The sequence below is a fragment of the Halomonas sp. B23F22_10 genome (assembly GCF_043496975.1).
Classification (GTDB): Bacteria; Pseudomonadota; Gammaproteobacteria; order Pseudomonadales; family Halomonadaceae; genus Halomonas; species Halomonas smyrnensis.
In genome coordinates this window covers 796,940-897,537 of the sequence record NZ_JBIEKF010000001.1, presented here as the reverse complement: position 1 = coordinate 897,537, position 100,598 = coordinate 796,940, and the positions used below count along the sequence as shown (strand labels likewise).

Sequence of the window (100,598 nt, the reverse complement as noted above, 5' to 3'; positions counted from 1 at the left end):
ACCAGGCTCACCGCATCCGACTTGAATTCATCGGAATACCGACGTCGAGTCTTCTTGGTCATGAACACCTCCATTGCCTCCATTATGAGGCTTATCGGGGTGTCCGCTCCAATTGGACCACTTCAGCATGCTGAGTAGAAGAACAGTCAGTCGCAGCGCAAGGGAGTCAAAGGAATGAAAATCACCATCTTCGGTACGGGCTACGTTGGCCTGGTTACCGGCACCTGCCTGGCCGATGTGGGCCATGATGTGATGTGCATGGACGTGGACGAGGGCAAGATTGCCCGGCTGCGCGATGGCGAGATCCCTATCTACGAGCCGGGGCTTGAGTCGATGGTGCACCAAAACGTCGAGGCGGGGCGCATGCAGTTCACGACCGATGCCAAGGCGGCCGTGGCCTTCGGCACCCTGCAGTTCATCGCCGTGGGGACGCCCCCGGACGAAGACGGCAGTGCCGACCTTAAGTACGTGCTGGCGGTGGCCAATACCATCGGCGAACACATGGACGCGTATAAGGTGGTCGTCGACAAGTCCACGGTGCCGGTAGGCACCGCGGACCGGGTGCAGGCGGCGGTGGCGGGCGCCCTCGAGCAGCGCGGCGTAACGCTCGACTTCGACGTGTGCTCCAACCCCGAATTCCTCAAGGAAGGCGCCGCCATCGAGGACTTTTCCCATGGCGCCCGTATCGTGGTCGGCACCGAGGCCGAGCGCGTTCGCGAGCTGATGCGCGAGTGTTACGCGCCGTACAATCGCCACCATGAAAAGCTGATGTTCATGGACGTGCGCGCCGCCGAGCTGACCAAGTACGCGGCCAATGCCATGCTGGCGACCAAGATCAGCTTCATGAACGAGATCGCCAATCTGGCCGAGCGCCTGGGGGCCGATGTGGAGCAGGTGCGCCGCGGCATCGGCAGTGATCCGCGCATCGGCTATCACTTCATCTACCCAGGCTGTGGTTACGGCGGCTCATGCTTCCCCAAGGATGTGCAGGCGCTGGCTCGCACCGCCGGTGAGGTGGACTACCCGGCCGAGCTGCTCACCGCCGTGGAGGCCGTGAACCGGCGCCAGAAGGATACCCTGTACGCCAAGCTGAGCCAGGCCTTCGACGGCGACCTGAACGGCAAGACCATCGCCCTCTGGGGCCTGGCCTTCAAGCCCAACACCGATGACATGCGGGATGCGCCCAGCCGCACGCTGATGGAAGCGCTGTGGGCGGCCGGCGCCACCGTGCAGGCCTACGACCCCGAGGCGATGAAGGAATGCCGCCGGATTTATGGCGAGCGCGACGACTTGGTGCTGTTGGCCGATCGTGTCCAGGCGGTGAAGGGTGCCGACGCGCTGGTGATCTGCACCGAATGGAAGGAGTTCCGTACCGTCGACTTCGCCTGGCTGCAAAATCAGCTTGCCATGCCGGTGGTGATCGACGGCCGTAACCTGTTCGACCCCGAGGCCGTGAAGGGCGCGGGGCTGATGCACTTCGCCGTGGGACGAGGAGATTCGCTCGCTTCTCTGACGACCTGATTTTCTCCGACCCATGACGACGGCGCCCGGTTCAGTGCTCTGAGCCGGGCGCTTTTGTTTGTGGCTGGCCATTTTGGCTGTTGGGATTCTGGGAGACGCCGTTCTCGTGAGAGAACTTGCCATCGTTACCGAGCGGCGTGGGAGAGGCATCCAGGTAGATATTAGTGAGATGTCATCATATCGGAAGCCACATCAACGCTCTCGGCTGCCGCCATGAACGCTGCCGCCCCAAGCATGTCTGATAGGCTTCGACATCATGTGATCACGGGACCGATCCCCCATTGGCGAGGAAAGAGGATGAGGGTGGCATCACTGTCACACTGGCAGCGACTTAACTCCTGGCTGCTGGCCGCCTTCGCGGCCCTGTTGATGGTCGTGAGCCTGGGGTATGCCCTGGTGCCGCTGACGGTGGCCTTGCTGGCGGTGGCTGGGGTGGCGCTGAGCCCCGGCGTGTTCAAGCGGTTCGACGGTGTCGATCGAGAAGATGGCCTGTGGTGCCTGGCCCTGCTGGCGTTTGCCGGATTCTGGCTGTGGGATGTCTGGCGCACCGGCACCTGGCCGGTCGGGGAGGGTAACCAGGGGATTCTCTTGCCGCTTTGGCCGGTGCTGACGGCGGCACTGTTGATCTGGCTGCGTGGGCATCATCCGCTTCCACGGCACTGGTGGATCGGCGTGTGTCTTGGGGCCTGGACGGTCGGTGGTATCGCCCTTTACGAGCGGCTGGCGCTGGGCGTGCCCCGGGCCGACAACGGCATGAATGCGATTCCCTTCGGTAATCTGTCTCTGCTGCTGGGCGGACTGTCGCTGCTGGCGGCGCTGTGGTGGGCACGGGCCTCTGGCCTGAACGGCCGATGGCGCAAGCTCGGCGTGGCGCTGGCCGTGGGAGCCGCGCTGTCGGGCATTCTGGCCTCGCTGCTTTCCGGCACGCGCGGCGGGTGGCTATCGGCACCGCTGCTGCTGTGGCTGTGTTATCGAACGGGCCGCGAGGTGCTGGGCCCGGATCTCCAGCGTTGGTGGCGGGGCGGCATGTTGGTGGTTTCGCTGCTGTTGGCGAGTGTCGTGGTTCTGCCGCAGTCGGGCGTCATCGACCGTGTCGAGTTGGCGGTCGATAACGTCCAGCAGTACTGGCAGCAGGATCGGCGCGGTAGCTCCGTGGGGCTGCGGCTGGAAATGTGGCGCAGCGGCTGGGCGCTGTTTCAGGAACGCCCTCTGACCGGCTGGGGCGAAGGCCGGCTGGAAGCCGCCCGCGATGCGATGGTGGAATCCGGCGAGCTGCACCCGGGGGTGAGTGCCTATGACCAGCTGCACAGTGACATCATCGATACCACGGCTCGCCGCGGCCTGGTGGGGCTGGCCAGCTTGATACTGCTCTATGGCGTGCCGATCGTTCTGTTCTCGCGGCGGTTGGCCCATGGCGATGCCGGCGTTCAGATACTGGCCGCCGCCGGGCTGATGATTTCCCTGGCCTTCATCGATTTCGGGCTGACCCAGTCGATGCTGCGCGATGTGCGAGGGTTGAGTGGCTTCCTGGGACTGAGCCTGGCGTGCTGGGTGCTGTTGCGGGGAGAAGAGGTTCGATGTGGGGCCAGCCGCTCAAGCCAATCAAAGGATCAGCCCCCACCGTTGGCGGGAGGGGGCTGCCCCTGACCTTGGCTAGCCTGACAGTACCGTGGGTAGCCACAGCGCGATCTGCGGCCATACGCTGATGATCAGCGCGGCCAGGCACATCAGCAGGAAGAAGGGCGCGGCGGCCAGCGCCACGCGGCCGATGCTCTCGCCGGTCAGGCTCTGCAGCACGAACAGGTTGAAGCCCACCGGTGGGGTGATCTGCCCCAGTTCCACCATGATCACCAGGAAGACGCCGAACCACAGCGGGTCGTAGCCGGCCTGGATGATGATCGGCAGGGTGATCGGCAGGCTCATCACGGTGATCGAGATGCCGTCCAGGAACAGCCCCAGCAGCACGTAGAACAGCGCCATGGCCAGCAGCAGGGCGATGGGCGAGAAGCCCTGTTCGGCGATCCAGCCGGCCAGCTCGCTCGGCAGGTGCAGGTAGCCCATGGCGGTGGAGAGCAGGGCGGCCGCCACCAGCAGGCTGCACACCATCACCGCGCTGATCAGCGCGCCGCGCAGGGCGTCGATGAACAGCGCCACCGTCAGCTGGCGCTCCCACAAGAGCAGCGCCAGGGTGGCGGCGCAGCCCACGGCGGCGGCCTCCGAGGGCGTGGCGATGCCGGTGTAGATGGCGCCGATGACGATCACGATCAGCCCCAGCACCGGGGCGAGGTCGTGCAGCGCCTGGCGCATGCCGCTGCCGGTGTCCTCGGCCTTCGGCGCGAGGGCCGGGTTGGCCAGGCAGCGCAGTCCCACGTAGCCGACGTACAGCGCGGCGATCACCAGCCCCGGCAGCACGCCGGCCATGAACAGCTTGCTGATCGAGACCTCGGCCTGCACGCCGTAGACGATCATCACGATCGACGGCGGAATCAAGAGCCCCAGGCTGCCGGCCCCGGCCAGCGAGCCGATCGAGAGATCGCGATCGTAGCGGCGCTGGTCGAGCTCGCGGGTGGTGATCTTGCCGATGGTGGCGGTGGTGGCCGCGCTGGAGCCGCTGACCGCGGCGAACAGCGTGCAGCCCAGCACGTTGGTGTGCAGGATGCCGCCGGGCAGGTGGCGGGTGAACGGCGTCAGGCCACGAAACAGCCGCTCGGAGATGTTGGAGCGGAAGATCAGTTCGCCCATCAGGATGAACAGCGGGATGGCCGAGAGCTCCCAGCTGTTGGCGGCGCGGAACAGGATCTTGGACAGGATCAGGCCGATGCGGTTGGCATCGAAGTCCCCGAGCCCCCACAGCGAGAGCATGGCGACGATGACCAGGCCGGCGAACACCCAGCTGCCCAGCGCGAGCACGGCCAGCAGGATGCCGATCACGCCGGCCCCGATGAATAGCGTTTCCATTCAGGCGTCTCCGGCGTCGAAGGCGTGGCGCTGCACCAGGATGCGCAGCGAGCGGACGATGAGCACCAGACACAGCAGATAGAGGCCGACCAGTACGGTGCCCTGGGGAATCCACAGCGGTGTCTGGGCCAGGGTCTCGCTGACGATGCCGCGCTGGTAGCTGCGCTCCACGGCGATGGTCCAGTAGCGGGCCAGCCAGCCGAAGGCCAGCAGGGCGCTGACGCTGGCGAACAGCTCCAGTGGCCAGCGCCAGGCCTGGGGCAGCCGCTTGAGCACCAGTGCGACGCGGATCAGCCCGCCCTTCTCCAGGGCGTAGGGCAGGCCGAGGAAGGTCATCGCCGCCACCGCGTAACCGATGTACTCGTCGAGGATGAAGGTCGAGCGCCCGAACAGGCGCATGCCGATCTCGAGCAGGATATGGCCGAGCATGTAGACCACCAGCAGCATGGCCAGGCCGGCCCCTAGCGCCGCGAGGGCGCTGGTCAGCCGGCCGAGAGCATCGACCAGCAGTGCGGCGACGCTGGGGAAGGCGCTGCCGTCACGGCGATGCTGCGAGCTCATTGGCCGCTCTCTGGGTCGCCCGCCTCGTTGAAGGCCTCGAGGATGCGGGTGGCGCGCTCGCCGGTGCTCTCGACCCAGTCATCGACCACCGGCTGGGCGGCCTCGGCGAGCGCGGCGTGGAATTCCTCCGGTACCGGATCGTGGATGGCGACGCCGTGCTCCTCGAGCTCGGCGTAGTTCTCGGCCACGCGCTCCTTCACCACCTCCCAGTTGTGGGCGTCGGTTTCCTCGGCGGCCTGGAGCACGGCCTGCTGCTGTTCCTCGCTCAGCGATTCGAAGGCGTCGCGGTTCATGTGCACCATGTTGAGCGGCACGGCGTACTGGATGGCGTTGAAGTCGCTCAGGTGCTCCCAGAAGCTGCCGCTGGCGCCGGCCTCGGCGGAGGTCAGCACCGCCTCGATGCCGCCGGTGGCGAGCTGGGGCACGACGTCGGCCCAGGACAGCTTCACCGGTGAGGCGCCGGCGTTGACCAGGGTGGCGGTGCCGTTGCGGTCGTAGCTGCGGATCTTGAGGCCGTCGAGGGCCTCCATGCTGGTGACCGGCTCCTCTGACCAGATGCCGCTGGCCGGCCAGGGCGAGGCGTAGAGCAGGATCTGGTCGTTGTCCTCGAACACCTTGGCGTATTCCGGGCGGGCGATCTCGTAGAGCCGCTGGGCCGATTCGACGTCATCGGCCAGGAAGGGCAGCGACGAGAGCAGGAAGATCGGATCGATGCCGCCCAGCGCGCCGGACAGGCTGTCGGCGATCTGCACCGCGTTGTCGGCCACGGCGTAGAAGTGATCGCCCGAGCGGAAGCCCAGTGCGCCGCCGGAGTGCAGGGTGATGTCGACCTCGCCGTCGGTCAGCGCCTCGACGCGCTCGATGAACCAGGCATCGCCCTCGGCGTGAATCGAGTTGGCGTTGTATTCGTTGGAGAAGTCCATGCCGGCGGAATGGGCCGGCAGCGACGCGGCGAGGCCGAGGGCCATCAGCGGCAGGGCCGCGGTGCGGCGAAGGTCGTGGGAGCGAAGGGAAGGCGTCGCAAGGCTCGGCATCGGGGGCATCCTTTGTGGTTGTCGTCGTTTGCCGATTCAGCATCCTCAAGAATGCTGCGATGCGGGAGTGCCAGTGCGACCTCTGCTGTTCCGAGCGCGGCACGTGCCAGGGCCGCGCCGGGGCTAGCCCCCTGAGGAGTTTGAGGGGGCTGGCGCCAACGGCCGATCAGTGGCGTGTCGGGACGCGATTTTCCAGCCAGCGGAGCCCGATGATCAGGATGCCGCTAAGGGTGAGGTAAACGGCGACCATGAACAGCAGGGGTTCATAGGTGAGGTAGGTCGCCTGGCGTACCTGGGTGATGACGGCGTAGAGGTCCACCACGGTGATGGTGGCGACCAGTGGGGTGGATTTGAGCTGAAGAATGATTTCGCCGGTCAGCGTCGGCAGGGCACGATGCAGGGCACGCGGAAACCAGACGCGACAGAAGATCTTGCGTCGGGGCATGCCGAAGGCCTTGGCCGCTTCGAGTTCGCCGCCTGGCACGCCGGCGAAGGCGCCGCGCATGATCTCGCCCTGATAGGCGGCGAAGGACACGGTCAGGGCGATGAGGCCGTAAGGCCAGGCCTGGCGCAGGTACTCCCAGGCCCAGGACGCCCGCAGTTCCGGGAACTGGCCGAACAGCGCGCCGAGCCCGTAATAGAACAGCCATAGCTGAAGCAGCAGGGGGGTTCCGCGAATCACGGTGCAGAACGCGGTGGCGAGCCATGCAAGCGGCCAGATGCGGCTGAGCTGTAACAGCGCCAGCGGCAACGCCAGCATGAAGCCGATGATCACGCTGGTGACCAGCATGAACAGCGACATCTGCAGGCCTTCCCAGAGCTTGGGCAGATAATCGGGCAGCCAGCTCCAGTCCATCGTCTGGATCATGGCCAGCACGCCGGCGACGAACAGCCCCAGCAGGACCAGGCGGTGTGGCTGCATCAGGGCCGAGATCATCGTCGGCATGCGGCCCGGCGTGGGGCGTGCGGGAGAGGGAATTGACATGGCGTCAGACATGAACGCTCCTGGTTTCAGTACGCAGTGACCAGTCCCCGACGCGCGTAACGCTCGAAGCGGCGGAGCAGGAGATTGGAGACCAGCGTCAGGGCCAGATAGAGGGCGCCGGCGCTGAGGAAAAACAGGATGTAGGCGTGGGTGGCGCCGGCGGCCTGACGGGTGACGAGCGTCAGTTCGCTGAAGCCGATCACCGCCAGCAGCGCGGTATCCTTGGTCGCGATCATCCACAGGTTGGCCATGCCGGGCAGGGCGTGAGGAGTCATCGCGGGCAGGGTGACGCGCTTCAGGACCTTGCTGGGGGGCATGCCGAAGGCGTGTGCCGCTTCGGTCTGCCCCTTGGGGATGGCGAGGATGGCGCCGCGGAAGACCTCGGTGGCATAGCCGCCCTGCACCAGGCCGATGACCAGGATACCGGCGACCAGGCCGTTGACGTTGATCTCGCCGAATCCCATGGCGCCCGAAGCCCGGCTGAGCAGGTCGGTGCCCACGTAGTAGAACAGCAGCATCAGCACCAGCTCGGGCACGGCGCGGATGACCATGGTGTAGATCTCGAGTAGATCGCGCACGACCTTGTTGCCGTACAGCTTGCCGGTGGCCCCGGCGATGCCGATCAGCATGCCCAGCACGTAACCACCTGCGGCCAGCTCGATCGAGCGCAGAAATCCGACCAGCAGTACTTTGCCCCAGCCCGGGGCCTCGTAGGCCAGCAGGCTGAGATCGAAGAGGGTCGTCATGGTGACGGATCTCCTTGTCTATGGAAGGGAAGCCAGGGCCATCCAGCACGGCAGCCCTGGTGGACGCGGAAACTAGCCGTTGTAGATGTCGAACTCGAAGTACGGCTCGCTGATTTCCTCGTAGGTGCCGTCGGCCCGCATCGCGGCGATAGCCGCGTTGACGCGCTCCTTGAGTTCGCTGTCTTCCTGGCGCAGGCCGACGCCGATTCCTTCGCTCATGATCGCGGGGTCGATCTCGACGGCGCCGCGATACTCGCAGCATGACTGGCCTGTGTCGGAGTGGATGAAGTCCTGCATGGCCAGCGTGTCCGCCATCACGGCATCCACGCGGCCGGCGACCAGGTCCTGCAGCTCTTCATTGACGGTCTGGTAGATCTGCAGGTTGGCCGTGTCGGCAAAATGCTTGCGTGCGTACTGCTCCTGGAGGGAGCCGGACTGGATGCCCAGGTAAGCCCCCTCGAGGCCTTCGGCCGTGGGCTGGATGTCGCTGGACTTGTAGGCCAGAACACCGGTCGAGCTAGCGTAGTACTTGTCGGAGAAGGCGATTTGCTTGGCCCGCTCGGGGGTGATCGACATCGAGCCGATGATCATGTCGATCTTGCCGGTATTCAGCGCCGGAATGATGCCTTCCCAGGCCAGCGGCTTGACCTCGCACTCGGCGTCCAGCCGGTCGCAGAGTTCGTGAATGAAGTCGATTTCCCAGCCGGACCAGTTGCCTTCGGCATCGGGGGAATAAAAGGGCGGATAGGGCTCTGCGGAGAGGCCGATCTGATAGCTGTCGGCGATGGCGGGGGCGGTGAAGACGCTCAGGCCGATCAGGCCGGCAGTGGCGGAGAGAGACTTGAACATGATGGTCCTCTTTGTCTGTTTTGTTGGGTATGAAAAGAAGGCGCTAGCGATCAGCTCATCGCTCCGATGAACTGCTGCAGGTGCGGAGAGCGCGGCGCGTTGAACAGCTGTTCCGGAGGGCCCTGCTCCTCGATGATGCCGTCGCGCAGAAAGACGACGTGGGTCGCCACGTCGCGGGCAAAGGCCATCTCGTGGGTCACCAGCAGCATGGTGCGCTGCTCGGCGGCGAGATCGCGGATCACCGATAGCACTTCACCGACAAGCTCCGGGTCCAGCGCCGAAGTGGGCTCGTCGAACAGCATCGCCAGAGGGTCGACCGCCAGGACTCGAGCAATGGCGGCGCGCTGCTGCTGACCGCCCGACATGTAGCCCGGGTACATGGAGGCCTTGTCGCCGAGCCCGACCCGGTCGAGCAGCTTCTCGGCCCGGTGGATGGCTTCGTCGCGCGGAGTGCCCAGCACATGAATGGGCACCTCGATGATATTCTCCAGCACGGTGCGATGCGGCCAGAGATTGAAGTTCTGGAAGACCATGCCGAGGTGGGCGCGGATGCGCTGTACCTGACGGCGATCGCTGATCTCTAGATCGTTCTGACGGGTGGCATGCAGGCGGTAGGGCTCGCCCTGAATGGCGATCTCGCCAGCGCTGGGTCGTTCGAGCAGATTGATGCAGCGAAGCAGTGTCGACTTTCCCGATCCCGAGCCGCCGATGATGGCGACGACGTCGCCCTGACGGGCGGTGAGGGTGATGCCTTTCAATACCTCATGGGAGCCGAATTGCTTGCGTAAATCACGGATCTCTATAGCGGGTTCGTGTTCCATAGGTTTTCTCGTCTTGGGTGACGTCCTGGCGCGCTATCTGGCCGGCGCTTGCAATCATTTCCTTGTTATACGACAGTATAACTGTACGGCAGATTCAACAAGATTCAAAGTGCAATGCCGAACCAGGAAATGATCAAGGGGGGGGAGTGGACGTCGTCCGGAGACGCTGCGCGCCCCCGACAGGCCGCCGAATGGCAGGCGCCTTGCCAGGACGAGCAGCGGCGCCGGCGACGGCAACCCGGAATGGTGGAAGCTATGAGCAGGAAATCGTTTGAGCGCTGGTCCATGGATGCCCGGCGTCGAAGTCTTCTGGAGGCGACGCTGGACTGCGTGGCCGAGCATGGCATGCGCGGCGCCAGCGCCAGGCGTGTGGCTGAGAGGGCCGGAGTGACGGCGGGGCTGATCCGGCATTATTTCGGTTCCCGGGATGCCATGGTGAGAGACGCCTATGGCTATCTGATGGGGCAGCTGACCGGTGAGGCCGCGGCGTCTTCCGAGCAGGGCGGGGAGGCACCCGCGCGGCGCCTGGCGAATTTCATCGTCGCCAACGTGACGGAGCCCAATGTGTCCTCTCGCAAGGTCGCCTTGTGGTCCACCTTTATCGGATGTGTGCGCACCGAGGGGGATTTTGCCGACATTCACCGGGAAAGCTATCGCGAGTTCCTGACGCTACTGGAAACGCTGATTCATCCCGTGTTCGTGGCTCATGAAAGGCCGGCGGATCCGGTGGCCTGCCAGCACTATGCCATTGCCTTGAACGGGCTGATTGACGGTCTCTGGATGGAGGGTGGCCTGGGCCATGGGCTCTACGACAATGCATTGCTGCCGATGATTGCCCTGGGCGCTGCCGAGGGCATCCTGGCACTGCCGTCGAATACTCTGCGGCAGTACTTTGCCGACCAGTATCCCCCCTCTCGACTTGCAAAAACATAGGAGTAGCTTGATGCGATATGCACCGATTACCGATCGGCTTCATGACCTCGGCGGTGACAAGTGGGCAGTGCATAATGCGGCCAGGGCCCGACAGGCTCAGGGTGAGGATATCATCGAGCTCAGCATTGGCGAGCCGGATATCACGACCGACCCCGCGCTGGTTGAACACTGTGTGGATGCGCTGAGAGCGGGGCGCACGCGCTACTCCAACGGGCGCGGCGAGCCGGGGCTGGTCGATGCCCTGATCGAGACCTATGCGCCCCGTTTCCCCGAGATCGGGGAGGAAAACGTGCTGTGTTTCCCCGGCACCCAGACCGCGTTGTTCGGTGTGATGCTGGCCCTGGCGGGCGACGGCCATGGCGTGCTGACCGGCGACCCCTACTATGCCACCTATCAGGGCGTGATTCGGGCCGCCGGCGCTCACCTCCAGCCGGTGCCACTGCGTATGGAGCACGGCTTCATCATGCAGCCCGAGGATCTGGCCGCGGCCATCACGCCGGACAGCCGCGTTCTGGTGCTCAATACGCCACATAACCCCACCGGCGCGGTGTTGACTCGCGAGGCGCTGGAGAAGCTCGGTGAGCTGTGCGTCACACACGATCTCTGGATCGTCTGTGACGAGGTGTATGAAGCGCTGATCTTCGACGGCGACTTCGTGTCTCCGCTCGAGATCGAGTTCCTGCGCGAGCGTACCGTCGTGGTGTCATCGATCTCCAAGAGCCATGCGGCGACGGGCTTTCGCAGCGGCTGGTCGATTGGCCCGGTGGAGTTCTCGCGCCGGCTGCTGCCGATCTCCGAGACCATGCTGTTCGGTAACCAGCCTTTCATCGCCGACATGACCGAGGCGGCGCTGCGTCAGGAATTCGATACCGCCGAGCGCCTGTGCGAGGCCCTGGGGCGCCGCGCGGCGCTGCTGTACGAGACGATCGCGCCGTTGCCGATGCTGTCGGCGGCCATGCCGCAGGGGGGCATGTTCCTGATGATCGACGTGGCCAAAACCGGGCTCGATGGTGAGCGATTTGCCTGGAAGCTCCTGGAAGAAGAAGGCGTGGCGGTGATGCCCGGCGCCTCCTTCGGCGACAGTGCGGCCAGCCTGATCCGGGTGGCGTTGACGGTCCCCGACGATGTGCTGCTGCAGGCCGTCGAGCGCATGGGGAACGTGTGCCGGCGCTTGGCCGAGGAGGGAGTGAGCCCCGTTGGTGATATGGCCCTTGCCTAGTCACGGATGCCTCACAGGACTTATACGACCGTATAATTATCGAGCGTCTGGCGTGATTGCCGGGCGCCTTGTCAGAAGGAAATCACATGAGCTCTACGGCGCCTATGTTAGGGGTTTACCTGAGTGATTCGCTCGATCTGGATGCCATCTACGGCGAGGCCTTGAGGCAGGGCGCAGAGGACATCGTCTTGCGTCACCCGCACGAGATCGATCATCCCGAGGACGTGCGTTTTGCCATCTGCTGGCTGCCCGATGAGCAGGCATTCGACGCCTATCCCAACCTGAGCCTGGCGATGTCGATCGGCGCTGGCGTCGATGCGCTGCTGGCGCATCCGGGGCTCGACGATTCGGTGCGGATTGCTCGGGTGCGCGATCCGCACCAGGCCGATCTGATGGCCGGCTTCGCCGCGCATGAGGTGCTGCATCGCGAGCGCGAGTTCGCCACCCTGGAGCGGCAGGCGGTGGATCGGCATTGGGCGCCACTGCCGATGCGGGCGCCCGCCGAGGCAACGGTCGCCGTGCTGGGGCATGGCACGATGGGGCGCGCCGTCGTGCAAGCGCTCGCCGCGCTGGGGTTTGGCGTGCGTGTGGCCTGCCGTCGTCATCCCGAATCGCCGGTGGAAGGCGTGACCTATCTCACCGGTGAAGAGGCCGTGAAGGAAGCGGCGAAGGATGCCGATTACCTGATCAACGTGCTGCCGCTGACGGCGACGACGGAGAACGTGCTCGATGAGGAGCTGCTGGCGCGGCTTGCCCCTGGCGCCTGGCTGGTGCAGATCGGCCGCGGCGAGCATCTGGTCGAGGGCGATCTGCTCAAGGCACTGGATGGCGGTCATCTTGCCGGGGCCAGCCTGGATGTGTTCAGGGAAGAGCCGCTGCCCAAGGCGCATCCGTTCTGGCAGGATGCTCGACTGCGTATCACGCCTCACATCGCCAGTGATTCGCTGCCGGAGGTGGTGGCGATGCAGGTGATCGAGACGGCCAGAGCCCTGCGCGACGATCAACCGCTGGCGATGGGCATCGATCGTCGCCAGGGGTACTGATGATCGGCCATTCCCGAACCCTTCCGTCAAAGGAGCCCACGATGAGTCTCGAGCCGTCCCGCCATGCCGAGATCAGCGATGCCGAGCGAGAGGCCCGCATCGCGCTGGCGGCCTGCTATCGGCTGGCCGCCCACTATCGCATGACGGACCTGATCTATACCCACATCACCGCGCGCGTGCCGGGGGAGGAAGGGCACTTCCTGATCAATCCCTATGGCTGGCGCTGGGAGGAGATCACCGCGTCCTCGCTGGTGAAGATCGATGTCGATGGCCGCAAGGTGGACGATAGCCCGGAGGGCGTGAACCCGGCCGGCTTCACCATTCACTCCGCCATTCATCGGGCGAACCACGACGCGGCCTGGGTGATGCACACCCATACTCGGGCCGGCATCACGGTGGCCACCCAGGCGCGCGGGCTCGAGACGCGGCTGAACCAGATCTCGCTGCAGTTCCACGAGCGGGTGTCCTACCACGACTACGAAGGCATCGCCCTGGACCTGGACGAGCGCGAGCGCATCGTGGCGAGCCTCGGCAACCACACGGCGCTGGTGCTGCGCAACCATGGCCTGCTGACCACCGGCGCCTCGGCGGCCGAGATGTTCAACAACATGTTCTACCTGGAGCGGGCCTGCGAGCTGCAGGTGGCCGCCCAGGGCACCGGCGAGCCGCTGAGCCTGGTGCCGGAAGAGGTGGCCCGGCATGTGGCGCGCCAGTACGACCAGACCATCCATGAGGAGGGCGACCTGGCGCTCGAATGGGCGGCGCACCTGCGTACCCTGGATTCGCTGGACCCGAGCTACCGGGACTGATCGAGCGGTATTCCTCACCCAGAGCGCCCGGCATGATGCCGGGCGCTTCGGGTGAGAGGGGCGGGTTGGGGGCAGACCCTCGCCCGGCAAGCCAATGGCTTCCGGGGAATAATCGCTTCAGCACCAGATGGGGGCGAATCGCGAGCGGCCGGCGCAACGGTGGTGCGTCGGAAGGAAGGGGGTGTGGGGGAGAATCGACAAGGCCTGGGATTGTTCTTGGCTAAGGCCTTGATATCAATATTTTTTGTCGTTATTGGCCCGCTGTTCGCTAAGTTCGAAGGGAAAGGCCGCCGTGGCGGCGGCCCTTCGAACGTGAGCTGGCGTGCTCCAACTGGTCCCCTTCGGGGGACTTTTTTTATGTGCGTTTGTTGAGGGGCATGATGGTCGTCATGACTCGATCCGACAACGAGACCTTAGTGGTAGGGTGGGCATGCGCCTTGTCGCCGAGCCCCCGGCGTGCACGCCTGAACTGCCACAGCGTGCCTGGCCCGTTGGCCATTCAGCCCTGGATGCCCCGGCAGCGCCTATGGCATCGGCGCTCGCGATGGTGTTCCATATCGGCCTATCCCGGACCCGAGGCGTTGGCGCGGCACGTGCGATCGATGCGTCGGCATTCGATTCGGGAGAAGGAGCGTTGGAGAAAGGAGAGTCATTGTGAGAACACTTGTCGTGGTGCGTTCCCTGAAGATGGGGGGCATGGAGCGCGTCGCGGTCAATCTGGCGGATGCCTTCGCCGAGGCAGGCCACGAAAGCCATCTGCTGAGCTTTCGCCGCGTCGAGCGCGAGCTGTCGCCTGCGCATCCGGGGGTAAAGCATCATCATCTCGATCTGCGTTGGTGGTCTCGGGTCACCGGGCTCGGGCTTCTGCTTGAGCTGCTGGCACGGCTGGTGGTGAATCCGCTGATCAAGCGTTCGCTGTATCTGGGTACCGGGATCATGGGCGGCGCGGTCTTCAAGCTTTGGTTGCGTCGGTTCGAGCGGCGCCACGGGCGCGTCGACCGCATCGTCTTCCGCGGCATCGGCACCTTCGAGCAGGTCTGGACCTTCCGCGACGACAGAGCCTGTTACGTGCTGGAGAACATCCTGCATGCCTCGCGGCCGAGCATGAGGCGGCGGCTGATGGGGCGCTGCCTGTTCCAGCATCGTCATCTGGTCACGGTGTCGCGCGGCGTCGCCGAGAGTGTGGAAAAGGCCGAGCAGTGCTGGCGGTTCCGTCCCGCCTCGTTGCGGGTGATCCCGAACCCCTGCCCGGTGGAGGGCATCCGCGAGGCGATGCGCGAACCCGAGCCCGACCTCCCTGACGAGCCCTATCTGGTCAATGTCGCCCGGCTGGTGCCGGCCAAGGACCAGGCGCTGCTGCTGAAGGCCTATGCCGAGTCCGGCCTGACTCTGCCGCTGGTGCTGGTCGGTGACGGTCAGGAACGTGGGGCGCTGGAGGCGCTAGCCGAAGAGCTCGGCATCGCCGGACGGGTCCGCTTCGTGGGCCAGCGCAGCAATCCCTACCCTTGGATGCATCATGCCCGGCTGTTCGTGCTGAGTTCCCGCTTCGAGGGCATGGGCATCGTGCTGTTCGAGGCGCTGGCCTGCGACACGCCGGTGCTGAGCGTCGACTGCCCGGGCGGCATTCGGGAGATTCTCAAGGGCGACCTGGAGGCCGCCATCGTGCCGCACTCCGTCGAGGGACTGGCCCACGGGATGCGAGCGGCGCTCGAGCAGGAATCGCCTGCAATCCAAGCGGCCTGGCTGGACGATTTTCGTCCGGAAACCGTCGCCGAGGCGTTCCTGGCGCCAACGACCCAGGCCGGAGCCTGACAGGGCCTCATCGAAGCGCTGGACGCGTGGCGTCGATATGGCACCATAACGAACGATTCAACGGCCGACGAGTCTTTACACCGGCTGTCATCGGCACAGGGCGCATGAATGACATGGAGATAGTGACATGCAGGACGTGATTCAGGCGTTTCACGATATTCAGCCCGATCCCGCCGATTCCACTCAGGCGGTGAGCTTCGGCACCTCGGGGCATCGAGGGCGCTCGCTGGCGGGTTCCTTCAATCGCGCGCATATCCTGGCCGTGGCTCAGGCCGTGGTGGATTACCGCCGCCAGGCCGGCATCACCGGCCCGCTTTACCTCGGCCGCGATAGCCATGCGCTGTCGCGCCCGGCCTGGGAAACGGCGCTGCAGGTGCTGATCGCCAACGGCGTGGAGGTGCGCATCGAGCGTGACGGCGAGCTGACCGCCACCCCGGTGGTGAGTCGGACGATCCTGGCCCACAACGCCGAGGGCGCCACGCCCCAGGCCGATGGCCTGATCGTCACGCCGTCGCACAATCCGCCCGAGGATGGCGGCATCAAGTACAATCCGCCGCACGGCGGCCCCGCCGAAGGCGAGGTGACCGGCTGGATCGAACGCCGCGCCAACGAGCATCTGACCCAGGAGCTTGAGGCGGTGGCCGAGGTGTCGCTGGAGGAGGCGCAGGCGCAGGCCGTTCGCCATGACATGGTGGGCGAATACGTCGACGGCCTCGCCTCGGTGGTGGACCTGGAGGCGATCAAGCGCGCCGGTCTCACGCTGGCGGCCGACCCCATGGGCGGCACGGCACTGCCGGTGTGGCAGGCCATCGCCGACCGCCACGGCCTCGCCCTCGAGGTGGTCAACACCGAGATCGACGAGAGCTTTGCCTTCATGCCGCCGGACCATGACGGCAAGACCCGCATGGACTGCTCCAGTTCGGCCGCCATGGCCAACCTGCTGGCGATGAAAGACAACTTCGACCTGGCCTTCGGCAACGATCCGGATGCCGACCGCCACGGCATCGTCGACGCCGCCGGCCTGATGAACCCGAACCACTACCTGGCGGTGGCCATCGACTACCTGCTGACCCATCGCCCCGGCTGGCGCGAGACGCTCAAGGTCGGCAAGACGCTGGTGTCGTCGTCGATCATCGACCGCGTGGTGGCGGCCCGCGGCCGCGAGCTGCACGAGGTGCCGGTCGGCTTCAAGTGGTTCGTCGATGGCCTGCATGAAGGCTGGCTGGCCTTCGGCGGCGAGGAGAGTGCCGGCGCGAGCTTCCTGACCCTGGATGGCCGGGCCTGGTCGACCGACAAGGATGGCATCCTGCTGTGCCTGCTGGCCGCTGAGCTGATGGCCGTGACCGGCAAGCGCCCGAGCGAGGCCTATCGTGAGCTGACAGAACGTCACGGTGCGCCCCATTACCGGCGCGTCGACACCGCCTGCACCCCCGAACAGCAGCAGGCGTTCAAGCGCCTGGATCCCGCGAGCCTGGCCGTCACCACCCTGGCCGGCGATACGGTCGAGCGCATCCTCGTCAACGCGCCCGGTAACGATGCCCCAATCGGCGGGCTCAAGGTGGAAACCGCCAACGGCTGGTTCGCGGCTCGCCCCAGCGGCACCGAACCGCTCTACAAGGTCTATGCCGAGAGCTTCCGTGGCGAGGCCCACCTGCAGGCCATGATCGAAGAGGCCCAGGCGATGCTGGATGAGGCGCTGTAGCCTCATCGTCGACCGTGTAGCCAGCCCTGGCTCGTGTTGAGATAGAGGGCGAAGTGTGCTTAACTTCTTGCTATTCAAAGTGTTGGGCGAAAAGTGTGCCCTCTGAAGCTGAAAACGCTCCAGACATAGGTTTGTGGGCGAAAGCAGCGCTTTCTTGCACGGCTATTGGCCGTATGACCGGCCCTTCGATTGCGATAGGCTGAGCTAAAACCCTCTGGCGGGATGCGTCGGAGGGTTTTTTGTGGCTGGGTCGCCGAATATGACCAGGCAAACTTAGCCTGCCCGCGCTGCCTGGCGTCGCTGGATAGAGGCGGCAGGGGTACTGGCGTAGAATCGCAGGTCTGACAACGTGGTGGGTGGCTTGGCCTTGGAGGTCGGCACCATCGCTACAAGACAGCAGGGCATGGGAAAACGCCCGGGACAATCCCTGGGCGGTAGCGTGCTTGTAGATTCCATACAGGGAGAGACATGGAACCCGCCGCCATCCTGACATTGCTCACCATTCTGTTGACGCTGGGCATGCTGGCGGCGACGCGCATCTCGCCTGACGTGGTGCTGATGGGCGCTCTGTCGATGCTCGTAGTCGCCGGCATTCTCACGCCGGGCGAGGCCCTGGCCGGCTTCGCCAATCCCGGCGTGATGACCATCGCCACGCTCTACGTGGTGGCCGCCGGGCTGAAGGAGACCGGGGCCATTCAGTGGCTGGCCCATCGCCTGCTGGGGCAGCCCGAGCGACTGAAACAGGCGCAGCTGCGTGTGCTCTTGCCGGCCTCCGGTCTCAGCGCCTTCATGAACAACACCACCGTGGTGGCGATGTTCATCCCGGCCGTCCAGGAGTGGGCCGGCCGCCTGCGGCTGCCGCCCTCCAAGCTGCTGCTGCCGTTGAGCTATGCCGCCATCATCGGTGGCACCTGCACCCTGATCGGCACCAGCACCAACCTGGTCGTCGATGGCCTGCTGCAGACGGAGCTGGGCATGGGGCTCGGGATGTTCTCGCTGGCCTGGGTCGGGATGCCCCTGGTGCTGATCGGCGGCACCTTTCTCTATCTGTTCGCCGACCGGCTGTTGCCCGATCGGCAGGGCGCCCTGGAGCAGCTCGAAACCGCACGGGAGTACGCCGTCGAGGTCATCGTCGACGGCAAGGGGCCGCTGGTGGGCAAGACGATCGCCGATGCGGGGCTGCGTCACCTGAGCCACGGCTATCTGGCCGATATCGAACGCCAGGGGCGCCTGCTGACGGCCGTGCCACCGGACACCGAGCTGCTGGCCGGCGATGTGCTGATCTTCATCGGGGCACCGGAGTGTGCCCGCGAACTGCGTCGCGTGCGCGGCTTGCGGCCCGCCGGCGGTGACGTGCACAAGCTCGATATCGATCACCATCGACGCTGCCTGGTCGAGGCGGTGATCGGCCCCGACTTCGCCGGGCTCGGTCAGTCAGTCCGTGAATCCCGCTTTCGTTCCCGCTATCAGGCGGTGATCCTGTCGATCTCCCGACATGGCAAGCGCCTGCCCGGCAAGCTCGGTGACATCCGCCTGCAGGTCGGCGACACGCTGCTGCTGGAGACCGCCCAGGATTTCGTCGACCAGTACCGCTACCGCAAGGACTTCCTGCTGGTCAGCGGCCTGAATGACTCGACGCCGCCGGACTTCCGCAAGGCGCCGCTGGCGCTGGGCATCCTCGGGGCGATGGTGGTGACCAGCGCCACCGGGCTGCTGTCGATCCTCGAGGCGGCGCTGCTGGCCGGCGGCGCGATGCTGGCGACGCGCTGTGTGCCGGCCAGCAAGGCCCGTCGCTCGGTGGATCTGTCGGTGCTGGTGGTGATCGCGGCCTCGTTCGCGCTGGGCGCGGCCATGAACAAGACCGGCGCCGCCGCCCAGATCGCCCAGTGGCTGCTTCTCGTTGAGGGCATCGCGCCGTGGCTGGCGCTGGCGCTGGTCTATCTGCTGACCGTGATCTTCACCGAGCTGATTACCAACAATGCCGCCGCGGTGCTGATGTTCCCCATCGCTACCGCCGTCGCCGAGCAGCTGGGCGTGAGCGTCATGCCCTTCGTGGTGGCGATCATGTTCGCGGCGTCGGCCAGTTTCATGACCCCGCTGGGCTACCAGACCAACCTGATGGTGCTGGGACCCGGCGGCTATCGCTTTACCGACTACCTTCGCCTCGGGGCGCCGCTGAGCCTGGTGGTCGGCGCCACTGCGGTCGCGCTGATTCCCTGGGTGTGGCCGTTCTAACGGCGGGTAAGCCGTGCTGTACACTTTTCACAACGCAACGCTTCACGACACTGGGACAAGGAGTTCTCTTGACGGATTTTGTGACGGACGACCTGCGCACGCGCCTGATCGAGGGCGTGCATGGCGCCGGTCGCGAGGTACTGGCGATCTATGCGCGTGACGTCGAGGTCGAGACCAAGGCCGATCAGAGCCCGCTGACCGAGGCCGACATGGCCTCGCACCATGCCCTGGTGGCGCTGCTGCAGGCCGCCACGCCGGAGGTGCCGATCCTGTCCGAAGAGTCGGGCGAGATCCCGTTCGCCACCCGTCAGGCCTGGGATCGCTACTGGCTGATCGATCCGCTGGACGGCACGAAAGAGTTCATCAAGAAGAACGGCGAGTTCACCTTGAACGTCGCGCTGATCGAGGATGGCGTGCCGGTGTTCGGCATCGTGCATGCGCCCGCAGTGGGAGAAGAGGGCGGAACCACCTGGATCGGCCAGCAGGGGCAGGGCGCCTGGAAGCAGGTCGCCGGCGGTGAGCTCCAGCCGATCGCCGCCCGCGTCCTGCCGGAGGCCGAGCAGGACGCCTGGAAAGTCGTCGGTAGCCGCTCCCACGGCTCCGACGAGTTCGAGGCCTTCTGTTCACGGTTGCCTGATCACGAGCGCGTGTCCATGGGCAGCTCGCTGAAGCTGTGCCTGGTGGCCGAGGGCACCGCCGATCTCTATCCGCGCCTGGCGCCGACCTGCGAGTGGGATACCGCCGCGGCCCAGGCCGTGGTCACCGCCGCCGGCGGCGAGGTGCTCGACGCCCACACCCTAGCGCCGCTGCGCTGCAACCAGCAGGACAGCGTGCTCAATCCGTTCTTCATCGTCTGTGGCCAGCGTGATGCGCGCTGGGAGCAGGCCTTGACGGCGAGCCTGGCGTAACGCCTCTTTTTTCGCCGCCGCGGGATACGCATGTTCCGCGGCGCCACGATTCGAACCCCACCGGTCACTACGTTATGGACATTACCCCCGAACGCCAGACCCATCTCAAGCAGCTCGAGGCCGAGTCGATCCACATCATCCGCGAGGTCGCGGCCGAGTTCCGCAACCCGGTGATGCTGTACTCCATCGGCAAGGACTCCTCGGTGATGCTGCACCTGGCGCGCAAGGCCTTCTATCCGGGCACGCCGCCGTTCCCGCTGATGCACGTCAACACCACCTGGAAGTTCCGCGAGATGATCGAGTTCCGCGATCGCATGGCCGAGGAGGCCGGCATGGAACTGATCGAGCACATCAACGAGGAAGGCCGGGCCGCGGGCATCAACCCGTTCGATCACGGCAGCTCCAAGTACACCGACATCATGAAGACCCAGTCGCTCAAGCAGGCGCTGGATAAACATCGCTTCGATGCCGCCTTTGGCGGGGCACGCCGCGACGAGGAGGCCAGCCGCGCCAAGGAGCGCGTGTTCTCGTTCCGCGACAAGCACCACCGCTGGGATCCCAAGAGCCAGCGCCCCGAGCTGTGGAACACCTATAACGCCAAGGTGAATCAGGGCGAGTCGATCCGTGTGTTCCCGCTCTCCAACTGGACCGAGCTCGACATCTGGCAGTACATCTACCTCGAGTCGATCGACATCGTGCCGCTGTACTTCTCCGCGCCGCGCCCGGTGGTGAATCGCGACGGCATGGACATCATGGTCGACGACGATCGCCTGCCGCTCGAAGAGGGTGAGGTGCCGGAAGAGAAGTGGGTGCGCTTCCGTACGCTGGGCTGCTACCCGCTGACCGGTGCGGTGGAATCCACCGCCACCACGCTGCCCGAGATCATCCAGGAAATGCTGCTGACGAAGACCTCCGAGCGCAGCGGACGCGCCATCGACCACGATCAGGCCGGGTCGATGGAGAAGAAGAAACGCGAAGGGTATTTCTAAGGGAGCGCACCATGTCACATCAATCCGATCTCATCGCCGACGATATCGAGCAGTACCTCAAGGAACACGAGAACAAGGACCTGCTGCGCTTCATCACCTGCGGCAGCGTCGACGACGGCAAGTCGACCCTGATCGGTCGGCTGCTGCACGACTCCAAGATGATCTACGAGGATCAGCTGGCCGCCATTACGCAGGCCTCCAAGACCAGCGGCACCACCGGTGACGAGGTCGACCTGGCGCTGCTGGTCGACGGCCTGCAGTCCGAGCGCGAGCAGGGCATCACCATCGACGTGGCCTACCGCTTCTTCTCCACCGATCGGCGCAAGTTCATCATCGCCGATACCCCGGGGCATGAGCAGTACACCCGTAACATGGCCACCGGCGCCTCCACCGCCAGCCTGGCGGTGATCCTGATCGACGCCCGCCACGGCGTGCAGACCCAGACCCGTCGCCACAGCTTCATCGCCGACCTGCTGGGCATCCAGCACCTGGTGGTGGCGATCAACAAGATGGACCTGGTCGACTACTCCCAGGAACGCTACGAGGAAATCGTTGCCGAGTACCAGGCGATCGCCGGCAAGCTCAACGCCCCGGACATCCGCTTCGTGCCGCTCTCGGCGCTGAAGGGCGACAACGTCGTCAACCAGACCGACAGCATGAGCTGGTACGACGGCCCGGCGCTGCTCGAACTGCTCGAGACCGTCGAGATCACCCACGACCAGAACCTGCGCGACCTGCGCCTGCCGGTGCAGTACGTCAATCGCCCCAACCTCGACTTCCGCGGCTACTGCGGCACCCTGGCCGCCGGCGTGATGAGCCCGGGCCAGAGGGTGAGGGCGCTGCCGTCGGGCAAGGTCTCCACCGTCGAGCGGCTGGTGACCTGGGACGGCGATCTCGAGCACGCCTATCCCGGCGACGCGATCACCGTCACGCTGGAAGACGAGATCGACATCTCCCGCGGCGACTGGCTGGTGGCCGAAGACGACCAGGTGCCCCTGGCCAACAGCTTCGAGGCCGATATCGTGTGGATGCACGAGACCGCCCTCGAAACCGGCAAGCTCTACGACATCAAGCTGGCCACCCGTGACGCGGCGGGCAAGGTCAACGCCATCGACTACCAGGTCGACGTCAACACCCTCGAGCATCGCCACGCCGATCACCTCGACCTCAACACCATCGCCCGTTGCACCCTGGAACTGACCGCCCCGGTACCGGTCGACGACTACCGCTCAAGCCCCGGCACCGGCAGCTTCATCATCATCGATCGGCTGACCAACATCACCGTGGGCGCCGGCATGATCCACCGGCCGGTGGAAAGCGAACTGCCCTACGAGTTCCGCGACAACGACAGCCAGGCCAACGTGGTGTGGAACCGCACCAGCGTGACCCAGGGCATGCGCGAGCAGCTCAACGGCCACGCCGGCAAGTGCGTGTGGTTCACCGGCTACTCCGGCTCCGGCAAGTCGACCCTGGCCAACGCCCTGGAAGTGGAGCTCAACCGCCGCGGCTATCACACCATGCTGCTGGACGGCGACAACATCCGCCACGGCCTGTGCAAGGACTTAGGGATGGGTGAGGCCGACCGGGCCGAGAACATCCGCCGCGTGGGCGAGGTGGCGCGGCTGTTTGCCGAGGCCGGTATCATCGTGATCACCGCCTTCATCTCGCCGTTCCGCGCGGACCGCGACGCCGCCCGCGAGCGCTTCGACGACGGCAGCTTCGTCGAGGTACACGTCAACACGCCGCTGGATATCTGCGAAGAGCGCGACCCGAAAGGCCTGTATCAGAAGGCCCGCGAGGGCAAGATCCAGGACTTCACCGGGATCAACAGCCCCTATGAGGCCCCGGCGAAGGCGGAAGTGGTGCTCGATACCATGCGCCATACCCAGCAGGAGCTGGTGACCCAACTGGTAAAAACCTGCCTGTGATGAACGAGCAAATAAAGGATGTGGTGGCCAAAACTGGCCTACCAACAATAGATAAAGAGTTGTGGTGGCCTCGCCAGGCCATGAAAAATGGTAACTGGCAAAATGCAGTGCAGCGTTGGGCCATTCTGCGACAAGTGTATCCCGAGAAGCCGGCCGTCTGGATTCAGGCGGCTGTCTCTCACCGCCACTTGGGGCAGCTGGATGCGGCCGATTCCTTGTTGACCAGCGCCCGAGAACGCTTCCCCGAGATTCCCGGGCCGCTTTTGGAACAGGCGACTCTGCGCTGCGATCAGGGAAGATATGACGAGGCCGGTCAGTTGGTGGCCGAGACGCGAGGGCGTTTCCCGGAGGAGTTGTCGGTGATGCTGGCCTCGGCTCGCGTGGCCGCAAGAGCTGGCAATCTCTCTGAGGCGCTGACCTTCAATCGCGAGGCGCGTGAGCGCTTCGCGGAAGCCCCAGAGCCCTGGCTGCAGCATGCCGAGCTGGCTATGGAGGTTGATGAGTGGTCTCTGGCCCTGGACCGCTGGCGGGAAGTCCGCGAGCGCTTCCCCAAGCATGCAGAGGGTTTTACCCGGGCAGCGGATGCCGCCCAGGCGATGGGTAATGAGAGCCTGGCACGCCAGCTAAGGCTGGCCCAAGAGTATGGCAATGCCTGGCTGGAAAGCGTCCAGAATGGCGAGGAGGGGGAAGAAGAGGCGCCGCATACCATCAACCCGCCCCAGCGGCGGGACTGGCGTACATTCGTCGATCTCGTCTGGACCAAAGCCCGCTTGAATCTCAAGAGTGAGGCCAGCCAAAACCATCTGCGTTATCTATGGTGGATTCTTGACCCGCTACTCTATATGGCAGTGTTCTATGTCGTCTTCGGGATTCTGATGGAGCGGGGTGGGCCGGGCTTCATCGCCTACCTGTTGACCGGGCTGGTACCCTTCCAATGGTTTCGCAAGACAGTGCAGCAGACCTCGAACTCCATCGTCGGGGGGAAGGGGCTGATGCATAAGGTACGCATCTCGCCGTTGTTCTTCCCCCTGGTGGGTATCGTGCAGAATACCGGCAAGCAAATGCTGGTGTTTGCCATGTTAGGAATCTTCCTGATCCTCTACGGGCTGCCGCCAACGATTCATTGGCTGGCTATTATTCCCATCGTGCTGGTGCAGCTACTGCTGATGACGGTGGTGAGTTGCACCTTGGCGATGATGGTACCCTTCGCGCGGGACCTGACAAACCTAATTCCAACCGGTATTCAGTTCCTGCTTTTCACCAGCGGGATTTTCTACACTATCGACCGGATCCCTGAAGAGTGGCGTTCGCTGTTCTTCACTAACCCCATGGCTAATATCCTTTACCAGTATCGTCAGGTGTTCGTCGAGAATCAGTGGCCAGATTGGAGTGGCCTCGGCTGTGTGGCCTTGGGCTGCACCCTTGGGCTTGGTCTTGTGGTCTTTCTCTATCGGCGTCTTGAACCCATCTTCCCTAGGGTGGTGATCGAATAATGCCCGATATGATCAATGGAAAGCAGGGTGATGTCATCATTTCCCTGCAAGACGTCGGTGTTCGCTACAAACGCCGTGGAGGGTTGTTTCGCAAGCCAGAATACTTCCAAGCCCTCGATGGGGTCAGCTTCAATATCCATCGCGGCGAGACCCTGGGCATCCTCGGGCGCAACGGCGCTGGCAAATCGACCCTGCTGCGTGTGGTGGCCGGTATTATCCAGCCGGATAGTGGAAAAATCACCAATCATGGCGTGAGCGTATCGCTGTTGGCGCTTCAGGCCGGTTTCGATGCAGAGCTGCCAGGGACCGACAACGCTATCCTCAGCGGCATGCTGATGGGGTACACCCGAAAGCAGGTCGAGGCACGGCTGGACGATATCGCCGAGTTCTCCGAGCTCGGCGATTTCATGTATGAACCAGTCAAGACCTACTCATCGGGCATGAAGGCGCGGCTGGGTTTCTCAGTAGCCATGTATATGACGCCTGACGTGTTGCTTTTGGACGAAGTGTTGAGTGTCGGTGATAAGCAGTTTAAGAAAAAGGCCGAAACCGAAATGATGAAAAAGCTACACTCGGATCAAACGGTTTTGCTCGTGTCACACTCAGAACGTCAAGTCGGACGTATTTGCGAAAGAGTAGTTGAGGTTCACGGTGGCATTTTGAATGGCTGAGATCTGGCTCTGACTTTCAGGTGAAGGGGGATAGTGTGAGCATAGGGTTTTTGCATGTTGGAAAAACTGGTGGAACGGCGATACGTGATGTTTTAAACAATCATGCGGAGGGTAAGGTTTCCCACCATGGGCATGGTAAAACTCTAAAAACAATATGGAAGTATCATCCTAACAAAAAGATGGTTTTTGGGTATCGTGACCCTGTATCAAGATTTGTCTCGGGTTTTAATAGTAGAAAAAGGAAAGGGCAGCCTCGTTATAATATAGAGTGGACTCCGGCGGAAAGGGTTGCATTCGAGTACTTTGAGGACCCGGTTGATCTTGCTGAAGCTTTAAGCTCAGGTGTGAGAAGTGTGCGCTCCTTGGCGGAGCTTTCTATGTTTTCCATTCAGCATGTGAAAAAAAGTTTGTTAGAATACCTTGGGGATGGAGGTTTTCTATTGCAGAGCAAGGAAAAGATTCTTCTTCCATATAACGTAAAAACACTTGATGCAGATTTTGAGTTTTTAAAGAAGGCGATTGGGCTCCATGAGGATGTTTGCCTTAGTAAGGACGTTGGTGTAGCACATAGGTCTCCCGCTTGGATGAATAAAGAGATGTCAGAGTTAGGGAAGAGAAATCTGGAGGTGTGGTATAAAGAAGATTATTCTGTAATAAGCTCTCTGGAGAAAATTCGCGAAGAAAAGGGGCTGGCCAATGCTTTATAGTATGGTGAAGCCTAAGGTTGTGCTACATCTCGGCGTGCATAAGACTGCAACAACCTATGTGCAATCTCGTTTGTGGAATAGTCTTGAAGAGCTAGAAAGAAACAGGGTTAATTATATTGGTCTAAATAGTCTAAGAAAACGCCTTACATCCCGGTTGGGGGATGCCTCTTTTGGAAAGAAAGATGTTTTTGACGCTCTCTACCCTTTTTTGAATTGTGATCGGCTGATCCTCTCAGATGAAAACATCCTTGGTGGGACCAATGCTCCACGCTACCAAGCCTTTTATCCGTGGGCCAAGGAAAGATTTAAAAAAGTGCTGAGAGGACTAGAGGGGTGTGAGGTTGAAGTTTACGTTACTCTCAGAAGCTTTCCTGAGTATCTTATTTCTCGTTACACTGAGTCGCTACGTCATTTTAAGTTCTTTACGTTTGAGGATTATATGTCAGGGATAGACGCGAAGAACATAAGCTGGCTTCCTCTTCTTGACGACCTGTTGGCAGCCGGTTGTGGAAAAATATTTGTTAATGATTTTAACTATGTCGTCAGTGGTGATGAGTATATTTATCGACTAATTGGAAAAGAAGTCGAGCTCAATGAGGCTAGCCAAGGTAGTCGGGTCAGAAGGTCTAAAGTATCTAATGAGGCCTACGAGATTCTTAAGTTATATGGGAGTATATATTCTGATCAGTCAACTCGGAGGTTGATTTCTATGATGGATGATCACCCTCAGCATACAGAGGCTACACCCTTTATGCCTTTCACTGAAAATCAGCTCTTTGAGCTGAATACTAAGTATAAAAAAGAACTGTCAGTTGTTAAGGATGACCCTCGGTTCAACTTTATTCCTGGTTGATTTTTTATGGCATGGCCCACCATGTATGCTTTATTAACCATTACTTCACCATGACTTCTACAACATAAGAGTGGGTGGGCTCAGCTTTCAGTTCGAGAATTTTTGCAGAGCCTTCGGGTTGCCGAAAGACTTCTTGGTTATATCGCGGTAATTCGATCCTTTTAATGTTTTTGGAAGGGTGGGCGGTCTCAATGACCAAGCGCAACACGTGACCCATCAGGTACGGTGTTGCTATGAACCACTGCTATCGCCACCTCTCTGCTGAAGACCGAGCCGCCATCATGATGATGCGGGCCACGCACTCGATTCGGGCCATCGCCACTCATCTGGGCCGTGCACCGAGTACTGTGTCGCGAGAAATCGCGCGCCAGACGGTCGACCCCATCAAAGGCTACGATGCCGGCCTGGCGGGCTATCGGGCTCGTCTGACACGACATCGACCACGTCAGCGTCCCAAGCTGCGCCCAGACGGGGAGCTCTTCGAGGTAGTGGTCCACTTGCTGCGCAAGTACTGGTCACCGCAACAGATAGCCCGCACACTGAAGCGCATGTCTCCCAACGATTCACGTCGGCAGGTCTCGCACGAGGCCATCTACAACGCGCTCTATGTGATGCCTCGCGGCAGTCTCAAGAAAGAGCTCATCGCCTGCCTGCGGCAGGGCAACGGCAAGCGTCGCTCACGCAGTCGTGGCAAGGATCGACGCCAGCAGATTCCCGATCTGGTCAGCATCCACATGCGCCCGCCTGAGATCGAAGACCGCTTGATGCCTGGCCACTGGGAGGGCGATCTCATCATGGGTGCCAACAATCGCTCTGCCGTCGGAACGCTGGTGGAGCGCACCACACGCTTGGTGATCTTGGCGAAAGTGGATGGCACCACGGCCACGGCGGCGGCCGTTGGCTTCAGCGATAAGCTCAATGAGGTGCCGCGAGCCCTGCGGCTGTCCATGACTTACGACCAGGGCAGAGAGATGGTGAAGCATGCCGAGATCACGCAGAAAACCGGTACGGCGATCTACTTCGCTGACCCGCATAGCCCATGGCAGCGGGGCTCTAACGAGAACACCAACGGGCTGTTGCGGCAGTATCTGCCAAAGGGAACAGATCTCTCCGTTTACAGCCAGGAAGAGCTTGACGAGATCGCCGATTCACTGAACACGCGGCCTCGCCAGACGTTGGACTGGCGAACTCCACTGGAAGTCTACGCCGAGCTGCTCAAGAAATCCGTCGGCGGACCGAGCACCCTTCAATAGCGTTGCACTTGGAACTTGAGACCGCCGTCTTTAGTTTTTTCGAGTTATAAGGTTTTAGAGTGAGGAAGGATGTTATGCCACTTCTTTCAATAATTGTTGTTACTTGGAATAATGAGAATTACATAGAGCAGGCTCTACGTAGTTGTATCTTTGATGGTGAAAGTGGATATGAAGTGGTAGTTGTTCATAATGCTTCCAGTGATCGTACGGGAAGTGTCTTGAGGAGGGTTGTTGATGAGCGCCCTGATATTTTCAGGGTGATAGAAAATGATAAAAATGAAGGGCTGGGAGAGGCTCGGAATATCGGAGTCCGAAATGCTCGTGGGAAATATTTCATGCTTCTTGACGGGGATGATTGGTATTGTGCCAATGTTCCCAAAACTATCATCCCTGTCCTTAAGAAAGAGGTTCCTGACGTTGTGGTTTTTAACCATGCGCGGGTCTGGGATGATGGGGAGGTCCGTGTTAATGCTTATTCTAATCTTCTCACCCACTATGACTGCTCCTCAGTGGAAGATAGGTTGAGAGTTTTAGATAATTTTAATGTTGCCTGGAATAAAGTTTATAAGAAGAGTTTTGTTGATTTGCATGGTCTGGCATTTTCACGCCGACTTTATGAAGATATTGATTGGCACTTTAAAGTTTTAGCTTTGGCCGAGAGTTATTATGCAATAAATGATGTTTTGATCTTTTATAGGCAGCGATCTGGCTCCATCTTGCGATCAAAAAGCGAAGAGCACTTCGATCTTGTTAAACAGTATGAAGAAGTTTTTCGGTTTTTGAAAGAAAATCCAGAGTTCTTGAAAATCTATGGTAATGCAGCCTATCTGCATGCACGTAAATTGTTGCTTAACCTGATCATCAATCAAAAGAGGCTTCCTAGAAAAAGTGAAGCGAAATTCTTAGCGCGTACTAATCAGCTGCTGTCAGCTTGGAGAGGTGAAATGGGAGAAGGGCGACGAGGCTTGATGCTAGTCTTGGCTGGTCTTAAGTCTCCCCGCATTCTCAGAGCTGCGGAGTTGTTAAGGCTTGCACGATTAAGGGCTGCTAAGAAGGGAAGAATCTATGGGAAGATGGTAAAAAAACGCGTGGTTTCCCAGCTTCTTTACAAGGTATTTTGTCGTCTGCCTATGAAAGATAATCTTGTACTATGTGAAGCCTATTGGGGGGGGAAGGTGGATTGTAATCCACGAGCTATCGCTGACGGTCTGAGAAAAAAAAGAGACTTCGAAATCGTTTGGAGTTTGTCGGGGAAAGCGAAAGTTTCTTCAGGAATTCCGGATGGTCTTCGAACCGTTCGCAAAGGTAGCTTAGCGTTTGTCTATACTCTTGCGAGAGCAAAATATTTAATTAACAATGCAAACTTCCCGACAGAGTATTCGAAACGTCAAGGTCAAGTGTTTGTGCAGACAAAGCATGGCACACCATTGAAGAGTATGGGGCTTGATATTCGAAAGAAAAATCCCAAAGCAATGAATTGGAGTGATTTCGCAGAGCGTTGTCGACGTTGGGACTATGTTCTTTCCTCTAATTCATATTCTTCGTCTGTCTGGAGGAAAGGGTTTCCTTACTCCTATAAGATCTTAGAGGTTGGTTATCCGCGAAATGATGTTTTCTTTACAACCTCCCCTGAGCGTATAGTGGAGTTAAAGAAAGAGCTTGGGGTGCCGCTTGATAAAAAGGTGGCACTTTATGCACCAACCTTTAGGGATGGTGATAGAGGTAAGGGCATCGAGAGCGGTCAGAGTATGTTTGATCCGGCGTCCATTTGTAGTGCGCTGGGTGAAGACTATGTTCTGTTGATTCGCTCTCACTATTTTAATGCCTCTGGTGGTTTTTGGAGTAGCAGTATAATTGATGTTTCAGACTTTCCTTGTACGAATGATGTGCTTTTGATTTCGGATCTGCTGATCACAGATTATTCGTCTATAATGTTTGATTACGCTTGTTTGCAGAGGCCTATAATTCTTTATCAGTATGATTTAGAGGAGTATTCTGAATCTCGTGGAATCTATATTGACCTCCATGAAGTGCCGCCAGGTCCGATTGTTGATAATCAGCGCGACCTATTGGAGGTGTTGAGAGAAAAGGTTTACGAAAGTGCAGAAAGCAAGAAAAAGTTGGAAGTTTTTGGTAAGAAATTCTGTCCTTGGGAAGATGGTAGAGCTACAGATCGTGTGATTGATGAGGTGTTTCGCGATAAGTGATCTGTGGTTTAACTTCTATTAATTGGTGATGGAGCTATGAAAACAGTTATTACATATGGGACATTCGATATGTTCCATGTCGGGCACCTTAAGCTCCTTCAGCGCCTTAGTGAGATGGGCGACAAGGTCATCGTTGCGGTGTCTACGGATGAGTTTAATATCGGGAAGGGAAAAAAAACGCTAATCCCTTATGAGCAAAGAGCCCAGATTGTTGAGTCGATTAAGTACGTTGATTTGGTGATTCCGGAAGAGAGCTGGGAGCAGAAGCTCACGGATGTCAAGAAATACGATGTCGACATCTTTGCTATCGGTGAGGACTGGAAAGGGAAGTTCGATTTCTTGTCTGACCTGTGCGAAGTCCATTATTTGAAGCGCACAAAGAATATCTCTACCACGGATTTGAAACGGTCCCTCAAGCGCTTCTTGACGATCCCCCAGGAAGACCTTAGTCGTGCTTTTGAGGTGCTAGAACTGTTGCGTCGAGACTTGGAATAACCATTGAGCATCAAGGGCCATTCATGAGGGAAAGTCCGAAGTTCGTCAGTGGCTATCATGCCTATACCACTGACGTGGTCAGAATTGTTGACCTGGTGCTCATCTTCCTTGCCGGCTGGTTGGCTTATAAGCTTCGCTTCGATACTTGGGTGATGACCGAGCGCTATCTCTGGGGGCTGACCTTGGGGGGACTTTTCAGTCTGATGGTGATGCCAAGTTTCGATATATATCGCTCCTGGCGCGGCCAGGTGCGTATCCAACTCGTTTTCAAGCTGCTTTCGTCCTATGCCGTGATCGGTGGCATGCTGGCCTTAGTCATGTTCATGACCAAGACGGGAGCCAATTTCTCGCGGTTGTGGGTTGGCTCATGGATGCTGTGCGGTGCCGGTTCTTCCATCACCATCCGGCTGATTGCCTATCCGTTACTCAACCGGGTGCGGGCCAGGGGGGGCAATCGGAAGTCGGTGCTGTTGATAGGCGATCCGGTCGCCTGTGCCAGAGCAAGGCGACACCTGCAGAGCCTGCCCTCCGCAGGCTTCGATGTGGGGCGGATCATCTTGACCGACCAAGACCGGAATGGAGTCTTGTCGGGCGTGACGCACGAGTCGTATCGACCAAGCTCCACCATCGAGCATGATGAGGAGGAAGTATGGATCTGTTTGCCAGTTTCACATGGTGACCAAGTCAGGGAGATCCAGCGTTCCCTGAGCCTGTCCACCGGCAATGTGCGCTACATGCCCGACATGCGGGACTTCCGGCTAATTAACCACAGCATGTCCGATGTGGCCGGGCTGTTCATGCTGGATCTGAGCTGTTCGCCGATGTCCTTCGGTGCCAGGCTGGTCAAGCGTCTGGAGGACCGACTACTCGCCGCGTTTATTCTCCTGCTGATCAGCCCCTTGCTGCTGGTCATCGCCATCGGGGTGAAGCTTTCTTCCCCAGGTGCGGTCTTCTACCGACAGGAGCGTGTAGGCATGAACGGGCGTACCTTCATGATGCTCAAATTTCGCTCCATGCCTGTCGATGTGGAGAAGGGCGGAGTACGTTGGGGGGGGGCCGTAGGTAAGCAGACGACGCGATTCGGTGCCTTGCTGCGTCGCACAAGCCTGGATGAGCTGCCCCAATTCCTGAACGTGTTGAAGGGTGACATGTCGATCGTCGGGCCGCGGCCTGAGAGAACCGTCTTCGTCGAAAAGCTTAAACACGATATCCCGGGCTACATGCAGAAGCATATGGTCAAGGCTGGAATCACTGGGTGGGCCCAAGTCAATGGCTGGCGGGGGGATACCGACCTCCAGAAGCGTATCGAGTGCGATCTCTGGTATGTGGAGCATTGGTCCCTGTGGCTGGATTTGAAGATCATCTTCTTGACCCTTTTTAAAGGCTTTATAAACAAGAATGCGTATTAGACTGTGACCAGGGAGTAGGTATGAACATCGAGGTCGAGAAGTCATACGGGCTTCTGCGCTTCATCAACAGGCCGAGGCCGTGGCCCGTCAGGATTCTCTATGGTCTGATGAGCTGGTGTGGCTTATTGCTGTTGGGCGCGCCGCTGAAAGTAGCCAAGGATAGCTGTTGTCTTGCGATGAAACCGAATGGCATAAAAATTGTCATTCGCAGGATCATATGGTTTGTTCATGCAGGCTGGTTTCCTATATCGATCCGTTCTGACTATTTTTTCGATATTTCCGAGAAGATGTCGGACGGTGCTTGCCGTGCGCTGATCGCCTGGTTGAAAAACAATAAACGGATCGATGATTTTGATCGTCATGTCTGGCAGGCAGATCTCTACGGCGGCATCATCGAACGGGAGTGCGACAGGACAGGGGAGCTCATGTTAACAGACCAGCATCCTCTTAAGGTAGAAGATGAGCTGTTTTGCCGGAATATGAATGTGGCTTTATCGGTCTTGAGCCAGAAACTTTCGGCACCGTCTCAAACTCCTGTTGCCACTAAAAAGTTCCAGAAGTCAGGAGAGTCCTTTGATAAGCGTGATGCTTATCAAGCTATTGCCGATTTTCGTAAGATGATGTCTGATCTTGCCTGGCCATGGTATGTGGTTAGTGGAACGTTTCTTGGCGCAGTGCGTGAGCAGGACTTCCTGGGGCATGATTATGATATCGACGTAGGCGTCGATTATCCGGACTTTGACCTTGAGCGCTTGCAGGACTCGGTAAAAGCTTCTGAGGGTGTCTGGTTCATCAAGTCGGTGAGTTATTGTACCTTTCGGGAACCACTCGATGATAGCGATGTTCGTTATTATCAAATGGAAAAGCCCATTCTCGTCAAGCTGGTGCATAAAACCGGATTGGTGGCTGATCTCTTTGTGCATGTCGAGGAAAATGGGGTGCTTTGGCATGGTTCCCCCATACATCGTTGGGATAATGACAGCTTCGAACTGGCGGAGTACCGGCTGGGGCACGAAACTGTCTATGGAGCAGTGGATGCAGATCACTATTTGACAGAAAACTACGGTGATTGGCGTACTCCGGTACTGGAATTTGACTGCAGTATTGATCCACCCAATATTCGTTATTCGCGTACCGTCAGGGCGGTGACCTATCTCGCCAAGGTTGCTTATCGTTTTCTGCTGGATGGTGATGCCGACCGTGCTCAGCGTTATCTGACTTCTTTGGAAGCTGCGGGTGTGCTGGCACGTGATGGCCAGACATGGCGTTTCAACGGTTAATCCAGGAAGGGGTGAATTCGTGCGTGTACTTGTCACCGGCGGCGCCGGTTATATCGGTTCGCATACCGCTGTGGAACTGCTCGAGGCCGGCCACGATGTGGTCGTGATCGACAACCTGTGCAACGGCTCGGAAGTGGCGCTGCGGCGTATCGAGGAGATCACTGGCAAGGGCGTGAACTTCGTGCGAGCGGACATCCGCGACCGCGAGGCCATGGATGCGATCTTCGCCGAGCATGATATCGATGCCGTGATCCATTTCGCCGGTCTGAAGGCGGTGGGCGAGAGTGTCGGTAAGCCGCTGGCCTACTACGAGAACAACGTGAACGGTACCCTGGTGCTGTGCCAGGCCATGGAGGCCGCCGGTGTACGCCGCATCGTGTTCAGTTCCTCGGCCACGGTATATGGCAGCGAGGCGCCGGTGCCCTATGTGGAAACCACGCCGCGCGGCACCACCTCCAACCCCTATGGCACCTCCAAGGCCATGGTGGAGAAGTTGCTCGAGGATCTGGTGGTCGCCGATGAGCGTTGGTCGGTCACGCTGCTGCGCTACTTCAACCCGATCGGCGCGCATCCTTCCGGCAAGATCGGCGAAGACCCGCAGGGGATACCCAACAACCTGATGCCGTTCATTGCTCAGGTCGCCGTTGGTCGACGCGACGAGCTGACGATCTTCGGCAATGACTACGAAACGACTGACGGCACCTGCGAGCGCGACTATCTGCACGTGGTGGACCTGGCGGTCGGGCATCTCAAGGCGCTTGAAGTCGTCAGCGAGCCAGGTGTGTCGATCTATAACCTGGGCACGGGGCAGGGTATCTCGGTGCTGGAGATGGTGAACAGCTTTACGCGTGTGACGGATGTGCCGGTGCCTTACCGGTTCGGTGCCCGCCGAGCAGGCGATCTTCCTGCCTTCTGGGCCGATGCCTCTAAGGCGAAAAAAGAGTTGAACTGGGTCGCCGAAAAAGGCCTGGACGACATGATGATCGATACCTGGCGCTGGCAGTCGGGCAATCCGGAGGGGTATTCGTAGGGCCGATTCGCGGCGGTGCGGCTGCCTGAGCACGCAGGATTTCGCTAGCGGGGCACTCCAGATGGCTGGGGTGCCCCGTTCTCGTTTTGAGGCCCGTTCGATGTCTGCCAAGCCCGATAAAAGGCTCGCGACGGATGAGACGGTCGCTAATCTAATTTAGGATATGCTGGCTATGTACGTGCCGATGGCGCTTAGGTAAAGTGCTCGGCTCTGAACGTCTGGTGTGAGGATGGCTGTGAAGTTGCAACATATCTGGGCTGCTCCCGTGGGTTGGTCTTACCCCAAGAGCCTCTGGGCGGTGGGCATGTTATCGCTGTTGCTCTACACCACATGTCGCATGCTGTGGCCTGACGTGGGCTCCACTTCCGAAACGGTGATGGCGTTGATAGGCCTGATCGCTGTGCTCGTGTGGGGCAAAGGTCTCAGAGGCGGCGCTGCCTTGTGGCTATTGCTGATGGCCGTGGCCGTCCAGGCGCTATCCTGGTGGCTGGGCTATCTGCACCATCCCCAGTGGGTGGCTGACAACCCTCAGGTCGACCGTCTGGCTAAACTGTTTATCTTCATCGCCGTGGCGTGGTGGTTGGGAGGGAGTACTCGCAACACCCTCTTGGTTTGGTGTTTGGCCGTCATTGGCTTGATCCTGTCCAGCGTTGTTCAAGGAGACGGCTTGAATGAGTGGCTCCAAGGCTTCGATGGGCAGCGTGTAGGGTTTGGGGTGCGTAATGGTCAGCACGGCGCCATGCTGTTCGGCGTCGCACTCCTGGGTCTAGCCATTTTTACGCCTCGTTTTTTTGCTCATGGCCGCTGGCGAGCGCTCAGGATCGTTGGTTGGAGCGTACTGCTTGGGCTTTCGGTGATCGCCGTCATGATGGGTCAGACGCGGGCTGTCTGGTTGGCGCTGAGCCTCTCCTTGCCCATGGTGCTAGTGGCCTGGCTGGTCGTCCGGCGTCAGTCAGGCACATCTCCCGTCAATCGCAAGCTGCTGGCCGTGTGCACGACCGTTTTGTTACTCGTTCTCTTGGGAGTGGGTAGCGTCATCAAGGGCCCGCTCCTCGACAGGCTCAATAAAGAATCATCGGTCGTGAGCATGCTGCTGGCAGGCAATATCGATGAGGTGCCCTATACCAGTATCGGAATTCGTATCCATTCATGGCAGGCGGCCTTTGAGTGGATCGAACAGCGCCCGCTCGTGGGATGGGGCGGCCAAGGGCGTGGCTTGGTGATGGACCACACGGAATGGTTACCGGAACGGGTGAGTGAGAAGTATGGGCATCTTCATAATTACTTTATAGAGATTTGGGTCGCCTACGGCATGTTGGGGCTCGCTGTCATCGGCGCTCTGGCCTTTTGGATCGGACTGGCCACTTGGCGTGCCTGGAGAGCGGGTGCGCTACCCGGCGATCTGGCGCTATTCGGCGGCGGATTCTTCATCTACTGGATGGTCGTCAATCAGTTTGAATCCTATAACTCCTTCTGGACAGGCGTCTATGTGCACAATCTGGTGGTGGGTGGCTTGATCACGCATTATTGGCGCTGGCAAATGATGCCCAAAGAAAAGGAAACGGCTTGAACATTGTCTCAGTTGGCGGCGACTCGTTATCTCACTGAGCTTTCGCGGCATTGGGGCATATTGATATCCCATTTAATGGCTTTGGATGTTATTTAGGGGCGGAAGTGGTGTGGCCGCTTTCGCCCTGTTAGGTTATTTTTAAAAAACTCTTCGATGCTGCTGATTCTGGAATCAACGGCAGGATAGGGGATAGAGTCGTCAGCTCCTGCCGGTCAGGCGAGCAAGGATGATTTGTTAGGGCGAGCATGTTATGGTTGCTAATGTTTTGTGATCGTATTGTCGGCCGTCGGTGGAGCTTCGAGCGAGCCTCCCGCCGCCTGGTCTTCTGTTGGTGAGCCCTAGATGAGTCAACCTGCCCGATCAGGCGTGTCGCCTGTCCCGCTGGCCCCTGCTGGCGATCCCGCCTTCTTTCCCCTCTATGACGAGCGCATGCGCTGGCCTATTCGTCGGGCTCAAATTCAGGTGTCGGTACGTTCCAGCATTCACGAGCGGTTGGCTTTGCCGTTAGAGCGCCTGCTGTTGAGACGCTGGTCCGATGAGAAAGCGGGAAGTGTGGTGATCGAACGTCATGGGCTGCCTCAGCATGCGGTGGAGGAAGCGCTCGATGATCACTTGACCCTTCAGGTCGCCCCGCGGGCATTGATTCAGAGCACCGACTGGCGCGGCTACGATCGTCGCCTGCGTCCGTCTTCTTCTCGCTTCCTCTGGGACGGCGACTGGGACCTGAGGCGCGGCAACCTGCGCTTCAGCTCACGCTACCGCTTCGTCAGCGATCTCGACGAGCATCGCCATGATTTGACGCAGAGCACGGCCTTCGCGAGGTATGCCGGTTACCTGGCGGCGGGGAAGCCATGGTCTTCCCATCAGCAGGGGGTGCTCTTGGATTCCGAGGCGCGGATCCTGATGTATCTGCGCGTCTATCTGAGCTTTCTGGATGACATGGCGGTACGCGGCTTCGATGCGTCCCGCGGCAAGGACGCGCTGGGTGTGGCCGTCAGCCGCGAAGGCCGCTTGATCAAGATCAATCGAGGCTTGCACCGGTTGGCCATGGCCCAGCGCCTGGGGTTGTCGACGGTGCCTGTTCGAGTGAAAGCCGTGCATCGTGACTGGTGGCGGCGTGTCACCGATGGGGTGGGCGGGCGAAAGGCCCTGGTGCGGGTATCTCGGGCGCTGCAGGAGTGTATTCCGGAACAGGAGGCGGGATCGCTGGACCCTGCCACCTATCCGGAGTCCATTACCTGGCCAGAGTATTGCGCCCACAGGGCCGCTGCACGCTGATCGATCGATGTCAGGGCGAACGCCTGAGCCGATGGCACAAGCGGGCGTGCTTCTCTGACACCATGTTGTGATGCGTCACTCGCTGACCAGAGCCCGGTAGCAGTAAGCGATGGATTCTGGCTTGTAGGCCTCGACCAGGTCGTCGGGAATCCTGGGCGGAGACTCGAGACTGTGGCGGATGGCGTCGGCGAAGGCCGCGATGTCTTCCAGGGGCACGAGTCCTGATGCCAGCTCTCCGGTCAGGATGTCTCGCGGTCCCGACAGGCAATCCGTGCTCACCACCGGGGTCCCGCAGGCCAGTGCCTCCAGCAGCACGTTGGGCAGCCCTTCGTAGTCAGAGGCGAGGAGCAGCGCACTCGCGTGTTTCATATAGGGATAGGGATTGTCCAGCGCCCCGAGCAGCAGCACCTGGTCGTGTAGTCCCTGCTTCTCGATTTCTTTCTCGACGCCTTCGCGATCGCCGTCGCCGATCAGCACCAGCGGATGCGGCACCCGGCTGGCGCGATAGGCACTCAGCAGTCGGTCGAGCCGCTTCTGGCGAAAGTTGAGCCGTCCCACGTAGAGACAGTATGTCGTGTCCTGAAGGCTCGCGGGCACGACGGGCTCGGCCATGAGTGCGCGGATCCTCGCGACGTCCAGTACGTTGGGGATGACGCGCGACGCGGCCGGGCGGCTGCCGATGCGCGCGATGGACTCGAGGTTGGTGCTCGAGAGGGCGATGATGCGCTTGCCGTCGTAGAGGCTGCGTACCTTGCGCTGCTTGATGTGGCGCCGCCAGCCTTCCTTGTTGGACAGCAGCTCCTGCCAGGGGTCGGAGCGGATGCAGAGCCATGCTCGGTCGGCCAGCGAGGAACGCGTCGTGACCTGATGGGCCTGATGCAGGTTGGACACGACCAGGTCGTAGCGGTGGCCCTGGGCCTCGAGGAAGGCATCCAGGCGCCGCGCATGCAGACGATAGCGCTGCAGCTTCTGCCAGCGCCCCTTCGGGGCGAAGGGAACGGTATGCACCTCGACGCCTTCGGGGATCGGGAGCCTGACGCGGTCGGAAAGCGCGATCAGCGTGACGCGCACGCCGCTGTCGTTGAGCGCTCGTGCCACCTTGATGACCGAGCGAGGCGCGCCGCCGCTGGCGAGCTGGTCGATGAGGAAGAGGGCGTGGGGCATGCCGGTAGGGCTCCGAATCGATGCGGTGGAGAGGATGAGAGAGCGTGACGCCGGGCGTGTCGAAGCGGTCGCTCAACCGCCGTCGGGGCGATGCCATCGCCGGTGCAGCTGGTTCCGTGCCATGTCGTGATACGCCGCGCCGCGCATCTTGTTGGTGGTCAGCGAGCGCTCGAGCGCCGGCCATCGAGCGCCGGGGCTCCTCGGCAGCCGGCGCACGTGCGCGTCGATCCAGACGAGGGTGCCGTCGGCCGCGACCAGCAGGTTGTTGTAGTGCAGGTCGCGGTGCACGTAGCCGGCGTGGGCGAGCCTCGCGACGTCTTCGCAGAAGCCCGCCAGGAAGCGCTCGCGGCTTGTCTCGTCCAGGGTCTCGAATACCTCGCCGCCGGGGCGGGCGTCCTGGCGGTGCTCCATCAATAGCAGCGAGGCGTTGCGATTCGCCGGGTTGAGCGACAGCCCCCAACCGTGGCATCTGGGCGTGGTGAGGCCGGCGCGCTGCAGGATGCGCAGGCTCAGGAATTCCTTGCGGGCGTCGGATTGCATCAGCCAGCGCTTTTCCAGGTAGTCTCGGCTGAGCCAGCTCAATGGTGCCTGGCGCTTGGCGAACTTGTCGGGTACCACCTTGGCGAGGATCTGGTTGTCCTGCGAGAGATAGAAACGGCTGCTGCCCACTGCCTCGAAGGCGGCGGTGGTACTGGTGCTGGCCAGTCGCAGCCGGGCAGGCAGGCCATCGGCATGAAAGACCAGGTAGCGTCGGCGGCGGTCGTCGAAGGGGATATCGAGCAGTCTCACCGTCACAGCGCCTCGAACTGGGGCAGCACCGTTTCCTTGAGGAACTGCCGGTAGTGACGTGGCTCGATGGTGACTGGCTCCCGATCCATGCGCGTGAGCGCCCGGGCCAGGCCCGCCTCGTCGTCGGGGGCGACCAGGAAGTCGGCCAGCTCCTGAGTCAGGATCTCGCGCGGGCCACTGGGGCAATCGACGCTGACCACCGGCGTGTGCAGCAGCAGGGCCTCGATCAGCACCCGCGGCAGCCCCTCGGCGTCGGAGGCCAGCACCATGGCCTTGGCGTGTCGGATGAAGGGATAGGGGTTGTGATGGTAGCCGAGCCACAGCACCCGGTCTTCAATCCCGAGTGCCTTGATCTGCTCGCGGACGGTGGCCTCGTGCTCCGGCTTGCCCTTGCCCATGATCGCCAGCGGCGTGGTCACGCCGCTTTCGGCGTAGGCGCGAAGCAGCCGGTCGTGGCGCTTGCGGGGCTCGATGGCCGCCACGCACAGGAAGTAGTCGCCCTCTGGGACCGGCGTCGGCTCTTCGGCCATGGCCACGAAGGGCTCGCGCTCGTAGGGGTTGTAGATCGGTACGATGCGCTCCGCCTCGAGGCCGACCACGCTTTCCAGGTTCTCCTTCACGCCCTGGGAGACGGCGATGACCTGGCGTCCACGATAGAAACGGCGAACTTTATCGAAGGCGCGCTTTCTCTGCTTGGGGTCGGCGAACTTGGCGGAGACGTCCGACTTGATCCAGAAATAGAGGTTGGGCAGGTCGAGATGGCGCGTGATCTTGTCGCAGGAGCAGGAGATCACCACGTCGGGTCTCCAGGGCGTCAGGGCGCGCTTGATGCGGCTGGCCTGCCACTTCTCGGTCAGCACCGTGCTGGTCGCCTTGGTGATGCGGGTGACCACGCCCAGGTCCTCGATCTCGAGCCCCTCGGGCAGGCGATGCTCGATGCGCTCGCGCAGAGTGAATACCTTGACCGCATGGCCGCGCTGGCGCAGCTGGTCGGCGGTGTAGAGCAGCGATTTCTGGGCGCCGCCGCCGTAGAGGTCTTCGATGACGAAGGCGAAGCGTTTGCGGGTCATGGGGTCGTCCTGCACGGCGAGGTCATCCGGTGGCGTTCCGCGTCATCGCGGCGCCGCTAAAGGGCCGAATTCTAGCATGTTCCTCGCCGCCGGGCAGGCACGGGGCGCTTCGGCGTGGACGCGATGCTGGGGTACAATGCCGCCATAAGCGGGCGCCAGTGTCGCGCGAGAATGACGATCAGGAGTCGCAGGAAACTATGAAGTTATTGATCACCGGCATGGCGGGCTTCATCGGCCATGCCGTCGCCAAGCGCCTCTCGGGGCAAGGGCATGAGATCATCGGCGTCGACAATCTCAACCCCTATTACGATGTGGCGCTCAAGCAGGCGCGCCTTGACGACCTGGCGTCCTGCGAAGACGTGCGCTTCGAGCGCCTCGATCTTGCCGACCGCGAGGCCGTGGCCGCGTTGTTCGAGGCCGAGGGCTTCGAACGCGTGATTCACCTGGCGGCTCAGCCGGGGGTGCGTTATTCGCTGGAGAACCCGCATGCCTATGCCGACGCCAACCTGATCGCTCATCTCAATGTGCTGGAGGGATGCCGCCATGGCCGGGTGGGTCACCTGGTCTACGCCTCATCGAGTTCGGTCTATGGCGCCAACGACAAGGTGCCCTTCGATACCTCGGATAACGTCGATCATCCCATCAGCCTCTATGCGGCCACCAAGAAGGCCAACGAGCTGATGGCGCACACCTACGCCCATCTCTACGACCTGCCGACCACCGGTCTGCGCTTCTTCACCGTCTATGGCCCCTGGGGCCGGCCGGACATGGCCATGTTCAAGTTCACCCGTGCGATCCTGGCCGGTGAGCCGATCGAGGTCTTCAACCACGGCGACATGTCGCGGGACTTCACCTACATCGACGATATCGTGGAGGGCATCGCACGCGTGCTCGAGGTGGTGCCCGAACGGCGGGCCGAGGCGACGACTACCATGCCCGACACCAGCCATGCGCCCTATGCGCTCTACAATATCGGTCATGGCAGCCCGGTGGCGCTGATGGATTTCGTGCGCGCGGTGGAGGCCGCCACCGGTCAGGTCGCGCTGTGCGACCTCAAGCCCATGCAGCCGGGCGACGTGCCGCGGACCTGGGCGGACACCGAGGCCCTGTTCGAGGCCACCGGGTACCGGCCCAAGGTCGGCGTCGAGGAGGGCGTCGCCCGCTTCGTTGCCTGGTATCGCGACTACTACGGCGTCTGACGGCGCCCAGCTTTCGGCATCTCATCGTTAATAGGGAAGGACACCCATGAAAATCACCATCTTCGGCACCGGCTATGTGGGCCTGGTGACCGGCACCTGCCTGGCGGACGTGGGTCACGACGTGCTGTGCATGGACGTGGACGCGGACAAGATCGCCCGCCTGGAAGCCGGCGAGATCCCGATCTTCGAGCCGGGCCTCGAAGAGATGGTCAAGGCCAACGTGGCCGAGGGGCGGCTGCGCTTTACCACCGACCCCGAGACGGCGGTCGCCTTCGGCACCCTGCAGTTCATCGCCGTCGGTACACCTCCCGATGAAGATGGGAGTGCTGATCTCAAATATGTCCTGGCGGTAGCCGAGACCATCGGGCGTCACATGACCGAGGAGAAGGTCATCGTCGACAAGTCCACCGTGCCGGTGGGCACCGCCGACCGCGTGCGTGCCGCCGTGGCCGGCGTGCTCGATGAGCGCGGCGAGGCGATTGACTTCGAGGTGTGCTCCAATCCCGAATTCCTCAAGGAAGGCGCGGCGATCGAGGACTTCACCCACGGCGCGCGGATCATCGTCGGCACCGAATCCGAGCGAGTGAAGACGCTGATGCGCGAGTGCTACGCGCCCTACATTCGCCTGCAGGAAAAGCTGATGTTCATGGACGTGCGGGCGGCGGAGCTGACCAAGTATGCCGCCAATGCCATGCTGGCGACCAAGATCAGCTTCATGAACGAGATCGCGAATCTGGCCGAGCGTCTTGGCGCCGACGTCGAACAGGTGCGACGCGGCATCGGCTCCGATCCGCGTATCGGCTATCAGTTCATCTATCCGGGCTGTGGCTACGGCGGTTCCTGCTTCCCCAAGGACGTACAGGCACTGGCGCGAACCGCCGGTGAGGTCGACTATTCGGCCGAGTTGCTGGGCGCGGTGGAAGCCGTCAACCGGCGCCAGAAGCAGACGCTGTTCGCCAAGCTGTCGCGTGCCTTCGACGGTGACCTGAGCGGCAAGACCATCGCGCTGTGGGGGCTGGCGTTCAAGCCCAACACCGACGACATGCGTGATGCCCCGAGCCGCACGTTGATGGAGGCGCTGTGGGCCGCCGGTGCCAGCGTTCGCGCCTATGATCCCGAAGCCATGGAGGAATGCCGCCGCCTGTATGGGGAGCGTGACGATCTCTCGCTGGTGAGCGATCGCGCCGAGGCGGTGGAGGGTGCCGATGCACTGGTGATCTGCACCGAGTGGAAGAGTTTCCGCAGCGTCGACTTCGCCTGGCTGAAGTCACAGCTGTCACTGCCGGTCGTCGTCGACGGCAGAAACCTCTTCGATCCCGAAGCGCTCAAGGCGGCGGGGCTGCTTTACTACGCCGTGGGGCGAGGCGAGTCGGTCACGTCGGCCTAGTGTCATCCAAGGATAGGCGTCTTGCCGCTGCCCACTGGGCAGCGGCATGATTGGCATTGCGCCGAGTAAATTCCATTGGCCCTGATGGCGGCCCCCACCCCCGGACCCCGATCGCATTCTCGCGGTCTCGAATCAGGTCATGTCCCGTCGGTTTAGCTGGCATGATGCCTGTCCCCTTGCCAGAAGACGGATTGTCCCGTTCTTCATATCTGCCCCCTCTTTTGACTGACTCCCATCACTTCTCACCTGATCGCCCTGTCATGGGAAAAACCATCATTCCGACGGCACGTTAACAATGTAATCTTGTGTTAACGGCTGTGCCGATCTGCGGCACGGCGCTACGCCGAGGCCGGGTGCCCGAAGATGAGGAGTTGTCGATGGCTCAGAGCGGTGCCCCGTCGGCGGTCGTCACCGCGCCCCGGGAACGGGATGGGACTCAGGAAGGCCCCGGATTGCTTGCCCTGATCCCCATGGAGGACGCCTGGAACAGCGAGATGGTGCTGCCCGGGGTCGTGATCGAAAGGCAGGAGATGTCGCTGTCGCCCGGTGGCTGGCAGTACCTCTTGCGTTGCCTGGACCCCGTGCCGCCTGGTTGGCCCCGCTCCAGGCCGCACAAGGCACCGCTGCTGGTCAAACGGCTGGTCATGGCGGTCGGCATGCGGCCTCCCGCGCGCCTGGCGCAGAAGGGCTGGTTATTGCTCAGCTGCCCGCGGGAGCGTGAGCGTATCGCCGAGCTGGTGCTGACCCCCGGCGGGCGACATTTCCTGAACCATGCGCTTCATGCCCGGCGGGCGAAGTTGGCCCCTGACTTCAGCGCCGAGCTGCGTGGCCTGCTCACCCGGGCCGGAGTGACGCCGCAAGAGGTGCTGTTTGGCCCGGAAACGCTGATGCAGTTGTACGGGCTGAGGAAGGCTCGCTATATCGATGTGTTGACCAGGGTGCCGGGACCGTCGCCGGGACCGTCACCGGGACCGTCACCGGGCGTGCCGCTCCGGGTCATCGGCTCGGATGAGCTCGGGCATTTCTCTACCGATAGCGCGCGGCGGCTCGAGGATGCCCGGCATCATGTCGTGTCGGATGGCTTGACGTTCGTGTCTTTCGGTATGGCTCGTGCCTTCAAGCGACACCGTGGTGTCTGGCGCGATCGCCTCGATCTGAGCATGATGCGCTCCCTGGAGCGGCGCCATCGCTGGCGCCTGCACCTGGCCCTGCTGGTCGACCGGATGCTGCCGTGACCTTCTCCGCCGGCCCGGGCATGTCTGCCCCAGGCGCCGAGGCCGGATTCACCACCACACCCACAGCGCCCCCATCGCCGCCATGCCCAGAAAGGCCGCCAGCCCCAGGCGGGCCGTGGGCAGGCGCCGCTCGCCGTGCTGCGTCAGCGTGGGGGCGGCCGGATCGTAGCGAACGGTCAGCCGGCTGCCCGGCGGCGTCTGGGCGAGAAAGGCCTCGGCGGCCTCCCGGCTGGGGAAGTCGGGAACGCCGTCGAAGCGTCCGTTGTCAGAGCGATACTCGCTCCCCTCGACCTCGAGGCGATAGTGGATGCGCGCCAGGAAACGCCGGGGATGATCGTCGCGATCGGCGCGGCGATGGTGGTCATCGACGGCCTGCACCTCGGTGCGCTCCACGGTGGCCTGCGCCTTGGGCCAGCGGTTGACGGCGCGCCGCCGCCACGCGCCGCGAAGGGCCAGGGCGGCGCCCGCGCCGCAGGCCAGGGCAATGAGAAGGGGAGTCACATTCGGCATGTCGGGAGTCCCTATGATTCAGTCCCTGCAACGGCTCTTTCAGGACATGATGACGCCAGCGGCGTCGTCTGAACAGGCCGAACCCGGTCAGGCGCTGGCGGTGGCGGTGCTGCTGTGCGAGGTGATCCGGGCGGACTATCGCCTGGAGGAGGCCGAGCTCGAGCACCTGTCGACGCTTCTCGCCGCGCGTTTCGGGCTGCCGGGCGACGAGGCACAGGCGCTGGTGAGCCAGGCCTGCGACGAGACGGAATCGGCGGTCGATCATCATCGCTTCCTGCGCGCGGTGCGCGATGGCTGCGACTACGACGAGCGGGTCGCGCTGGTTCGCGAGATGTGGTCGCTGGCGCTGGTCGACGGCGACAAGGATCCGCTCGAGGAGCATCGTATTCGTCGCCTGGCCGAGCTGCTGCACGTCGCGCACGGCGATTTCATCCGCACCCGCATCGAGGTGGAAGCCGGCGGCGAATGATCGCCGTGCCCTTGCTTCCCTCATGGCCTCTTCGTGATCATGGTGTCTTACGCATCGACGAGGGAATGAGCGGATGAGCAGTGGCACTATCGTACTGGGAGCGGGCATGGTTGGCGTGTCGGTGGCCTGGCACCTGGCCCGGCGCGGGCATGACGTCACCCTGGTGGATCGTCGTGAGCCCGGCCGCGAAACCTCGTTCGGCAATGCCGGCATCATCCAGCGCGAGGCCGTGCGGCCGTATCCCTTCCCGCGCGATCTCGGCACCCTGTGGCGCGTCCTGCCCAATCGGCAGGTGGATATCCGCTATCGCCCCGGCGGCATGCTCGAGTCGGCCGGCCCGCTCTGGCAGTACTGGAAAAATTCTTCCCCCGATCGGTATCGGCGGATCGTGCCCGAATACGCCTCGCTGATCGAACGCTGCCTGGACGCCCACGGGGCGATGATCGAGGCCGCAGGCGCCGAGTCGCTGGTGCGCCGCGAGGGTTGGCTCGAGGTGTATCGCCGTCAGTCCGCCCTCGAGGCTCGTCTGGCCCAGGCCGAAGAGAATGCGGCACAGTTCGGCGTGCGCTATCGTGCGCTCGACGCCGCGGCGCTGGCCGACATGGAGCCTCATCTGGGCGAAGGGCTGGCCGGTGCCATTCACTGGCTGGATCCCTGGACGGTGGCCGATCCCGGCGCGCTGGTCTCGGCCTATGCCGAGGCGTTCGAGCGTGAGGGTGGGCGCATCGTCAAGGCCGAGGTCGAGACGCTGTCGGGGGGCGATGGCCACTGGCGCGTCACCGCCGGGGCCGAGACGCTGTCGGCCGCGTCGGTGGTGCTGGCCCTCGGGCCCTGGTCGCGCCAGTGGCTGTCGCGGCTGGGCGTGTCGGTGCCGCTGTTTGCCAAGCGTGGCTATCACATGCATTACGTCAGCCGAGATGGCGCGCGACTGAATCACTGGGTGATGGATGCCGAGGTCGGCTATCTGCTGGCGCCGATGCGGGCAGGCATTCGCCTGACCACCGGCGCCGAGCTCGAGCGCCTCGAGGCGCCGCCGCATACGCAGCAGCTGGCGGCGGCCGAGGCGCGCGCCCGTGACCTGTATCCGCTAGGCGAGCGTCTCGATGCCGAGCCCTGGAAGGGCGCGAGGCCCTGCACGCCGGACATGAAACCGGTGATTGGCCGAGTGGAGGGGCAGGCGGGGCTGTGGTGCGCCTTCGGCCACGGCCACCAGGGCTTCACCCTGGGGCCGGCCACCGGGGAGCTGCTGGCGCAGATGATGGCGGGGGAGACGCCGGCGATCGACATGCGGCCGTTCCGGGTCGATCGCTTCTGAGTCGGCGGGCGAGGCGCCGCGCGCGGCTACTGGGCCTTGCGCTCCTCGCGATGGCGGCGCTTTTCCTTGACCACATGAATCAGCAGCTTGATCGCCAGGGTGAAGATGAACACCAGCCAGCCGGCGGTGGCCAGCACGTTGAACAGCAGCATCTTCTGGATGCCGTTGATCGGCGTGATCAGGTGCTCGATGAGAATGGCCAGCAGGAAGGCCAGGCCGAGGGGCAGGGCGAGGATATGCATCCACATCTCGGTGCGGCGCTTGCGCACGTGATACCGGCTCAACAGCACGCGGATGGGCCGGTGCACGAAGCTGATCATGATCAGGCTGCCGGCGATCAGCAGGGCCGCCATGGTGGGCTCGATGTTGTCGATGTACACCGAATAGCTCACCGACCAGTAGACCAGCAGCCACATCAGGCCGGCCAGGATGGCGACGAGGTCGGCGTAGTGACGTACCTTCGGCATGTTTTCTCCCGGAAATTCTGTCGGACGTGTCGCGGATCCGCCATGAGCGCTGACGCTTGGCCAGGGTCGCCGACATGATGCAGGCCGTCGCGCGACTCACGTCCTCGGGTCGCGGCGAGGGCTCGACAGGCCTGGCAGGATCCGCGCCCATGATACGGCATCGCGGCCGGCCGACCCACCCGTGTTCGCCGCTGTCGTGCGCTCGAACGGCCGGTGGGTCGTGCCGCCGACGGCCGGCCGCGTAAATCGCATCCCGGCCCGGGGCCCGCTTCCGGTATACTGCCGGCGACGCCGGGCCCGCGAGGCCCATTCCCGGAATCGCCGAGACAGGATTGATCGTGACTTCCTTGACCCTGACCCGCCCCGACGACTGGCATCTTCACCTGCGCGATGGCGCGGTGCTGTCCGCCGTGGTCTCCGCCAGTGCCCGGCAGATGGGCCGCGCCATCATCATGCCCAACCTCAAGCCGCCGGTGACCACCACCGAGCAGGCGCTGGCCTATCGCGATCGCATCCTGGCGGCGGTGCCGGACGGGCTCGACTTCGAGCCGCTGATGACGCTCTATCTCACCGATCGCACCTCGGCCGAGGAGATCGAGCGCGCCCACGCCTCCGGGCTGGTGCAGGCGGTCAAGCTGTACCCGGCGGGTGCCACCACCAACTCCGACTCCGGCGTCACCGACCTGGCCCACTGCGATGCGGCCATCGCCGCCATGGCGCGCCTCGGCATGCCGCTGCTGGTCCACGGCGAGGTGACCGACGCCGAGATCGACATCTTCGATCGCGAGGCGATCTTCATCGAGCGAGTGATGAAGCCGCTGCTGGAGCGCCATCCGTCGCTCAAGGTGGTCTTCGAGCACATCACCACGGCCGATGCGGCGGCCTTCGTGGCCGAGGCCCCGGCCAATATCGCGGCCACCATCACCGCCCACCATCTACTGTTCAACCGCAACCAGATGCTGGTCGGTGGCATCAAGCCCCACTATTACTGCCTGCCGATCCTCAAGCGCGAGCGTCATCGCCAGGCGCTGATCGAGGCGGCGACCTCGGGCAGCGGCAAGTTCTTTCTCGGCACCGACAGCGCGCCCCATGCCAAGGGCGACAAGGAAAGTGCCTGCGGCTGTGCCGGCGCCTACACCGCGCCGCACGCCCTGGAGCTCTACGCCACGGCCTTCGAGCAGGCCGGCGCGCTGGATCGTCTGGAAGGCTTCGCCAGCCACCACGGGCCGGACTTCTACGGACTGCCGCGCAATGCCGAGACCGTGACCCTGGCGCGTGAGGAGTGGACCCTGCCGGAGAGCCTGCCCTACGCCGATGGCCGGGTCATCGTGCCGCTTCCGGCCGGCGAGACGCTGGGCTGGAAGCTGCGCGACTAGCGCCTGCGTAGAGGCCCGGGCGACGCGTCCCAGGATACCCCGACGGCGGATGCCGTCGGGGTGTTTGTTTTGGGGCGTCACACATTTCGCAAGGCGGCTTGCCGCTTATTCCTCGGTCGTGGAGAGTTGCTCGTCGAGGAAGGCGAGGGCGGCGTCCATGGCGCCGTCGCGGGTCAGGAAGGCGGTGATATGGCCGCGCCATTTCTGCAGGTAGAGCTCGGCGGGAACGCCGGCGGCATCGAGGCGACGATACATGTCGGTGGCGTGATCCACCGGCACCAGGCCGTCCCGATCGCCGTGGAACAGGAAGTGGGGCGGCGTCTGTGGCCCGACCTGGCGGGCGGGGGAGGCCAGGCGATAGGCGCGGGGCTTCTCGGCACGGGTGCCGCCGATGAACTCCCTGACCAGGCGGCCGTCGTCGAACTTCATCAGGTCGCTGGGCAGGCCGCCGGCCACCACCGCGGCCAGGCGCGTCCTGTCGCCGCCGTAGGGCGTATCGAGCGGGGAGTCCGGCCGCTGCACGCCGAGCAGGCTGACGAGGTGGGCGCCGCTGGAATAGCCCACGCCCACGATGCGATCGGTGTCGATACGCCAGGCGTCGGCATGATCATGCAGCCAGGCCATGGCGATCTGCAGGTCGTGCAGCTGGGCGGGGAAGCGATGGTCGGGAGCGAAGCGGTAGGCGACGTTGGCGACCACGAAGCCGCGGGCGGCCAGTCGTTCGGCGATCGGCACCATGTCGCCGGGGTCGCGTCGCTGCCAGCCGCCGCCGTGGACGACCAGCGCCGCCGGGCGACGGGCCTCGCCCGGGGTGTCCGGCAGATAGACCTGGGCGGTCAGCGGGGCGGGCCATTCCGGCGGCGTGTAGACGCGATCGGATAGCCGCCGGAAGGACGTCTCGACCGTGGCGGGGGTATCGTTCGGGGCCTCGATGGCCGGGGCGCCATCGGTGCTGCGCTGGCTGGCGCAGCCGCCGAACAGCAGGGGCAGGCACAGGGCCAGCCCCAGCAGGCGGGAACGGCGCCCGGGCACTCGTCAGTCCTCGACGACGACGCTCGCGGTCGCCGGCTCGGCGAGCCGCGCCACCATGGCGGTGACCATGCGCGTCGAGTGGTCGGCGGCCTTGTCGAGGAACTCCTCGAACGACAGGTGGTTGTCGCCACCGCCGGCGATGTCGGACAGGGCGCGGATCACCACGAAGGGGCAGCCATAGAGATGGCAGGTCTGGGCGATGGCCGCGGCTTCCATCTCGGCGGCCAGCATGGTGGGGAAGCGCGAACGCGTCTTGGCCACCAGCTCGGGGCAGGCCATGAAGACGTCGCCGGTGGCGATCAGGCCCTCGACCGCGCGGACCTCGTTCATTGCCTCGACGCACTCGCGGGCGACCGTGACCAGGCGCTGGTCGGGCAGGTAGGCGGCCGGCATCTGTGGCACCTGACCATGCTCATAGCCGAACACCACGGCGTCGACGTCGTGGTGGCGCACCTCGCTGGAGACGACCACGTCACCGATCTCGAGCCCTTCGCCGAAGCCGCCGGCGGAGCCGGTGTTGATGATCGCCTCCGGCTGGTACATGTCCATCAGCAGGGTGGTGCCGATGGCGGCGTTCACCTTGCCGATCCCGGACTGCAGCACCACCACCTCGACGCCGTGCAGCCGGCCCTGGTGGAAGGTGGAGCCGACGTGGGTGCGGGTCTCACGATCCTCGAGCATGTCCGCCAGTCGGGCGACTTCCTGGGCCATGGCGCCGATGATGCCGATGCGTTTCATCTATCCGGTGTCTCCGCGAAGTGAAGGGGTCAGAGGGAAGGGGCCGGCGTCGTCGCCGAAGACCTGGGCCCATTCGTCACGCTGGGTGAGAAAGCCGCGGGCGGTGCCCTTGGCGATCCTCGCGCGTCGTGGGGAATCAGCGGCACATTTTAACGAAATCGGGCCACGGGTGCACGGCAGTGGCCGGCTTCCGTGGCCCAATGGGCGCCGACGCTGGGCGTCAGCCCTTGCTATCCATGGCGTCGTGCATCTCGGCGGCGAGCAGGGTGTTCTCGAGCAGCGAGGCGACGGTCATCGGGCCCACGCCACCGGGAACCGGGGTGATGTAGCTGGCGCGGGCGGCGGCGGGCTCGAATTCCACGTCGCCGATCAGGCGGCCGTCGTCCTGGCGGTTGATGCCGACGTCGATGACGATGGCATCGTCGCGGACCCACTCGCCCTTGACCAGGCCCGGCATGCCGACGGCCACCACCAGCAGCTCGGCGCGGCGCACGTGCTCCTCGAGGTTCCGCGTGAAGCGGTGGCAGACGGTCGTGGTGCAGCCGGCCAGCATCAGCTCCAGCGCCATGGGGCGGCCGACGATGTTGGAGGCGCCGACCACGGTGGCGTCGAGGCCGCGAACGTCCACGCCGGTGTCCTGCAGCAAGGTGATGATGCCCTTGGGCGTGCAGGGCCGCAGCAGCGGCAGGCGCTGCGCCAGGCGGCCGAGGTTATAAGGGTGAAAGCCGTCGACGTCTTTATGGGGGAGGATGCGCTCGAGGATCGGGCGCGAATCCAGGTGGTCGGGCAGCGGCAGCTGAACCAGGATGCCGTCGACGCTCGGGTCGGCGTTGAGGCGGTCGACCAGGCCCTCGAGTTCGGCCTGTGAAGTCTCGGCGGGCAGCTCGTACTTGATCGACTGAATGCCGGCTTCCTCGCAGGCGCGCTGCTTGTTGCGCACATAGACGGAAGACGCCGGATCCTGCCCCACCAGCACGACGGCCAGTCCCGGGACCCGTGCGCCGGCCTCGTGGCGTGCCTGCACCTGGCGTGCGACCTGCTGGCGAACTCGGGCGGCAATGGACTTGCCATCGATCAGTTGGGCGGACATCGAGTTTTCCTCTGGGTGAAAAGAAGACGGTGAGAAAAAGAGCGGCGATTTTCGCATGAGCCGGCGTCCAGGCAAAGCAATCTCGGCGCTCAGGCGCGTGAGCAGGGCAGAGGAGAAGAGGGCGTCGGCTAACATCCTGATCAAGGGGCATTGTGGCTTGACGAACGCGGAGAGATCCGTAGAATACGCAGCGCTCGATGAGGCCCCTGCGGCGGCGTCGAGGCCGTGCAAGAGCCGGCGGGGTGTAGCGCAGTCTGGTAGCGCGCCTGCTTTGGGAGCAGGATGTCGGGGGTTCAAATCCCTCCACCCCGACCACAAGATGTTGATTGAATAGAAAAAAATTCAATTTTCCTCTTGCGGTAAGATGCTCGGGAACGTAGAATGCGCCCATAGCTCAACCGGATAGAGCAACGGCCTTCTAAGCCGTAGGTTGCAGGTTCGAGTCCTGCTGGGCGCGCCAGTCAGTATGGCGTCTATGCGGTCTCGTGTCGGTCGAGCGGAAATCGAAATGGTGGATGTAGCTCAGTGGTAGAGCCCCGGATTGTGGCTCCGGTGGTCGTGGGTTCGATCCCCATCATCCACCCCATTTCGATATCACCCCAGGCAGTGGTGGATGTAGCTCAGTGGTAGAGCCCCGGATTGTGGCTCCGGTGGTCGTGGGTTCGATCCCCATCATCCACCCCATTGCCTCCCCTTCTTTATATGATTCTGATGGTTCGGATTCTTGGCGCTGCCACCCATTCTGAGGTGAGCGGCGATTCTGTCGTTTCCGTGTCAGGGTCGCCTCGTGGACGGCTGACATCGCGTCACGGAGAATCGGCGCCGAGCCCTTGTCTAATCGGGTGATCGCCCCCATATCTTCACGCATTGGCGCTTGCCACTGCTGGGCGGGATTCATAGAATCCATGCCCTTGAACGTTTGAACGCTCTTCACGCAGCGCTTTTTTACACACTGAACGCCCCAGTCGGTAGAGGACAATTCATGCAAGTTTCCGTCGATACGACCTCCCAGATTGAACGCCGCATCACGGTGCAGGTGCCGGCCGCCGAAATCGACGATGCCGTTGCCGCTCGCCTCAAGGACGCCGCCAAGAACGTGCGCCTGGATGGTTTCCGTCAGGGCAAGGTGCCGATGTCCGTGATCCGCCAGCGCTACGGCCGTGGCGTGCGCGACGAGGTGGTCGGCGAGGTGATGCGCGAGCGTTACGTCAAGGCCATCACCGACGAGAGCCTGAATCCGGCCGGTAACCCGCAGATCGAAGCCCACGTCAACGAGGCGGGCAAGGATCTCGAGTTCACCGCGACCCTGGAGATCTATCCGGAAGTCGAGCTGGCCTCCATCGAAGGCACCGAAGTCGAGCGTCCGGTGGCCCAGGTGACCGACGCCGACGTCGACGAGATGATCGAGACCCTGCGCAAGCAGAACGCCGCCTGGGAAGAGGTCGAGCGTGCCGCCGAGGATGGCGACCAGGTCAACATCGACTTCCAGGGCTACCTGGGCGACGAGCCGTTCGAAGGCGGCAGCGCCGAGGGCCACGACCTGGTGATCGGTTCCGGCAGCTTCATCCCCGGCTTCGAGGAGCAGCTGATCGGTGCCAAGGCCGGTGAGGACAAGGAGATTAAGGTCACCTTCCCCGAGGACTACCAGGCCGAGCAGCTGGCCGGTCAGGAAGCGACCTTCAAGGTCAAGGTCAACGGCGTCAAGGCGCAGGCCCTGCCCGAGATCGATGCGGCCTTCGTCGAGAAGTTCGGCGTCGAGGACGGCGATCTGGCCAAGTTCCGTGACGAGATCACCAAGAACATGACCCGCGAGGCCGCCCAGGCCGTCGACAACCGCGTCAAGCAGCAGGTACTCGAGGCGCTCAAGCAGGCCAACGACATCCCGGTGCCGCAGGCCCTGGTGCAGCAGGAGACCGACGGTCTCAAGCGTCAGGCCGCCCAGCAGTTCGGCCTCGGCGAGGACTTCGACGTCAGCCAGCTGCCGGACGAGCTGTTCGCCGAGCAGGCCAAGAGCCGGGTGCAGATCGGTCTGCTGCTGGCCGAAGTGATCAAGGTCAACGAGCTCGATGTCTCCGATGACGAGATCAAGGCCAAGGTCGAAGAGCTGGCCCAGCAGTACCAGGAGCCGCAGCAGGTCGTCGAGTACTACATGGGCAACGACCAGATGAAGGATCAGGTCAAGTCCGCGGTCCTCGAAGAGAAGGCCGTCGACGTGCTGCTGGCCCAGGCCAGCGTCAAGGACGTCGAGATGAGCTATCAGGAGGCGCTGGCCGCCGCTCAGCAGCAGGGTGGCGAAGCCGACGACGAAGAGGCCGACGAGGCCGACGCCCAGGCCTGATGGTCGTTTCCGCCTTCCCGTCCGCCGCGGGCGGGAAGGCGGTCATCCCGCCGGGACGCGTGGATCGGCGTCGGCGAGCGGCGTTTTCCTCCTCTGTCGAGAGGCGGCGTTGAATAGTCCGCTATTCACCCCCACCTCATCCTGAGGTAAGACAACGTCGTGACCCTCGCGAGATCAGCCGGCCCGGCGGGCTACTGGTGTCGCCCCCACACATCGGACGCAAGGACATCATCATGAGCAACGAGTTCGATACCCAATCCGCCGGCGGCCTGGTGCCGATGGTGGTCGAACAGAGCGCACGCGGCGAGCGGGCCTACGATATCTACTCCCGCCTGCTCAAGGAGCGCGTGATCTTCCTGGTGGGGCCGGTCGAGGACTATACGGCCAACCTGCTGGTGGCACAGATGCTGTTCCTGGAGTCCGAGAATCCGGACAAGGACATTCATCTGTACATCAACTCGCCGGGTGGCTCCGTCACCGCGGGGATGTCGATCTACGACACCATGCAGTTCATCAAGCCCGACGTCTCCACCGTGTGCATCGGTCAGGCGGCGAGCATGGGTGCGCTGCTGCTGGCCGGCGGCGCAGCGGGCAAGCGCTACTGCCTGCCCAATTCGCGGATGATGATCCACCAGCCCCTGGGCGGCTACCAGGGTCAGGCCTCGGACATCGAGATCCACACCCGCGAGATCCTCGGCATCCGCGAGAAGCTCAACCAGATTCTGGCCGACCATACCGGTCAGGACTTCGAGACCATCGCTCGGGATACCGACCGCGACAACTTCATGAGCGGCCCTCAGGCGGCGGAATATGGCCTGATCGACGCCGTGCTGGATAAGCGGCCGACATCCTGATAGCGTGAAATCAACCACGCTGTGATTACGTGATTCCCGGCGGCCCGCGGGCCGCCGCTGCGAGAGAGGTACGCGAATGGCCGACGGCAAAGGCAAGGACGAAGGCGGCAAACTGCTGTACTGCTCGTTCTGCGGCAAGAACCAGAACGAAGTGCGCAAGCTGATTGCCGGCCCGTCCGTCTATATCTGCGACGAGTGTGTCGATCTGTGCAACGACATCATTCGCGAGGAGGTGCTCGATGCCGATGCCGAGAGCGACGAGGAGCGTCTGCCTGCCCCCCGCGAGATTCGTCACACCCTCGACGACTATGTGATCGGCCAGGACCGCGCCAAGATGGTGCTGTCGGTGGCGGTCTACAACCACTACAAGCGGCTTCGTTACGCGTCCAAGGACGAGGTGGAGCTCGGCAAGTCGAACATCCTGCTGATCGGCCCGACCGGTAGCGGCAAGACGCTGCTGGCCGAGACGCTCGCGCGGCTGCTCAACGTGCCGTTCACCATCGCCGATGCCACCACGCTCACCGAGGCAGGCTACGTCGGCGAGGATGTCGAGAACATCATCCAGAAGCTGCTGCAGAAGTGCGACTACGACGTGGACAAGGCCCAGCGCGGCATCGTCTACATCGACGAGATCGACAAGATCTCGCGCAAGTCGGACAACCCGTCCATCACCCGGGATGTCTCCGGTGAGGGCGTGCAGCAGGCGCTGCTCAAGCTGATCGAGGGCACCACCGCCTCGGTGCCGCCTCAGGGTGGCCGCAAGCATCCGCAGCAGGAGTTCGTCCAGGTCGACACCACCAACATGCTGTTCATCGTCGGCGGCGCCTTCGCTGGCCTCGACAAGGTCATCCGTGACCGCGCCGAGAAGGGTGGCATCGGCTTCAATGCCGAGGTGAAGAGCAAGGATGAGACCAAGGGCGTCGGCGACCTGCTGATGGACGTGGAGCCCGAGGATCTGGTCAAGTTCGGCCTGATTCCCGAGTTCGTCGGTCGTCTGCCGGTGATCGCGACCCTGACCGAGCTCACCGAGGATGCGCTGATCCAGATCCTCACCGAGCCGAAGAACTCGCTGATCAAGCAGTACGCTCGGCTGTTCGAAATGGAGAACGTCGAGCTCGACTTCCGCGAGGATGCCCTGCGGGCCGTGGCCCACAAGGCCATGGAGCGCAAGACCGGCGCCCGCGGCCTGCGCTCGATCCTCGAGTCGGTGCTGCTCGACACCATGTACGAGATTCCTTCCCTGGAAGGCGTCTCCAAGGTGGTGATCGACGCCTCCGTCATCGCCGGTGAAAGCGAGCCGCTGCTGATCTACTCCCAGCAGGAATCGCCGAAGGTCGACGGCACCGACGGCTGAGGCGCTCGTCTCGCTCCGGTGCGGCGCCCCCCGATGGGCGTCGTCGACCCAAGGGCCGCTTCGGCGGCCCTTTTCTTTGCGCCGTCATTGCCATGGCCTTGCAATGCCGCGTCATCGCCCCCACTCCTTGGGTATCTCCACTGATCGTTTGAGGAAGGTCTGCGATGCAGCAGAACGCCGAACAGACCCAGAGTCTGCCCCTTTTGCCGCTGCGGGACGTGGTCGTCTACCCGCAGATGGTCATCCCGCTGTTCGTCGGCCGTGAAAAGTCCATCCAGGCACTGGAAGCCGCCATGGAGGCCGACAAGCGCGTGCTGCTGGTGGCGCAGCGTGAGGCCAGCAAGGACGATCCCGATAACGAGGACCTGTTCGCCATCGGCACCGTGGCCGAGATCATGCAGCTGCTCAAGCTGCCCGACGGCACCGTCAAGGTGCTGATCGAGGGCGAATCCCGGGCCGACATCCAGGACATCCTGGCCGTCGACGAGGGCTACAGCCGCGCCGAGGTGGTGCTGCGCGATAGCGAGCCGCTGTCCGAGCGCGAGCAGGAGTCGCTCGTGCGCGTGCTGCTCAACCAGTTCGAGCAGTACGTGAAGATGTCCAAGAAGGTGCCCAATGAGGTGCTCAACTCGCTGTCGGGCATCGAGGATCCGAGCCGGCTGGTGGACACCATCTGTGCCCACCTGTCGCTGAAGATCGACGACAAGCAGCAGTTGCTCGAGATGGATCGCGTGCGCGACCGCATCGAGCACCTGATGGCGCTGATCGAATCCGAGATCGATCTGCTTCAGGTGGAGAAGCGCATCCGCTCGCGGGTCAAGGACCAGATGGAGAAGTCCCAGCGCGAGTACTACCTGAACGAGCAGATGAAGGCCATCCAGAAGGAGATGGGCGAGCTCGAGAACGCGCCCAACGAGGCCGACAAGTACGAGCAGGCCATCGAAGAGTCCGGCATGCCCAAGGACGCCGCCGAGAAGGCGCGTCAGGAGCTCGGCAAGCTGCGCATGATGACGCCGTCCTCCGCCGAGGCCACGGTGGTGCGCTCCTATCTGGACTGGCTGATCGCGGTGCCGTGGAAGAAGCGCACCCGCGTGCGCCACGACCTCGCCCACGCCCAGCAGGTGCTGGACGAGGATCACTACGGCCTCGAAGAGGTCAAGGAACGCATCCTCGAGTACCTGGCCGTGCACAAGCGGGTCAAGAAGCTCAAGGGTCCGGTGCTCTGCCTGGTGGGGCCGCCCGGCGTCGGCAAGACCTCGCTGGGGCGCTCCATCGCCCGCGCCACCAACCGCAAGTACGTGCGTCTGGCGCTCGGCGGCGTGCGCGACGAGTCCGAGATCCGCGGTCACCGGCGGACCTACATCGGCTCGCTGCCCGGCAAGCCGATCCAGCGCATGAGCAAGGCCGGGGTCAAGAACCCGCTGTTCCTCCTCGACGAGGTCGACAAGGTCGGCATGGACCACCGCGGCGATCCCTCCTCGGCACTGCTCGAGGTGCTCGATCCGGAGCAGAACGACAAGTTCAGTGACCACTACCTGGAGCTGGACTACGATCTGTCCGAGACCCTGTTCATCTGCACCGCCAACTCGATGAACATTCCGGGGCCGCTGCTCGACCGCATGGAAGTGATCCGTCTGCCCGGGTACACCGAGGACGAGAAGCTGGCCATCGCCAAGCGCTACCTGGTGCCCAAGCAGCTCAAGGCCAACGGCTTCAAGGAGGACGAGCTCGGCTTCGCCGATGAGGCGCTGCTGGAGCTGATCCGCTACTACAGCCGCGAGGCTGGCGTGCGCGAGCTCGAGCGCCAGATCGCCAAGGTCTGTCGCAAGGTGCTGCGCGAGCGTATCGAGCAGGAAGCCAAGGAGGGCGCCCAGGCACCGGCGATCCTGGCCGCGGCCGATATTGAGGCCTATGCCGGCGTGCGTCGCTACAGCTACGGCCTGGCCGACCAGGAAGATCAGGTGGGCCGCGTCACCGGCCTGGCCTGGACCTCGGTGGGCGGCGAGTTGCTCAACATCGAGTCGGTGGTGACCCCCGGCAAGGGACGCATCAACAAGACCGGTTCGCTGGGTGACGTGATGAAGGAATCCGTGAGCGCCGCCCAGACCGTGGTGCGCGCACGGGCCGCCAGCTTCGGTATCGATCCCGAGCGGTTCGAGAAGGAAGACCTGCACATCCACGTGCCGGAGGGCGCGACGCCGAAGGATGGCCCCAGCGCCGGCGTGGCCATGGTCACGGCGATGATCTCCGCCTATACCGGCCGGCCGGTTCGCTGCAACGTGGCCATGACCGGTGAGGTCAATCTGCGCGGCGAAGTGATGCCGATCGGTGGCCTCAAGGAGAAATTGCTGGCCGCCAGGCGCGGTGGTATAAATACCGTGCTTATTCCGGAGGAGAACCGCCGAGACCTCAAGGAGGTCCCGGACAACATCAAGCAGGCACTCGATATCCGACCCGTGCGTTGGATCGACGAAGTCCTCGAGGTGGCCCTGAGCGAAAAGCTCGGTGCACCGGATGAAGATTCTCGAGCGGAAGACGAGGCCTCTTCTCACTCGATGATCAGTACACACTGACGACTTTTTTCCCTATTGCCGGGGTGAAAACCCCGGCATGACGGGGATTGTCAGGGAAGGTTGCTTGACACGTCTTTCATCGCATTGCTATAAACTACCGCCATGCTGTGATCGCGTCAGTCAGCCGTAAGTCTCGCCGATTAGAGCCAATTTACGTAACAGTCAAGGGGTGAAGTGTGAACAAGTCCGAGCTGATCGAAGCCATTGCTGCGTCTGCCGATATTCCCAAGGCAGCCGCTTCCCGTGCGCTGGACGCCATGGTCGACGCCGTGGCTGACAGCCTGAAGAAGGGCGACAGCGTCTCTCTGGTGGGTTTTGGCACCTTCACCGTCAAGGAGCGGGCCGCGCGTACCGGCCGCAATCCGCAGACCGGTGAGCCGATCGAGATCAGCGCCGCCAAGGTGCCGAGCTTCAAGGCCGGCAAGGCGCTCAAGGATTCCGTCAACTAAGGATACGGCCTCGCCGTCTTCCTGACCGACGTTTCCCTACAGGCGCACCGCTGTCGCGGTGCGCCTGTTTTGTTTCGGGGCCCCGACGCGGAGCCGGGCGCAAGGCGCTCGCCCCGTCGCGTGGCCAGTGCGGACGCATGTAAGATGTGCGTCCTGACCCACTAGATCCGCAGAGGCCTGCATGCTGCAAAGTATTCGTGACCGCTCCACCAGTTGGGGCGCCAAGATCCTGGTCGGCGCCGTGGTGGTGACCATGGCCCTGTTCGGCGTCGAGTCCCTGGTGGGGCTGCTGAACAGCGACGGTGAAGAGGTCGCCACCGTCAACGGCGAGCCGATCACGCGTCAGCAGCTCGAGCTTCAGGTGCAGCGGGCCATCCGCAGCGGCCAGGTGCCGCCGGAGCAGGAGCGTCAGCTGCGCGCCGAGACGCTCGACAGCCTGATCACCAACCAGCTGCTGACCCAGTATGCCGAGGAGGGCGGCCTGCATCTCTCCGACGCCCAGATCGACCAGCTGATCGTGAGCCTGCCGGAGTTCCAGGACGCCAACGGTCGCTTCGACAGTGAACTGTTCCAGAACCGCCTGGCCAGCGCCGGCTTCACGCCGATCACCTTTCGCGCCCAGCTGCGCGAGGACATGAAGCGTCGCCAGCTCCAGCAGGGGCTCACGGTCAGCGAGTTCAGCCTGCCGAGAGAGCAGGAGCGGCTGGCCGAGCTGCAGCGCCAGGCGCGCACCTTCCGCCACTATGCCCTGACGCCGGCCGATCTGGACGCGGCGCCGGAGATCAGCGACGCCGACCTGCAGGCCTACTACGACGCTCACGCCGAGGCCTACCAGCGTCCCGAGCAGGTCAAGCTCGCCTACGTGGTGCTCGACAAGCAGGCCATGGCCGATGATGTCGAGGTCAGCGACGAGGACCTGCGCCTGGCCTGGCAGGACGAAGCGGCCAGCGCCGATCGTCGTGTCTCACACATCATGGTCAGCTTCGGCGACGAGCGCAGCCGCGAGGAGGCCGAGGCCCGCCTGGAGGAGGTCAAGTCCCGGCTGGCCGACGGCGAGTCCTTCGCCGATCTGGCCGCCGACTATTCCGACGACACCTCGACCAGCGATGCCGGCGGCGACCTGGGCGTGATCAGCCGTGGCTTCTTCGGCGAGGCCTTCGAGGACGCGGCCTTCGCCCTCGACGAGGGTCAGGTCTCGGATATCGTCGAGACCGACAACGGCCTGCACCTGATCCAGGTCACCGAGCTCGATCGCCCGTCGTTCGAGCAGGCCCGCGACCGTCTGCGTCAGGACGTGGCGCTGGAGAAGGTCGATGACGCCTTCAACGACAAGGCCCAGCAGCTGATCGACGAGAGCTTCGCCGCCGAGGACCTGGCCAGCGTGGCCGAGACTCTGGGCCTCGAGCGTCAGCAGAGCGACTGGGTGAGCCGTGACGCCGCCGACGGCGTGCTGTCAGAGCCCGGCGTGATGCGTCAGGCCTTCAGCGATGACGTGCTGGAGGAGGGCTTCAACAGCGAGGTCATCGAGCTGGACGAGGATCGCCGCATGGTGCTGCGCGTGGTCGAGCATCGCGACGCCACCACGCTGCCGCTGGACGAGGTGCGCGACCGTGTCGTGGCGGCCGTCGAGACCGACAAGACGCGCGAGGCTCTCGAGGCGCGCGCCGACGAGATGCTGGCCTCGCTACGCAGCGGCGAGACGCTGGGCCTCGACTGGCAGCGGGCCGACTCGCTGAATCGTCAGGGGCAGAGCGAGTTGGCCCAGCCGGTGATCGAGGCCGCCTTCCGCCTGCCGCATCCGTCCGAAGGCGAGACCGTCTACGGTCGCGCCGGGGATGGCCAGCGGGTGGTGCTGATCGGGCTGGAGTTCGTCACCGCGGGTGAGGCCAACGCGCAGATCGAGTCCTTCGTGGCGCGCATGGCGCAGCAGCTGCGCTCCCAGGCCGCGGTCAACGGGCTGCTCGACCACCTGCGCGAACAGGCCGAGATCGAGCGTCCTTGACGGGCGACCCCGCTCGCGGGATCCCGCGAGGGGAGAAAAGGAAGGTGAAAAGGGGGCTTCGGCCCCCTTTTTCGTGGCCGTCGTTCGTGGCTTTCTTTAGGTCTGCCGTTCGGCCGGCGATGACGTCCCTGGGGGCCGGGTGATCCGGCCTCGAATTTTATACCGTTATCTTCCAATCCCTTGCCACCGGTCGAGGGGCTTCGCTCTGGGGGCGGGGGCCGTGAGCATGCGATGATGACGCTCGATCTTCCTTCCGCCGACGAGAGTTGCCCATGGCCCGGCCGCCGCTGCGCGATATCCCCGCCCATCTGATCACCGGCTTCCTGGGGGGCGGCAAGAGCACGCTCATTCATCATCTGATCCAGAACAAGCCGTCCGGTGAGCGCTGGGCGGTGTTGATCAACGAATTCGGCCGCGTCGGCATCGACCAGGCGATGTTCGCCGAGCGCGACGATGTGGTGGTTCAGGCCCTGCCGGGCGGCTGTCTGTGCTGCCAGCTGGCCACGGTGCTGCAAACGAGCCTGGTCCAGCTGCTGCGTCGCGAGCGGCCCGACCGGCTGATCATCGAGCCTTCCGGGCTCGGCCATCCGGCGGGGCTGATCGAGCTGCTGCGAGGCGAGGCCTTCCGCGGGGTGCTCGATCTTCGCGACGTGGTGGCGGTACTGGACCCGAGACGCCTGGACGATCCGCGCGCGCGCGGCCACGAGACCTTCCGCGATCAGCTGCGGCTGGCCGACGGCGTGGCCCTGACCATGGTCGATCGGCTCGGGGCGCAGCAGGTGGCGGCGGCACGGGGCTGGCTGGCCGAGACCCTGCCGGGCGAGCGCTGGGTGGTCGAGGCGCCCCAGGGTCGCCTGCCGGTCGAGCGGCTGCTCGACGGTGGCGCGCACCGGGATCTGGCCTCATCGGTCTCTCCGGCGGCGCATCTCGCTCTGGCCCAGACGCCGGGGCCGTGGCTCGATCTGGACGCTCGGGCACCGCGCGTCGGGGCGCCGGTGCGCGAGAGCGGCGCGTCGCTGGGCCACGAGAGCCTGGGCTGGCGCTGGCATGCCGATGAGGTCTTCGACGCCTCGGCCATCACGGCCTGGCTGGACGCTCTGCCGGCGGTGCTGCGGGTCAAGGGCGTGCTGCACACGGACACGGGATGGGTCTCGATCAATCGCGCCGGGGGGGAAGGGCCGCTGTCGCCCAGCGAGTGGCGCCGTGACTCGCGCCTGGAGCTGATCGCCGAGGCCGGAGGGATGCCGGACGCCGAGGCGCTCGAGGCCGGGATGGCCCGCTGCCGTCGGACATCGTCGATCTAGGACAGGGCAGGAGCGGGGGGCGTACCCACGAAAAGGGCCGGATGGGCCCTTTTTGACGCTGGATCATGATCGCCCGGGTCGAAGCGCTCAGCCCTGCAGCGGGAAGTCGCGCAGCACCGGTGCCTGACCCGGCGCGACCTCGATCTCCCAGCCCTGATTCGGCTGCCAGTCGCCCAGCACGAAGCGGCGCGCCGTCGCGCCGTCGAGGTCGACATCATGGGCGGCGGGGCGGTGGGTGTGGCCGTGGATCATCGTGGTCACGCCGTGTTCGCGCAGGGCCTGGACCACCTCGGCCGGCGTCACGTCCATGATGTCCTCGGCCTTGTTGGAGTTGGCCTCCCCGGACTGGTCGCGCAGCTGTTTGGCCAGCGCGATGCGCTCGGGAATCGGCATGGCCAGGATCTGCGCCTGCCACTGCGGGTCGCGGGCCTTGGCGCGGAAGGCCATGTAGGCCTCGTCCAGGGTGCACAGGCTGTCGCCGTGCATCAGCAGCACCCGCTCGTCGCCGAGGGTCACCACGCTGGGATCGGGCAGCAGGGTGGCGCCGGCGGCCTCGGCGAAGCGCTCGCCGAGCAGGAAGTCGCGGTTGCCGTGCATCAGGTAGATGGCGGTGCCGGCCTCGGCGCGTTGCTTCAGCGCCTCGGCGATGCGCTCGGCGAGCGCGGCGGTGCCGGTGGGATCGGCGGCGCCGAGATCCAGCAGGTCATCGCCGATCCAGGCCTCGAAGAAGTCGCCGAGGATATAGAGCGCCTCGGCGCCGGCGGCGCGGGTCTCCAGCCAGTTCAAAAAGCCCTCGGTGATGGCCGGGGCGCCGGGATGCAGATGAAGATCGGAGATCAGCAGGGTCGACATGGCATCTCTCGCGGGCAGCGGATGAAGGAAAGCGCCCCCGCCGGAGGGCGAGGGCGCGAGACTCACGGGGCCGGGATTCAGGCCTCGGCGTCGTCCTGGACGTAGGCGCGCTGGATGATCACGTCCTCGGCCGGCACGTCGGCGTGCATGCCGCGGCGGGTGGTGGCCACGTCCTTGATGCGCTCGACCACGTCCATGCCCTCGACGACTTCGCCGAACACGCAGTAGCCCCAGCCCTGCAGGTTCTTGCCGCGATGGTTGAGGAAGTCGTTGTCGGCCACGTTGATGAAGAACTGGGCGCTGGCGGAGTGCGGGTCCTGGGTGCGGGCCATGGCCAGGGTGCCGCGGGTGTTGGCCAGCCCGTTGTCGGCCTCGTTCTCGATCGGTTCACGAGTCTGCTTCTGGTTGAAGTCCAGGTCGAAGCCGCCGCCCTGGACCATGAAGCCGTCGATCACGCGGTGGAACAGGGTGTTGTCGTAGTAGCCGTCGCGCACGTACTGCTCGAAGTTGGCGGCGGTCTTCGGCGCCTTGTCGTGGTTCAGGGCGACATGAATATCGCCGAAATTGGTTTGCAAGATGATCATCACGATGTCCTGTCTTCTCGAAGCGGGATGCCTTGGCGCCGTATGGGCACGTGGCGCTATAATAGCCGCTTTGCGTCGATGCGCGAAGCCGTGGTCAGGCCCGCGGCGTCGCGACGACAGGCCCGCGTTCAACCAGAGGTTGCCCAATCAACATGACCAGCGAGACCACCAGCGCGCCGAACTTCATTCGCAACCAGATCAGCGAAGAGATCGAGGCCGGCCGACAGGGGAAGATCGTCACCCGCTTCCCGCCGGAGCCCAACGGCTTCCTGCACATCGGCCATGCCAAGTCGATCTGTCTGAATTTCGGGCTCGCCGAGCAGTTCGGTGGCGACTGTCATCTGCGCTTCGACGATACCAATCCGGCGAAGGAAGAGCAGGCCTATATCGACGCCATCAAGGAGGACGTCAGCTGGCTGGGCTACGAGTGGGCCGGCGACGTGCGCTTCGCCTCGGACTACTTCGATACCCTCTACGACTGGGCCCAGCACCTGATCCGCGAGGGCAAGGCCTACGTCGACGACCTCTCCCCGGAGGAGATGCGCGAGTATCGTGGCACGCTGACCGAGGCCGGCACGCCGAGCCCCTACCGCGAGCGCAGCGTCGAGGAGAACCTCGACCTGCTGGAGCGCATGCGCGTCGGCGAGTTCGCCGAGGGCGAGAAGGTGCTGCGCGCCAAGATCGACATGGCCGCGCCGAACATCAACCTGCGCGACCCGATCCTCTATCGCATCCGCCACGCCTCGCACCACCAGACCGGCGACAAGTGGAAGATCTATCCGTCCTACGACTTCACCCACGGCCAGTCCGATGCCCTGGAAGGGGTGACGCACTCCGTCTGCACCCTGGAGTTCGAGGATCACCGTCCGCTGTACGAGTGGTTCCTGGACAACCTGCCGGTGCCGGCCAAGCCGCGTCAGATCGAGTTCGCACGGCTGAACCTGAACTACACCCTGACCTCCAAGCGCAAGCTCAAGCTGCTGGTGGACGAGAACATCGTCGACGGCTGGGACGACCCGCGCCTGCCGACCCTGTCCGGCATGCGTCGCCGCGGCTATACCCCGGCCTCGATCCGCAAGTTCTGCGAGATGATCGGCGTGACCCGTGCCGACGGCGGCCTGGTCGATATCGCCATGCTCTACCACGCGATCCGCTCCGACCTCGAGGACAACGCGCCGCGCGCCATGTGCGTGCTCAAGCCGCTCAAGGTGGTGCTGACCAACGTCGCCGAGGACTTCGCGGAGACCTACCAAGTCGCCGGGCACCCGGCCCGCGAGGACATGGGCGTGCGCGAGATTCCGTTCGGACGGGAGATCTACATCGACCGCGACGACTTCATGGAGGAGCCGCCGAAGAAGTTCTTCCGCCTGGCGCCGGGCAAGGAAGTGCGGCTGCGCAACTCCTATGTCATCCGCTGCGACGAGGTGATCAAGGACGAGGCCGGCGAGGTCAGCGAGCTGCGCTGCTCGGTCGACTTCGACACCCTCGGCAAGAACCCCGAGGGCCGCAAGGTCAAGGGCGTGCTCCACTGGGTCAGCGCCGCGCAGGCGGTGCCGATGGAGGTACGGCTCTACGACAACCTGTTCACCGTCGAGCAGCCGGACAAGGACAAGGACGCCGACTTCCTCGAGCACCTGAACCCCGAGTCGCTGACCGTGGTACAGGCCATGGGCGAGCCGAGCCTGGCCGACGCCGCGCCCGAGAGCCGCTTCCAGTTCGAGCGGGTCGGCTACTTCTGCGCCGACCGCCATGCCTGCCGCGACGGCAAGCTGGTGTTCAACCGCACCGTGGGACTCAAGGATGGCTGGGCCAAGGCCCAGAAGAAGGGCTGACATGCAGATCTACAACACCCTGACGCGTCGCAAGGAAACCTTCACGCCCATCGAGCCGGGCAAGGTACGCATGTACGTCTGCGGCATGACCGTCTACGACTTCTGTCACCTGGGCCATGCCCGGGTGATGGTGGCCTTCGACGTCATCACCCGCTATCTGCGGGCCCGCGGCTACGATGTCAGCTACGTGCGCAACATCACCGATATCGACGACAAGATCCTCAAGCGGGCGGACGAGAATGGCGAGACCATCGAGGCGCTCACCGACCGCATGATCGATGCCATGCACGAGGACGAGGGCCGCCTCGGCGTGCTGCGTCCGGATGCCGAGCCGCGCGCGACCCAGCACCTGGACGAGATCGTCTCGATGATCCAGACGCTGATCGACAAGGGCTACGCCTACGCGGCGGACAACGGCGACGTCTACTACCGGGTGCGCAAGTTCGACGGCTACGGCAAGCTCAACAACCGTGACCTGGACGACATGCGCTCCGGTGCCCGGATCGACGTCGACGAGCACAAGGAAGACCCGCTCGACTTCGTGCTGTGGAAGGCCGCCAAGCCCGGCGAGGCCAACTGGCGCTCGCCCTGGGGCGAGGGGCGTCCCGGCTGGCACATCGAGTGCTCGGCGATGTCCACCTGCTGCCTCGGCGAAACCTTCGACATCCACGGCGGCGGGCCGGACCTGACCTTCCCGCACCACGAGAACGAGATCGCCCAGAGCGAGGCCGCCACCGGGAAGCCCTACGTCAACACCTGGATGCATGCCGGCGCGGTGCGCGTGAACCAGGAGAAGATGTCCAAGTCACTGGGCAACTTCTTCACCATTCGCGACGTGCTCGAGCATCACGACGCCGAGGTGGTGCGCTACCTGCTGGTGTCGAGTCACTATCGCAGCCCGATCAACTACGCGCCGGAGTCGCTGGCCGACGCCCGCAAGTCGCTGGAGCGCTTCTACAATGCGCTGGACGGGCTGGCCCTGGACGGCGTCGAGGTGCGGGAAGGCGAGGTCGATGCGCGCTTCGATGAGCGCTTCACCGCCGCCATGGACGACGACTTCAACACCGCCGAGGCGGTGTCGGTGTTGTTCGACCTGGCCCGCGAGCTCAACCGCGCCAAGAAGGAAAGCCCCGAGCAGGCGCCGGCCCTGGCCGCCGAGCTCAAGCGTCTGGGCGGCGTGCTCGGCCTGCTGCAGCAGGCACCGGCGGCCTTCCTGAAGGGCGCCGGTGCCGGCGAGCTGCCGATGACCGAGGCCGAGATTGAAGCGAAGATCGCCGAGCGTGCCGCGGCCAAGAAGGCTCGCGACTTCGCCACCGCCGACGGCATCCGCGACGAGCTGGCCGCACTGGGCATCGTGCTCAAGGACAGCCGTGAGGGCACCGGCTGGGTGTTCGAAGCGCCGGGCGACTGAGTCCCGATGCTCGCTCGATAGGTAATCGAAACGCCCGGCCCGTGCCGGGCGTTTCTCGTTGAGTATCCTCGATTCTCAGCGTGTCTCCGCGCCCAGCGCCTCGTCGACCAGCGCCATGGCTTCATCGAGGCTGACGGCGACCGCGTCCCAGGGCAGGGTCGATCCGACGAGGTGGCAGTGATAGAGGGCATCGTCATCGATGTCGACACGGTGGATGTCGTTGCCCCGGTCGTCCTGCCACCAGTCGGCGTGGACATGCTGCCAGCGCGGGTCGATCCGAGCGTTCATGTTCATGCGTCACCTTCCTTCGTGAGCCGCCCATTCGGGCGAGCGCTCAGCAAGCCTTCCAGATCTTCAGGCGGGGTTCCGTCAGCCCGTACCAGCGGGAATAGACATCGCGTCGACGCTCGGCGTTGGCGAGATCCACGAGGCCAAGGACGTCGTGAGGCGTGTGGATCAACCGCAGTTCCTGGTTCATGAGCATCCCTCCGAACGGCATGGAACCAAGGGAAGCGACTCGCCGTCGCCGGTCGTGGGAGCGTCAGGCGGGCCGTTACCGACAGCATAGTTCAGAAACGCTGTTTGTAAATTAAAGTTACAGACGGTGGCCCAAGTCGGTCGTGGACAGGCCGTTAGCCCATCATGACGGTGGCAGGGGCAGTCGATGCGGCCAGGCATCGTCGACGATGAACACGCGCTGCCAGGCGGCACCGGAGGCGTGCTCCAGATGCAGGCCGAGCTGCACCGGTGCGTCGCCACGGGCGAAATGCAGCCGCAGGCGGTGTTCGAGGGTCGGCAGCGTGCTCAGCTGTGAACGGGGCGGCAGCGCGAGCCAGTGAGGCTTGCACAGCCAGGCGCCGAGCGCCTGCCCCGGCAGGCTGGCGCGCCAGCGTGACCAGTCGCGCCAGGGCAGCCAGTGGCCGCGCAGGTGATCGGGCGTGGCATCGCGCGGGGCGGGTAGCTCTGCCCGCCAGGGATAGAACAGCACGCCGGGCATCGCCAGGCGCTGCCGCAGCCCCGTCACCGGGGCTCCCAGCCGCTCGGCCAGCGCCTGCTGCGCCACCGGGCGCTGGGCCAGCGGCAGCTGGTGATGCTCCAGGTGATGGCGCTTGAGCGCCAGGCTATCCAGGCCGCCGGGGCCGACCCAGCGGGCCTGATCGTCGTCGTCGCCGGGGCCCTCGGTGAGACCCAGGTAGTACTTGATCGCCACCTCGAGATGCACCGGCACGGGATCCGGCGATTCGGCATAGATCAGGTCGAGCTCGCCCAGCGTGCGACGCTCCTGCAGCACCGGCACGTTGTGAGCGAGCAGTCGGGTCTGGGGCGCGGTATCGAGCAGGAACTGCCACAGGCGCTCGTGATAGTGCCCCATGCGGCCCTCCAGGGCCGCGCCGACGTAGCGCTCCAGGTCCTCGGGGGCATCGTCCAGGTGGCTCAGATAGTCGGTCAGGGCGTCGTCGCTCTCGAGACCCAGGCAGTGGCGATCGGGGCGGCCGGACGAGGGGAGGGCAATCAGGTCCGGCGCCTGAACCAGCCAGGCCAGGTCACGTACCAGCGGGTGGCACCAGGGGCGGATGTCATCGCGGAATGGCGGCATGCGGTCTCGCTCCGGGCGTTGAGATGGCGCTCTGACAGAGAAGCTATACAGGCCTTATACTCCAGCATACATTCATTCGGGAAGCGGGTGGTATCCATGCAGCCAGTACTGACACGTCTCGTCGCCATCGCGGCCGGCACCCTGATGACCGTGGGCGCGGCGCAGGCTCAGGACAACGCCGGAGAGCCGGTGGTGATCGCCTCCAAGATCGACACCGAGGGCTCGGTGCTCGGGCAGCTGATCCTGCAGCGCCTCGAGGACGGTGGCATCGCGGTGGAGGATCGCCTGCAGCTGGGCGCCACCAGCATCGTGCGTTCCGCCCTGGTCGCCGGGGAGATCGATCTCTACCCGGAATACACCGGCAACGGCGCCTTCTTCTTCGACATGGCCGACAGCCCGGTATGGAAGGACGCCGAGCAGGCCTTCGACACCGTCAGCCAGAAGGATCGCGAGGCCAACGACCTGGTGTGGCTGACGCCCGCCGAGGCCAACAATACCTGGGCGATCAGCGTGCGCGGCGCCCTGGCCCGCGAGCAAGAGCTGGAGAGCCTCGAGGATCTGTCCGCCTATCTCGACGACGGCGGGGACTTCAAGCTGGCGGCGAGCGCCGAGTTCGTCGAATCGCCCCAGGCGCTGCCGGCCTTCCAGCAGGCATACGGGTTCGAGCTTTCCGAGGACGAACTGCTGGTGCTCTCCGGCGGCAACACCGCCGCTACCATGCGCGCCGCCGCCCAGCAGACCAGCGGCGTCAACGCCGCCATGACCTACGGCACCGACGGCGGCCTCAAGGCCCTCGATCTGCAGGTGCTGGATGACACCCTCGGGGTGCAGCCGGTCTATCAGCCGGCGCCGGTGGTGCGCGCCGACGTGCTCGAGGCGCATCCCGAGATCGAAACCCTGCTGGCGCCGGTGTTCCAGGCGCTGGACCGTGACACCCTGCAGCGCCTCAACGGCGACGTGGCCGTCAACGGCCTGGACCCGGCCAAGGTGGCCGGGGACTTCCTCGACACGCTCGACGAATAAGCCGCTCCGGAATGAGCCGTGAGAGTGAGTCGTGAGAGCGAGTCGGGATCGTCAGACACCGTAGGGCGCAGCAAGGGCGGGGTGAACGCCGAAGTGGTGAACAAGGAAGTGATCAACAAGGAAGCGGTGAACAGGGGCCCGCCTCGCCCCAACGTCGTGCTCGTGAGCCTGCTGCTGGCGACCCTGGTCGCCTGGAGCGGGCTCGATGCCGTCAGCGTGGCGCCCAATCGCATCGTGCCCGGCCAGGGCCACGCCGCCTGGGACGTGGCCGGCTGGCCGGGATGGCTGTTCAGCCTGGTGCCGATGCTGGCCGTACTGGCGCTGGCCTGGCGCCCGGACCGGCGTCGACTGCGCTGGGCCCTGGGGCTGGCGGTGGCGATGCTCGCCGCACTGCCGGCCTGGCTGGCGCTGGCGTCGGCGCGGCTGGTCGATGCCGATCTGCCCCAGGCCCGCATGGGCGTCGGCGCCGGGGTCTGGGTGGCGCTGTTCCTGCTGCTGCTGGCGCTGATCGAGCTGCGCACACGGCTGGCGCTGCCGCGGACCCTGGGCTGGTCGCTGCTGCTGGTGCCGCTGGTGAGCCTCGCCGCCTGGCTGACGTTCGGTCTCGCACCGCTGGCGCTGCGCCAGGAGTTCCTGGCCCGCCGCGACGGCTTCATCGCCGCCATCGTCGAGCATCTGCTGCTGGTCGGCGCCGCCGTCGGCGTCAGCCTGGTGCTCGGCGTGCTCCTGGCGCTGGCCATGCGCCGCTGGGCGCGCTGCCGAACGCTCGGCTTCGCGGTGCTCAACTTCCTGCAGACCATCCCCAGCCTGGCGCTGTTCGGCCTGCTGCTGGCGCCGCTGGCCTGGCTGGGCGCCCACGTCGAGTGGCTGGCGGCGCTGGGCGTGAGCGGCATCGGCGCCGCGCCGGCGCTGCTGGCGCTGGTCGGCTACAGCCTGCTGCCGATGGTGCGCAATACCTTCGTGGCCCTCGATGAGGTCGACCCCGGCGTGATCGATGCCGCTCGTGGCATGGGCATGAGCCGCGGCCAGGTGTTCCGCCAGGTGCGTCTGCCGCTGGCGGCGCCGGTGATCCTCGAGGGCATCCGCATCACCACCGTGCAGGCCATCGGCCTGACCGCCGTGGCCGCGCTGATCGGCGCCGGCGGCCTCGGCACCTTCATCTTTCAGGGACTGGGGCAGGCGGCCATGGACATGGTGCTGCTCGGCGCCCTGCCGATCCTGGTCATGGCGCTGATCGCCGACGCCCTGCTGGGCGCCCTGACCGACCTCACACGCCAGGGAGAGGCCACATGATCGAACTCATCGGCGTGTCCAAGCGCTTCGGCGAGACCGCCGCGGTGGACGGCATCTCGCTGCGCGTCGAACGCGGCGAGCTGTGCGTGCTGGTGGGCACCTCCGGCTGCGGCAAGTCGACGACGCTGCGCATGATCAACCGCCTGATCGAGCACAGCGACGGCGAGATCCACATCGACGGCCAGCAGATCCGCGACTTCCGCGAGGAGACCCTGCGCCGGCGCATGGGCTATGCGATCCAGAGCACCGGGCTGTTTCCGCACTGGACGGTGGCGCGCAACATCGGCCTGGTGCCGCGGCTGCTGAAATGGCCCCCGGCGCAGATCCGCGAGCGGGTCGAGGCGCTGATGGCGATGCTCGGCCTGTCGATGGAGGAGTTCGCCGGCAAGTATCCGCGTCAGCTCTCCGGCGGCCAGGCCCAGCGGGTCGGCGTGGCCCGGGCGCTGGCCGCCGATCCCGATATCCTGCTGATGGACGAGCCCTTCGGGGCGCTGGACCCGATCACCCGCGAGACGCTCCAGCACGAACTGCGCGAACTGCAGTCGCGGCTGCAGAAGACCATCGTCTTCGTCACCCACGACATGGACGAGGCGCTGCGGCTGGCCGACCGGCTGGTGGTCATGGACGGTGGCCGCATCCGCCAGCAGGGCCATCCGCTCGAGCTGCTGCGCGAGCCCGCCGACGCCTTCGTCGAATCGCTGCTCGGCGGCGAGGACCGTGGCCTCAAGGAGGCGGCGCTGCTGACCGTCGGCGAGCGGATGATGCCGCTGAGCCCGCGGCTGCTGCCGAGGGACCGCATCTCCCGCCATGCCACCCTGCGCGAGGCGCTGTCGATGATGCTGTGGCGCCACGCCGAGCGCCTGGCGGTGGTCGACGACGAGGACATGCCGGTCGGCGAGCTGTCGCTGCGCCAGCTGGTGGGGGCGAAGCATCATGAGTGAGGCCGTGAGTCGCCTGGTGATAGGGGGAGGGCGGCGCTGGCTGGTGCCGCTGGCCTGGAGTTCGCTGCTGCTCGCCGCCTGCGTGGGCATGCCGTGGCTCGAGGGGCTTTTCCGGCTGGTCGAGCCGGACAGCCGCAGCGTCGTCTATGCCCGGGCCGATTTCCTGACCCTGCTGGGGCGTCACCTGCTGGTGGTGGCCGTCGCGGCGCTGGCCGCGGTGGCCATCGGCGTCGGGGCCGCGGTGGCGGTCACGCGCCGCGCCGGCCGCGACTTCCTGCCGCTGGTCGCTCAGCTGGCCTCGATCGGGCAGACCTTCCCGCCGGTGGCGGTGCTGGCGCTGGCGGTGCCGGTACTGGGCTTCGGTACCCTGCCGATCATCGTCGCGCTGCTGCTCTACGGTCTGCTGCCGATCGTGCGCAACACCCTGGCCGGGCTGGAGGGCGTCGATCCCGGCGTGCGCGAGGCGGCCCGCGGCATGGGCATGACCGGCGGCCAGCTGCTGTGCCAGGTGGAACTGCCCCTGGCCGCGCCGGTGATCCTGGCCGGCATCCGCACCTCGGTGACCATCAATATCGCCACCGCGGCGATCGGCGCCACCGTGGGGGCGAGCAACCTCGGCGACCCGATCATCTCCGGCATCGTCAACGGCAACACCGCCTACGTGCTGCAGGGCGCGCTGCTGATCGGGCTGCTGGCGCTGACCGTGGACAGCGTCTTCGCCCGGCTGCAGCCGGCTGCCGCCTGAGAGCGCTTACCCGCCGGCATTGGGAGTCAGCGCCGAGGGCAAGTCTAAGCGGAGCTCCTACGCCATGGGTGAGGAGCAATGCTCCGAACGGGCTGGCCAGGGATGGACAGTCCCGGACCTGCAAGCGAAGCGGGACGCGAGAGCGCCGCAGGGCGTCGGGAGCTACAGGGATGTGTTTATTGCGTCTCCGCGCAGGCTTGCCCTGGGCCCAGCTTGAACGCGGCCTCGCCGGCGTGTGACTTTCGTCGTGCTATCGAAGGTTTTCAGTTTACGTTAACGTCAGTGTCGTGCGTTGATCGACGGCCGGGCGATCCCCTGGCGGTCCGACACAAGAGCGACAACACTGCCCCCAAAAGGGGTAAGGATCACGACGATGACCACGACGCGAGATATCCACGTGCCGGAGTTCCTGGCCGGTGACGAGTTCAGCATTCCCACCTATCGGGTGCTGACCCAGGAAGGCACCCTCTGCGAGGGCGCCGAGGCTCCGACCCTCGAGCGCGACGAGGCCCGGGCCATCTACCGGGCGATGATCGCCACCCGGGTGCTCGACGAGCGCATGATGGCCGCCCAGCGCCAGGGCCGGCTCAGCTTCTACATGCAGTGCACCGGCGAGGAGGCCGCGGTGATCGGCGCCACCGCGGCGCTCGACGAGGCCGACATGATCATGGCCCAGTACCGAGAGCAGGGCGCGCTGGTCTATCGCGGCTTCACCTTCGACGAGTTCATGAATCAGCTGTTCGGCAACGAGCTCGACTACGGCAAGGGGCGACAGATGCCGATCCACTACGGGTCGCGCAAGCTCCACTACATGACCATCTCCTCGCCGCTGGCCACCCAGATTCCCCAGGCCACCGGCTATGCCTACGGCCAGAAGCTGGCCGGTGAGGGCAAGTGCAGCATCACCTTCTTCGGCGAGGGCGCCGCCTCCGAGGGCGACTTCCACGCCGCCCTGAACATGGCGGCGGTGCACGAGGTGCCGGTGATCTTCTTCTGCCGCAACAACGGCTACGCCATCTCCACGCCGGCCATCGAGCAGTTCGCCGCCGACGGCGTGGCGCCGCGGGCCTTCGGCTATCGCATGCACGTGATCCGCGTCGACGGCAACGACATCCTGGCGGTCCATCGCGCGACCCAGGAGGCCCGGCGCATCGCCGTCGAGCACAACAAGCCGGTGCTGATCGAGGCCATGACCTATCGTCTGGCGGCGCATTCGTCCTCGGACGACCCGTCCGGCTATCGCTCGCGCAAGGAGGAGGAAGCCTGGCGCGAGAAGGACCCGATCCTGCGCATGCAGCGTTGGATGAGCGACCAGGGCTGGTGGAGCGACGACGAGGAGAAGGAGCTGCAGGAGCGGCTGCGCCGCGAGGTGCTGGAGGCCATGAAGCGCGCCGAGAAGCGCCCGCCGCCGCCCCTGGATACGCTGGTCACCGACGTCTATGCCGAGGTCACGCCGGACCTGCAGCATCAGCTCGACGCGCTCAAGGCGCATATCCGCCGCCATCCGGAGGCCTATCCGAAGGGCGCGCGCTTCCTCGACCCCGAGCTGAGCCGCACCGACGACGAGGGAGAGTCCTGACATGCCGACCATGAATCTGCTGCAGGCGATCAACCACGCCCTGGACATCGCCATGGCCGAGGACGAGAAGGTGCTGTGCTTCGGCGAGGACGTGGGCGGCTTCGGCGGGGTCTTCCGCGCCACCAGCCATCTGCAGGAACGCTACGGTCGGGCGCGCTGCTTCAACACGCCGCTGGTGGAACAGGGCATCATCGGCTTCGCCAACGGCCTGGCCGCCCAGGGCTCGGTGCCGGTGGCCGAGATCCAGTTCGCCGACTACATCTTTCCGGCCTTCGACCAGATCGTCAACGAGACCGCCAAGTTCCGCTATCGCTCCGGCGACCTGTTCAACGTCGGCGGCCTTACCATCCGCGCGCCCTACGGCGGCGGCATCTCCGGCGGCCACTATCACTCCCAGTCGCCGGAGGCCTACTTCACCCATACGCCGGGGCTCAAGATCGTGGTGCCGCGCAATCCCTACGAGGCCAAGGGACTGCTGCTGGCGGCCATTCGTGACCCGGACCCGGTGATCTTCTTCGAGCCCAAGCGGCTCTATCGCGCCTCCACCGGCGAGGTGCCGGAGGAGGACTATCAGCTGCCGCTGGGCGAGGCCGAGGTCACCAAGGAGGGCAGCGACGTCACCCTGGTGGGCTGGGGCGCCCAGATGGAGGTCATCGACCAGGCGGTGGAGCTGGCCGAGAAGGAGGGTATCTCCTGCGAGGTGATCGACCTGCGCACGCTGTTGCCCTGGGACGCCGACACCGTGGCGGAGTCGCTGCTCAAGACCGGCCGGCTGGTGGTGACCCACGAGGCACCGCAGACCGGCGGCTTCGCCGGCGAGATCGCCGCCACCCTGCAGGAGCGCTGCTTCCTGTACCTGGAGTCGCCGATCCTGCGCGTGACCGGCCTGGACACGCCCTTCCCGCTGACGCTGGAGAAGGAGTATCTGCCGGATCACCTCAAGGTCTTCGAGGCCATCCGCGAGAGCGTCCACTACTGAGTCCAGGACAGGAGCAAGCACGATGACCGAGTTCAAGCTGCCCGATATCGGCGAGGGTATCGTGGAGTGTGAAGTCGTCGAGTGGCGCATCGCCGAGGGCGACGCCATCGAGGAGGACCAGCCGGTGGTCGAGGTGATGACCGACAAGGCGCTGGTCGAGATCACCGCCCCCGAGGCCGGGCGCGTCACCAAGCTGCACGTGCCCAAGGGTGAGATCGCCAAGGTCCACGCGCCGCTGTTCGCCTACCAGACGGCGGACGGCGAGCCGGCCGCCGAGCCGGAAGACGTCGAGGCATCGGCGCCGTCGCCGCAGGCGGGTGCCGATACCGACACCGGAGCGTCCGGCGTCGAGGCGCCGGCGCCGCGGGCGGGTAAGGTGTGCCCGGCCGAGCAGGAGCGACCCGAGCGGGCCGCGGCCGGTCAAGGTCCCCACGGCCGGATTCCGGCCAGCCCCGCGGTGCGCCGCCTGGTGCGCGAGCATGACCTGCGCCTCGAGGACGTCCCCGGCTCCGGCAAGGACGGCCGGGTGCTCAAGGAGGATGTGCTGGCGTTGATCGAGGGCGGACGCGCGACCGCGTCGGGCGATACCCGGGGGGAGCGTCGGGACGAGGGGCAACAGGACATTCGCGTCGAGCCGCTGCGCGGCGTGCGCGCGGCCATGGCCCGGCAGATGGTGGCCGCGGCCTCGACCATCCCGCACTTCCAGTACGGCGAGGAGATCGACGTCACCGCGCTGCTGGCGCTGCGCGAGCGGCTCAAGCCCCGGGCCGAGGCGCGGGAGATCAAGCTGACCCTGATGCCGTTCTTCATGAAGGCCATGGCGCTGGCGATCCGGGACTATCCGCTGCTCAACAGCCGGCTCAACGAGGCCGGCGACGAGATCCACTATCTGCCGTGCTGCAACATCGGCATGGCGGTGGACGGCCGGGCCGGCCTGATGGTGCCCAACGTCAAGGGCGTGGAAGGCCTGAGCCTGCTGGACGTGGCCGGCGAGATCCAGCGTCTGACCGGCGCGGCGCGGGAAGGGCGCGTGGCCCAGGCGGATCTCCAGGGCGGCACCATCAGCATCTCCAACATCGGCGCCCTCGGCGGCACCTACGCCGCGCCGATCATCAACGCCCCCGAGGCGGCGATCGTCGCCATCGGCAAGAGCCAGTGGCTGCCGCGCTTCGACGACGCCGGCGAGGTGACCCGCCGGGCGATCATGACCGTGACCTGGGCCGGCGATCACCGCCTGCTCGACGGCGGCACCATCGCCCGCTTCTGCAACGCCTGGAAGGGGTATCTCGAGGACCCGGAGACCATGCTGCTCGAGTTGAGCTGAGGATCGCCTGGGGGGAACGATGACCCAGCCGCTGCAGCAGTTCTATATCCCGGAAGACCAGTCGGTCTACCTGCTGAGCCACCACGATGCCCGCAAGCTGCGGGAGTGGGTGGCGCTGTGCCAGGCCCAGCTCGAGCAGCTGGGCTACCGGGAGATCGCGCTGATCGGCAAGGGCGCCTACGGCTTCGTGTTCGCCGGCCTCACCGCCGGCGGCGAGCAGTACGTGTTCAAGTTCACCCGGGTCAACCTGCCCCAGTCGCTGCAGGACCGCCTCGAGGAAGAGGCCTTCATGCTGGAGCAGGTGGCCCATCCCCGCGTGCCGCGGCTGATCGTCTTCCAGCGTGTGCGCCACCAGTCGATCCTGGTGATGCAGCGCGCGCCCGGCGAGAACCTGGAGGAGGTCTCGCTGCGCGAGGGACGGCTGTCGCCGCGGCGGGTGGTGCATATCGCCGCCCAGCTGGCCGATATCCTGCGCGCCCTGCGCCGCGAGTCAGGCCCCTCCGGCCGGCCCATCGTCCACGGCGACATCAAGCCTTCCAACCTGGTGTTCGACGCGCGTGACGAGAGCGTGGCGCTGATCGACTGGGGCTCCTCGGTGTTCGCCCAGCTCGACGCCGAGCTGCAGTTCGTCTCGGCCAACGTCATGGAGCTGATGTCGGACAACCTGCAGCAGACCAACGCCCGCCTGGGCGACGTCTATTTCATCGGCGACGATCAGCTCAATGGCGCGCTGTCGTCGCCACGCTTCGACGAGCAGGGCGCCGCCGGCACCCTCTATGCGCTGGCCTCGGCCCAGTCGTGTCGCTTCGGTCACCGCGCGATTCCGGCCACCTCGCTCGGCCTGCCCATGGAGTTCGCGCGCATGCTCGACGGCATGCTCGACCCCGACCCGCGCACCCGCATGAAGGCCGGCGATCACTTCCTGCGCGAGATGCCGCGCCTGTCGCGGCTGGTGATGCTCGACCTGCCGAGCCCGCCCGAGGCGCCGCTGGTGCCGGTATGGGCCCGGGCCGCCGACCGTGAGATCGACACCGTGGTCTACAGCTCGCGCAAGGCCTTCCTGCGCGAGGAGGACGGCCGGGAGACCCTCAGTGACGTCAACGACGTGCAGCTCGACCGCTACTATCGGAACTTCATGCAGGGCATGGGCGAGACCGAGAAGGCCTTTCTCGCCGCGGTCAGCCGGCTCGGCAAGTACCCCGTGGTAGGCGGGCTGGCGGTACGCTGGGAGGCCGACGGCGTCTACATCGACTCGTCGCTGAACCTGCATGACCCCGAGCTCAAGCCGGCCTTCATCGCCGCGGTCAACAACATGGTCAGCCTGGCCCGGGGCATCCACCGCCGCGGCATCTTCAAGAGCTGCCTGTTCAACGCCCGCGATACCCTGCACCTGGACCGCGAAGGCCCGGATCGCCCCTTCGTGATGCCGCCTGACCTGCGGCTGGCCTACGAGGTCAGCGCGGTGCCGGAGCTCGAGGACCGCTCGCGGCTGCACAGCTACTTCGAGGACGGCCCGGACCCGGAGGAGTTCCTGGTGCTGCCCGAGGCCATCATCGCCTCGCTGGAGGCGCTCAACGAGATCCACCACACCGGCATGATCATCTTCGAGGCGCTGCCCGAGCACCTCAAGATCCATAGCCACTACCGGCTGCTCGACCCGTCCCGGGAGGCCGAATTCCGCCGCCGACTGGACGACATCCTCGCCGCGGTAGGGCGCATCGAGGGGCTCGGCGTCTCGGGCTTCATGAAGATGCCCTACAAGGACACCCGCGTCTTCGCCCACGTGGCCCGCCAGCCGGAGCGCTTCTATCCCCGCGACCCGCGTGCCGCCCTGGCGGCGATGAGCGAGCTGGCTGACACGGAAGGCCGTCCTTAGGGCCTTTCGGCCATGAGCTTACGCCGTCACTCTGGCAAGATAGGCGGCCTTGGAGCGCCTTCTGTTAGCCAGACATCGGGGGCCGGGGGCAAGGCGGAGCGAGGTTCTTTTGACCAGGGACGTCAAAAGAAGCGCCCAGGGACGGGTTTACAGCGTCCTCGCGAAGGCTTGCCCCCGGCGTTGCCCCACATGTTCCGGCGCTCGCGACTGTCAGCAAAGATCAAGGACGCCGCATGGCTCAGCTGTTACGCATCGTGATGATCCACGGTCATCTCGAGGGGGTGGTCGAACTGGATGTCGATGGCCACACCAACATTTGCGGCACCAACGCTTCGGGCAAGACGACCCTGCAGCGCCTGGTGCCGGTCTTCTACGGGGAGCTGCCCAACCGGGTGGTGCCCAAGACCCGTCGCAAGTTCGATGCCTTCTACCTGCCGCATCGCAACAGCTATCTGGTCTATGAATATCGCCGAGAGGAGGGCGACGTCTGCCAGGCGGTGTTGACTCGCAAGAGCGAGGGCGGCGTCGAGTATCGCTTCGTCGGCGCGCCCTATCGCCCCGAGGACTACCTGGTCGAGACCGAGGGCGGCGTGGTCGCCCTCGACTACGCCCAGTGGAACCAGGGGCTGCGCCGCCAGGGCACCCAGGTGTCGCACAAGCTCGGCGCCACCTCGGAATACCGCGCGGTGATCCAGAACGACTTCACCCAGCACGGCAGCGGTGGTGGCCGCCGCGAGGGCCTGAAGCTGCGCCAGGTGGCCGCCCGTTTCAGCCTGGTGCGCGCCGGGCGGCGCATCCGCCACATGGAGAAGCTGGTCTCGGCGGTGCATGCCAAGGAGGGCAAGATGGACACCCTCAAGACCATGCTGGCGGCGATCTTCGAGGAAGACGGCGTCGAGCTGCCGATGACCCGCATCCGCAACACGAAGGCGCGGGAGTGGATCGCCCGCATGCGCCAGTCGATGCGCCTCGAGCCGTTGCAGGAGGCCCTGACGGACCTGCAGCGCCAGGATCGCGAGATCGCCGATCTGGAGGCCGGACTGTGGCAGCTGCGTCCCCAGCTCGAGGCCGACCGCGCCCGGGCCGAGCGCGGCCGGGCCGATCTGGAAGCGCAGATCGGCGAGCGCCAGCGCGACTTCCAGGCCCGCGAGCAGGCCTATGAGCAGGCGCGCCAGGACGTCAACGACCGCCTCAGCGAGATGGGCAGCGAGCTCGAGCAGACCCGCACCGAGCTCGACGATCTCCAGCGCCGCTTCGAGGCCTTCGAGGAGGCCGACATGCCCGGCCTGGAGCAGGACCTCAAGGCGCTGCCCCAGTGGCGCGAGCAGCAGCAGGGCCTGCGCGACCACCTCGAGTTCATGCAGCAGGCGGTGCAGGAGAGCAAGGCCCGCCTGGAAGCGCGGCTGGTCGAGCTCGGCGATCAGCTCGAGCGCCGCCGCGACGAGCTCCAGGCCCAGATCGACGCCCTCGGCGAGGAGAAGGAAGCCCGCCGCGAGAGCCAGCGCGAAGCCGAGAGCCGCCTCGACGCCGACTACCAGACCCGCCGCCAGGCGCTGGACGGCGACTATCGGGGGCGGATCGAGCGGCTCACCGCGCGCCTCTCCGAACTCAAGGCCGAGCTCGCCCACGGCACCCAGACCGAGGAGGAGGCCCGCGAGGCCGAGCGGGCCCAGCTGCGCGTCGACGAGGCCAGAAGTGCCCAGGACGCCATCGCCGCCACCCTCGACACCCTGCGCGGCGAGCTCGACGGTCACAAGCGTGCCCGCGACGACGCCGAGCGTGAGCTCGACCGGGTCCGTCAGCAGCGGGCCCGGGCCGAGGCCCGCCTCGAGGCCCTGGAGGTGCAGCGCGACCCGGCCCAGGGCAGCCTGCGGCACTTCCTGCGCCACCACCGTCCCGGCTGGGAACAGACCCTGGGCAAGGTGCTGGCGCCGGCGCTGCTCGAGCGGCGCGATCTCTCACCGCAGCTCAATGACGACGCCAGCGACGACCTCCACGGCCTGGCCCTCGACCTGGCCGCCATCGCGCTACCGGACCATGCCCAGGACGAGGCCGGCCTGCAGGCCGAGATCGCCGCCGCCGAGCAGGCGCTGGCCGACGCCCGGGCGGCGGAGCAGGACGCCGAGAAGGCGCTCAGGGCCGGCCACGACAGGGTGCAGGAGGCCGACGCGCGTCTCGAGCGGGCCGGCGGCGAAAAGCGTCGCGCCGCCGAGGAGGTGGACTACGCCCTGCAGGCCCGCAGCCAGTGTCAGCTGCGTCATCAGCAGGCCCAGCAGGAACGCCAGGCGAGCCGCCGTCGGGCCCTCGAGGAGCAGCAAGCGGCGCAGCAGGCGCTGCGTGAGGAGTGTGATCAGTCGCTGGCGACGCTGGACGAGACCCACCGTGCCCAGCGCATGGAGCTCACCGCCGATCATCAGGGCCAGCTGGCCGGCGTCGACCGCCAGATCGAGCAGTATCGACGCCAGCTCGGCGAGATCCGGGAGGACAACCGCCGTCAGCGCGAGGAGCTCGAGGCCGCCTTCGATCGCGAGCTGGCCGATCGCGGCGTCGACCCGGTCCAGGTCCGGGCGACCCGTGCCCAGATCGAGGAACTGGGACAGCGCATCCACGATACCGAGGCGCGGCGCGACGAGCTCGACGCCTACGCCCGCTTCATGCGCCTCGACTGGGGCGAGCGCAAGCCACGGCTGGTGGCGCGGGAAGCGGAGCTGAGCCAGGCGCAGCAGGGCGCCGAACGCGAGCGCAAGACGCTCAAGGACGCCTTCGACGCCGACCGGGCCGAGCATCGGGCGGCCGTCGGCGAACTCAAGACCCGCCGCGAGGCCGAGCAGGCGCTGGTCGAGACCCTGGCGCCGCTGCTCGACACCCTGGAGGGGCTGACCCTGGCGCCGGCCAGCGAGCCGCTCGGCGAGGCACCGGGTGACGTCGACGAGCGGATCGAGCGCGCCCGCCAGGCGCTCGCCGACCATGCCCGCGCGCTCGACGCGCTGCGCCGCGGCTGCGAGAAGATCGAGGCCGACCTGATCAAGGGCGCCAGCGCCGACTTCCAGGACACCCTGGAGGCCGAGCGTGCCAAGCTCGAGGACACCGGTCCGCGCCGCCTGCTGGCGGTGCTGGCCGACATGCTGCAGCTGCTCGAGGGGCAACAGCAGCAGCTGCTCCAGGAAGGGCGCAATCTCGGCGACGATCTCGACAAGTTCTTCACCGTGTTCCGCGACCTCAACCGGCGCATCAACGCCCAGAGCCGGCGCCTCTCCGATGAGGTGGCCGACGACCTGAGGCTTGAGGGCATCGGCAAGGCCGAGGTGAAGATCCAGTCGACCATCGACGAGCTCGGGTTCTGGGAGCCGCTCAAGCGCTTCGCCCAGCGCTATCGCGAGTGGCGCGACGGCGGCCGCGCGCTGCCGGACGACGACTACCTCGACGCCCTGGGCGACGTGGTGGAGCTGTTGCGCAGCGACCAGCAGTACAGCGTCGAGAGCCTGCTGCGCCTGGAGCTGCACCTCAACGAGGGCGGCGCCGACCTGGTGATCAGGAACGACCGCCAGCTGCTGGAGTCCTCCAGCCACGGCATGGCCTATCTGATCCTGTGCAAGTTCCTGCTGGCCTTCACCCGGCTGCTGCGCGGCCCGGCCGAGGTCGCCGTGCACTGGCCCATCGACGAGATCGGCACCCTGGCGTACCACAACGTCGAGAAACTGTTCGACGCCTGCGACAACAACCGCATCCATATCGTCGGCGCCTTCCCCAATCCGGAGTCGGACGTGCTGATGCTGTTCCAGCACCGCTATCTGATCGACCGCGACGAGGCCGCGCCGGACAAACGCCGCCTCAAGCGCATCGAGCCGCGCCTGAGCCGCCTGGCCCAGCGCCTGCAGGACCGCCAGAACGACCGTCAGGAGGCATCGGCATGAGCGAGGACATGATGTCAGAGCATTCGACCGCGGAGCGTTCCATGGTGGAGCTGGGCCCGCTGCTGGAGCGCCTGCTGGCCGGCGACTTCCTGTGCGCGGTCAGCGACGACACCGCCTTCCGCCGCCTGCAGGACGAGGCGACCCGCGAGCGCCTCGACGCCTACCTGCGCCCGCTCAACCGCCGACTGGCGAGCAACGACGAAGGCAGCGTCTACTTCCTGGCCTGGCGCCAGCTGGACGAGGGTGCCCGCGACCAGCTCTCCCGCCAGCTGGCGGAGACCGTCGGCAGCCTGCTGCCGATGCTCGAATGGCTGCAGCTGGTGCAGGAGGCGCTCGGCCGCGACGGCCCGGTGTCGCCCGGCGACGTGCTCAAGCCGGCCGACTTCAGCTCGCGCTGCGAGGACAATCAGGGGCTGCGCGAGCGCCTCGAGCGCCTGGCCACCGATCCCTTCTTCGGCTCCCAGAGCGAGCAGCTCGACGCCCAGATCAAGCAGGTCTTCAAGCGCCTGCGCGAGCGCGGCTACCTGCGCCAGCCCCATGCCGACCGCCACTATTTCATTGCCACCGCCAAGATCGACTACCTGATCGAGCTGGTGCGCTTCATCCGCGACGAGGAGCAGCTGCCCGTCGACGACCAGGCCCCGGAAACCCAGGAGCGGCTGCTGTGAGCGCGAGCGACTCAGACGCCCTGGACAACCGCCTGCTCGGCACCGGCGCCGAGCGGCTGGCGCTGCTCGGCAAGCACGCCGAGGCGCTGATGGCCGGCTACGTGCGCGACGAGGTGCCGCTGGAGGGCCTTTCCACCACCGCGCTGAATCGGCTGCTGTCGGCGCGCATCCTGTGGCGGCCCGACGAGCAGGCCGGGGTGAAGCTCTCGCCCAAGGTGCGCGAGCTGATCGCCGAGATGCTGGCCGACGAGACCCGCCGCCACGTCAACGCCGACGTGGCCGAGACCCTGGAGCTGATGCGCGGCCTGGTGCAGAGCTATCGCGAGGCCCGCGACGGCGCCGAGTACTGGCGCCAGGAGCAGCAGCTGCTGCGCCTGCGCCAGGCGGTGGACGACCTCGACGGCCGCTTCGCCGACGCCATCGACAGCCTGTGGCGGCGCCTCAACAGCGACTTCGGCTTCGTCAGCCGGCTGGCCGACAAGATCCGCGAGAACGACCGCGCCCAGAAGCAGATCGTGCGCCTGCTCGACGGCCTGGCGCTGATCGACTTCGACGAGCTGATCGACCTGGTGGGGGCCGACGGGGCGCTGCGCAAGCTGCTGGTCAGCCAGCTCCAGCATCGCCTGAGCCAGCACTACACCAGCCTGCGCGAGGTGCAGCGGCGGCTGATCGAGCTGATGACGCGCTTCCGCCAGCAGCAGTCCCGCAGTCGCCTGGTGGCGGGCATGGCGGCCTTCCTGCGCGAGCATCCGGGCTTCGTGCCCGGCAACTACGCCCGGCGCAGCGAAGTGCCGGCGCTGGTCAATCGCGCCGCGCCGCTGACCGCCGCCGGCGCGGTGGCGCTCGATCACGCCCCGGACGCCCGGGTCGTCACCGGGCTGCTGCACGACCTGCCGCGGCGCGTCGCGGCGCCGGAGCCCGTCGCCGCCGCCGTGGCCGCCGAGCGTCACGAGGACTCGATGGTCGCCGCCCGCCAGCAGGCGCTGAGGGAGGACGTCGAACGCTTCTACCTGTCGGTGGTCGAGGGCGACGGCGAGCCGCTGAGCGCGCTGGAGTATCTCGAGGCGGGCGAGCTCGAGTGGGGCGAGGAGATCTGGCTGTTCCAGGTGCTCGCCGAGTTCCAGGGCCTGCCGCGACGCGAGCAGGCCGCCTTCCGGCTGCGCCAGCAGGAGACCCGCGCGGCCGCCTTCAACGACGTGCGGCTGATTCACGACGTCAGCCTTCAGCTCGCCCCCGTGCGTCAGGAGCGCGCATGACCACGCTCTCGGAGGCGGAACGCGAGCTGCTGCGCGACGCGGCCAGCAAGTTGCGCCTTGGTGCCCACGTCGACAAGCCGAACGGCCCCGTGGTGAAGCGGATCGTCGCCTGGTGCGAGGCCTGGGACATCGAGCCCGGGGCGCGCCTGACCCGCACCCGGCTGCGCCTGGATCGCGAGCTGCTGGACGCTATCGACGCCGAACTCGAGGTGCAGGGCCAGCCGCCGCTGGCGGCCGGTCTGAGCGGGCTGACGACCGCGCAGCAGGCCGAGTATGGCTATCGGGAGGCGAAGAGCGTGCGCGAGGCGCCGCGGGAAACGCGGGTGCTGGTCAGCCTCCCGGCTCGGGCACCCTGGCCGGGCATCGCCGGCGGCGAGCGGGAGTATAGGGATGTCGACTGGCGTGCCGTCACGCCGGCCGCCTTCGACGTGCTGGTGCAGGTCGAGAACCTCGACAGCTTCTACGCCTTCACGACCGAGAACCCGGCGCTGTCGGCGTATCCAAGGCCGCTGGTGGTCTATCGCGGCGACCGCCACTACGGTGGCGGCTTCGCCCGGCTGGCCGAGGCCTGGGCGGCCACCGGGCGGCCCCATGCCTGCGTCGGCGACTTCGACCTCAAGGGGCTCGATATCGCGCTCGGCAGCGGTGCCACGCACTGGCTGCTGCCACCGCTTGATTGGCTGCAACAGCATGCCACGGCGCTTCATCTGCCCGCGAAGCAGGCGCGCTATCGAGACCGACTGCTGCGGTACCGCGACACGCTGCCCGGGGAGCATCCGCTGCGCGGCCATCTTGCGCTGCTGCTCGATGAGCAGCGCGGGCTGCTTCAGCAATGGTTCGCGGCGTCGCTGGTCGGCGTCGCGCTCGGCAAGGCGGCGTGAGGGATGAGCGACGACGCTGCGCCGTGGGCCTGTTTTAATGAGGAGACGATGACGGAGGAAGAGACGAGACGCATGCGCAAACTGCTGCTGAATGCCGACATGGGCGAGAGTTTCGGCGCCTGGACCATGGGCATGGACGCCGAGGTGATGCCTCACGTGGACCTGGCCAACGTGGCCTGCGGCTTCCACGCCTCGGATCCCGACGTGATCCGCATGACGGTGCGCCTGGCGCGCAAGCACGGCGTCACCGTGGGCGCGCATCCGGCCTATCCGGACATGGTGGGCTTCGGGCGGCGCCACATGGCCTGCACGCCCGAGGAGATCGAGAACCTGGTGCTCTACCAGCTCGGGGCGCTGTCCGGCGTGTGTCGCGCCGAGGGCCTGTCGGTGGGCTACGTGAAGCCCCACGGAGCGCTCTACAACGACATGATGCGCGATCCCGAGATCCTGGCCGGGGTCATGCGCGCGCTCGTCGCCTTCGATGCCGAACTACCGCTGATGGTGATGGCCACCCGCGACGATTCGGCCGCCCGCGAGCTGGCCGATCGCTTCGGCGTCACCCTGTGGTTCGAGGCCTTCGCCGATCGCGCCTACGACGGCGAGGGGCGGCTGGTGTCGCGGCGCGAGACCGGCAGCGTGCACCATGACCCGGCCGTGATCGTCGACCAGGCGCGTCGCATCGCCCGCGGCGAGCCCCTCGTCGCCCGCGACGGCAGCGCGCTGATCCTCGCGGCCGACACCCTCTGCGTGCATGGCGACAACGCCGAGTCGATCGCCGCCATCCAGGCCATCCGCGAGGCTCTCCAGCAGGACGATGCGCCTGAGGAGGGGAACCCATGAGCGCCCCGGGCCTGCCGCGACTGGAGTCGGCGGGGCTCGACGGCTGGCTGGTGCGGCTGTTCGATGCCATCGACGAGGCCAACCTGCCCTGGATCACCGCTCTGGTGCGCGACTGCGAGGCGGCCTTCGGCGACGTCCTGGTGGACCTGGTGCCGTCCTATACCACCCTGCTGGTGATCTTCGATCCGATGCGGATGACGCCTGGCGAGGCGCGGTCCCGCCTCGCCGAGACGCTGGCCGCGCTGGCGTCCGACGAGGCGGATGGCCAGGGCGAGGTTCATGAGCTTCCGACCTGGTATCACGAGAGCGTCGGCCCGGAGCTTGTGCCCCTGGCCGAGCGGGCGGGGCTCGACGTGGCGGAGACCATCGCACGTCATGCCGAGGTGACCTATCGCGTCTATGCGCTGGGCTTCGCGCCGGGCTTCGCCTTCATGGGCAGCGTCGACCCACGGCTCGAGACGCCGCGCCTGGAGACGCCACGCAAGAAGGTGCCCGCCGGCAGCGTCGGCATCGCCGGGCGCCAGACCGCGGCCTATCCCGCCGTCTCGCCGGGGGGCTGGAACCTGATCGGGCGCACCGCCGCGCGGCTGTTCGACCGCGACCGTGACGGCTTCAGCCTGCTCCGGGTGGGCGACCGGGTGCGCTTCGTGCCGGTCTCGAAGGAGGCACTGGTGCGATTGGGCGCCGATGTCACGACCATGGAGGACAGGCGATGACGGCGGTGATACGGGATACCGTGGCGGGGCTGCGGGTCACGCGCCCGGGGCCGCTGGCGCTGCTGCAGGACGCCGGGCGCTTCGGCGTGCGCCGGCTGGGCGTGACCCAGGGCGGCCCCGCCGATCTGCAGGCCTGGGCCTGGGCCAACCGGTTGGCCGGCAACGCCTGGGGGGCGGCGGCGCTGGAAGTGACGCTCGGCGGCCTGGCTCTGGAGGCCGAGCGCGAGCTGACGCTGGCGCTGGCCGGCGCGGATCTCGGCGCGACCCTCGATGACAGGCCGCTCTCGCCCTGGCAGCGGTTTCGCCTGCGTCCCGGCCAGGTGCTGCGCTTCGCCCAGCCGGTCGGCGGGCTGCGCGCCTATCTGGCCGTGGCCGGCGGTTTTCGCGCCGAGCCGGTGCTCGGCAGCCTGGCCGGCGTGGTGCGCGAGGGGCTCGGCGGCCACGATGGACGGGGGCACGCCCTGGCCGAGGGCGATGTCCTGCACGTCGGCACCGAGGCGGGGGAGCACCCGGTCGGCGACGAGCGTGAGGCGCCTGCGGAAGCGCGGCCTGATTATGCGGCGATGCCACGGCTGTCGCTGCTGCCGGGGGCCCAGATCGCCGAGTTCGAGGGCGCGAGCCTGGCCGCGGCCTTCAATACGCTCTGGCGGGTCGACGACCGCGCCGACCGCATGGGCGTGCGCCTGCGCGGGCCGACGCTGCGCTGTCGGCTGGCCAGCATGATCTCCGAGGGGATTAGCCTAGGTGCCGTGCAGGTGCCGCCGGACGGCCAGCCCATCGCGCTGCTCAACGATCGCCAGACCATCGGCGGCTATCCACGCCTGGGGGCGCTGACGCCACTTGCCTGCGCGCGGCTGGCGCAGTGCCTGCCGGGCCAGGAGCTGCGCCTTGAGGCGGTGTCCGCCGAGCGGGCGCTGGCCGAGCACCGACGCTTCCGCGCCGCCTTCCGCTGAGTCCCCGGGCGCGTTCGCCAGGGGTTCCTCTGGCGATCGGCGTGTCGGTGGCATATACCCAAGGGACACCCATCGACGCGGTCCTCCGCGGAGGGAGTCCCCGATGTTCAAGTCGTTGCTGCTGGGCGTGGACGGCTCCGCCGCGGGAGGCGTGGCGGCGTCGCTGGCGCTGGATCTCGCCGCGCCGCTGCAGGCCAGGCTGCTTGCCGTGCATGTCGACGGGCATGATGACCACGCGACACTGCCGACGCGGGACGTTAGCCAGGGCGGCTTCCTGTCGCTGGGCGAATTCCCCCACTCGGGCGAGGATCCTCAGGTGGGGCGTCGAATCAGGGAGCGTCTCGGCCACGTCAGGCGCGCCGCGCGGGAGGCAGGCCTCGACGGCGAGACGCGCGAGCTGCACGGCCCGCTGCTCGAGACGCTGCTGCTGGCGGCCAGGGAGTGCGACCTGATCGTGCTGGGGCGGCACGGCGTGTCCGCCGAGAAGCGCTGGCATCCCCAGGCGGGGGAAGTGATACGCCACCTGCTGCATCGTGCGGAGCTGCCGGTGCTGGTGGCAGGCGTGGTCGACGAACCACTCGAGCGGGTGCTGATCGGGGTGGACGGCGGGGCCGCCATGCGTCGCGTCATGGCCAGCAGCGTCGCGCTGGCCAGCGCCCTGTCGCTGCCGGTGCAGGCCTGGGCCATCGATCGTGACAGCGCACGGGCCAGGCATCACCTCGATGCGGTGGAGCGCTACGGGGCGACCCACGGCATCGCGATCGAGACCCATGTCGCCGAGGGCCATCCGGTCGAGAGGCTGGCGGCGCTGGCCGAGGAGGGCGATCTCGTCGCCATCGGCGCCTTTGGCTCGGGGGTGCTCCACGAGTGGCTGAAGGGCTCGACCACCGCCGGCCTGCTGGCGCATACCCCCAGGGCCGTCCTGCTGCATCACTGAGCGGGGACGGCGGCTCGTTTCCGATGGAAGACCCGTTCTGGGGCCGTCAGGCGCCCAGGCCGCTCTCGCGCAGCAGCTGGTCGATGCTGCGTTCGGCCCGGCGCAGGCCGGCGCCCTCGATCATCAGCTCACTCTCGAGATTGGCGATGCCCTCGGTGACCAGGCGCTCGAGCAGTTCGTGGCGGGGCAGCCCGCAGCGCTCGGCGAGGCGTTCGAGGCGTAGTTCCTGGTCGCGGGTCAGGTGCAGCAGATGGGGCAGGGGCATGGCGATCACTCCTCCGTGGGGTCAGGACGAGTATCCCCCGACTTCCGTGACAACACGATGACCGCGGTCAATATGATCCCGTCACGGCGGCCTCGGCTTATGCCAGCCCCCGGCGCTGCATTGCATCGAGGATGATCGGCACCGGCGTCATCAGGTGCTCGCGCATCATGGATCGTGAGCGCTCGGCGTCGCGGGTCAGGATGGCGTCGACCAGGGCGGCGTGTTCCTCGCGCTTGCGTGCCAGGGCCTCGTCGGAGAGTACCGTCTCCTGCAGCCAAAGGTGGCGATAGCGCTCGACCTGGTCGAACAGCCCCTGGCGCGCCTGCATCAGGTGGGGCGAGTTGCAGCCTGCGACCACCGCGGTATGGAAGGCCTGGTGGCGGCTGTCCCAGACGTCGAGCATCTCCTCGGGACTGTGCACCTCCATGACCTTGGCCAGGGTATGGGCCTTGGCCAGCACGTCGGCCTCCCAGGCGTCGTCGCCGCGCTCGATGGCCAGCTCCAGCATCAGGCCCTCCAGCTGGGCGCGGGCATCATAGAGATCGGCCAGCTCCTCGCGCGACATCGGCGCGACCCGGTAGCCGCGCTGGCTGATGGCGACCACCAGCCGTTCGGCGACCAGCTGCGACAGCGCCTCGCGCAGCGGGCCGACGCCGAGATCGTAGCGCTCCTTGAGCCGGCTCATCAGCAGCTTCTCGCCCGGCGGGTAGACGCCGCGGATGATGTCCTGCTTGAGCCAGCGGTAGGCGCTGATGCCGAGGTTCTGTCGAGGGGTGCTGTCCATGGTGCCGCCGTTCCCTGTGATGGGAGGTCATGATACTTGATCATCGTGAGCCATGAGAATCGTCGTCACTTGCCCCGGCCTTCGTCATTTTTACGGAACGTGGATATTCTTGATCGATGCTCGGCCTTGAAGCGCCGCCCGTGGCGTACGCCGCCGCATGGGCCATGGTGCAAGTCGAGGTGTCGGGCGAGGATCGGCAGGGGGCTTTCGCGTGTCCGGTGCTCGCCAGGAGGGCTTCGACAGACGAAACGCTAAGATACCTCGGAATCCGCGTTGGATTAGTATTGTTCGCAACGCCCTCTAACGTCTCGTCTTCCGCTCAAGGAGCTGTCATGAAGCCCGAAACGCTCGCCCTGCATCACGGCTATGCCCCCGACGACCAGCATGCCGTCGCCGTGCCGATCCATCAGACCACCTCTTTCGCCTTCGACAGCGCCCAGCATGCGGCGGATCTCTTCGATCTCAAGGTAGAAGGCAATATCTACTCTCGGATCATGAATCCGACCTGTGCCGTACTGGAGCAGCGTGTGGCGGCCCTGGAGGGCGGTATCGCGGGTTTGGCGGTGGCTTCCGGCATGGCGGCCATCACCTACGCCCTCCAGACCGTGGCCGAGGCCGGTGACAACATCGTCTCGATCAGCGAACTCTACGGCGGCACCTACAATCTCTTCGCCCATACCCTGCCGCGCCAGGGCATCGAGGTGCGCTTCGCCGACAAGGACGACCTCGAGGCCCTGGAGGGGCTGATCGACACCCGGACCAAGGCGGTGTTCTGCGAGAGCGTCGGCAATCCCTCCGGGGGCGTGGTGGACCTGGCGCGACTGGCCGAGCTCGCCCATCGCCATGGCGTACCGCTGATGGTCGACAATACCGTGCCCACGCCCTTCCTGTGCCGGCCCATCGAGCACGGGGCGGATGTGGTCATCCATTCCGCCACCAAGTACATCGGTGGGCACGGCACCACCGTGGGCGGGGTGATCGTCGATTCGGGGCGTTTCCCCTGGGCCGATCACGCCGAGCGTTTCCCGCTGCTCAACGAGCCGGACGTCTCCTACCATGGCGTCTGCTATACCCGGGATCTGGGCGAGGCCGCCTTCATCGGGCGTGCCCGTGTGGTGCCGCTTCGCAACATGGGCGCGGCGCTCTCTGCCCAGTCCGCCTGGCAGCTGTTGCAGGGGCTCGAGACCCTGGCATTGCGCATCGAGCGCATCAGCGACAACGCCCTGGCGGTGGCCCGCCATCTGGAGAAACATCCGCGGGTCACCTGGGTGCATTATGCCGGCCTCGAGCATCATCCAGACCATGCCCTGACGAGCCGCTACATGCAGGGGCGCGCCTCGGGAATACTCAGTTTCGGTATCCAGGGCGGCAGCGAGGCGGGCGCGCGCTTCTACGATGCCCTGGGGCTGATCCTGCGGCTGGTCAACATCGGCGACGCCAAGAGCTGTGCCTCGATCCCCGCCGCCACCACCCATCGTCAGCTCAACGACGAGGAGCTGAAGGCCGCCGGCGTGACGGACGACATGGTGCGGCTGTCGATCGGCATCGAGCACATCGACGACCTCATCGCCGATCTGGACCAGGCCCTCGAGGCTTCGGCCTGATCGCCCTTCAGTGCGCCCTTCAGCGCGCCCTTCAGCGATAGCCGGCCAGGAAACGCTCGTCCAGCCGGCGTTTCCAGTACCAGGCCAGCCGTCCGCCCCACCAGGCGCCGCCGCGTATCGCCAGCGCCTGGCCGCGGCCCAGATCGAGGATCGACAGCGCCCGGGGCTGGGGCCGGTAGGGGCGCAGCGCCTCGCCGCGCCACCAGGCGATGAGATTGTCCCGCAGCACCGGCGCCTGGCGTACCCCGTAGACGCCGAGCCTGGGCAGTGAGTGATCGATGATGGCGGCGCAGTCGCCGGCGGCGAAGGCCCAGGGGGCCGCCGGGCTCTGCAGGCTGTCGGTGACCGCCAGCCCGCGGCCGGGAATCGTCGGCAGGCCGAGTCGCTCGATCACCGGCGGCGGCGCCAGGCCCACGGCGTGAACCACGTGCTCGGCGGCGACAAAGCGTGCGTTGTCGTCGCCGGCGGGCTGCCCCACGGGCGTCGCCATGATGCCGCCCGGCAGATGGGCGACCAGCTCGAGCCCGGTCTCGACCGTGATGCGCCGCCGGGCGAGCCGGCGCCGCAGCCAGCGCACCGCGCCTGGCGGGGCGCCCGGCAGCAGCTCCGACGACCGGGTCAGCAGGCGAATGGTCGGGTCGACGCCATGGCGGTCGGCCAGGGCCCGCAGCTGGCAGGCCGCTTCGACGCCGCTGGCGCCGCCGCCGACCACCAGCAGCCGCGGGCAGCTTCCCGCAGCGAAGTCGCGCGCCAGCCGGTGGCGCAGCGCCACCAGACGAGGGATCGGCTTGACCGGCCACACCCCGGGCCCCTCGGCATGGGCCGGCGGCGTGTTCACCGTCGAGCCGAGATTGAACGAGACGGCCGATACCGCCAGGCGTCGGCCGTCGTCCAGCCGCGCCTCGCGTCGTGCGGGATCGAGCTCGGCCAGCCGGCCGCGCAGGCCCTCGACGCCATGGCGGCGGGCGAGCGCCATGGGATCGATTCGGTCCGCGGCGGGGCAATGCTGGCCGCCCAGCACGCCGCCGGCCATGCCGGAGTACCAGAAGCCGCCGGGATCGAGCAGCATTACCCGCGGCATGGGCAGGCGCTCCCGCTGGCGGATCAGGTTCAGGTGCGCGTGGCCGGCGCCGACCAGCAGCAGGGGGGCCGTCGATGAGCGGGGCGGCGCGTCGTGAGGGGCGAGGGATGTCATAGGGTCGCCATGTGACCGGAATAGCGCCATCTTCCTCCTGCCCGCCATCCTCCGCCACCCCTGACGCAGGCTCAGCCGCCGAATTCGTGGCGGTCCCGGGCCGCCTGCTTGGGGCATCGATCACCGCGCGCACGCCGGGCTTCAGAGAGCGGTTGGCAGGCCACAGCACGTGGCGCGCTCTAGGTGCCGGCGACCTCGCCGTCTTCGGCCGCCGGCGGGGCGAGGGCCTGCGTCGGTACTTTCGGTTGACGTCCGGAGCGACAAGGCGTCAGATAAGGCCTTGAACATAAACGAGTCGGGTTCCCCGATGCGGTCGCGAACGCGGTTACCACACCTCAAGCTCCTGCTGTGCCGCTGCCTGGCGGGGCTCGTGATCGCCGCGTCGTCGGCATCGGCCGTGCCCGCGAGCGGGGCCAGCGGCACCGCGTCCGCCGGCGAGGCCTCGCGCATCCAGGTGCTGGCCTCCTATCACCGCGGCAACCTGTGGACCGACGAGCTGCTGGCCCGTCTCGACGAGGCGGCCGAACGGCTCGGCGTGCCGGCGCTCGAGGTGGACTATCTGGATGCCCGGCGCCTGGGCCGCGAACGTGCCTTCAGCCTGCAGCGCGAGCGCCTGGCAGGGCGCTTCGCGGTGACGCCCAGCGATCGTCTGCTGCTGCTCGATGATGCGGCCCTGGCCTTCTATCTCTCCCGCCCCGAGGCTTGGCGCGAGGCGTCTCGCGTGGTGGCGATCGGCATCAATGATCCGGCGCTGCAGCAGCGGGCGCGGGACGCGGGCATCAAGCGGATCGAGACCACCGAGGTGGCCGAGCCGTCGCTGGCCTTCCTGGGGCAGGCATTCGGCGCGCCGGTGCCCTGGCTGGTGCTGGGGGATGACACCGTCGTCGGCGAGGACCTGACCCGGTCCTTCGTGTCGCGGCTGCGGGCGTCCGCGTCGGGGCGGCTGGCCGGCGTGCTGTGGGACTGGACGCCGGCGGCGGTGATCGAGGCGCTGGACGCGCTGCCGGACGCTACCCGGGTGTATCTGGTCGAGGGCCAGACCACCGGCAGCGGCGATCTCGATCCGACGCGCCGGGGCTGGCTGGAGGCGCTGGCCGCCGAGGGCGTGCCGGTCTTCTGCCATCTGCCGTACCAGCTGGACCTCGGCTGCGCCGGCGGCACCCTGCTCGACACCCGGCGGGCGGCCACCCTGGCCATCGAGACGCTGCTGAGCCCGATCTTCGAACGCCAGCCCGAGCGTCAGGTCGTGGCGGAAGGCCGCCGGGTGCTGGACGCTCGCTGGCATGCTAGGGTGCCGGCGCCGCTGACCGGCGCCATCGAATGGATCGGCGTCAACGACGCCATGCGGCAGGTCGAGGATCAGCGTTCGATGCTGCTGTGGGCCGGCCTCGGTGGTAGCGGCGTGCTGGGCGGCGGCCTGCTGGTCATGGGCTGGTCGCGGCGACGCATCGCCCTTCGCCAGCGGCGGCTGATGATCGATCAGGCCAGCGGGCTGCCCAGCCAGCAGCTGTGGGAGGCCGAGGCGCCGAGCCGCGGCGGCTGCCTGTTCGAGCTCGCCTCGCCGCAGCTGCGCGAGGCCCGCGAACGTTTCGGGCTGACCGCCGCCAAGTCGATGCTGCGCGAACAGCTCCCGGCGATGCGCGAGGCGCTGCCCGCGGACTGGCATCTCTACGCGGGGCCCGGCATGAACCTGCTGGGCTGGATGCCGGCCTCGGTGCTGGCGGTGGATGTCGAGGTGCTGTTCGACGGCGTGCTGGCGCGCCTCGGCGAGCTCTCGCCCCAGCACGGCGGACAGCGGCTGAACTGGTATGCGAGCCTGCTGTGTCTCGGCGACCGGGGCGCCGACATCGCCCAGTGTCGCGATGCGCTGGACGAGGGGGTGAGGCATCTCGAACAGCGCGGCTGGTCGCAGCCCCTGCGCCGCGTCATGCCGCGAGAGCCCGGATCGGCGACGCGCTTTCGCCATCTGGCGGAGGCGATCGAGGCGCTGATCGACGCGCCGCAGTCCCAGTGGCGGCTGGTCTTCCAGCCGCAGTTCGCCACCCGGGATCATCGCCTGCTGGGCGCGGAGGCGCTGCTGCGCTGGCAGCATCCCGAGTACGGTGCCGTGTCACCGGGCGAGTTCCTGCCGGTGGTCGAGAGCCTCGGCCTGACGCGCCAGCTGGATCACTGGGTCATCCAGGAGGCCATCGACTGGTTGAGTCGGCATCGGGCGCGCCTGGGCGACGACTTCCGGCTGTCGATCAACGTCGGGCTGGCCTCCCTCGAGGACGAGGCCTTCGTGCCGGGGCTGGCCGATGCGCTGCGGGAGAGACGGTTGCCGCCCGGCCGGCTCGAGATCGAGATCACCGAGCACGCCGACTTCGGCGAGCTGGTGGGCCTCGAGCAGACGCTGGTCGAGCTGCGCCGCCTCGGCGTGCGGGTCTCGCTGGACGATTTCGGCACCGGCTATACCGCCTTCCGGCTGCTGCAGCGGCTGCCCTTCGATGCGGTCAAGCTCGACCGCGAGCTGCTCGAGGCGGCCGGGCGCCATGAGCGGGCGGTCGAGGCCTATGCGGCGATGGTGCGCTTCTGCCGCCAGCTCGGCCTGGAGATCGTCGCCGAGGGCGTGGAAAGCGCGACGCAGCTGCGCTGGCTGGCGTCGCAGGACGTGCAGCTGCTGCAGGGCTTCCATCTGGGGCGGCCGAGCGAGTCCGAGGCGTTCCTGACGCGCTGGCGCTAGCCCCGCGGTTCGGTCACGCTCAGGCGCGGGCCTGTGACGGCGCGCGGCGCTGCCAGGCCGACCAGCTGTAGAGCGCCAGGCCGATCCAGATCAGCACGAAGGTGGCGAGCTGGGTCGGTTCCAGCGGCTCGTCGAACACGAACAGGGCGATCAGGAACTGCACGCTGGGGTTCAGGTACATCAAAAAGCCCAGGGTGGCCAGGCGCAGGCGGCGGGCGGCGCCGGCGAAGGCCAGCAGCGGCAAGGCGGTGATCACCCCGCAGGCCACCAGCAGCAGCGTGGTGCGGGTGTCGGCGAGCAGATGCGACAGGCCGGCCTGGCTGAGCGCGCCCAGGGCCACCAGGCCCAGTGGCATCAGCAGCAGGGTCTCGACCAGCAGCCCCGAGAGGCCGTCCAGCGGCACCTGTTTGCGCAGCAGCCCATAGGTGCCGAAACTCAGGGCCAACACCAGGCTGATCCAGGGCAAGGTGCCGAGCAGCGCCAGCTGCAGGCCGATGGCGATGCCGGCCAGGCCCACCGCGAGCCCCTGCACCCGGCTCATGCGCTCGCGCAGCACCAGCATGCCCAGCGCGATGTTGATCAGTGGCGTCAGGTAGTAGCCGAGGCTCGCCTGCAGCACGTGCTGGGTCTCGACGGCGTAGATGAACAGGCCCCAGTTGATCGCGATCAGCACCGCGCAGCCCAGTACCCTGCCCAGCTGTCGCGGCCGGGCGAAGGCTTCGCGCACCGGCCGCCAGCGGCGCAGCACGGTCGCCACGCCGGCCAGGAACACGCACGACCACAGCACCCGGTGCACCAGGATCTCGTAGGCGGGCACGCCGTCGAAGAGGGCGAAGAACAGCGGGAAACAGCCCCACATCAGATAGGCGGCGAGGCCGTATCCCACGCCCTGGACGGCCTGGGTGTCGCGGTCGATCGAAGGCATCTTCACGTCCCTGTTCAAGAAAGCGACAGCCTATCATGCGTGCCGGCCGGCAGGGTGATGGCTGCGTCGGCGTGCGCTCTCGTTTAGGCTATGGGGGCCGTTTGATCCCCAATGGAGTCCTCGATGAGCGAACTCAGAACGACCCTGGTGCAGGCCGACCTGCGCTGGGAAGACCCCGAGGCGAACTGCCGGATGCTGGAGGCGTCGCTGGGCGAGCTCGACGGCGACGACACCGACCTGATCGTGCTGCCCGAGATGTTCGCCACCGGCTTCACCATGAACTCCCGCGAGATGGCCGAGCCCATGGCCGAGAGCGCCACGGTGGCCTGGCTGCGCGAGCAGGCGACCCGACGCGGCTGCGTGGTGACCGGCAGCGTGGCCGTGGTGGAAGACGGCGACTGCTTCAACCGCCTGATCTGGGCGCGTCCCGACGGCAGCCTGGTGCACTACGACAAGCGCCACCTGTTCCGCATGGCCGGCGAGCACGAGCGCTATGCCATGGGCCACGAGCGGGTGATCGTCGAGCTCAAGGGCTTCCGCATCCTGCTCAGCGTCTGCTACGACCTGCGCTTCCCGGTGTGGCTGCGCCAGCGGCCCGAGGCCGGCGAAGCCTTCGAATACGATGCGCTGCTGTGCGTGGCCAACTGGCCGGCGCCGCGTCGCCATCCCTGGCGGGTGCTGCTCCAGGCCCGCGCGGTGGAGAACCTGTGCCCGGTGATCGGCGTCAACCGCGTCGGCGAGGACGCCAAGGGCCTGGCCTACGCCGGTGACTCGATGCTGGTGGACGCCAAGGGCGAGCCGCTGATCGACGAGCCCCGTGATGTGGCTTTCGTCAGGACAGGGACGCTGTCGCTGGACGAACTGCATGCCTTCCGGGAGAAGTTTCCGGCCTGGCGCGACGCCGATCATTTCGGCCTGACCGATGGAGTGGGTGCCTGATGCGACTGGATCGATTTCTCTCCGAAAGCACCGAGATGACCCGCAGCCTGGCCAAGCGGGCGCTGCTCCGCGGCGAGGTCGAGGTCAACGGCGAGCGCGAGAAGAAGGCCGCCCGCCATCTCGCGGCCGATGACCGCGTTACCTGGAACGGCGAGCGCCTTGAGCTGGTCGGGCTGCGCTACGTGATGCTGCACAAGCCGGAAGGCGTGGAATGCACGGCGCGCCGCGGCCTCTATCCGCGCGCCATGGACCTGATCGACCTGCCCAAGGCCGAGCGCCTGCAGACGGTGGGGCGGCTCGATGTGGAGACCACAGGCCTGCTGCTGTTCAGCGACGACGGCCAGTGGTCGCATCGCGTGACTTCGCCGAAGCGCGGCTGCGCCAAGGTCTATCTGGCGACCCTGGCGCGTCCCCTGGAAGGCGCCGAGGCCGAGCGCGCGGTGGCGGCCTTCGCCGAGGGCATCGAGCTCGAGGGTGACGAGGCGCCGACGCGGCCGTCCGAGCTCGAGATGCTCGACCCGCTGCACGCGCGGCTGACCGTCCACGAGGGCCGTTACCACCAGGTGCGCCGCATGTTTGCCGCCATCGGCAATCACGTCGAGATACTGCACCGTGAATCGATCGGCGCGCTGACGCTGGACCCCGAGCTGGCGCCCGGGGAATGGCGCGAGCTCAGCGCCGAGGAAGTGGCGCTGTTCTGAGTGGTGAGTTCCGCCTGAGGTCGATCCTCATGTCGCGGTGATGATGCGGTTGCGGCCGGTCTTCTTGGCGCCGTACAGCGCCCGGTCGGCCAGATCGGGCAGCGCCAGGGGATCGTCGGTGTGCGCCGGGCAGGCGGCGATGCCGCAGGACAGAGTCACCGGGCCCAGCATGTGGCCGTCGTGCCAGTAGACGCGGTCGGCCAGGCTGGCCATCAGCGAGGCCGCGCGCTCCCTTGCCGTGTCGGCGCCGGCGCCGGGCAGCAGCACCACGAACTCCTCGCCGCCGATGCGGCATATCTCGTCATCGTCGCGGAAGTGCTCACGCAGCGCGACCGCGACGCCCGCCAGGATCCGGTCGCCGGCCGCATGGCCGTGACTGTCGTTGATGCGCTTGAAGTGATCGATGTCGAGCATCGCCAGCGCCAGTGGCGCCTGCCGGGTCCTGGCCCGGTGGGTTTCCTGGCGCAGGCACTCGTCGAAGTGGCGGCGATTGTGCAGGCCGGTCAACGGGTCGGTGGTGGAGTCGATCTCGAGCCGATCCACCAGCTGCTGCAGCTGCTGTGTTCGCTGCTCGACCTCCTGCTCGAGCTGCCTGTTGAGACGCTTCAGTTCACGCTGCGTATGGGCATAGTCGATCAGCGAGATGCCCGCGATGACCAGGGCAAAGGCCAGCGCCCCGGCGCTGGTCGGCACCCGCCGCCAGGGCAGCAGGCCGTGGGCCACGGCCATGTCGATCAGCAGCAATGCCCCGAAGAGGGCGAAGGCGCCCAGTATGGCCCGCTGCCGGGCATCGAACCGCCCGAGATAGGGCACGATGATCGCCAGCAGCAGGACGAGGCTGACGACCAGCAGCGCGTCGAACACCGGGAAGGTCATCGACAGCTCGACCCAGCCGAGCCCGCTGGCGCCCAGCGCGCCCACCAGATAGAGCAGATGGGCCTGCCAGATGCGGCGGATGCGTCGTGCGCGGGTGTCGGCGAACCAGTGTTCCAGCAGCAGCCCCAGCGCGACCGGCAGGCTGAAGTAGCCCGCGGCGGTGAGGCCGTCCCACAGCAGTGGGCGGTCGATCAGCAGCTGACTGGCCGGGCATTCGGCCAGAACCATGACGCCGGAGCCCAGGGCGAACAGGCCGATGGGCAGGAAGCGGCGGCGATCGTCCTGGAACCGCGCGAAGCTGCCGGCGAGCAGCGCCAGCAGCAGGCACAGCGGGCCGACGATGAGGGCATCGAGGGAATCGCGCAGCAGGTGGTCGTACAGCTCGGCCCGCTCCATCAGCCTGACCTCGCCCCACAGGCCGATGTCGGTGTAGTCGGAGTAGACCCGCAGGGTCAGGAGGCGGCCGGGGAAGTCATCGGGGAGGCGGATCATGTGCCAGGGCCAGCCGGCGAAGCGGCCGTTGCCGGCGGCGTCGAAGGTGCCGTGGTGATAGAGGCGCTCGCCGTCCAGATAGGCCTCGGCGATCAGGTCGATGCTGGTGATGTAGAGCACCGGGTCGCGCCAGTCGCCGTCGGGCAGGACCGTACGGAACCAGGCGTGGGTCTGGCCGCGGCGGCCGGGTGGGTTGGCGGGGAAGTCGATGGCCTGCCAGGCCGCGTCATCGCTCGGCTGTGTCCAGGTCGGCACGCCGTCGGCGGTCATGGGCGAGTCGCCCCAGCGATACTCCCAGCCGGCGCCCAGGTCGCGCGATGCCGCCATCGCCGAGCCGGCCCACAGGGCCGCCAGGCACAGCAGCGTCGCGGCGGTCAGCCACATCCTTGCCTGACGCATCCCGGTTCCTCTCGTTCCTTCGACACTCGGCAAGTATAGATAGGCGGCCCTTCGGTGCCAGCAAAACCGTCTCCCGGGTCGTCTCGGATTTATACCGTTATCTTCAGTCACTTCTACAGCATCATCGACTCGGTGCGGCCTGGTGATCAGGCCGCGGGGGAGGCGGCGACGCCGATGACGGCGTTCATGGTGATATTGACGACAGTCCCGCGGCCTCGACCAGGGCGCGAGTGTAGTCGGTGGTCGGCCGGGTCAGCACGGCCTCGCAGTCGCCCTGTTCGACGACCTCGCCGTCCTTGAGCACCAGCAGGCGGTGGGCCATGGCGCGTACCACGGCCAGGTCGTGGCTGATGAACAGATAGCTGAGCCCGCGCTTGCGCTGCAGCTCGCGCAGCAGGGTGACCAGCTGTTTCTGCACGGTGCGGTCGAGCGCCGAGGTCGGCTCGTCGAGCACCAGCAGCGCCGGCTCGAGGATGAGCGCCCGGGCCACGGCGATGCGCTGACGCTGGCCGCCGGAGAACTCGTGCGGGTAGCGGGCGCCACATTCCTCGGGCAGGCCGACTTCGCGCAGGGTGGCGCGCACGCGGCGGTCGACCTCGGCATCGTCCAGCTCGGGGTGGTGGAAGCGCAGCCCCTCGCTGACGATATCGGCCACCGGCATGCGCGGCGACAGCGAGCCGTAAGGGTCCTGGAACACCATTTGCAGCCGCCGCCGCTGGCGGCGCAGGGCGTCGCCGTGGAGGTGGTCGAGACGCTGGCCGTCGAAGGTGATCTCGCCGTCGCTCTGCTGCAGGCGCAGCAGCGCCAGGGCCAGGGTGGTCTTGCCGGAGCCGGATTCGCCGACGATGCCGAGCGTTTCGCCCGGCGCGACCGCGAGGTCCAGCGGCTTGACCGCCTCGAAGGCCGGCGGTCGGCGGCTGAAGAGTTTCTTCGGCCGCTGGAAGCGGATCCCGAGCCCGCGGGCGCTGAGCAGTGGGGGGCGATGGGTGAGCGGCTCGGGGCGGCCGGTGGGGTCGGCGGCCAGCAGCTCGCGGGTATAGGGGCTCTCGGGGGTCTCGAACACCCGCGACACCGGGCCGGTCTCCTGGACCCGGCCGTGGCGCATGACGCAGACCCGATCGGCGTGGCGGCGCACCAGGTTGAGGTCGTGGGTGATGAACAGCATGCCCATGCCGTGGGTGTCGCGCAGCTCGGCCAGCAGCGCCAGGATCTCCTGCTGCACGGTGACGTCCAGCGCGGTGGTCGGCTCGTCGGCGATCAGCAGCCGCGGGTGGTTGGCGATGGCCATGGCGATCATCACGCGCTGACGCTGGCCGCCGGAGAGCTGGTGGGGCCAGGCGTCCAGCAGCTCCTCGGCGCGGGGCAGCTGGACCTGCTCGAGCAGCTCTCGGGCGCGTCGGCGGGCGGCCGCGCCGCGAAGCCCCTGGTGCAGGCGCAGGGTCTCGCCGATCTGGCGGGCCACGGTGTGCAGCGGGTTGAGC

At 65.5% G+C, this 100,598-nt stretch carries 85 protein-coding genes and 4 tRNA genes (1 of these 89 cut by a window edge); 63 read left to right on the top strand and 26 right to left on the bottom strand.

All coding sequences use genetic code 11. From position 1 onward, the window contains the following. Positions 1-174 precede the first annotated feature (174 nt). Both ACGTNF_RS04080 and ACGTNF_RS04075 read left to right on the top strand, forming a co-directional pair. Positions 175-1,521, top strand: coding sequence for a UDP-glucose dehydrogenase family protein (locus tag ACGTNF_RS04080; RefSeq protein WP_394600524.1), 1,347 nt, complete (start codon positions 175-177; stop codon positions 1,519-1,521). A gap of 297 nt (positions 1,522-1,818) precedes the next feature. Continuing rightward, a complete protein-coding gene (locus ACGTNF_RS04075) occupies positions 1,819-3,168 on the top strand; it encodes an O-antigen ligase family protein (RefSeq protein WP_394600523.1) in 1,350 nt (449 codons plus the stop codon). Positions 3,169-3,174: 6 nt separating this feature from the next. Here the strand turns inward: ACGTNF_RS04075 and ACGTNF_RS04070 are convergent, their stop codons facing one another. From ACGTNF_RS04070 to ACGTNF_RS04040, 7 genes are all read right to left on the bottom strand, one after another. Then, a complete protein-coding gene (locus ACGTNF_RS04070) occupies positions 3,175-4,479 on the bottom strand; it encodes a TRAP transporter large permease (RefSeq protein WP_394600522.1) in 1,305 nt (434 codons plus the stop codon). Beyond that, positions 4,480-5,040 carry a TRAP transporter small permease gene (locus tag ACGTNF_RS04065; protein ID WP_394600521.1) on the bottom strand — a complete coding sequence of 187 codons (561 nt, stop codon included), beginning with the start codon at positions 5,038-5,040 and terminating at the stop codon, positions 4,480-4,482. Next, entirely contained in the window at positions 5,037-6,074 is a 1,038-nt protein-coding gene (locus ACGTNF_RS04060; protein WP_394600520.1) for a TRAP transporter substrate-binding protein, read from the bottom strand. The genes ACGTNF_RS04065 and ACGTNF_RS04060 overlap by 4 nt, the downstream gene beginning before the upstream one ends. Before the next feature lie 166 nt (positions 6,075-6,240). Beyond that, the gene (locus tag ACGTNF_RS04055) at positions 6,241-7,071 is read right to left on the bottom strand and encodes an ABC transporter permease (protein ID WP_394600519.1); all 831 of its coding nucleotides are present in this window, start codon (positions 7,069-7,071) and stop codon (positions 6,241-6,243) included. 14 nt (positions 7,072-7,085) lie between these two features. Continuing rightward, positions 7,086-7,805: an ABC transporter permease gene (locus ACGTNF_RS04050; protein ID WP_394600518.1), complete on the bottom strand. Its 720-nt coding sequence runs from the start codon at positions 7,803-7,805 to the stop codon at positions 7,086-7,088. A 72-nt stretch (positions 7,806-7,877) separates the two neighbouring features. Continuing rightward, a complete protein-coding gene (locus ACGTNF_RS04045; RefSeq protein ID WP_394600517.1) occupies positions 7,878-8,654 on the bottom strand; it encodes a transporter substrate-binding domain-containing protein in 777 nt (258 codons plus the stop codon). 50 nt (positions 8,655-8,704) lie between these two features. Then, positions 8,705-9,475, bottom strand: coding sequence for an ABC transporter ATP-binding protein (locus ACGTNF_RS04040; protein ID WP_394600516.1), 771 nt, complete (start codon positions 9,473-9,475; stop codon positions 8,705-8,707). Between the two features lie 114 nt (positions 9,476-9,589). On the opposite strand from ACGTNF_RS04040, the gene ACGTNF_RS04035 reads away from it, so the two are divergent. From ACGTNF_RS04035 to ACGTNF_RS03930, 22 genes are all read left to right on the top strand, one after another. After that, positions 9,590-10,408, top strand: coding sequence for a TetR/AcrR family transcriptional regulator (locus tag ACGTNF_RS04035; RefSeq protein WP_394600515.1), 819 nt, complete (start codon positions 9,590-9,592; stop codon positions 10,406-10,408). A gap of 10 nt (positions 10,409-10,418) precedes the next feature. After that, positions 10,419-11,627: a pyridoxal phosphate-dependent aminotransferase gene (locus ACGTNF_RS04030; protein ID WP_394600514.1), complete on the top strand. Its 1,209-nt coding sequence runs from the start codon at positions 10,419-10,421 to the stop codon at positions 11,625-11,627. 86 nt (positions 11,628-11,713) lie between these two features. Beyond that, positions 11,714-12,670, top strand: coding sequence for an NAD(P)-dependent oxidoreductase (locus tag ACGTNF_RS04025; protein ID WP_394600513.1), 957 nt, complete (start codon positions 11,714-11,716; stop codon positions 12,668-12,670). 41 nt (positions 12,671-12,711) lie between these two features. Next, the gene (locus ACGTNF_RS04020; protein WP_394600512.1) at positions 12,712-13,479 is read left to right on the top strand and encodes a class II aldolase/adducin family protein; all 768 of its coding nucleotides are present in this window, start codon (positions 12,712-12,714) and stop codon (positions 13,477-13,479) included. A gap of 654 nt (positions 13,480-14,133) precedes the next feature. Beyond that, positions 14,134-15,291 (top strand): glycosyltransferase, encoded by a 1,158-nt coding sequence (locus tag ACGTNF_RS04015; protein WP_394600511.1) that lies wholly within the window; start codon positions 14,134-14,136, stop codon positions 15,289-15,291. Between the two features lie 127 nt (positions 15,292-15,418). After that, positions 15,419-16,993 (top strand): phosphoglucomutase (alpha-D-glucose-1,6-bisphosphate-dependent), encoded by a 1,575-nt coding sequence (gene pgm, locus ACGTNF_RS04010; protein ID WP_394600510.1) that lies wholly within the window; start codon positions 15,419-15,421, stop codon positions 16,991-16,993. A gap of 468 nt (positions 16,994-17,461) precedes the next feature. Next, the gene (locus ACGTNF_RS04005; protein ID WP_394600509.1) at positions 17,462-19,228 is read left to right on the top strand and encodes an SLC13 family permease; all 1,767 of its coding nucleotides are present in this window, start codon (positions 17,462-17,464) and stop codon (positions 19,226-19,228) included. Positions 19,229-19,296: 68 nt separating this feature from the next. Continuing rightward, positions 19,297-20,136, top strand: a complete 840-nt coding sequence (gene cysQ / locus ACGTNF_RS04000; RefSeq protein WP_394600508.1) for a 3'(2'),5'-bisphosphate nucleotidase CysQ — start codon at positions 19,297-19,299, stop codon at positions 20,134-20,136. Between the two features lie 74 nt (positions 20,137-20,210). After that, the gene (gene cysD, locus ACGTNF_RS03995; RefSeq protein ID WP_394600507.1) at positions 20,211-21,125 is read left to right on the top strand and encodes a sulfate adenylyltransferase subunit CysD; all 915 of its coding nucleotides are present in this window, start codon (positions 20,211-20,213) and stop codon (positions 21,123-21,125) included. An 11-nt stretch (positions 21,126-21,136) separates the two neighbouring features. Further along, positions 21,137-23,053, top strand: coding sequence for a sulfate adenylyltransferase subunit CysN (gene cysN / locus ACGTNF_RS03990; protein WP_394600506.1), 1,917 nt, complete (start codon positions 21,137-21,139; stop codon positions 23,051-23,053). Beyond that, positions 23,053-24,546, top strand: a complete 1,494-nt coding sequence (locus ACGTNF_RS03985) for an ABC transporter permease (RefSeq protein ID WP_394600505.1) — start codon at positions 23,053-23,055, stop codon at positions 24,544-24,546. The genes cysN and ACGTNF_RS03985 overlap by 1 nt, the downstream gene beginning before the upstream one ends. Further along, positions 24,546-25,217, top strand: a complete 672-nt coding sequence (locus ACGTNF_RS03980; protein ID WP_394600504.1) for an ABC transporter ATP-binding protein — start codon at positions 24,546-24,548, stop codon at positions 25,215-25,217. The genes ACGTNF_RS03985 and ACGTNF_RS03980 overlap by 1 nt, the downstream gene beginning before the upstream one ends. A 35-nt stretch (positions 25,218-25,252) precedes the next feature. Continuing rightward, positions 25,253-25,924 (top strand): hypothetical protein, encoded by a 672-nt coding sequence (locus ACGTNF_RS03975; protein WP_394600503.1) that lies wholly within the window; start codon positions 25,253-25,255, stop codon positions 25,922-25,924. Further along, the gene (locus tag ACGTNF_RS03970) at positions 25,914-26,777 is read left to right on the top strand and encodes a hypothetical protein (protein ID WP_394600502.1); all 864 of its coding nucleotides are present in this window, start codon (positions 25,914-25,916) and stop codon (positions 26,775-26,777) included. Before ACGTNF_RS03975 ends, ACGTNF_RS03970 begins: the two co-directional genes overlap by 11 nt. Positions 26,778-27,010: 233 nt before the next feature. Beyond that, complete coding sequence (locus ACGTNF_RS03965; protein ID WP_394600501.1) at positions 27,011-28,030, top strand: IS30 family transposase; 1,020 nt, start codon at positions 27,011-27,013, stop codon at positions 28,028-28,030. A 74-nt stretch (positions 28,031-28,104) separates the two neighbouring features. Next, the gene (locus tag ACGTNF_RS03960; RefSeq protein ID WP_394600500.1) at positions 28,105-30,237 is read left to right on the top strand and encodes a bifunctional glycosyltransferase/CDP-glycerol:glycerophosphate glycerophosphotransferase; all 2,133 of its coding nucleotides are present in this window, start codon (positions 28,105-28,107) and stop codon (positions 30,235-30,237) included. Positions 30,238-30,273: 36 nt separating this feature from the next. Then, entirely contained in the window at positions 30,274-30,732 is a 459-nt protein-coding gene (gene tagD, locus ACGTNF_RS03955; protein WP_394600499.1) for a glycerol-3-phosphate cytidylyltransferase, read from the top strand. A 23-nt stretch (positions 30,733-30,755) separates the two neighbouring features. Continuing rightward, positions 30,756-32,141: an undecaprenyl-phosphate glucose phosphotransferase gene (locus ACGTNF_RS03950; RefSeq protein WP_394600498.1), complete on the top strand. Its 1,386-nt coding sequence runs from the start codon at positions 30,756-30,758 to the stop codon at positions 32,139-32,141. Positions 32,142-32,161: 20 nt separating this feature from the next. Continuing rightward, positions 32,162-33,421: a LicD family protein gene (locus ACGTNF_RS03945; protein WP_394600497.1), complete on the top strand. Its 1,260-nt coding sequence runs from the start codon at positions 32,162-32,164 to the stop codon at positions 33,419-33,421. A 19-nt stretch (positions 33,422-33,440) separates the two neighbouring features. Further along, positions 33,441-34,451, top strand: a complete 1,011-nt coding sequence (galE, locus tag ACGTNF_RS03940) for a UDP-glucose 4-epimerase GalE (RefSeq protein WP_394600496.1) — start codon at positions 33,441-33,443, stop codon at positions 34,449-34,451. Positions 34,452-34,680: 229 nt separating this feature from the next. Next, positions 34,681-36,021 carry an O-antigen ligase family protein gene (locus tag ACGTNF_RS03935; RefSeq protein WP_394600495.1) on the top strand — a complete coding sequence of 447 codons (1,341 nt, stop codon included), beginning with the start codon at positions 34,681-34,683 and terminating at the stop codon, positions 36,019-36,021. 342 nt (positions 36,022-36,363) lie between these two features. Continuing rightward, positions 36,364-37,299, top strand: a complete 936-nt coding sequence (locus ACGTNF_RS03930) for a hypothetical protein (RefSeq protein WP_394600494.1) — start codon at positions 36,364-36,366, stop codon at positions 37,297-37,299. A 75-nt stretch (positions 37,300-37,374) separates the two neighbouring features. Here ACGTNF_RS03930 and ACGTNF_RS03925 read toward each other — a convergent pair whose 3' ends face one another. The 3 genes from ACGTNF_RS03925 to ACGTNF_RS03915 all read right to left on the bottom strand — a co-directional run bounded on the left by ACGTNF_RS03925 (position 37,375) and on the right by ACGTNF_RS03915 (position 40,322). Next, positions 37,375-38,463 (bottom strand): glycosyltransferase, encoded by a 1,089-nt coding sequence (locus ACGTNF_RS03925; protein WP_394600493.1) that lies wholly within the window; start codon positions 38,461-38,463, stop codon positions 37,375-37,377. 72 nt (positions 38,464-38,535) lie between these two features. After that, on the bottom strand, positions 38,536-39,252 hold the full coding sequence (locus ACGTNF_RS03920) for a lipopolysaccharide kinase InaA family protein (protein WP_394600492.1): 717 nt from the start codon (positions 39,250-39,252) through the stop codon (positions 38,536-38,538). A gap of 2 nt (positions 39,253-39,254) precedes the next feature. Beyond that, entirely contained in the window at positions 39,255-40,322 is a 1,068-nt protein-coding gene (locus ACGTNF_RS03915) for a glycosyltransferase (RefSeq protein ID WP_152479030.1), read from the bottom strand. A 197-nt stretch (positions 40,323-40,519) separates the two neighbouring features. Here ACGTNF_RS03915 and ACGTNF_RS03910 point away from each other — a divergent pair, with 197 nt between their 5' ends. From ACGTNF_RS03910 to ACGTNF_RS03900, 3 genes are all read left to right on the top strand, one after another. Continuing rightward, positions 40,520-41,521, top strand: coding sequence for an NAD-dependent epimerase (locus tag ACGTNF_RS03910; RefSeq protein WP_394600491.1), 1,002 nt, complete (start codon positions 40,520-40,522; stop codon positions 41,519-41,521). Positions 41,522-41,567: 46 nt separating this feature from the next. Continuing rightward, positions 41,568-42,908 (top strand): UDP-glucose dehydrogenase family protein, encoded by a 1,341-nt coding sequence (locus ACGTNF_RS03905; protein WP_152479028.1) that lies wholly within the window; start codon positions 41,568-41,570, stop codon positions 42,906-42,908. A gap of 377 nt (positions 42,909-43,285) precedes the next feature. Next, positions 43,286-44,143: a hypothetical protein gene (locus tag ACGTNF_RS03900; protein WP_394600490.1), complete on the top strand. Its 858-nt coding sequence runs from the start codon at positions 43,286-43,288 to the stop codon at positions 44,141-44,143. A gap of 48 nt (positions 44,144-44,191) precedes the next feature. On the opposite strand, the gene ACGTNF_RS03895 is transcribed toward ACGTNF_RS03900, so the two are convergent. After that, entirely contained in the window at positions 44,192-44,653 is a 462-nt protein-coding gene (locus tag ACGTNF_RS03895; RefSeq protein WP_394600489.1) for a DUF3592 domain-containing protein, read from the bottom strand. A gap of 13 nt (positions 44,654-44,666) precedes the next feature. On the opposite strand from ACGTNF_RS03895, the gene ACGTNF_RS03890 reads away from it, so the two are divergent. Both ACGTNF_RS03890 and ACGTNF_RS03885 read left to right on the top strand, forming a co-directional pair. Continuing rightward, the gene (locus ACGTNF_RS03890) at positions 44,667-45,122 is read left to right on the top strand and encodes a tellurite resistance TerB family protein (RefSeq protein WP_394600488.1); all 456 of its coding nucleotides are present in this window, start codon (positions 44,667-44,669) and stop codon (positions 45,120-45,122) included. 73 nt (positions 45,123-45,195) lie between these two features. Next, the gene (locus ACGTNF_RS03885; RefSeq protein ID WP_394600487.1) at positions 45,196-46,437 is read left to right on the top strand and encodes an NAD(P)/FAD-dependent oxidoreductase; all 1,242 of its coding nucleotides are present in this window, start codon (positions 45,196-45,198) and stop codon (positions 46,435-46,437) included. Between the two features lie 26 nt (positions 46,438-46,463). Here the strand turns inward: ACGTNF_RS03885 and ACGTNF_RS03880 are convergent, their stop codons facing one another. Then, positions 46,464-46,904 (bottom strand): hypothetical protein, encoded by a 441-nt coding sequence (locus ACGTNF_RS03880; RefSeq protein ID WP_152479023.1) that lies wholly within the window; start codon positions 46,902-46,904, stop codon positions 46,464-46,466. A 338-nt stretch (positions 46,905-47,242) separates the two neighbouring features. On the opposite strand from ACGTNF_RS03880, the gene pyrC reads away from it, so the two are divergent. Further along, positions 47,243-48,280: a dihydroorotase gene (pyrC, locus tag ACGTNF_RS03875; RefSeq protein WP_394600486.1), complete on the top strand. Its 1,038-nt coding sequence runs from the start codon at positions 47,243-47,245 to the stop codon at positions 48,278-48,280. Between the two features lie 105 nt (positions 48,281-48,385). Here the strand turns inward: pyrC and ACGTNF_RS03870 are convergent, their stop codons facing one another. From ACGTNF_RS03870 to folD, 3 genes are all read right to left on the bottom strand, one after another. Continuing rightward, positions 48,386-49,312 (bottom strand): alpha/beta hydrolase, encoded by a 927-nt coding sequence (locus tag ACGTNF_RS03870; RefSeq protein WP_016855025.1) that lies wholly within the window; start codon positions 49,310-49,312, stop codon positions 48,386-48,388. 3 nt (positions 49,313-49,315) lie between these two features. Next, positions 49,316-50,050: a 5'-methylthioadenosine/S-adenosylhomocysteine nucleosidase gene (gene mtnN, locus ACGTNF_RS03865; protein ID WP_016855024.1), complete on the bottom strand. Its 735-nt coding sequence runs from the start codon at positions 50,048-50,050 to the stop codon at positions 49,316-49,318. Between the two features lie 220 nt (positions 50,051-50,270). Beyond that, positions 50,271-51,140 carry a bifunctional methylenetetrahydrofolate dehydrogenase/methenyltetrahydrofolate cyclohydrolase FolD gene (gene folD, locus ACGTNF_RS03860; protein WP_394600485.1) on the bottom strand — a complete coding sequence of 290 codons (870 nt, stop codon included), beginning with the start codon at positions 51,138-51,140 and terminating at the stop codon, positions 50,271-50,273. A gap of 238 nt (positions 51,141-51,378) precedes the next feature. On the opposite strand from folD, the gene ACGTNF_RS03855 reads away from it, so the two are divergent. The 11 genes from ACGTNF_RS03855 to ACGTNF_RS03805 all read left to right on the top strand — a co-directional run bounded on the left by ACGTNF_RS03855 (position 51,379) and on the right by ACGTNF_RS03805 (position 62,014). Beyond that, positions 51,379-51,455, top strand: a tRNA-Pro gene (locus ACGTNF_RS03855). Positions 51,456-51,523: 68 nt separating this feature from the next. After that, positions 51,524-51,600, top strand: a tRNA-Arg gene (locus ACGTNF_RS03850). A 51-nt stretch (positions 51,601-51,651) separates the two neighbouring features. Then, positions 51,652-51,726 (top strand) — tRNA-His (locus tag ACGTNF_RS03845). A 23-nt stretch (positions 51,727-51,749) separates the two neighbouring features. Further along, positions 51,750-51,824: transfer RNA gene (locus ACGTNF_RS03840), tRNA-His, on the top strand. 298 nt (positions 51,825-52,122) lie between these two features. After that, on the top strand, positions 52,123-53,478 hold the full coding sequence (gene tig, locus ACGTNF_RS03835) for a trigger factor (protein WP_394600484.1): 1,356 nt from the start codon (positions 52,123-52,125) through the stop codon (positions 53,476-53,478). 233 nt (positions 53,479-53,711) lie between these two features. Beyond that, positions 53,712-54,332 (top strand): ATP-dependent Clp endopeptidase proteolytic subunit ClpP, encoded by a 621-nt coding sequence (clpP, locus tag ACGTNF_RS03830; RefSeq protein WP_016855021.1) that lies wholly within the window; start codon positions 53,712-53,714, stop codon positions 54,330-54,332. A gap of 76 nt (positions 54,333-54,408) precedes the next feature. Then, positions 54,409-55,686 carry an ATP-dependent Clp protease ATP-binding subunit ClpX gene (gene clpX, locus ACGTNF_RS03825; RefSeq protein WP_016855020.1) on the top strand — a complete coding sequence of 426 codons (1,278 nt, stop codon included), beginning with the start codon at positions 54,409-54,411 and terminating at the stop codon, positions 55,684-55,686. 164 nt (positions 55,687-55,850) lie between these two features. Beyond that, positions 55,851-58,259: an endopeptidase La gene (lon, locus tag ACGTNF_RS03820; protein ID WP_152479017.1), complete on the top strand. Its 2,409-nt coding sequence runs from the start codon at positions 55,851-55,853 to the stop codon at positions 58,257-58,259. 176 nt (positions 58,260-58,435) lie between these two features. After that, positions 58,436-58,708 (top strand): non-specific DNA-binding protein Hbs, encoded by a 273-nt coding sequence (gene hbs / locus ACGTNF_RS03815; RefSeq protein ID WP_016855018.1) that lies wholly within the window; start codon positions 58,436-58,438, stop codon positions 58,706-58,708. Between the two features lie 181 nt (positions 58,709-58,889). Continuing rightward, the gene (locus ACGTNF_RS03810; protein WP_394600483.1) at positions 58,890-60,710 is read left to right on the top strand and encodes a SurA N-terminal domain-containing protein; all 1,821 of its coding nucleotides are present in this window, start codon (positions 58,890-58,892) and stop codon (positions 60,708-60,710) included. A gap of 272 nt (positions 60,711-60,982) precedes the next feature. Then, positions 60,983-62,014 (top strand): CobW family GTP-binding protein, encoded by a 1,032-nt coding sequence (locus tag ACGTNF_RS03805; RefSeq protein WP_394600482.1) that lies wholly within the window; start codon positions 60,983-60,985, stop codon positions 62,012-62,014. 87 nt (positions 62,015-62,101) lie between these two features. On the opposite strand, the gene ACGTNF_RS03800 is transcribed toward ACGTNF_RS03805, so the two are convergent. Both ACGTNF_RS03800 and ACGTNF_RS03795 read right to left on the bottom strand, forming a co-directional pair. Continuing rightward, positions 62,102-62,866 carry a UDP-2,3-diacylglucosamine diphosphatase gene (locus ACGTNF_RS03800; protein WP_394600481.1) on the bottom strand — a complete coding sequence of 255 codons (765 nt, stop codon included), beginning with the start codon at positions 62,864-62,866 and terminating at the stop codon, positions 62,102-62,104. 77 nt (positions 62,867-62,943) lie between these two features. Continuing rightward, on the bottom strand, positions 62,944-63,450 hold the full coding sequence (locus tag ACGTNF_RS03795) for a peptidylprolyl isomerase (protein ID WP_394600480.1): 507 nt from the start codon (positions 63,448-63,450) through the stop codon (positions 62,944-62,946). Positions 63,451-63,602: 152 nt separating this feature from the next. Here ACGTNF_RS03795 and ACGTNF_RS03790 point away from each other — a divergent pair, with 152 nt between their 5' ends. Then, positions 63,603-65,282, top strand: coding sequence for a glutamine--tRNA ligase/YqeY domain fusion protein (locus ACGTNF_RS03790; RefSeq protein ID WP_394600479.1), 1,680 nt, complete (start codon positions 63,603-63,605; stop codon positions 65,280-65,282). Position 65,283: 1 nt separating this feature from the next. Continuing rightward, entirely contained in the window at positions 65,284-66,693 is a 1,410-nt protein-coding gene (gene cysS / locus ACGTNF_RS03785; RefSeq protein WP_152479012.1) for a cysteine--tRNA ligase, read from the top strand. Between the two features lie 75 nt (positions 66,694-66,768). Here cysS and ACGTNF_RS03780 read toward each other — a convergent pair whose 3' ends face one another. The 3 genes from ACGTNF_RS03780 to ACGTNF_RS03770 form a co-directional block, all read right to left on the bottom strand. Further along, entirely contained in the window at positions 66,769-66,987 is a 219-nt protein-coding gene (locus ACGTNF_RS03780) for a hypothetical protein (protein ID WP_394600478.1), read from the bottom strand. Positions 66,988-67,027: 40 nt separating this feature from the next. After that, positions 67,028-67,171: a hypothetical protein gene (locus ACGTNF_RS03775; RefSeq protein ID WP_394600477.1), complete on the bottom strand. Its 144-nt coding sequence runs from the start codon at positions 67,169-67,171 to the stop codon at positions 67,028-67,030. A 162-nt stretch (positions 67,172-67,333) separates the two neighbouring features. Further along, positions 67,334-68,290, bottom strand: coding sequence for a DUF1853 family protein (locus ACGTNF_RS03770; protein WP_394600476.1), 957 nt, complete (start codon positions 68,288-68,290; stop codon positions 67,334-67,336). A 96-nt stretch (positions 68,291-68,386) separates the two neighbouring features. On the opposite strand from ACGTNF_RS03770, the gene osmF reads away from it, so the two are divergent. From osmF to ACGTNF_RS03690, 16 genes are all read left to right on the top strand, one after another. Beyond that, positions 68,387-69,313: a glycine betaine ABC transporter substrate-binding protein OsmF gene (osmF, locus tag ACGTNF_RS03765; protein ID WP_394600475.1), complete on the top strand. Its 927-nt coding sequence runs from the start codon at positions 68,387-68,389 to the stop codon at positions 69,311-69,313. Between the two features lie 126 nt (positions 69,314-69,439). Beyond that, positions 69,440-70,606, top strand: a complete 1,167-nt coding sequence (locus ACGTNF_RS03760) for an ABC transporter permease (RefSeq protein ID WP_394600548.1) — start codon at positions 69,440-69,442, stop codon at positions 70,604-70,606. Further along, the gene (locus ACGTNF_RS03755) at positions 70,603-71,547 is read left to right on the top strand and encodes an ABC transporter ATP-binding protein (protein ID WP_394600474.1); all 945 of its coding nucleotides are present in this window, start codon (positions 70,603-70,605) and stop codon (positions 71,545-71,547) included. Before ACGTNF_RS03760 ends, ACGTNF_RS03755 begins: the two co-directional genes overlap by 4 nt. Beyond that, on the top strand, positions 71,540-72,292 hold the full coding sequence (locus ACGTNF_RS03750; RefSeq protein WP_394600473.1) for an ABC transporter permease: 753 nt from the start codon (positions 71,540-71,542) through the stop codon (positions 72,290-72,292). Before ACGTNF_RS03755 ends, ACGTNF_RS03750 begins: the two co-directional genes overlap by 8 nt. A 373-nt stretch (positions 72,293-72,665) precedes the next feature. Next, positions 72,666-73,871: a thiamine pyrophosphate-dependent dehydrogenase E1 component subunit alpha gene (locus ACGTNF_RS03745; protein WP_394600472.1), complete on the top strand. Its 1,206-nt coding sequence runs from the start codon at positions 72,666-72,668 to the stop codon at positions 73,869-73,871. A gap of 1 nt (position 73,872) precedes the next feature. Then, complete coding sequence (locus ACGTNF_RS03740; protein ID WP_016855002.1) at positions 73,873-74,850, top strand: alpha-ketoacid dehydrogenase subunit beta; 978 nt, start codon at positions 73,873-73,875, stop codon at positions 74,848-74,850. A gap of 22 nt (positions 74,851-74,872) precedes the next feature. Then, on the top strand, positions 74,873-76,174 hold the full coding sequence (locus tag ACGTNF_RS03735) for a 2-oxo acid dehydrogenase subunit E2 (protein WP_394600471.1): 1,302 nt from the start codon (positions 74,873-74,875) through the stop codon (positions 76,172-76,174). Between the two features lie 19 nt (positions 76,175-76,193). Beyond that, complete coding sequence (locus ACGTNF_RS03730; RefSeq protein WP_394600470.1) at positions 76,194-78,050, top strand: protein kinase domain-containing protein; 1,857 nt, start codon at positions 76,194-76,196, stop codon at positions 78,048-78,050. A gap of 233 nt (positions 78,051-78,283) precedes the next feature. Next, entirely contained in the window at positions 78,284-81,964 is a 3,681-nt protein-coding gene (locus ACGTNF_RS03725) for an ATP-binding protein (protein ID WP_394600469.1), read from the top strand. Between the two features lie 41 nt (positions 81,965-82,005). Continuing rightward, complete coding sequence (locus ACGTNF_RS03720) at positions 82,006-82,632, top strand: condensin complex protein MksE (protein ID WP_394600547.1); 627 nt, start codon at positions 82,006-82,008, stop codon at positions 82,630-82,632. Continuing rightward, positions 82,629-83,888, top strand: a complete 1,260-nt coding sequence (locus tag ACGTNF_RS03715) for a hypothetical protein (protein WP_394600468.1) — start codon at positions 82,629-82,631, stop codon at positions 83,886-83,888. Before ACGTNF_RS03720 ends, ACGTNF_RS03715 begins: the two co-directional genes overlap by 4 nt. Then, positions 83,885-84,769, top strand: coding sequence for a DUF7281 domain-containing protein (locus ACGTNF_RS03710; protein WP_394600467.1), 885 nt, complete (start codon positions 83,885-83,887; stop codon positions 84,767-84,769). Before ACGTNF_RS03715 ends, ACGTNF_RS03710 begins: the two co-directional genes overlap by 4 nt. Before the next feature lie 72 nt (positions 84,770-84,841). Beyond that, complete coding sequence (locus ACGTNF_RS03705; RefSeq protein ID WP_026068421.1) at positions 84,842-85,609, top strand: 5-oxoprolinase subunit PxpA; 768 nt, start codon at positions 84,842-84,844, stop codon at positions 85,607-85,609. Beyond that, the gene (gene pxpB, locus ACGTNF_RS03700; RefSeq protein WP_394600466.1) at positions 85,606-86,325 is read left to right on the top strand and encodes a 5-oxoprolinase subunit PxpB; all 720 of its coding nucleotides are present in this window, start codon (positions 85,606-85,608) and stop codon (positions 86,323-86,325) included. The genes ACGTNF_RS03705 and pxpB overlap by 4 nt, the downstream gene beginning before the upstream one ends. Then, positions 86,322-87,278 carry a 5-oxoprolinase subunit C family protein gene (locus ACGTNF_RS03695; RefSeq protein ID WP_394600465.1) on the top strand — a complete coding sequence of 319 codons (957 nt, stop codon included), beginning with the start codon at positions 86,322-86,324 and terminating at the stop codon, positions 87,276-87,278. The genes pxpB and ACGTNF_RS03695 overlap by 4 nt, the downstream gene beginning before the upstream one ends. A 103-nt stretch (positions 87,279-87,381) precedes the next feature. Then, positions 87,382-88,215, top strand: coding sequence for a universal stress protein (locus ACGTNF_RS03690; protein ID WP_394600464.1), 834 nt, complete (start codon positions 87,382-87,384; stop codon positions 88,213-88,215). A gap of 46 nt (positions 88,216-88,261) precedes the next feature. On the opposite strand, the gene ACGTNF_RS03685 is transcribed toward ACGTNF_RS03690, so the two are convergent. Both ACGTNF_RS03685 and csiR read right to left on the bottom strand, forming a co-directional pair. Next, on the bottom strand, positions 88,262-88,480 hold the full coding sequence (locus tag ACGTNF_RS03685) for a ribbon-helix-helix protein, CopG family (RefSeq protein ID WP_016854991.1): 219 nt from the start codon (positions 88,478-88,480) through the stop codon (positions 88,262-88,264). Positions 88,481-88,577: 97 nt separating this feature from the next. Continuing rightward, complete coding sequence (gene csiR / locus ACGTNF_RS03680; RefSeq protein ID WP_394600463.1) at positions 88,578-89,264, bottom strand: DNA-binding transcriptional regulator CsiR; 687 nt, start codon at positions 89,262-89,264, stop codon at positions 88,578-88,580. 332 nt (positions 89,265-89,596) lie between these two features. Between csiR and ACGTNF_RS03675 the strand changes: the two genes are divergently transcribed. Next, on the top strand, positions 89,597-90,868 hold the full coding sequence (locus ACGTNF_RS03675) for an O-acetylhomoserine aminocarboxypropyltransferase/cysteine synthase family protein (protein WP_394600462.1): 1,272 nt from the start codon (positions 89,597-89,599) through the stop codon (positions 90,866-90,868). Between the two features lie 31 nt (positions 90,869-90,899). Here the strand turns inward: ACGTNF_RS03675 and ACGTNF_RS03670 are convergent, their stop codons facing one another. Further along, positions 90,900-92,063, bottom strand: coding sequence for an NAD(P)/FAD-dependent oxidoreductase (locus ACGTNF_RS03670; protein WP_394600461.1), 1,164 nt, complete (start codon positions 92,061-92,063; stop codon positions 90,900-90,902). 307 nt (positions 92,064-92,370) lie between these two features. Here ACGTNF_RS03670 and ACGTNF_RS03665 point away from each other — a divergent pair, with 307 nt between their 5' ends. After that, positions 92,371-94,785 carry an EAL domain-containing protein gene (locus tag ACGTNF_RS03665; protein WP_394600460.1) on the top strand — a complete coding sequence of 805 codons (2,415 nt, stop codon included), beginning with the start codon at positions 92,371-92,373 and terminating at the stop codon, positions 94,783-94,785. A 19-nt stretch (positions 94,786-94,804) separates the two neighbouring features. On the opposite strand, the gene rarD is transcribed toward ACGTNF_RS03665, so the two are convergent. After that, positions 94,805-95,710, bottom strand: coding sequence for an EamA family transporter RarD (gene rarD, locus ACGTNF_RS03660; protein WP_394600459.1), 906 nt, complete (start codon positions 95,708-95,710; stop codon positions 94,805-94,807). A 123-nt stretch (positions 95,711-95,833) separates the two neighbouring features. Between rarD and ACGTNF_RS03655 the strand changes: the two genes are divergently transcribed. Then, positions 95,834-96,649 carry an amidohydrolase gene (locus ACGTNF_RS03655; protein WP_394600458.1) on the top strand — a complete coding sequence of 272 codons (816 nt, stop codon included), beginning with the start codon at positions 95,834-95,836 and terminating at the stop codon, positions 96,647-96,649. Next, positions 96,649-97,350, top strand: a complete 702-nt coding sequence (locus tag ACGTNF_RS03650) for a pseudouridine synthase (protein ID WP_394600457.1) — start codon at positions 96,649-96,651, stop codon at positions 97,348-97,350. The genes ACGTNF_RS03655 and ACGTNF_RS03650 overlap by 1 nt, the downstream gene beginning before the upstream one ends. 27 nt (positions 97,351-97,377) lie before the next feature. On the opposite strand, the gene ACGTNF_RS03645 is transcribed toward ACGTNF_RS03650, so the two are convergent. Together ACGTNF_RS03645 and ACGTNF_RS03640 are read right to left on the bottom strand one after the other, a co-directional pair. After that, the gene (locus ACGTNF_RS03645; RefSeq protein ID WP_394600456.1) at positions 97,378-99,117 is read right to left on the bottom strand and encodes a GGDEF domain-containing protein; all 1,740 of its coding nucleotides are present in this window, start codon (positions 99,115-99,117) and stop codon (positions 97,378-97,380) included. A gap of 184 nt (positions 99,118-99,301) precedes the next feature. After that, a protein-coding gene (locus ACGTNF_RS03640; RefSeq protein WP_394600455.1) for an ABC transporter ATP-binding protein crosses the window boundary here: on the bottom strand, positions 99,302-100,598 show its 3' portion. It continues 296 nt past the right edge of the window; only the last 1,297 of its 1,593 coding nucleotides appear in the window; the start codon falls outside the window, past its right edge — the gene reads right to left on this strand; its stop codon occupies positions 99,302-99,304.

Bases quoted from the DNA above. Each gene is read 5' to 3' on its own strand.
- ACGTNF_RS04080 (WP_394600524.1), top strand. From the start codon at position 175: ATGAAAATCACCATCTTCGGTACGGGCTACGTTGGCCTGGTTACCGGC.
- ACGTNF_RS04075 (WP_394600523.1), top strand. From the start codon at position 1,819: ATGAGGGTGGCATCACTGTCACACTGGCAGCGACTTAACTCCTGGCTG.
- ACGTNF_RS04070 (WP_394600522.1), bottom strand. From the start codon at position 4,479: ATGGAAACGCTATTCATCGGGGCCGGCGTGATCGGCATCCTGCTGGCC.
- ACGTNF_RS04065 (WP_394600521.1), bottom strand. From the start codon at position 5,040: ATGAGCTCGCAGCATCGCCGTGACGGCAGCGCCTTCCCCAGCGTCGCC.
- ACGTNF_RS04060 (WP_394600520.1), bottom strand. From the start codon at position 6,074: ATGCCGAGCCTTGCGACGCCTTCCCTTCGCTCCCACGACCTTCGCCGC.
- ACGTNF_RS04055 (WP_394600519.1), bottom strand. From the start codon at position 7,071: ATGTCTGACGCCATGTCAATTCCCTCTCCCGCACGCCCCACGCCGGGC.
- ACGTNF_RS04050 (WP_394600518.1), bottom strand. From the start codon at position 7,805: ATGACGACCCTCTTCGATCTCAGCCTGCTGGCCTACGAGGCCCCGGGC.
- ACGTNF_RS04045 (WP_394600517.1), bottom strand. From the start codon at position 8,654: ATGTTCAAGTCTCTCTCCGCCACTGCCGGCCTGATCGGCCTGAGCGTC.
- ACGTNF_RS04040 (WP_394600516.1), bottom strand. From the start codon at position 9,475: ATGGAACACGAACCCGCTATAGAGATCCGTGATTTACGCAAGCAATTC.
- ACGTNF_RS04035 (WP_394600515.1), top strand. From the start codon at position 9,590: ATGCCGAACCAGGAAATGATCAAGGGGGGGGAGTGGACGTCGTCCGGA.
- ACGTNF_RS04030 (WP_394600514.1), top strand. From the start codon at position 10,419: ATGCGATATGCACCGATTACCGATCGGCTTCATGACCTCGGCGGTGAC.
- ACGTNF_RS04025 (WP_394600513.1), top strand. From the start codon at position 11,714: ATGAGCTCTACGGCGCCTATGTTAGGGGTTTACCTGAGTGATTCGCTC.
- ACGTNF_RS04020 (WP_394600512.1), top strand. From the start codon at position 12,712: ATGAGTCTCGAGCCGTCCCGCCATGCCGAGATCAGCGATGCCGAGCGA.
- pgm (WP_394600510.1), top strand. From the start codon at position 15,419: ATGCAGGACGTGATTCAGGCGTTTCACGATATTCAGCCCGATCCCGCC.
- ACGTNF_RS04005 (WP_394600509.1), top strand. From the start codon at position 17,462: ATGGAACCCGCCGCCATCCTGACATTGCTCACCATTCTGTTGACGCTG.
- cysD (WP_394600507.1), top strand. From the start codon at position 20,211: ATGGACATTACCCCCGAACGCCAGACCCATCTCAAGCAGCTCGAGGCC.
- cysN (WP_394600506.1), top strand. From the start codon at position 21,137: ATGTCACATCAATCCGATCTCATCGCCGACGATATCGAGCAGTACCTC.
- ACGTNF_RS03985 (WP_394600505.1), top strand. From the start codon at position 23,053: ATGAACGAGCAAATAAAGGATGTGGTGGCCAAAACTGGCCTACCAACA.
- ACGTNF_RS03980 (WP_394600504.1), top strand. From the start codon at position 24,546: ATGCCCGATATGATCAATGGAAAGCAGGGTGATGTCATCATTTCCCTG.
- ACGTNF_RS03970 (WP_394600502.1), top strand. From the start codon at position 25,914: ATGCTTTATAGTATGGTGAAGCCTAAGGTTGTGCTACATCTCGGCGTG.
- ACGTNF_RS03965 (WP_394600501.1), top strand. From the start codon at position 27,011: ATGAACCACTGCTATCGCCACCTCTCTGCTGAAGACCGAGCCGCCATC.
- ACGTNF_RS03960 (WP_394600500.1), top strand. From the start codon at position 28,105: ATGCCACTTCTTTCAATAATTGTTGTTACTTGGAATAATGAGAATTAC.
- tagD (WP_394600499.1), top strand. From the start codon at position 30,274: ATGAAAACAGTTATTACATATGGGACATTCGATATGTTCCATGTCGGG.
- ACGTNF_RS03950 (WP_394600498.1), top strand. From the start codon at position 30,756: ATGAGGGAAAGTCCGAAGTTCGTCAGTGGCTATCATGCCTATACCACT.
- ACGTNF_RS03945 (WP_394600497.1), top strand. From the start codon at position 32,162: ATGAACATCGAGGTCGAGAAGTCATACGGGCTTCTGCGCTTCATCAAC.
- ACGTNF_RS03935 (WP_394600495.1), top strand. From the start codon at position 34,681: ATGGCTGTGAAGTTGCAACATATCTGGGCTGCTCCCGTGGGTTGGTCT.
- ACGTNF_RS03930 (WP_394600494.1), top strand. From the start codon at position 36,364: ATGAGTCAACCTGCCCGATCAGGCGTGTCGCCTGTCCCGCTGGCCCCT.
- ACGTNF_RS03925 (WP_394600493.1), bottom strand. From the start codon at position 38,463: ATGCCCCACGCCCTCTTCCTCATCGACCAGCTCGCCAGCGGCGGCGCG.
- ACGTNF_RS03915 (WP_152479030.1), bottom strand. From the start codon at position 40,322: ATGACCCGCAAACGCTTCGCCTTCGTCATCGAAGACCTCTACGGCGGC.
- ACGTNF_RS03910 (WP_394600491.1), top strand. From the start codon at position 40,520: ATGAAGTTATTGATCACCGGCATGGCGGGCTTCATCGGCCATGCCGTC.
- ACGTNF_RS03905 (WP_152479028.1), top strand. From the start codon at position 41,568: ATGAAAATCACCATCTTCGGCACCGGCTATGTGGGCCTGGTGACCGGC.
- ACGTNF_RS03900 (WP_394600490.1), top strand. From the start codon at position 43,286: ATGGCTCAGAGCGGTGCCCCGTCGGCGGTCGTCACCGCGCCCCGGGAA.
- ACGTNF_RS03895 (WP_394600489.1), bottom strand. From the start codon at position 44,653: ATGCCGAATGTGACTCCCCTTCTCATTGCCCTGGCCTGCGGCGCGGGC.
- ACGTNF_RS03890 (WP_394600488.1), top strand. From the start codon at position 44,667: ATGATTCAGTCCCTGCAACGGCTCTTTCAGGACATGATGACGCCAGCG.
- ACGTNF_RS03885 (WP_394600487.1), top strand. From the start codon at position 45,196: ATGAGCAGTGGCACTATCGTACTGGGAGCGGGCATGGTTGGCGTGTCG.
- ACGTNF_RS03880 (WP_152479023.1), bottom strand. From the start codon at position 46,904: ATGCCGAAGGTACGTCACTACGCCGACCTCGTCGCCATCCTGGCCGGC.
- mtnN (WP_016855024.1), bottom strand. From the start codon at position 50,050: ATGAAACGCATCGGCATCATCGGCGCCATGGCCCAGGAAGTCGCCCGA.
- folD (WP_394600485.1), bottom strand. From the start codon at position 51,140: ATGTCCGCCCAACTGATCGATGGCAAGTCCATTGCCGCCCGAGTTCGC.
- tig (WP_394600484.1), top strand. From the start codon at position 52,123: ATGCAAGTTTCCGTCGATACGACCTCCCAGATTGAACGCCGCATCACG.
- clpP (WP_016855021.1), top strand. From the start codon at position 53,712: ATGAGCAACGAGTTCGATACCCAATCCGCCGGCGGCCTGGTGCCGATG.
- clpX (WP_016855020.1), top strand. From the start codon at position 54,409: ATGGCCGACGGCAAAGGCAAGGACGAAGGCGGCAAACTGCTGTACTGC.
- lon (WP_152479017.1), top strand. From the start codon at position 55,851: ATGCAGCAGAACGCCGAACAGACCCAGAGTCTGCCCCTTTTGCCGCTG.
- ACGTNF_RS03810 (WP_394600483.1), top strand. From the start codon at position 58,890: ATGCTGCAAAGTATTCGTGACCGCTCCACCAGTTGGGGCGCCAAGATC.
- ACGTNF_RS03805 (WP_394600482.1), top strand. From the start codon at position 60,983: ATGGCCCGGCCGCCGCTGCGCGATATCCCCGCCCATCTGATCACCGGC.
- ACGTNF_RS03800 (WP_394600481.1), bottom strand. From the start codon at position 62,866: ATGTCGACCCTGCTGATCTCCGATCTTCATCTGCATCCCGGCGCCCCG.
- ACGTNF_RS03795 (WP_394600480.1), bottom strand. From the start codon at position 63,450: ATGATCATCTTGCAAACCAATTTCGGCGATATTCATGTCGCCCTGAAC.
- ACGTNF_RS03790 (WP_394600479.1), top strand. From the start codon at position 63,603: ATGACCAGCGAGACCACCAGCGCGCCGAACTTCATTCGCAACCAGATC.
- cysS (WP_152479012.1), top strand. From the start codon at position 65,284: ATGCAGATCTACAACACCCTGACGCGTCGCAAGGAAACCTTCACGCCC.
- ACGTNF_RS03780 (WP_394600478.1), bottom strand. From the start codon at position 66,987: ATGAACATGAACGCTCGGATCGACCCGCGCTGGCAGCATGTCCACGCC.
- ACGTNF_RS03775 (WP_394600477.1), bottom strand. From the start codon at position 67,171: ATGAACCAGGAACTGCGGTTGATCCACACGCCTCACGACGTCCTTGGC.
- ACGTNF_RS03770 (WP_394600476.1), bottom strand. From the start codon at position 68,290: ATGCCGCCATTCCGCGATGACATCCGCCCCTGGTGCCACCCGCTGGTA.
- osmF (WP_394600475.1), top strand. From the start codon at position 68,387: ATGCAGCCAGTACTGACACGTCTCGTCGCCATCGCGGCCGGCACCCTG.
- ACGTNF_RS03755 (WP_394600474.1), top strand. From the start codon at position 70,603: ATGATCGAACTCATCGGCGTGTCCAAGCGCTTCGGCGAGACCGCCGCG.
- ACGTNF_RS03750 (WP_394600473.1), top strand. From the start codon at position 71,540: ATGAGTGAGGCCGTGAGTCGCCTGGTGATAGGGGGAGGGCGGCGCTGG.
- ACGTNF_RS03745 (WP_394600472.1), top strand. From the start codon at position 72,666: ATGACCACGACGCGAGATATCCACGTGCCGGAGTTCCTGGCCGGTGAC.
- ACGTNF_RS03740 (WP_016855002.1), top strand. From the start codon at position 73,873: ATGCCGACCATGAATCTGCTGCAGGCGATCAACCACGCCCTGGACATC.
- ACGTNF_RS03735 (WP_394600471.1), top strand. From the start codon at position 74,873: ATGACCGAGTTCAAGCTGCCCGATATCGGCGAGGGTATCGTGGAGTGT.
- ACGTNF_RS03730 (WP_394600470.1), top strand. From the start codon at position 76,194: ATGACCCAGCCGCTGCAGCAGTTCTATATCCCGGAAGACCAGTCGGTC.
- ACGTNF_RS03725 (WP_394600469.1), top strand. From the start codon at position 78,284: ATGGCTCAGCTGTTACGCATCGTGATGATCCACGGTCATCTCGAGGGG.
- ACGTNF_RS03720 (WP_394600547.1), top strand. From the start codon at position 82,006: ATGGTGGAGCTGGGCCCGCTGCTGGAGCGCCTGCTGGCCGGCGACTTC.
- ACGTNF_RS03710 (WP_394600467.1), top strand. From the start codon at position 83,885: ATGACCACGCTCTCGGAGGCGGAACGCGAGCTGCTGCGCGACGCGGCC.
- ACGTNF_RS03705 (WP_026068421.1), top strand. From the start codon at position 84,842: ATGCGCAAACTGCTGCTGAATGCCGACATGGGCGAGAGTTTCGGCGCC.
- pxpB (WP_394600466.1), top strand. From the start codon at position 85,606: ATGAGCGCCCCGGGCCTGCCGCGACTGGAGTCGGCGGGGCTCGACGGC.
- ACGTNF_RS03695 (WP_394600465.1), top strand. From the start codon at position 86,322: ATGACGGCGGTGATACGGGATACCGTGGCGGGGCTGCGGGTCACGCGC.
- ACGTNF_RS03690 (WP_394600464.1), top strand. From the start codon at position 87,382: ATGTTCAAGTCGTTGCTGCTGGGCGTGGACGGCTCCGCCGCGGGAGGC.
- ACGTNF_RS03685 (WP_016854991.1), bottom strand. From the start codon at position 88,480: ATGCCCCTGCCCCATCTGCTGCACCTGACCCGCGACCAGGAACTACGC.
- csiR (WP_394600463.1), bottom strand. From the start codon at position 89,264: ATGGACAGCACCCCTCGACAGAACCTCGGCATCAGCGCCTACCGCTGG.
- ACGTNF_RS03675 (WP_394600462.1), top strand. From the start codon at position 89,597: ATGAAGCCCGAAACGCTCGCCCTGCATCACGGCTATGCCCCCGACGAC.
- ACGTNF_RS03670 (WP_394600461.1), bottom strand. From the start codon at position 92,063: ATGACATCCCTCGCCCCTCACGACGCGCCGCCCCGCTCATCGACGGCC.
- ACGTNF_RS03665 (WP_394600460.1), top strand. From the start codon at position 92,371: ATGCGGTCGCGAACGCGGTTACCACACCTCAAGCTCCTGCTGTGCCGC.
- rarD (WP_394600459.1), bottom strand. From the start codon at position 95,710: ATGCCTTCGATCGACCGCGACACCCAGGCCGTCCAGGGCGTGGGATAC.
- ACGTNF_RS03655 (WP_394600458.1), top strand. From the start codon at position 95,834: ATGAGCGAACTCAGAACGACCCTGGTGCAGGCCGACCTGCGCTGGGAA.
- ACGTNF_RS03650 (WP_394600457.1), top strand. From the start codon at position 96,649: ATGCGACTGGATCGATTTCTCTCCGAAAGCACCGAGATGACCCGCAGC.
- ACGTNF_RS03645 (WP_394600456.1), bottom strand. From the start codon at position 99,117: ATGCGTCAGGCAAGGATGTGGCTGACCGCCGCGACGCTGCTGTGCCTG.